108 protein-coding genes and 2 pseudogenes (1 of these 110 only partly in view) are annotated in these 115078 nt (G+C 66.1%); 58 read left to right on the plus strand and 52 right to left on the minus strand.

Annotated elements, in window-relative coordinates:
- Positions 1–50: 50 nt before the first annotated feature.
- On the plus strand, positions 51–2024 hold the full coding sequence (locus BMX07_RS10245) for a DUF460 domain-containing protein (RefSeq protein ID WP_090617458.1): 1974 nt from the start codon (positions 51–53) through the stop codon (positions 2022–2024).
- A 12-nt stretch (positions 2025–2036) separates the two neighbouring features.
- On the opposite strand, the gene BMX07_RS10250 is transcribed toward BMX07_RS10245, so the two are convergent.
- Positions 2037–2297 carry a DUF8015 family protein gene (locus tag BMX07_RS10250; RefSeq protein WP_090617460.1) on the minus strand — a complete coding sequence of 87 codons (261 nt, stop codon included), beginning with the start codon at positions 2295–2297 and terminating at the stop codon, positions 2037–2039.
- 67 nt (positions 2298–2364) lie between these two features.
- A complete protein-coding gene (locus tag BMX07_RS25555) occupies positions 2365–2544 on the minus strand; it encodes a DUF7470 family protein (RefSeq protein ID WP_090617461.1) in 180 nt (59 codons plus the stop codon).
- 133 nt (positions 2545–2677) lie between these two features.
- Here BMX07_RS25555 and eif1A point away from each other — a divergent pair, with 133 nt between their 5' ends.
- Positions 2678–2968, plus strand: a complete 291-nt coding sequence (eif1A, locus tag BMX07_RS10260; RefSeq protein WP_090617463.1) for a translation initiation factor eIF-1A — start codon at positions 2678–2680, stop codon at positions 2966–2968.
- Between the two features lie 159 nt (positions 2969–3127).
- Here the strand turns inward: eif1A and BMX07_RS10265 are convergent, their stop codons facing one another.
- From BMX07_RS10265 to BMX07_RS10280, 4 genes are all read right to left on the minus strand, one after another.
- Entirely contained in the window at positions 3128–4240 is a 1113-nt protein-coding gene (locus BMX07_RS10265; RefSeq protein ID WP_090618408.1) for a pyridoxal-phosphate-dependent aminotransferase family protein, read from the minus strand.
- Positions 4241–4328: 88 nt separating this feature from the next.
- On the minus strand, positions 4329–4991 hold the full coding sequence (locus BMX07_RS10270) for a cupredoxin domain-containing protein (RefSeq protein WP_090617465.1): 663 nt from the start codon (positions 4989–4991) through the stop codon (positions 4329–4331).
- Between the two features lie 206 nt (positions 4992–5197).
- Positions 5198–5680 (minus strand): plastocyanin/azurin family copper-binding protein, encoded by a 483-nt coding sequence (locus tag BMX07_RS10275; RefSeq protein ID WP_090617467.1) that lies wholly within the window; start codon positions 5678–5680, stop codon positions 5198–5200.
- A gap of 122 nt (positions 5681–5802) precedes the next feature.
- Positions 5803–7035 carry an MFS transporter gene (locus tag BMX07_RS10280; RefSeq protein WP_090618409.1) on the minus strand — a complete coding sequence of 411 codons (1233 nt, stop codon included), beginning with the start codon at positions 7033–7035 and terminating at the stop codon, positions 5803–5805.
- Between the two features lie 139 nt (positions 7036–7174).
- Between BMX07_RS10280 and BMX07_RS10285 the strand changes: the two genes are divergently transcribed.
- The 4 genes from BMX07_RS10285 to metX all read left to right on the plus strand — a co-directional run bounded on the left by BMX07_RS10285 (position 7175) and on the right by metX (position 11626).
- The gene (locus BMX07_RS10285) at positions 7175–7831 is read left to right on the plus strand and encodes a DUF6517 family protein (protein WP_090617469.1); all 657 of its coding nucleotides are present in this window, start codon (positions 7175–7177) and stop codon (positions 7829–7831) included.
- A gap of 258 nt (positions 7832–8089) precedes the next feature.
- The gene (locus BMX07_RS10290; RefSeq protein ID WP_245742092.1) at positions 8090–8788 is read left to right on the plus strand and encodes a hypothetical protein; all 699 of its coding nucleotides are present in this window, start codon (positions 8090–8092) and stop codon (positions 8786–8788) included.
- 286 nt (positions 8789–9074) lie between these two features.
- Positions 9075–10418: an O-acetylhomoserine aminocarboxypropyltransferase/cysteine synthase family protein gene (locus tag BMX07_RS10295; RefSeq protein WP_090617473.1), complete on the plus strand. Its 1344-nt coding sequence runs from the start codon at positions 9075–9077 to the stop codon at positions 10416–10418.
- Entirely contained in the window at positions 10415–11626 is a 1212-nt protein-coding gene (gene metX / locus BMX07_RS10300; protein ID WP_090617475.1) for a homoserine O-acetyltransferase MetX, read from the plus strand. Before BMX07_RS10295 ends, metX begins: the two co-directional genes overlap by 4 nt.
- Positions 11627–11711: 85 nt before the next feature.
- On the opposite strand, the gene BMX07_RS10305 is transcribed toward metX, so the two are convergent.
- Together BMX07_RS10305 and serB are read right to left on the minus strand one after the other, a co-directional pair.
- On the minus strand, positions 11712–12095 hold the full coding sequence (locus BMX07_RS10305) for a hypothetical protein (RefSeq protein WP_090618410.1): 384 nt from the start codon (positions 12093–12095) through the stop codon (positions 11712–11714).
- A gap of 199 nt (positions 12096–12294) precedes the next feature.
- Positions 12295–12939: a phosphoserine phosphatase SerB gene (serB, locus tag BMX07_RS10310; protein WP_090617477.1), complete on the minus strand. Its 645-nt coding sequence runs from the start codon at positions 12937–12939 to the stop codon at positions 12295–12297.
- 117 nt (positions 12940–13056) lie between these two features.
- Between serB and BMX07_RS10315 the strand changes: the two genes are divergently transcribed.
- Complete coding sequence (locus BMX07_RS10315) at positions 13057–13755, plus strand: hypothetical protein (protein ID WP_090617478.1); 699 nt, start codon at positions 13057–13059, stop codon at positions 13753–13755.
- Positions 13756–13853: 98 nt separating this feature from the next.
- On the opposite strand, the gene BMX07_RS10320 is transcribed toward BMX07_RS10315, so the two are convergent.
- Entirely contained in the window at positions 13854–14309 is a 456-nt protein-coding gene (locus BMX07_RS10320; RefSeq protein WP_090617480.1) for a universal stress protein, read from the minus strand.
- A 202-nt stretch (positions 14310–14511) separates the two neighbouring features.
- On the opposite strand from BMX07_RS10320, the gene serA reads away from it, so the two are divergent.
- The 6 genes from serA (at position 14512) to BMX07_RS10350 (ending at position 20014) form a co-directional block, all read left to right on the plus strand.
- Positions 14512–16098 carry a phosphoglycerate dehydrogenase gene (gene serA, locus BMX07_RS10325; RefSeq protein WP_090617481.1) on the plus strand — a complete coding sequence of 529 codons (1587 nt, stop codon included), beginning with the start codon at positions 14512–14514 and terminating at the stop codon, positions 16096–16098.
- Positions 16099–16239: 141 nt separating this feature from the next.
- The gene (locus BMX07_RS10330) at positions 16240–16509 is read left to right on the plus strand and encodes a hypothetical protein (RefSeq protein ID WP_090617484.1); all 270 of its coding nucleotides are present in this window, start codon (positions 16240–16242) and stop codon (positions 16507–16509) included.
- Between the two features lie 105 nt (positions 16510–16614).
- Positions 16615–16983, plus strand: coding sequence for a phosphoribosyl-AMP cyclohydrolase (gene hisI / locus BMX07_RS10335; protein WP_090617486.1), 369 nt, complete (start codon positions 16615–16617; stop codon positions 16981–16983).
- 1 nt (position 16984) lies between these two features.
- A complete protein-coding gene (locus tag BMX07_RS10340) occupies positions 16985–18163 on the plus strand; it encodes a DUF7118 family protein (protein WP_090617488.1) in 1179 nt (392 codons plus the stop codon).
- A 102-nt stretch (positions 18164–18265) separates the two neighbouring features.
- Positions 18266–18661, plus strand: coding sequence for a universal stress protein (locus BMX07_RS10345; protein WP_090617490.1), 396 nt, complete (start codon positions 18266–18268; stop codon positions 18659–18661).
- 351 nt (positions 18662–19012) lie between these two features.
- Positions 19013–20014 (plus strand): PGF-CTERM sorting domain-containing protein, encoded by a 1002-nt coding sequence (locus BMX07_RS10350; protein ID WP_139210857.1) that lies wholly within the window; start codon positions 19013–19015, stop codon positions 20012–20014.
- A gap of 9 nt (positions 20015–20023) precedes the next feature.
- On the opposite strand, the gene glmM is transcribed toward BMX07_RS10350, so the two are convergent.
- Positions 20024–21400, minus strand: a complete 1377-nt coding sequence (gene glmM / locus BMX07_RS10355; protein WP_090617493.1) for a phosphoglucosamine mutase — start codon at positions 21398–21400, stop codon at positions 20024–20026.
- A gap of 105 nt (positions 21401–21505) precedes the next feature.
- On the opposite strand from glmM, the gene BMX07_RS10360 reads away from it, so the two are divergent.
- From BMX07_RS10360 to BMX07_RS10370, 3 genes are all read left to right on the plus strand, one after another.
- Positions 21506–22405, plus strand: coding sequence for an HVO_0234 family beta-propeller protein (locus BMX07_RS10360; protein WP_090617495.1), 900 nt, complete (start codon positions 21506–21508; stop codon positions 22403–22405).
- 143 nt (positions 22406–22548) lie between these two features.
- Positions 22549–23406, plus strand: a complete 858-nt coding sequence (locus tag BMX07_RS10365) for a ribose-phosphate diphosphokinase (RefSeq protein WP_090617497.1) — start codon at positions 22549–22551, stop codon at positions 23404–23406.
- A gap of 114 nt (positions 23407–23520) precedes the next feature.
- Positions 23521–24060, plus strand: coding sequence for a heme NO-binding domain-containing protein (locus tag BMX07_RS10370; RefSeq protein ID WP_090617499.1), 540 nt, complete (start codon positions 23521–23523; stop codon positions 24058–24060).
- Between the two features lie 96 nt (positions 24061–24156).
- Here BMX07_RS10370 and BMX07_RS10375 read toward each other — a convergent pair whose 3' ends face one another.
- From BMX07_RS10375 to BMX07_RS25635, 4 genes and pseudogenes are all read right to left on the minus strand, one after another.
- Entirely contained in the window at positions 24157–26241 is a 2085-nt protein-coding gene (locus BMX07_RS10375) for a CARDB domain-containing protein (RefSeq protein WP_090617500.1), read from the minus strand.
- Positions 26242–26608: 367 nt separating this feature from the next.
- Positions 26609–29866, minus strand: coding sequence for an isoleucine--tRNA ligase (gene ileS / locus BMX07_RS10380; protein WP_090617503.1), 3258 nt, complete (start codon positions 29864–29866; stop codon positions 26609–26611).
- Between the two features lie 93 nt (positions 29867–29959).
- On the minus strand, positions 29960–30190 hold the full coding sequence (locus tag BMX07_RS10385; protein WP_090618411.1) for a DUF8151 family protein: 231 nt from the start codon (positions 30188–30190) through the stop codon (positions 29960–29962).
- A 104-nt stretch (positions 30191–30294) separates the two neighbouring features.
- Positions 30295–30417: pseudogene (locus BMX07_RS25635) on the minus strand (RNA-guided endonuclease TnpB family protein); the annotation flags it as partial.
- Positions 30418–30445: 28 nt separating this feature from the next.
- On the opposite strand from BMX07_RS25635, the gene BMX07_RS10390 reads away from it, so the two are divergent.
- Together BMX07_RS10390 and BMX07_RS24390 are read left to right on the plus strand one after the other, a co-directional pair.
- Positions 30446–31174 carry a uracil-DNA glycosylase gene (locus tag BMX07_RS10390; RefSeq protein ID WP_090617505.1) on the plus strand — a complete coding sequence of 243 codons (729 nt, stop codon included), beginning with the start codon at positions 30446–30448 and terminating at the stop codon, positions 31172–31174.
- Positions 31175–31299: 125 nt separating this feature from the next.
- Complete coding sequence (locus tag BMX07_RS24390) at positions 31300–31467, plus strand: hypothetical protein (RefSeq protein WP_175480117.1); 168 nt, start codon at positions 31300–31302, stop codon at positions 31465–31467.
- On the opposite strand, the gene BMX07_RS10395 is transcribed toward BMX07_RS24390, so the two are convergent.
- From BMX07_RS10395 to BMX07_RS10410, 4 genes are all read right to left on the minus strand, one after another.
- Positions 31454–33019 (minus strand): oligosaccharide flippase family protein, encoded by a 1566-nt coding sequence (locus BMX07_RS10395; RefSeq protein WP_090617507.1) that lies wholly within the window; start codon positions 33017–33019, stop codon positions 31454–31456. The two genes, BMX07_RS24390 and BMX07_RS10395, sit on opposite strands and share 14 nt — an antisense overlap.
- Positions 33020–33310: 291 nt before the next feature.
- The gene (locus BMX07_RS10400) at positions 33311–34012 is read right to left on the minus strand and encodes a glycerophosphodiester phosphodiesterase (RefSeq protein ID WP_090617509.1); all 702 of its coding nucleotides are present in this window, start codon (positions 34010–34012) and stop codon (positions 33311–33313) included.
- A 172-nt stretch (positions 34013–34184) separates the two neighbouring features.
- Positions 34185–34865 (minus strand): NTP transferase domain-containing protein, encoded by a 681-nt coding sequence (locus tag BMX07_RS10405; RefSeq protein ID WP_090617511.1) that lies wholly within the window; start codon positions 34863–34865, stop codon positions 34185–34187.
- Positions 34853–35839, minus strand: coding sequence for a hypothetical protein (locus BMX07_RS10410; RefSeq protein ID WP_090617512.1), 987 nt, complete (start codon positions 35837–35839; stop codon positions 34853–34855). The genes BMX07_RS10405 and BMX07_RS10410 overlap by 13 nt, the downstream gene beginning before the upstream one ends.
- Before the next feature lie 220 nt (positions 35840–36059).
- On the opposite strand from BMX07_RS10410, the gene BMX07_RS24395 reads away from it, so the two are divergent.
- On the plus strand, positions 36060–36212 hold the full coding sequence (locus tag BMX07_RS24395; RefSeq protein WP_175480118.1) for a hypothetical protein: 153 nt from the start codon (positions 36060–36062) through the stop codon (positions 36210–36212).
- A 236-nt stretch (positions 36213–36448) separates the two neighbouring features.
- On the opposite strand, the gene BMX07_RS10415 is transcribed toward BMX07_RS24395, so the two are convergent.
- The gene (locus BMX07_RS10415) at positions 36449–36742 is read right to left on the minus strand and encodes a hypothetical protein (protein ID WP_090617514.1); all 294 of its coding nucleotides are present in this window, start codon (positions 36740–36742) and stop codon (positions 36449–36451) included.
- 592 nt (positions 36743–37334) lie between these two features.
- On the opposite strand from BMX07_RS10415, the gene BMX07_RS10420 reads away from it, so the two are divergent.
- From BMX07_RS10420 to BMX07_RS10430, 3 genes are all read left to right on the plus strand, one after another.
- Positions 37335–37553, plus strand: a complete 219-nt coding sequence (locus BMX07_RS10420) for a HalOD1 output domain-containing protein (RefSeq protein ID WP_090617516.1) — start codon at positions 37335–37337, stop codon at positions 37551–37553.
- A 42-nt stretch (positions 37554–37595) separates the two neighbouring features.
- Positions 37596–38015: an HIT family protein gene (locus BMX07_RS10425; RefSeq protein ID WP_090617517.1), complete on the plus strand. Its 420-nt coding sequence runs from the start codon at positions 37596–37598 to the stop codon at positions 38013–38015.
- Between the two features lie 70 nt (positions 38016–38085).
- A complete protein-coding gene (locus tag BMX07_RS10430) occupies positions 38086–38313 on the plus strand; it encodes a hypothetical protein (protein ID WP_090617519.1) in 228 nt (75 codons plus the stop codon).
- Positions 38314–38323: 10 nt separating this feature from the next.
- Here the strand turns inward: BMX07_RS10430 and BMX07_RS10435 are convergent, their stop codons facing one another.
- The 5 genes from BMX07_RS10435 to BMX07_RS10455 all read right to left on the minus strand — a co-directional run bounded on the left by BMX07_RS10435 (position 38324) and on the right by BMX07_RS10455 (position 44036).
- Complete coding sequence (locus BMX07_RS10435; RefSeq protein ID WP_090618412.1) at positions 38324–39382, minus strand: A24 family peptidase; 1059 nt, start codon at positions 39380–39382, stop codon at positions 38324–38326.
- Positions 39383–39452: 70 nt separating this feature from the next.
- Complete coding sequence (locus BMX07_RS10440) at positions 39453–40601, minus strand: ABC transporter ATP-binding protein (protein ID WP_090617522.1); 1149 nt, start codon at positions 40599–40601, stop codon at positions 39453–39455.
- Positions 40602–40620: 19 nt separating this feature from the next.
- The gene (locus BMX07_RS10445) at positions 40621–41529 is read right to left on the minus strand and encodes a carbohydrate ABC transporter permease (RefSeq protein ID WP_090617524.1); all 909 of its coding nucleotides are present in this window, start codon (positions 41527–41529) and stop codon (positions 40621–40623) included.
- The gene (locus BMX07_RS10450; RefSeq protein ID WP_090617525.1) at positions 41526–42671 is read right to left on the minus strand and encodes a carbohydrate ABC transporter permease; all 1146 of its coding nucleotides are present in this window, start codon (positions 42669–42671) and stop codon (positions 41526–41528) included. Before BMX07_RS10450 ends, BMX07_RS10445 begins: the two co-directional genes overlap by 4 nt.
- A 30-nt stretch (positions 42672–42701) precedes the next feature.
- Positions 42702–44036 (minus strand): ABC transporter substrate-binding protein, encoded by a 1335-nt coding sequence (locus BMX07_RS10455; RefSeq protein ID WP_245742093.1) that lies wholly within the window; start codon positions 44034–44036, stop codon positions 42702–42704.
- A 326-nt stretch (positions 44037–44362) separates the two neighbouring features.
- Between BMX07_RS10455 and BMX07_RS10460 the strand changes: the two genes are divergently transcribed.
- Positions 44363–44875 carry an HPP family protein gene (locus tag BMX07_RS10460; RefSeq protein ID WP_090617529.1) on the plus strand — a complete coding sequence of 171 codons (513 nt, stop codon included), beginning with the start codon at positions 44363–44365 and terminating at the stop codon, positions 44873–44875.
- A 107-nt stretch (positions 44876–44982) separates the two neighbouring features.
- Here the strand turns inward: BMX07_RS10460 and fer are convergent, their stop codons facing one another.
- Positions 44983–45372, minus strand: coding sequence for a ferredoxin Fer (gene fer / locus BMX07_RS10465; RefSeq protein WP_090617531.1), 390 nt, complete (start codon positions 45370–45372; stop codon positions 44983–44985).
- A gap of 471 nt (positions 45373–45843) precedes the next feature.
- Complete coding sequence (locus tag BMX07_RS10475) at positions 45844–47028, minus strand: inorganic phosphate transporter (protein ID WP_090617534.1); 1185 nt, start codon at positions 47026–47028, stop codon at positions 45844–45846.
- A gap of 265 nt (positions 47029–47293) precedes the next feature.
- Here BMX07_RS10475 and BMX07_RS10480 point away from each other — a divergent pair, with 265 nt between their 5' ends.
- The gene (locus BMX07_RS10480) at positions 47294–47716 is read left to right on the plus strand and encodes a hypothetical protein (protein WP_090618414.1); all 423 of its coding nucleotides are present in this window, start codon (positions 47294–47296) and stop codon (positions 47714–47716) included.
- An 11-nt stretch (positions 47717–47727) separates the two neighbouring features.
- On the opposite strand, the gene BMX07_RS10485 is transcribed toward BMX07_RS10480, so the two are convergent.
- The 3 genes from BMX07_RS10485 to BMX07_RS10495 all read right to left on the minus strand — a co-directional run bounded on the left by BMX07_RS10485 (position 47728) and on the right by BMX07_RS10495 (position 51578).
- The gene (locus tag BMX07_RS10485; protein WP_090617536.1) at positions 47728–48156 is read right to left on the minus strand and encodes a universal stress protein; all 429 of its coding nucleotides are present in this window, start codon (positions 48154–48156) and stop codon (positions 47728–47730) included.
- 36 nt (positions 48157–48192) lie between these two features.
- On the minus strand, positions 48193–49371 hold the full coding sequence (locus tag BMX07_RS10490) for an inorganic phosphate transporter (RefSeq protein WP_090617538.1): 1179 nt from the start codon (positions 49369–49371) through the stop codon (positions 48193–48195).
- A gap of 347 nt (positions 49372–49718) precedes the next feature.
- Positions 49719–51578 (minus strand): SLC13 family permease, encoded by a 1860-nt coding sequence (locus BMX07_RS10495; RefSeq protein WP_090617539.1) that lies wholly within the window; start codon positions 51576–51578, stop codon positions 49719–49721.
- Positions 51579–51695: 117 nt separating this feature from the next.
- Here BMX07_RS10495 and hisA point away from each other — a divergent pair, with 117 nt between their 5' ends.
- The 3 genes from hisA (at position 51696) to BMX07_RS25095 (ending at position 53022) form a co-directional block, all read left to right on the plus strand.
- The gene (gene hisA, locus BMX07_RS10500; protein ID WP_090618415.1) at positions 51696–52445 is read left to right on the plus strand and encodes a 1-(5-phosphoribosyl)-5-[(5-phosphoribosylamino)methylideneamino]imidazole-4-carboxamide isomerase; all 750 of its coding nucleotides are present in this window, start codon (positions 51696–51698) and stop codon (positions 52443–52445) included.
- Between the two features lie 137 nt (positions 52446–52582).
- Positions 52583–52762, plus strand: coding sequence for a hypothetical protein (locus tag BMX07_RS25090; RefSeq protein ID WP_245742094.1), 180 nt, complete (start codon positions 52583–52585; stop codon positions 52760–52762).
- Positions 52759–53022: a GNAT family N-acetyltransferase gene (locus tag BMX07_RS25095; protein ID WP_342708175.1), complete on the plus strand. Its 264-nt coding sequence runs from the start codon at positions 52759–52761 to the stop codon at positions 53020–53022. Before BMX07_RS25090 ends, BMX07_RS25095 begins: the two co-directional genes overlap by 4 nt.
- A 73-nt stretch (positions 53023–53095) precedes the next feature.
- On the opposite strand, the gene BMX07_RS10510 is transcribed toward BMX07_RS25095, so the two are convergent.
- On the minus strand, positions 53096–53362 hold the full coding sequence (locus BMX07_RS10510; protein ID WP_090617541.1) for a DUF8028 family protein: 267 nt from the start codon (positions 53360–53362) through the stop codon (positions 53096–53098).
- Between the two features lie 275 nt (positions 53363–53637).
- Here BMX07_RS10510 and hisB point away from each other — a divergent pair, with 275 nt between their 5' ends.
- The gene (hisB, locus tag BMX07_RS10515) at positions 53638–54225 is read left to right on the plus strand and encodes an imidazoleglycerol-phosphate dehydratase HisB (RefSeq protein ID WP_090617542.1); all 588 of its coding nucleotides are present in this window, start codon (positions 53638–53640) and stop codon (positions 54223–54225) included.
- 24 nt (positions 54226–54249) lie between these two features.
- On the opposite strand, the gene BMX07_RS10520 is transcribed toward hisB, so the two are convergent.
- Positions 54250–55173 carry a hypothetical protein gene (locus BMX07_RS10520; protein WP_090617544.1) on the minus strand — a complete coding sequence of 308 codons (924 nt, stop codon included), beginning with the start codon at positions 55171–55173 and terminating at the stop codon, positions 54250–54252.
- 152 nt (positions 55174–55325) lie between these two features.
- Here BMX07_RS10520 and BMX07_RS10525 point away from each other — a divergent pair, with 152 nt between their 5' ends.
- A complete protein-coding gene (locus BMX07_RS10525) occupies positions 55326–55829 on the plus strand; it encodes a TrpY family transcription regulator (protein WP_090618416.1) in 504 nt (167 codons plus the stop codon).
- Between the two features lie 7 nt (positions 55830–55836).
- On the opposite strand, the gene BMX07_RS10530 is transcribed toward BMX07_RS10525, so the two are convergent.
- Positions 55837–56250 (minus strand): DUF7522 family protein, encoded by a 414-nt coding sequence (locus BMX07_RS10530; RefSeq protein WP_090617545.1) that lies wholly within the window; start codon positions 56248–56250, stop codon positions 55837–55839.
- Positions 56251–56463: 213 nt separating this feature from the next.
- Between BMX07_RS10530 and BMX07_RS10535 the strand changes: the two genes are divergently transcribed.
- Positions 56464–57072, plus strand: a complete 609-nt coding sequence (locus BMX07_RS10535; protein WP_090617547.1) for an IMPACT family protein — start codon at positions 56464–56466, stop codon at positions 57070–57072.
- A 43-nt stretch (positions 57073–57115) separates the two neighbouring features.
- Here BMX07_RS10535 and BMX07_RS10540 read toward each other — a convergent pair whose 3' ends face one another.
- Complete coding sequence (locus tag BMX07_RS10540; protein ID WP_245742095.1) at positions 57116–57997, minus strand: hypothetical protein; 882 nt, start codon at positions 57995–57997, stop codon at positions 57116–57118.
- Positions 57998–58342: 345 nt separating this feature from the next.
- Here BMX07_RS10540 and BMX07_RS10545 point away from each other — a divergent pair, with 345 nt between their 5' ends.
- On the plus strand, positions 58343–58546 hold the full coding sequence (locus tag BMX07_RS10545; protein WP_090617549.1) for a YgaP family membrane protein: 204 nt from the start codon (positions 58343–58345) through the stop codon (positions 58544–58546).
- 48 nt (positions 58547–58594) lie between these two features.
- Here the strand turns inward: BMX07_RS10545 and BMX07_RS10550 are convergent, their stop codons facing one another.
- Together BMX07_RS10550 and upp are read right to left on the minus strand one after the other, a co-directional pair.
- Positions 58595–58969 (minus strand): cupin domain-containing protein, encoded by a 375-nt coding sequence (locus BMX07_RS10550; RefSeq protein ID WP_090617550.1) that lies wholly within the window; start codon positions 58967–58969, stop codon positions 58595–58597.
- A 76-nt stretch (positions 58970–59045) separates the two neighbouring features.
- A complete protein-coding gene (gene upp, locus BMX07_RS10555) occupies positions 59046–59723 on the minus strand; it encodes a uracil phosphoribosyltransferase (protein WP_090617552.1) in 678 nt (225 codons plus the stop codon).
- A gap of 277 nt (positions 59724–60000) precedes the next feature.
- On the opposite strand from upp, the gene BMX07_RS10560 reads away from it, so the two are divergent.
- From BMX07_RS10560 to BMX07_RS10580, 5 genes are all read left to right on the plus strand, one after another.
- Positions 60001–60780 (plus strand): four-helix bundle copper-binding protein, encoded by a 780-nt coding sequence (locus tag BMX07_RS10560; protein WP_245742096.1) that lies wholly within the window; start codon positions 60001–60003, stop codon positions 60778–60780.
- Between the two features lie 151 nt (positions 60781–60931).
- On the plus strand, positions 60932–61654 hold the full coding sequence (locus tag BMX07_RS10565; protein ID WP_090617554.1) for a DUF5828 family protein: 723 nt from the start codon (positions 60932–60934) through the stop codon (positions 61652–61654).
- Between the two features lie 89 nt (positions 61655–61743).
- Positions 61744–62169: a hypothetical protein gene (locus tag BMX07_RS10570; RefSeq protein WP_090617556.1), complete on the plus strand. Its 426-nt coding sequence runs from the start codon at positions 61744–61746 to the stop codon at positions 62167–62169.
- A gap of 112 nt (positions 62170–62281) precedes the next feature.
- Positions 62282–63469, plus strand: coding sequence for an inorganic phosphate transporter (locus BMX07_RS10575; RefSeq protein WP_090617558.1), 1188 nt, complete (start codon positions 62282–62284; stop codon positions 63467–63469).
- Between the two features lie 48 nt (positions 63470–63517).
- Entirely contained in the window at positions 63518–64270 is a 753-nt protein-coding gene (locus tag BMX07_RS10580; RefSeq protein WP_090617560.1) for a hypothetical protein, read from the plus strand.
- 4 nt (positions 64271–64274) lie between these two features.
- Here BMX07_RS10580 and BMX07_RS10585 read toward each other — a convergent pair whose 3' ends face one another.
- The gene (locus BMX07_RS10585) at positions 64275–65681 is read right to left on the minus strand and encodes a hemolysin family protein (protein WP_090617562.1); all 1407 of its coding nucleotides are present in this window, start codon (positions 65679–65681) and stop codon (positions 64275–64277) included.
- A 112-nt stretch (positions 65682–65793) separates the two neighbouring features.
- On the opposite strand from BMX07_RS10585, the gene BMX07_RS10590 reads away from it, so the two are divergent.
- The 3 genes from BMX07_RS10590 to BMX07_RS10600 are packed head-to-tail and all read left to right on the plus strand — an operon-like array spanning position 65794 to position 67254.
- Positions 65794–66096 carry a glutaredoxin family protein gene (locus tag BMX07_RS10590; RefSeq protein WP_090617564.1) on the plus strand — a complete coding sequence of 101 codons (303 nt, stop codon included), beginning with the start codon at positions 65794–65796 and terminating at the stop codon, positions 66094–66096.
- Positions 66096–66611 carry a redoxin domain-containing protein gene (locus tag BMX07_RS10595; protein WP_090617566.1) on the plus strand — a complete coding sequence of 172 codons (516 nt, stop codon included), beginning with the start codon at positions 66096–66098 and terminating at the stop codon, positions 66609–66611. Before BMX07_RS10590 ends, BMX07_RS10595 begins: the two co-directional genes overlap by 1 nt.
- Positions 66612–66669: 58 nt before the next feature.
- A complete protein-coding gene (locus BMX07_RS10600) occupies positions 66670–67254 on the plus strand; it encodes an L-threonylcarbamoyladenylate synthase (RefSeq protein WP_090617568.1) in 585 nt (194 codons plus the stop codon).
- On the opposite strand, the gene BMX07_RS10605 is transcribed toward BMX07_RS10600, so the two are convergent.
- Entirely contained in the window at positions 67251–67934 is a 684-nt protein-coding gene (locus tag BMX07_RS10605; protein WP_090617570.1) for a CRISPR-associated protein Cas4, read from the minus strand. The two genes, BMX07_RS10600 and BMX07_RS10605, sit on opposite strands and share 4 nt — an antisense overlap.
- 211 nt (positions 67935–68145) lie before the next feature.
- Positions 68146–68736, minus strand: coding sequence for a conditioned medium-induced protein 4 (locus tag BMX07_RS10610; RefSeq protein ID WP_090617574.1), 591 nt, complete (start codon positions 68734–68736; stop codon positions 68146–68148).
- Between the two features lie 181 nt (positions 68737–68917).
- Between BMX07_RS10610 and BMX07_RS10615 the strand changes: the two genes are divergently transcribed.
- Entirely contained in the window at positions 68918–71125 is a 2208-nt protein-coding gene (locus BMX07_RS10615) for a (Fe-S)-binding protein (RefSeq protein ID WP_090618419.1), read from the plus strand.
- 85 nt (positions 71126–71210) lie between these two features.
- Here the strand turns inward: BMX07_RS10615 and BMX07_RS10620 are convergent, their stop codons facing one another.
- Both BMX07_RS10620 and BMX07_RS10625 read right to left on the minus strand, forming a co-directional pair.
- The gene (locus BMX07_RS10620) at positions 71211–71948 is read right to left on the minus strand and encodes a type 1 glutamine amidotransferase (protein WP_090617576.1); all 738 of its coding nucleotides are present in this window, start codon (positions 71946–71948) and stop codon (positions 71211–71213) included.
- Positions 71949–72075: 127 nt separating this feature from the next.
- On the minus strand, positions 72076–73332 hold the full coding sequence (locus tag BMX07_RS10625; protein WP_090617578.1) for a class I adenylate-forming enzyme family protein: 1257 nt from the start codon (positions 73330–73332) through the stop codon (positions 72076–72078).
- Positions 73333–73497: 165 nt separating this feature from the next.
- On the opposite strand from BMX07_RS10625, the gene BMX07_RS24400 reads away from it, so the two are divergent.
- Positions 73498–73650 (plus strand): hypothetical protein, encoded by a 153-nt coding sequence (locus BMX07_RS24400; protein WP_175480109.1) that lies wholly within the window; start codon positions 73498–73500, stop codon positions 73648–73650.
- Between the two features lie 49 nt (positions 73651–73699).
- Here BMX07_RS24400 and BMX07_RS10635 read toward each other — a convergent pair whose 3' ends face one another.
- Positions 73700–74488 (minus strand): alpha/beta fold hydrolase, encoded by a 789-nt coding sequence (locus tag BMX07_RS10635; protein WP_090617582.1) that lies wholly within the window; start codon positions 74486–74488, stop codon positions 73700–73702.
- 228 nt (positions 74489–74716) lie between these two features.
- Here BMX07_RS10635 and BMX07_RS10640 point away from each other — a divergent pair, with 228 nt between their 5' ends.
- The 3 genes from BMX07_RS10640 to BMX07_RS10655 all read left to right on the plus strand — a co-directional run bounded on the left by BMX07_RS10640 (position 74717) and on the right by BMX07_RS10655 (position 81468).
- A complete protein-coding gene (locus tag BMX07_RS10640; protein ID WP_175480119.1) occupies positions 74717–79465 on the plus strand; it encodes an outer membrane protein assembly factor BamB family protein in 4749 nt (1582 codons plus the stop codon).
- A 28-nt stretch (positions 79466–79493) separates the two neighbouring features.
- Positions 79494–80162, plus strand: coding sequence for a hypothetical protein (locus BMX07_RS23745; RefSeq protein ID WP_139210859.1), 669 nt, complete (start codon positions 79494–79496; stop codon positions 80160–80162).
- Positions 80163–80391: 229 nt separating this feature from the next.
- Positions 80392–81468 (plus strand): hypothetical protein, encoded by a 1077-nt coding sequence (locus tag BMX07_RS10655; RefSeq protein WP_175480120.1) that lies wholly within the window; start codon positions 80392–80394, stop codon positions 81466–81468.
- A 264-nt stretch (positions 81469–81732) separates the two neighbouring features.
- Here the strand turns inward: BMX07_RS10655 and alaS are convergent, their stop codons facing one another.
- Positions 81733–84510 (minus strand): alanine--tRNA ligase, encoded by a 2778-nt coding sequence (gene alaS, locus BMX07_RS10660; RefSeq protein WP_090618420.1) that lies wholly within the window; start codon positions 84508–84510, stop codon positions 81733–81735.
- A 229-nt stretch (positions 84511–84739) separates the two neighbouring features.
- Here alaS and BMX07_RS24405 point away from each other — a divergent pair, with 229 nt between their 5' ends.
- The 4 genes from BMX07_RS24405 (at position 84740) to BMX07_RS10675 (ending at position 88472) form a co-directional block, all read left to right on the plus strand.
- Complete coding sequence (locus BMX07_RS24405; protein ID WP_175480121.1) at positions 84740–84880, plus strand: hypothetical protein; 141 nt, start codon at positions 84740–84742, stop codon at positions 84878–84880.
- Positions 84881–84882: 2 nt separating this feature from the next.
- Positions 84883–85539 (plus strand): hypothetical protein, encoded by a 657-nt coding sequence (locus tag BMX07_RS10665; RefSeq protein ID WP_090617594.1) that lies wholly within the window; start codon positions 84883–84885, stop codon positions 85537–85539.
- Complete coding sequence (locus BMX07_RS10670) at positions 85536–86228, plus strand: hypothetical protein (RefSeq protein ID WP_090617596.1); 693 nt, start codon at positions 85536–85538, stop codon at positions 86226–86228. The genes BMX07_RS10665 and BMX07_RS10670 overlap by 4 nt, the downstream gene beginning before the upstream one ends.
- Positions 86229–86360: 132 nt before the next feature.
- On the plus strand, positions 86361–88472 hold the full coding sequence (locus BMX07_RS10675) for a GAF domain-containing protein (RefSeq protein ID WP_245742097.1): 2112 nt from the start codon (positions 86361–86363) through the stop codon (positions 88470–88472).
- 25 nt (positions 88473–88497) lie between these two features.
- Here the strand turns inward: BMX07_RS10675 and BMX07_RS10680 are convergent, their stop codons facing one another.
- Positions 88498–91590 carry a replication factor C small subunit gene (locus BMX07_RS10680; protein WP_090617598.1) on the minus strand — a complete coding sequence of 1031 codons (3093 nt, stop codon included), beginning with the start codon at positions 91588–91590 and terminating at the stop codon, positions 88498–88500.
- A 200-nt stretch (positions 91591–91790) separates the two neighbouring features.
- On the opposite strand from BMX07_RS10680, the gene BMX07_RS10685 reads away from it, so the two are divergent.
- From BMX07_RS10685 to BMX07_RS10695, 3 genes are all read left to right on the plus strand, one after another.
- Complete coding sequence (locus tag BMX07_RS10685; RefSeq protein ID WP_090617600.1) at positions 91791–92882, plus strand: bactofilin family protein; 1092 nt, start codon at positions 91791–91793, stop codon at positions 92880–92882.
- 44 nt (positions 92883–92926) lie between these two features.
- Complete coding sequence (gene samp2, locus BMX07_RS10690; protein WP_090617603.1) at positions 92927–93154, plus strand: ubiquitin-like small modifier protein SAMP2; 228 nt, start codon at positions 92927–92929, stop codon at positions 93152–93154.
- A 150-nt stretch (positions 93155–93304) separates the two neighbouring features.
- The gene (locus BMX07_RS10695) at positions 93305–96424 is read left to right on the plus strand and encodes a bacterio-opsin activator domain-containing protein (protein WP_175480122.1); all 3120 of its coding nucleotides are present in this window, start codon (positions 93305–93307) and stop codon (positions 96422–96424) included.
- Positions 96425–96474: 50 nt separating this feature from the next.
- Here the strand turns inward: BMX07_RS10695 and BMX07_RS10700 are convergent.
- The 4 genes and pseudogenes from BMX07_RS10700 to solA all read right to left on the minus strand — a co-directional run bounded on the left by BMX07_RS10700 (position 96475) and on the right by solA (position 103407).
- Positions 96475–98099, minus strand: a pseudogene (locus tag BMX07_RS10700) (BCCT family transporter).
- Between the two features lie 226 nt (positions 98100–98325).
- Complete coding sequence (gene ilvA, locus BMX07_RS10705; RefSeq protein WP_090617606.1) at positions 98326–99561, minus strand: threonine ammonia-lyase; 1236 nt, start codon at positions 99559–99561, stop codon at positions 98326–98328.
- A gap of 5 nt (positions 99562–99566) precedes the next feature.
- Entirely contained in the window at positions 99567–102083 is a 2517-nt protein-coding gene (locus tag BMX07_RS10710; protein ID WP_090617608.1) for a GcvT family protein, read from the minus strand.
- Between the two features lie 175 nt (positions 102084–102258).
- Positions 102259–103407: an N-methyl-L-tryptophan oxidase gene (gene solA, locus BMX07_RS10715; RefSeq protein ID WP_090617610.1), complete on the minus strand. Its 1149-nt coding sequence runs from the start codon at positions 103405–103407 to the stop codon at positions 102259–102261.
- A 241-nt stretch (positions 103408–103648) separates the two neighbouring features.
- On the opposite strand from solA, the gene BMX07_RS10720 reads away from it, so the two are divergent.
- Positions 103649–104788 carry an aromatic ring-hydroxylating oxygenase subunit alpha gene (locus BMX07_RS10720; protein ID WP_090617613.1) on the plus strand — a complete coding sequence of 380 codons (1140 nt, stop codon included), beginning with the start codon at positions 103649–103651 and terminating at the stop codon, positions 104786–104788.
- 24 nt (positions 104789–104812) lie between these two features.
- A complete protein-coding gene (locus BMX07_RS10725) occupies positions 104813–105166 on the plus strand; it encodes a hypothetical protein (RefSeq protein ID WP_090617615.1) in 354 nt (117 codons plus the stop codon).
- 39 nt (positions 105167–105205) lie between these two features.
- On the opposite strand, the gene BMX07_RS10730 is transcribed toward BMX07_RS10725, so the two are convergent.
- Positions 105206–105850: a helix-turn-helix domain-containing protein gene (locus BMX07_RS10730; RefSeq protein WP_175480123.1), complete on the minus strand. Its 645-nt coding sequence runs from the start codon at positions 105848–105850 to the stop codon at positions 105206–105208.
- Positions 105851–106333: 483 nt separating this feature from the next.
- Between BMX07_RS10730 and BMX07_RS10735 the strand changes: the two genes are divergently transcribed.
- Positions 106334–106765: a GNAT family N-acetyltransferase gene (locus tag BMX07_RS10735; RefSeq protein WP_090617617.1), complete on the plus strand. Its 432-nt coding sequence runs from the start codon at positions 106334–106336 to the stop codon at positions 106763–106765.
- Positions 106766–106835: 70 nt separating this feature from the next.
- Complete coding sequence (locus tag BMX07_RS10740; RefSeq protein WP_090617618.1) at positions 106836–107204, plus strand: hypothetical protein; 369 nt, start codon at positions 106836–106838, stop codon at positions 107202–107204.
- 24 nt (positions 107205–107228) lie between these two features.
- On the opposite strand, the gene BMX07_RS10745 is transcribed toward BMX07_RS10740, so the two are convergent.
- From BMX07_RS10745 to BMX07_RS10755, 3 genes are all read right to left on the minus strand, one after another.
- Complete coding sequence (locus BMX07_RS10745) at positions 107229–108608, minus strand: tryptophanase (protein WP_090617620.1); 1380 nt, start codon at positions 108606–108608, stop codon at positions 107229–107231.
- A 140-nt stretch (positions 108609–108748) separates the two neighbouring features.
- On the minus strand, positions 108749–109213 hold the full coding sequence (locus tag BMX07_RS10750; protein ID WP_090617622.1) for a hypothetical protein: 465 nt from the start codon (positions 109211–109213) through the stop codon (positions 108749–108751).
- 215 nt (positions 109214–109428) lie between these two features.
- On the minus strand, positions 109429–110607 hold the full coding sequence (locus BMX07_RS10755; protein ID WP_090617624.1) for an aspartate kinase: 1179 nt from the start codon (positions 110605–110607) through the stop codon (positions 109429–109431).
- A gap of 220 nt (positions 110608–110827) precedes the next feature.
- On the opposite strand from BMX07_RS10755, the gene BMX07_RS10760 reads away from it, so the two are divergent.
- Positions 110828–111265 carry a hypothetical protein gene (locus tag BMX07_RS10760; RefSeq protein ID WP_090617625.1) on the plus strand — a complete coding sequence of 146 codons (438 nt, stop codon included), beginning with the start codon at positions 110828–110830 and terminating at the stop codon, positions 111263–111265.
- Positions 111266–111489: 224 nt separating this feature from the next.
- On the opposite strand, the gene BMX07_RS10765 is transcribed toward BMX07_RS10760, so the two are convergent.
- On the minus strand, positions 111490–113094 hold the full coding sequence (locus tag BMX07_RS10765; RefSeq protein ID WP_090617627.1) for a DNA-directed DNA polymerase II small subunit: 1605 nt from the start codon (positions 113092–113094) through the stop codon (positions 111490–111492).
- Between the two features lie 105 nt (positions 113095–113199).
- Here BMX07_RS10765 and BMX07_RS10770 point away from each other — a divergent pair, with 105 nt between their 5' ends.
- The gene (locus BMX07_RS10770) at positions 113200–114102 is read left to right on the plus strand and encodes a S24/S26 family peptidase (protein ID WP_090617628.1); all 903 of its coding nucleotides are present in this window, start codon (positions 113200–113202) and stop codon (positions 114100–114102) included.
- A gap of 101 nt (positions 114103–114203) precedes the next feature.
- Positions 114204–115078: the 5' portion of a S24/S26 family peptidase gene (locus BMX07_RS10775; protein WP_090618423.1), read on the plus strand. Its footprint extends 88 nt past the window's final position; 875 of the gene's 963 nt are visible here — the first part of the coding sequence; its start codon is at positions 114204–114206; the stop codon falls past the right edge of the window.

A 115078-nucleotide genomic window follows, 5' to 3' on the forward strand; every position in this document is an offset into this window, starting at 1 on the left:
CGCTGCAGGGCCGCGTCGGATTTATAGCCGTCTCGTTCCTATGACCTCCTGTGAGTACGCGAACGAGTGCGCTCGATGCAGTCGTTTTCGGTGTCGACATCCAGAGCGGTGACGTGCGCGGCGATGCGCCATCGTACGCACTGGCCGTCTACGACGGGGAGGACGTCACCCGGGACGTCGTCAGCCACCGAAAACTGAGGCGATTGATCGACGACGAGGAGCCGGCGATCGTCGCGACCGACAACATGTACGAGCTCGCCGCCGACAAGGACCAGCTCATCCACTTCCTCGGCTCGCTGCCGTCCGGAACCATGCTCGTTCAGGTAACGGGTGCCGAACAGCCCGAACCGCTCTCCCGCGTCGCGAAGCGACACAACATCCCCTACGGGAAAGACCCGATGCAGGAGGCCGAAGCCGCGGCCCGACTGGCCGCCCACAACGTCGGCCACGAGGTATCGGCCTTCACCGACACGACCGAAGTCAAGGTCGCACGCGGGCGTTCGACCGGCAGCGGCGGCTGGAGCGAGGACCGCTACACCCGCCGTATCCACGGCTCGGTTCGGAAACGAGCCCGCGAGGTCGAGTCCGAACTCGAGGAGGCAAATCTCGAATACGAGCAAGACGTTCGAGAGGCCTACGGCGGCTTCGCGAACGCCGTCTTCACCGTCGAGGCGCGACCCAGCGACATCCCCGTCTCGCGCAATCGGTCCGGCGACGTGCGCGTCGAGATCGAGCGCCAGCGCCGGGATGGGATCGAGTTCAGGCCGCTCGTCAAGCGCCGCGATCACGTCATCGTCGGGATCGACCCCGGGACGACGACCGCCGTCGCGATCGTCGGCCTCGAGGGCGAGGTCCTCGACGTCTGGAGTTCGCGAACCAGCGACACCGCCGACGTGATCGAGTGGATCGTCGAGCGCGGCCGGCCGATCGTCGTCGCGGCCGACGTGACGCCGATACCCGAAACGGTCGAGAAGTTCCGCCGGAGCTTCGACGCCGCGGGCTGGACGCCCGAGAGCGATCTCCCGGTCGACGAGAAACAACACCGCACGCGCGACTACCAGTACGACAACGACCACCAGCGTGACGCGATGGCCGCCGCGCTGTACGCCCTCGACGCCCACGAGGACCAGTTCGAGCGGATCGGCGACAAACTCCCGCCGGGAATCGATCGCGGCGAGGTCACCGCCCGCGTCGTCGCCGGCGAGGAGAGCGTCGAGGCCGTCCTGACGGACCTGAACGACGACGACGAGCCCGACGAGGAGTCCACCGAGCACGAACCCCGTGAGCTCACTGCCGAGGAAAAGCGGATCAAAAACCTCGAGCGGCAGGTCGAGCGTCTCCAATCGCACGTCGAGCGACTCGAGGGCCGCGTCGAGGACCGCGACGACCGGATCGACGACCTCGAGACCGAACTCAGCGTCGCCCGCCGCGAGGAGCGCAAGGAGGTCCGCCGGGACCGCGAAGTGAACCGCCTCGAGCGGAAGGCGAACCGCCTCGAGCGCGAGCGCGACGAGGCCCGCGAGGAGGTCGAGACGCTCGAACGGAAAGTCGAGCGGATGAAGGCCCTCTGGAAGCTCGACCACTCCAATTTCAGCGACGTCTCCGCGGAGAAGGAGGGGCTGGTTCCGGTCAAGGTCGTCGAAAAGTTCACGAAGGGCGCGATCCGCGAGGCCGACGAACAGTACGGGATCGCGAGCGGCGACGTCGTCTACATCCGGGACGCCAGCGGCGCGGGCCGGTCCACGGCCGAACTGCTCGCGGAGTTCGACCCCCGCGTCATCCTCAAGGACGGCGGCCTCTCGGAGATCGCCGACGAGATCCTCTTCGACGCCGAGATTCCGGTCGGCCCCGCCGACGACGTCGCCATGCAAGAGGTGGACGAACTCGCCGTCGCCCGCGAGGACGACGTCGAAGCCGCGATCGACGACTGGCACGAGCGCGCTCGAGACCGAAAGCGGGATCGCAAAGCGGCGATGGTCGACCAGCTCATCAGCGAGCACCGGGCCGGCGACAACGAAGTCTGACGCCGATCGGCGTTACGTCTCCGGGCCCGACTCCATCGGCGATAGCACGTTCGGCACCTCCTCGAGTTCGATCTCTTCGCTCAGATCCTCGGTCCGATCGACCGGGCCGTTGACGAACAGCGCGTGGCCCATGAACGCGATCGCGACGAGTCCGAGGCCGAGGATCGCGATCGGATACGGAACGGGCGTCGCGTAGCCGACGCCGGCACCGATCCCGAGGCTCACTGCGATAGCGACCAGTACGAGGTCGTAGTACTGCAGCGTGTGTCCCATACGAATACGACGAGACGCAGGCGCAAAACACTTGAGCCTCATCACCTCGGTGAGCAGACGAGAGCGGTCAGAACATGCCGAAGTTCTGGAGCATACCCGAAATCAGCGATTTGACGACCAGTCCGAGGCCGGCGACGATGAGCGCCATCCCGGCAGCGATCCAGATATTCTGAGACGCGATGAGACCGATACCGGCGAGCAGAATCACGAGACCGGCAATACCGAGTGCGCCGAGGTTTTGCAACATACGCAGGGGTGTAGAGCCGAGCGAAATAAACGGCGTGGTTTTCGGGCTTGCGCGTCCGTGACGCGCCGGTGTCCGGCGGGTCGCCCAACGGGAACGATAAAGGGTTAAAACGCTCGAACGCGAATCCGCGGCCATGAGCGACGACGGAGACGGCGGTCGGAAGAACCTCCGGATGCCCGAGGACGACGAGGTCTTCGCGACCGTCACGAACATGCTCGGGGCGAATCGGGTCAAAGTACGCTGTGCCGACGGGACGGAGCGAACCGCGCGCATTCCCGGCAAGATGCAGAAGCGCATCTGGATCCGCGAAGACGACGTCGTGCTCGTCGAACCCTGGGACTGGCAGGACGAGAAGGCCGACATCACCTGGCGATACGAGAAGAGCGAGGCCGACCAGCTCCGCGAGGAAGGCCACATCCAATAACGAAGTTTTGCGCTGCGAGCCAGCGAAGAGTCGATCACGTGGGCAGTGCCGTTACCGGGCTCGTGTCGACCCGCTCGGGGCGTGCTCACGGCCAACGAAGCTGCGTCGATCCAGTCTCGAGGGGAAGAACACGATCAGAGACCGTCCTCGAGCGACCGGTTACAGGCCGGCGACGTCTTCGATGGCGTCGGTCAGTTCCTCGATGGACTCGCGGTCGTGCTCGCCCATGTGGCCGATACGGAACGTCTGCTCGCCGAGTTGCGAGCCGTAGCCGTTCGAGAAGACGAAGTCGTACTCCTCGGAGACGGCGTCGATGGTCTCGGCGACGTCGATCCCCTGCGTGTTCTCGATGCAGCTCACCGTCTGCGATTCGTACCCCTCCTCGGGGAACATGTCGAAGTGGTCGCGAGCCCACTCGCGCGTGTACTCGGCCATCTCGCGGTGGCGCTCGTTGCGGGCGTCGTGGCCCTCCTCGAGCATGTGTTTCATCTGTTTGCGGTAAGCCAGCATGATCGGAATCGCCGGCGTGGAGTGGGTCTGGCCCTTTCGCTCGTAGTAGTCGATCGTCCGCTGGAACCCGCCGTACCACGACGCGGAGTCCTTCTCGAGTTCGCGCTCGTAGGCATCGTCGCTGACGACGCAGATCGCCAGCCCCGGCGGCATCGCGAACGCCTTTTGGCTCGACGCGAAGATGACGTCGATGTTGTGCTGGTCGATGTCGACGTAGTCCCCGCCCAGCGAGGAGACGGCATCGACGACGAAGTACGTGTCGGGGTAGTCGGCGACGACGTCGCCGATCTCCTCGATGGGGTTTCGCACGCCCGTCGAGGACTCGTTCATGACGGTCGCGACAACGTCGTAGTGGTTGTCGCTCTCCTCGAGCGTCTCGCGGATATCCGCGGGTTTGATGGCCTGCCCCCACTCGTACTCGAGCCTGTCGACGTCCTTGCCCAGTCGCTCGGCAACGTTGGCGTGGCGCTCGCTGAAGCTGCCGCAGGTCGGGACGAGGATGTTCTCGTCGACGAGGTTGAGCGTCGAGGCTTCCCAGAACTCCGTCCCCGAGCCGGTCAGGACGATGACCTCGTTGTCGGTGCCGAGAAACTCCTTCGTGTCCTCGACGATGGTCGTGTACAGGTCCGTCATTCGGTCCATGCGATGGCCGAACATCGGCTCGCACATCGCCTCGATGACGTCATCGCGAACCTCCGTCGGACCCGGGATGTACAGCGTCTTGTCGGGATAGTCGTCTGTATACTCGCGTTTGTTGGTCACGGGATCCACCTGAGTACGGTTTATTGGGTAGCGAGACGGCATGGTACTTTTGATACCGGCGCGCTTCCGCGGGTAGCAACGGCGCTGCTCAGTCGCGCCCGTCGCTCCGAATTTCGATACTGCCCGCCATGCCGGCGTCGTAGTGGGGCTCGCAGACGTATTCGGCCATTTCCGTCGCGGCGTCGAACGCGAGCGTCTGCTCGTCGCCCGGATCGGCGGTGGGGTCCGTGCCGAGGCCGTTGACGACGCGCGCTTCGGCGTCGTAGATGGCGATGTTGTGAGCCATGTCATCGGATCCGGTCCAGCGAATCGTATAGCGTGCGCCCTCGGTGAGGGCGATCGTCGGGTTGACCACGTCCGCGATGGATGACGGCCGCACGCCCACCCACGTCACGCCATCGGATCGGAACAGAATCTCCGCGCCGGGCTCGATCTCGAACGTGCGATCGGTCTCGATCGGTTCGGAGTCGGATTCGCCGGTGTCATCCGCCGGTTCGGACTCGTCGTCATCGCCAGCGTCCGTGTCCGCGCTTTCGTTGCTCCCGTCGCTCCCGTCGCTGCCATCGCTGCCATCGTTTCCATCGCTGCCATCGCTTTCGTCGTTCTCATCTGTGCCTCCATCGTCGGTCGACGTGCCGGGGTCGGCGTCAGTCGACCCGTCGTCGATACAGCCGGCGAGGAGCGCACTCGAGGCCGCGAGACCGCCCCCTCGTAGCACCGTCCGTCGGCACGGGTGGCCGTCAGCGTCCATAGCGGAAGTGACTCGGCCCCGACATAAGTAAATTCGTATCTAGACAGTAATAAAACAGTTCGTGGCCCGCTACAAGACGATCGATGACGGCGTCGGAATCGACCCCGACGCCGGCACCCGGTTGTTCGACTACGATCACAGCGTTTGCCATCGTCGAAAAATGGCACGCGGCGTCCGAAGACGCGGAAAAGCGGCGAGAGACGGTATTACTGCATTTCGATGTCGCCTGCCATCCCCGACTGATAGTGGGGTACGCAGACGTATTCGACCGTATCACTCGAGGCCTCGAACTCCAGCATCTCACCGTCACCCGGATCGGGGGTCTGTTCTGTTTTCTTCCCGTTGTGAACCTCCCCGTCGCCGTTGTAGATGGCGATGTTGTGTCCTACGCTACCGCCGTTTTCGTCCCAGCCGATCTCGTAGGTCTCGCCCTCTTTGAGTGCCAGCGTCGGGTTCTCCTGCCCCTCGATGCCGGACGGGGACTTCCCCTCCCACGTGTTACTGCTCGTGGCCTTGAGCATGATCGTTTCGTCGGGGCTGATTTCGACGGGGCCGCTATCTTCACTGTCACCGTTGCCGTTGCCGTTCCCCTCGTCGCCACCACTGCAGCCGGCGACGAGCGCAGTCGAGGCAGCCGCACCCGTGAGCTTCAGCGCTGTGCGCCGCGAAACCGGATTATCTCGTGTCATCATCGGAGGTTTGGCCTGAGGACATAAAAGTTGATACCTTCTCCTAGTACAATGATATGAGACCACATGGCACAAAATATGTATTGTCGGTTCCGCGATCCGTTCGCGCTTCGAGTATCGACTCAGGCGTCGCCCCGATCGCTCGCTCGGAACTGATCCGTCCGCTCGAGCGGGAGGCGCAGGAACACCGGCACCGTGACGACGGCGATCGCGATCTCGAGGCCGCCGACGACGAGGAAGGCCACGTCGTAGCCGTAGCTGCCGGCGACGGTCCCGCCGACGAGGAAGCCGCCGAGGAAGCCGAGGCTGCCGGCGAGGTTGAACCCGGCCATCGCGAGCCCGCGCTCGCTCTCGTCCGCGAGGTCGGTGACCAGCGCCATCGTCGCGGGGGCGACGAGGGCACCGAGCACGCCGACGCCGATCATCGCGATCGCGGCGGTCGCGACCGACGGCGAGGCCCCGACGAGGAGGATCCCGCCGCCGTAACACGCCGAGCCGACGACGATCGGGACCGTCCGGCCGATCCGGTCCGAGAGGGCACCCATCGGATACTGCAAGAGGGCGAAGGGGGCGAAAAAGCACGCCAGCATGAGGCCGGTCGTTCCCGCGTCGAGGTCGAACGTCTCCTGAAAGTAGAGCGTCCCGACGAGCGCGAAAAACCCCGCGGTGAGCCGATCGACGAACCCGAATGCGTACGGAATCGAGAGGGTCGGCCGCCGCCGGATTCCGTCGACCAGCGCTCGAGCGCTCCGGCTCTCGTCGGGTGTTCGGTCCCCGACCAGCGAGACGAGCGCGCCGACGCAGACGAGCAATCCGGCGGCGACGAGCAGCGGCGCGAGCGGATCGACCTCCGTCAACTGGCCGCCGATCGGCGCTCCCAGCGCCGCGCCGAGCCCGATGGCGATCCCCGCCGCACCCATGTTCCGGCCGTGGCCACCCTCGAGGTCCATCAGCATGGTCATCGTCAGGGAGAACGCGCCGATGGTCATCGCCCCCTGGAAGACGCGCAGGAGGAGCACCCCTTCGAAGGGGATCGACCCGATCGACGGGACGGCAGCGAGGGCGGCGTAGCCGACCGCGCCGGCGATCGCACCGACGGCGATGAACGGCGTGCGCCGACCGGTCGCGTCGCTCGCGACGCCCCAGAGGCCGACGAAGGTGACGTACGCGACGAACTCGGCGACGAGGAACCACATGCTCGCGTCGAGCGCGGTCGCCGCGAACGCCGACGTCGTCGCGTCGGCACCTAACGTCTCCACGAGCGTCGCGACGCCCGGATAGAGCAGCACCTGCGAGAACAGCACCGCGAAGACGAGGGCGGCGAGCACGACCCGGTCACGGTCACTCGAGTGCACGAGCGGCCGTTGGCACTCCGGAACTATCAAGTCGTCCGTCTCGAGTCGACCGGCGGACGCGTCGCGAGTCCTGTCACGCACGGCACCAGTTTTCCCCGGAACCGATGCGTTTTCGGTCGCCGGCGGCGTGTCTCTGCCGATGAGAGTCACGCGTCGGCAATTGCTCGCTGCGGGAGCGACCGCCGGGACCGGGATCGTCGCCGGCTGCACCGGCTTCGTCGAGGATTCGCTCTCGTCGACGCCGGGGACCGTCTCGGCGGCCGCACTCGAGGAAACCGGCTACGACGAACGCACCGTCGAGGAGGTCGTCGTGGAGCGAACGATCAGCCGGTTCGGGATCGAACGCTCGATCGAGGCCCGGAACTGGTACGCCGAGTACGACCGGGCGATCGCGCTCGATTCGCTCGGACTGACGCGCGTGCAAGCGGCGGTCGTCGCCGTCCTGACCACGCCGCAGGTGTCCGTCCTCGGAAAGACGTTCAACCCCGTCGGCGAGTACTCGACGGACGAACTCGTCGCACTGATTCAGAACCGGTACGACCGGCTCGAGGACGTCCGGGCCGTCGACGAGGCGTCGATTTCGGTGCTGGGATCCGAGACGACCCTCGCGCGATACGAAGCACGCGCGCGGTTGGTCTCCGCCAGCACCGCGATCGACGTGTACCTGCAGGTCAGCGAGCCCGTCGAACACGGCGACGATTTCGTGATCGGGGTCGCGACCCACCCGCAGGCGATGGGCCTCGAGACCGAGTCCGACGCCGTCCGGACGATGCTCGAGTCGATCGAACACGGGTGAGCGGACGCGCATCGAGGGGTAGAGAGCCAGGAATCGGTGGTTCGGTCGATGGGGGGCGACGCGGTGGTCGACGGCCGTTCCCTCGGGATCGGTGAAATTCGAATCGTCGTGGAATGATACGTGACGAACGTGTAGCCCGCGATAACTGAATCGCCGAGGCGACGCACCGACGGTCGATTTTCGTAAATCGGCCTATACTAAAATTGACCTCTCGTGTACGAACGCGCTCAGATGAAACGAAGACACGTCGTGCAACTAGTGTCACTTGGAGGAGTCACACTCCCACTCGCTGGCTGTACGAACGATGCAGCCGAGGACGGGACCGAGGGCGACGATGGCGAAGAGGGCAGTGACGGCGGTGGCGGCGAAGAGGGCAGTGATGGCACCGGAAACGAAACGGACGACGAGGAAACCCCCACGGCTGGACCGAGCCAGCAGGAGTTCTCCGGGAACGGTGAGACGCTCACCGACGACTTCGATATCGGAGGAGGTCTCACGATCGTCGATGCCACGCACGACGGCGACGGTGACTTCGAAGTCCGGCTGATGCCTCAGGACGACGGAAATGGCACGCTATTTGCCGACTGGACGGGCTCATACGACGGGCGGACCGCCTGGCACATGACCGGCGGGACGTACCGCCTCAGCGTCGTTGCCGGAGGCGACTGGGAGGTGTTCGTTCGACAGCCGCGCGACGAGAGCGGAGAAAGTCCGCCATTCTCGTTCAGCGGCAGTGGAAACGATGTTCACGGCCCGTTCGAATTCGACGGGACGTACCGGCCGTCCGGCGACTACGACGGGGATCGATTCATCGTCCACTTCCTCTCGTCGACGGGCGATACCCGCGAATTCCTGTTCCACGACGGCAGTATCGGCAATCCATCGTCGTTCGAGTTTCACGACGCCGGTTACATAGAGGTCAAATCTGACGGTGAGTGGTCGGTCGAAATCGGCTAACCGCCGTTTGGGGGATATTTTATCGAGCGCGTTGCCTCGGGTTCGGTTCGACTACGCGATCTGTACGTCCCATCGAACCCTCGGACGTGACCGGTATCATTCACGTACCACGGGTAACGATGCTCAAAGAGACCGAGCGAAGCGTTCGACGAGGCCGCGTTCGCGTACCTGGGAGCCGAGCCCCAGCCGTCGGACCGCCGGCCCCACCCTTGTTTGATATTCTCTAGTCTGCGGTTTTTGCCGTTACTGTGGTGCATATGAACGTGGAGTAGTATGCATACTAAACATGAGCGACGACGCGAGCGACGGGCACGACAGCGCCGAGCGCGGCGAGCGCGGACTCGATACGCGCAGCGTCCACGCCGGGCAGTCTCCCGATCCGGAAACCGGTGCGATGGCACCGCCGATCTATCAGACGACCTCCTACGTCTTCGAAGACGCCGACACCGCCGCCGACCGCTACGCGCTCGAGGACGACGGTTACATCTACTCTCGGATCGCCAACCCGACCGTCACCGCGCTCGAGGACCGCCTCGCCGATCTCGAGGGCGGCGCGGGCGCGGTCGCGACGGCGAGCGGGATGGCCGCGCTGGACTCCGCGGTGTTGATCCTCGCGGAGGGCGGAGACAACGTGGTCTGCTCGACGGACACCTACGGCGGGACGACCGCGTACCTCTCGAAGACGGCGACTCGCCGGGAGATCGAACCGCGGTTCGTCCCCACCCTCGAGTACGACGCGTACGAGGACGCCATCGACGAGGACACCGCCTTCGTCCACGTCGAGACGATCGGCAACCCGTCGCTGGTCACGCCGGACTTCGAGCGGGTGGCCGAGCTCGCCCACGACAACGGCGTCCCCCTCGTGGTGGACAACACCTTCGCGACGCCGGCGCTCTGTCGCCCGCTCGAGCACGGGGCCGACGTCGTCTGGGAGTCGACGACCAAGTGGCTCCACGGCTCCGGGACGACCGTCGGCGGCGTCCTCGTCGACGGCGGCTCGTTCCCCTGGGGCGAGCACGGCTACGACGAGATCGCGGGACCGAGCCACGCCTACCACGACGTCGACTTCTCGCGGGATTTCCCCGACGCGCCGTTCGCCGCGACGGCCAGGTTCCGGTCGCTGCGCAGTCTCGGCAACCAGCAGTCGCCGTTCGACGCCTGGCAGACCCTGCAGGGCCTCGAGTCCATGCCCCTGCGCGTCGCGAAACACTGCGAGAACGCCGCCATCGTCGCGGAGTATCTCGACGATCACGCGGACGTCGCGTGGGTCACGCATCCAGGGCTCGCGGACCACCCCACCCACGAGAACGCGACGCGGTATCTCGAGGACTACGGCGGCATGGTCGCGTTCGGGCTCGAGGACGGGTTCGAAGCGGGCAAGGCCTTCTGCGAGAACGTCGAACTCGCGCAGTTCCTCGCGAACATCGGCGACGCGAAGACGCTCGTCATTCATCCGGCGAGCACCACCCACGGCCAGCTCTCGCCCGAGGAACGCGAGGAGGCGGGCGTCACGGCCGACCTCGTCCGGATGTCCGTCGGGATCGAGGACCCAGCAGACATCCTGGCCGACCTCGAGCAAGCGATCGACGCGGCGACGCGCGCCTGTCGAGGCGAGGGTGAGCAGCCGTGACGACGAAGAACACGGCCAATCTCGGTGCGTTCCAGTTCGAGAGTGGGGAGTCGATCCCGGCCCTCGAGGTGGCCTACGAGACCTACGGCGAGTTCACCGGCGACAACGCGGTGCTGGTCTGTCACGCGCTGACCGGCAGCGCCCACGTCGCCCGTCGGCCGGACGCCGGCGGCGAAACCGCGGGACAGGCCCGCGCCTGGTGGGGCGACGTCGTCGGCCCCGGAAAGGCGATCGACACGAGCGAGTATTACGTCGTCTGCGCGAACGCCCCCGGTTCGTGTTACGGGACGACGGGCCCCGCGAGCGAGAACCCCGAGACGGGCGAGCCCTACGGGACCGACTTCCCGGCGGTCACGGTCGGTGACTGGACGCGCGCTCAGCGGCGGCTCCTGGACGAACTCGGCGTCGGACGGCTCCACGCCGTCGTCGGCGGCAGCGTCGGCGGGATGAACGTCTTAGACTGGCTGCGTCGCTTCCCCGACGACGTCGAACGCGCCGGCGCGGTCGCGACCGCCGCTCGACTCGACCCGCAGTGTCTCGCGCTCGACACTGTCGCCCGCCGGGCGATCACCAGCGACCCCAACTGGAACGGGGGCCACTACTACGGCGGACCCGAGCCGGAAGACGGTCTCGCTCGAGCGCGCCAGATCGGCCACATCATGTACCTCTCGAAGGCCTCGATGGGGCGCAAGTTCGGCCGTCGGTCGGCCGGACGGGAAGCGGTCCGCGAGGAACCGCCGGATCCGGCGGCGGCCTTCTTCCCCTACCGGGAAGTCGAGTCCTATCTGGACTATCAGGCCGACAAGTTCGTCGACCGGTTCGACGCCAACAGCTATCTCTACATGACCCGCGCGATGGACGACTTCGATCTGTCGGCGGGCTACGAGTCCGACGCCGACGCGCTCGCGGCCTTCGAGGGCGAACTCCTGTTGCTGTCCTTTACCGGGGACTGGCACTTCACCGTCGAACAGGCCGAAGCGCTGGCCGAAGCCTGCCGCGAGGCCGGGACCGACGTCGCCCACCACGTCGTCGAGTCCGACCACGGTCACGACGCGTTCCTCGTCGAACCCGAAAAGGTCGGACCGCCGCTCTCGGAACTGCTCGACGACGGACTCGCCGGCCGCGCGATCACCGATACGGCACCCGACGCCGACGACTCCGGGTCCGGGGAGTTCGCGCCGGTGCACACGAGTCTCTTTTCCCAGTGATCGCTCGGCTCCGCTATCGGCGGGTATTCGAGGGGTCGAGGAGCGCAAAACGTGAAACGTCGATCCGAACCGTATCGAGGGGCAGCTAGCGAGCGTCGCCGTGGGTCGAGACGCGATCGAAGGAGACGTACTGTTCGGCGGGCGGGCCGTCGGAGCGCCGGCGAGCGAGCCAGTACTGCACGTCGGCGACGAACAGCGCGAGGTTTTCGCGGCCGAGCAACTGCATCGAGATGCCCTGGGGCGATCGAAAGAGGGCGATCAGCGTCCACATCGAGCCGGCGGCGAGCGCACCCAGCGCGGAGAAGGTCATCCCGAGCGTGAAGAACGTCGTGCTGTAGACGAAGCCGATCCCCATCGACGGCAGGCTCGTGCCCAGCGGTACCCGCGCGTTCGAGTCGCGCAGCGTCGGCGCGAGAAAGACGATCGAGAGGCCGCTTCCGAGCATGAATACGAGGTCTTGCCACATCATCGCGATCACTTACTCGATTACGAGTTAAAACTCTCTCGGTCGGGAAAGAGGCAGTTAGAAGGGACAATCACGGAAATCGACCGATCAACGGCGAACGGGACGCAGCGGCGGGAGCGGACGGGTCCATCCCCCACCGGGCCGTCGTCTCGAACCCGTAACAGTCGATTAGGGAAGGTCAAATCCCCGTTACTCGAGGCGTTCAGTGCTCGGTGAGGACGGCCTCCTCGAGCAGGGTCTCGCGGGCCTCGGTCATCGACGTGACGACGACGTCACAGTGGGGTTCGACCGCCGGCTTGGGTTCGAAACCGATCGCCAGCCCGGCGACCTCGAGCATCGGCAGGTCGTTTGCACCGTCGCCGACCGCCACCGTGTCCGCGAGGTCGACGCCGACGTCGTCGGCGAGGTCCGCGAGCGCGTCGTCCTTCGTGCCCTCGACCAGCGGTCCGTCGACGGCACCGGTGAGTTCGCCCGCCGTCGTCGGGAGCCGGTTCGAGACGATGTGATCCACCGAGACGTCCTCGCGCTCGAGGGCAGCCGCGACGCCGCGTTCGAACCCGCCCGTCAGGATGGCGGTCGTGATGCCCGCGTCGTTCAGGTCCGCGATGAGGTCGGCCGCCCCCTCGCGGAGGACGACTTCGTCGAACGCGGCCTCGGCCTCGGCCTCCGGCAGTCCCTCGAGCAGGGCCGCGCGCCTGCGCAGGCTCTCGGCGTAGCCGATCTCGTCGTTCATCGCGCGTTCGGTAATGTCGGCCATGTCCGCGGCGACGCTGCGGCGGTCGCCGAGCAGGACGGTCATCTCGGAGTCGGAAAGCGTCCCGTCGAAGTCGAAAGCGACGACTGTCATCGCTTCTCGATTGTCGGTCACCGGATAAACCAGTTCAGGTTTCGCGCCGGGCCGACCAGTAGTTGCGTCGCCCGATCGATCGAAACATATTATCGACCCGCCTCCGTTGCCGGACACATGTCGTCAGATCGACGGTTCGAGTACGACAAGGGACCCGATCTCGCGGACGAGGAGCCGGTCGCCGAGGGCGACGACGGTGACGATGACGAGAACGACCCGGCGGGAGGCGCGACGCAACGCGGTCGAACGCGGTTCGCCGTTCCGCCCTGGAAAGCCGGTGCGGTCTCCGGCGTGAGCGCCTTCGCAGTCGTCCTCGCGGCGACCTACCAGCTCGTCGGCGCGATGTTCGGCGGCGGAATGTTCGGCGGCGTCGAAGCGCAACCGAGTCGATGGGTCGTGACGGGACTGGTGACATTGGGGAGCCACGGGGCGACGATCAAACAGGGCGAGGAGACGATCCGCGGTGGGTTCGGATTCGTTCGCGGCCTGACCAGCCACGTCTCGGCGCTCGTTCCGATCGTCGTGCTCGTGGTCGCCGGCTACCTCCTCGTGCGCTACGTCCGCCTCGAGACGCGCCGGGACGGCGGCCTTGCGCTTGGATCGCTGGTTCTGTGTTACGTCGTCCCGACCGCCGCGCTCGCGGGCATCGCTCGCTGGACCCTCGAAACGGACACCAACGGCGCACAGGAAGCCGAAACGATCGCCGTCGCGATGGACTCTTCCCTCTTCGTGGCGATCGGCGGGACCGCGCTCACCTTCGTCGTCGTCGGCGCCGGCATCGCTGCCGTGCCGCGGTTGCTGGCCGTGACCGAGTGACCATCGCCAAACGACGGACGACGGATTCCGCTCGGCAGCAACACTCAGCAGAAACCACTCGACCGAACCGCTCGAGAAACACGGGCTGCGGGCCGCGATTACTCGCGTTCCTCGACCGGCGTCTTGACGATCGTCACGGGCCGCGAGGCCAGTCTCGCGACGCGGTCGGTGACGCTGCCCAGCAACTGCCGGTAGTCGCCCGGTCGCTCCTTCGACCCCATGACGAGCAGGTCGACGTCCGCCTCGTCGGCGTAGTCGAGTATCTGCTCGTGGGGCGCGCCGTGCCTGACGACCGTGGTCGGCTCGAGACCCGACTCTCGGGCCGCGTCGGCGGCCGATGCGAGGGCGTCCTCACCGGCCTGTTCGAGGGCGGCCTCGAGCCCTTCGAACTCGTGGACGTACTCGTCGCCGCTGTAGGAGCTGTAGACGTCGCTGTCGACGACGTACAGCAGGTGGAGCTCCGCGTCGGTCTGGTCGGCGACCGCGATCGCGTGTTCGGTCGCCAGTTCCGTTCCGTCCGCCGCGTCGGTCGGCAAGAGGATTCGGTCGTACATGGAGTCGAGTACGGGCCGGCGGCGTATAATCCCGGGTGGAAATTCCAGATTTTCGGGATCGCTCGATCGGAATCGCCGACAGTGTCGTTGTCGAACTGATACCGGTCGCCGTTCCGTCCCGCGGTTTCGGTAGACAACGGTATTTTTTGCCGGGCCCGACGACAACGGAAGGGTTTACCTGCTCCGCACGATTGTCTCGCGCATGAAGGTTCTCGTCACGGACCCGATCGCAGATGCGGGTCTGGACGTACTCAGAGACGCCGGCCACGAGGTCGAGACGGGCTACGAACTCGAGGACGACGACCTCCTCGAGGCGGTATCGGACGCACACGGCATGATCGTTCGCTCGGGAACGGAAGTCACCGAGGACGTCCTCGAGGCCGCCGAGGACCTGGTCATCGTCGGCCGAGCCGGGATCGGCGTCGACAACATCGACATCGACGCCGCGAAAGACCACGGCGTCATCGTCGCCAACGCACCGGAAGGAAACGTTCGCGCGGCGGCCGAACACACCGTCGCGATGACGTTCGCGGCCGCTCGCTCCATCCCACAGGCACACATCCGCCTCAAAAACGGCGAGTGGGCGAAAAGCGACTACCTCGGAACCGAGCTCAACGGCAAGACCCTGGGCGTCGTCGGCCTCGGCCGCGTCGGCCAGGAAGTCGCCAAGAAGCTCGACTCGCTGGGCATGGACATCGTCGCGTACGACCCGTACATCAGCGAGGAGCGGGCCGACCGCATCGGTGCCGAACTCGTCGATCTCGAGGAGAGCCTCGAACGGGCGGACTTCCTCACGGTTCACACGCCGCTTACGCCGGAGACTGAAGGCCTGATCAGCGAGGACGAACTCGATCTGCTGGGCGACGGCTACCTGATCAACTGCGCCCGCGGCGGCGTCGTCGACGAGGACGCGCTGGCCGCCAAGGTCGAGGACGGCACTCTCGCCGGTGCGGCGCTGGACGTCTTCGCCGAGGAACCGCTCTCGGCCGAGTCGCCGCTACTCGAGCACGACGAGATCATCGTCACGCCCCACCTCGGGGCCTCGACGGAAGCCGCACAGGAGAACGTCGCGACCTCGACGGCCTCGCAGGTCAACGCCGCGCTGATCGGCGAACCGGTCGCGAACGCGCTGAACGCGCCGTCGATCGACGAGAGCGCGTTCCCCCGCGTCCAGCCTTACATCGAGCTCGCGGAGACCGCCGGCAAGGTCGCCGCTCAGCTGCTCGAGGGCCGCATCGAAGACATCGAGGTCGTCTACGAGGGCGACATCGCCGACGAGGACGTCGAGTTCGTCACCGCGAGCGCGCTGAAGGGCGTCTTCCAGCCGCTCGAGTGGCAGGTCAACGCGGTCAACGCGCCCCAGATCGCGGAGGATCGCGGCGTCGACGTCACCGAATCCAAGACCCGCCAGGCCGAGGACTTCCAGAGTCTCGTCTCCGTGACCGTCAGCAACGACGACAGCGAGGTCTCGGTCGACGGAACGCTGTTCGCCGGCGACGACCCGCGCATCGTCCGTATCGACGGCTACCGCGTCGACGCCATCCCCCACGGCCGGATGGTCGTCGCGCGCAACACGGACGAACCCGGCGTCATCGGTCTCATCGGCTCCGTGATGGGCGACCACGGCGTCAACATCGCCGGCATGTTCAACGCCCGCGAAACCATCGGCGGCGAGGCGCTGACCGTCTACAACGTCGACAGCGAGGTCCCCGCGGACGCGAAGGAGGAACTCGAGTCCGACGAGCGGATCATCGCCATCAACGACATCACGCTGAACGGCCAGGCCTGATCGGTGGCGGACGGGGTCCGAATACCCGCGGTCGCCGCAACGACTGCCCCAAACCGAACCCACCGCCGATCGGACAGTCCGTCCGTTCGTGAGCGCTCTTTATTGCCCGCGAGCGCCTCCTTCCCGTAGGAGGCGAGAGACATGGCAATTCCGTACCGCGGTCCAGGACAGTACCCGACCGAGAGCGACCGAGAGGACGCCGCAACCACGAAGTGGGGGCTCAGAGAGGGGATCGGACTCTCGATCGCCTCGATCTTCGGGTTACTGCTGCTGGTCGTCGGACTCATGCTGGCCTCGGGACTGGTCGCGGCGGCGAGCACGGACGCGGTCACGGCCGCCGTGACGATCGGCTTCCTGCTGTTCGCGGTCGTGCTACTCGTCGTCGGCCGCTGGAGCTGGAACGGACGCTGAGACCGACTTTGCCCTTTGTCCCGGTTCTTCGTCCCGATTCTCGAGCGACGCACTCGCGGTCTCCGCAGCAAAAGACCTATCGCTCGGCCGACCGATATCCCGAGTATGGACGACGACGTTGCGGTCGACTTCGGCGAGGACGGACTCGTCCCCGCAGTGGCACAGGACGTCGACACCGGCGAGGTGCTCATGCTCGCGTACGTCTCGCCGGACGCCCTCGAGCGGACCCGCGAGACCGGCCGCGCGCACTACTACTCCCGGAGCCGGGACGAACTCTGGGAGAAGGGGGCGACCAGCGGCCACGTTCAGGACGTCGCCGAGGTCCGAGTCGACTGCGACGCCGACACCCTTCTCTACCTGGTCGACCAGGAGGGCGGCGCGTGTCACACCGGCCACCGGTCGTGTTTCTACCGGACGATCGACGGGGAGACCGTCGGCGAACAGGTGTTCGATCCCGACGCCGTCTACGAGTGAGATGAGCGAGCGCGTCCCTCCCTCTGACGCCCGCTCGGACGCACGCGCCGGGGCTGCTGACGAGCCGACGCCCTTCGAAGCGCTCGAGGCCGCCCGCCAGCGCCTCGAGACGGTCGAGACGCGGATCGCGGACCACGGGTCCGAGACCGTCGAGGAGGTCACGACGGCCTACCGGAACGCGACGACGCTGCTGGACGACTACGTCGACCGGGCGACGGGAACCGGCAAGGAGAACTTCCAGGCCTACATCGAGCTCGAGGGGAAGTTCGACGGGCTGGTCTCGGGGTTGGCCGACGATCTCCCGGAACGCGACGCCTTCGAGAACGCCCTCGAAGCGATCGACAAGCGACGGCTCAGCGAGTCGGATTTCGAACGGGCCCGCGACGCGCTCGTGCCGGCCGCCGCGTACGCCGACCTGCTCGAGGAGCGCGAGGCGGCCAAGGAAGAGCTGGCGGAAGCTCGCACAGCCGCGGCCAAGCGCCGTCGGACCGTCGACGACGAGATCGACCGGCGGGAACGGCTGCTCGAACTCTCGAACGCCGATCTGGACGCGCCGGTCGAGCGCCTCCGCGAGCCGATCGAGGCGTACAACGAGGCCATCCGCGAGGGCGTCCGCGAGTATCGACTCGAGGCCAGCGCACGCGAGGTGTTCGACCTGCTCGAGCGAAGCCGGTGGTACCCGTTCGTGACCTACGAACAGCCGCCCGACGAGCTGGTGGACTACGTCCGCGAGAACCCGGCCGGCGAGTACACGATCCCCGAACTGCTCGAGTACGCCGACTACTCCCGGTCGAAGCTCTCCCACTACGTCGAGAGCGCGGACGAACTCAAGCGCAACGTGGCGACCCAGCAGACGTATCTCGACGGCGTCGACGCCGAACCGCTGACGATCGACTGGCCGCCGGGACCGGCCGGCGAACTCCGCTGTCGGACGCGGGAGTACCGTCCGTTCGTCGCCCGGATCGCCGACGAGGAGACGGTCGCGGCCCTGCGCGACGTCCGCCTGCTCGCGACCGACCCCGACTACGACCGCCTCCAGACCGCCGCACAAGCGGTGGCACAGCTCAGCCCCGGCGAGCGCGAGCGGCTGGCCGACGGCCGCGTCGCGGACGAACTCGAGTCCCTGCGGGCCGAACGGGAACGACTCGAGGAGGCGCTCGCGGTCGACGACCCGATCTGAGCGACCGCGCGAGCGGCTGACGGCCGCCCACCAGCGCCTCGAGAGCGAGTCGTCGCCGCCCGTCGGCCCCGCATTTTAGCCGTCTTCGGCCGAAGACCACGTATGACCAGACACGTCCTCGTCCCGATGGACGACTCCGACCCGTCGCGGGCGGCCCTCGAGCACGCCCTCGAGTGGGTGCCCGCCGGTCGGCTGACGGTGGTCCACGCGATCGACGATCTCGAGGCGGACTACGGCAGTATCGTCTCGGGGGACGACGAACCCGCGTTCTTCGCCGACGTCCAGGCGCTCGCCGACGAGTACGACCGCTCCATCGAAACGAACGTGATCGAAGGCCAGGGGACGGCGGACGCGATTCTCGAGTACGTCGCCGAGGCGGACGTCGACGCGATCGTCATGGGGAGCGAGGGGAAAGCCGGCGTCTCGCGGGTGTTGCTGGGCAGCGTCGCGGAGGCGGTCACCCGCCGGGCGGACGTTCCGGTGACGATCGTTCCGTGACGATGTCCAGCGCGAACACTCGAGACGACATCCGATGAAAGAGCGATCACCTGGCCCCCGCCGACGGCCGAGTACGGCGGGTAGTGAAACAAATTCCAGGATGGTTCTTGCGCTCTAAGAAGCTATGAACGGTCCCGAACGAGCGCGGACAGGCAGGTCGATCGGACCGTAGATCGTACGAGACGGGAGCGAACGACGACGCGGGGACGGTTCCACCTCCTGCAACCCGCCCGAAGGACGAATCCGGCCGGTGACTTCCAGACAGAATTTCCCATCCGGCTCCGCCAAAGGCTATTTGACACGTCGTGAGAAATGACAGCCGAGATGTGTCGGATACAGAGACGAAAATTGTTGACACTGACAGTAGCCGGGGGGACAGGGGTCGTCGGAACCGTTGTGGGTGCCGCAAGCAGCGGCGCCGCCGCAGTCGACATCAAGCACTCGAGCGCGACATCGACGGTTGTGGGACCGGGCGCGGCGTCGGAGACCATCACCGTCAGTACCACCGGAGGTGGCCTATTCGAGTTCGGGGGAGACGCCGATCGGTCGCTTCGGGTCCGCAACGCCGCGACGGGCAAGACGACCACGTTCAAACCGGACGGGGACGGGGAAACGTACGCGACCGATCACGTGATAATCTTTACCGGTTCGCTGGAGGAGGTCCCGTCGATGGACGGACTCGTCGATGTCCGAACGCCGGAGGGAAGCGAGTCCTCCGTCACCGTCAGCGGTTCATACAGCGGTGATAGGGGGATATTCACGGACCAGACGTTCGCCCCGTACATCGTCGAACTCCTCGACGGATCGGGGACCGTCGTTTCGACGACCGGCGAGAAAGTATACGGGACCAACTACGAGTGGGAGTTCGATCAAGACGGAGCGACAGTGACGATTACTCGAGACGAGGAAGTCGACGAAAGCTGGCTCGTCGAATTCGAAATCGAGAACGACTCGAGCGGAGATATACAGGCTGTCCCTCACGAGGACGGCGACGACGTCTTCGAAATTCCTCTCGATGAATTCAACGTCGACGATGGCGAGTACGAGTGGGAAATGATCATCTACAACGGGCCGAACTCGTCGGACGAGGACATCGCGATCCGTCTCCCAGGAGGGGACGAGCAACTCGTCACGATCGGGGCCGCTGATGAGGGTACCGACGGTGACTCCGGTAATACCGAATCCAACGGCGACTCTAACAGTTCCGAATCTGCCGATAACACCAGTGATACCGAATCCAACGGCGATTCCGCGCCCGGCGGTGACGGGATGCCCGGCTTCGGACCCGTTGCCACGATCGCGGGCCTCGCCGGTGGCTACGCGCTGATTCGACGGTCCGAAGACGAGACGTAACGACTGCGTTCAGACGTCGGCCTTCGCGTCGGCCAGCGCCTCGTACATGTCGCTGGCGAGTTCCTCCGCCCGGTCGCCCTCGCGGGCCTCGGCGTAGATCCGGACGAGCGGTTCGGTTCCGGATGGGCGGGCGAGCACCCACGCGTCGCCGTGGTCCAGCCGGTAGCCGTCGCGGGTGTTGAGTTCCGCGTCGGCGGCCTGGGCCTGGTTGGCCGCCGCGTCGAGCATCGCGTCGCGTTCGGCCGTCGACTCGTACTCGATGTTGCGCCGCACGTTGACGTAGCCGTCGTAGGGGGCGACGATCTCGCTGACCGGCCGCTCGGCGACCAGCGCGAGGAATCGCGCGGCCGTATACGCGCCGTCCCGCGAGAGCCGGTAGCCGGGGAAGAAGATCCCGCCGTTACCCTCTCCCGCGACCGGAACCCGCTCGCCCTTGTCCTCGAGTTCCTCGATGCGGGTGATGATGTTCGTCGAGCCGATGGGGGTGAGCTCGAGTTCGGCTCCGATCTCGGTGACGACGTCGACGAGCCGCTGGGAGACGTTGACGGCCGAGACGGTGGTGTCGCCGGCCTCGAGTTCGGCGGCTGCGAGCGCGGCGAGGGTGGCGTCGCCCTCGACGTACTCGCCGTGTTCGTCGAAGAAGATGGCGCGGTCGGCGTCGCCGTCGTGGGCGATGCCGACGTCGGCGTCGGTCGCGCGGACGAGCCGGCCAAGATCCACGAGGTTGTCGGGAACTGGCTCCGGATCGCGACCGGGGAAGTGTCCGTCGGGCTGGGCGTTGACCGTGACGACGCGACAGCCGAGTTCGCGGAAGAACTCGGGGCTCGTCAGCGCTCCCGCGCCGTGGCCCGGATCGAGCGCGACGGTGAGCTCCGCGTCGGCGATCGCCTCCCGGTCCGCGGCGGCGAGCAGTTCGTCGACGTACTCCCGCCTGACGCCGTCGATCTCGCGGACACATCCCGTCTCGTCCCAGGGCGCGACGGTGAACGACTCCGCGAGCAGCGTCTCCTCGATCGTCTCGAGGTCGGCGACCGCGAGTTCGACGCCGTCGGCCCCGACGAGTTTGACGCCGTTGTACGGCGGCGGGTTGTGCGAGGCCGTGATGACGATTACCGGCACGCCCTCCCGTTCGGCGTAGGCCTGTGCACCCGGCGTGGGAACGATCCCGAGGCGGTCGATGTCGATTCCCGTACTTGCGAGCCCGCTGGCGGCCGCATCGGCCAGCATTCGGCCGGTGTGGCGCGTGTCGCGGGCGATGGCAACCCGGTCCCCACCGTGACCGTCACCCCAGGTCGTCCCGGCCGCTTTCGCGACGCGCAGGACGAACGCGGGCGTCAACTCCTCGTTTGCGACGCCCCGCGTCCCGCTGGATCCGAAGACTTGCATCACGTGGTAGTCTGACCGGCCACCCCAAAGGGATTCCGCAAACCGACCGGCGTGCTGGCCGATCGCCGACGGAACGTTTTCGGCCCGTCCCCCCGACGGGTCCGTATGGACTCGATCGAGGAGAAACGCGTCTACGGCGACCGCGAGGGCGCGGTCACCGCCTACGTCGCGAGCGCGATGGGAGTCGTCCGCGTCCGCGTCGCCGGCGACACCGTCGGCGAATTCGGCCTCTGCGAGCGCTGCGAGGCTCGAGACATCGCGGCGACCCGCGACGCCGTCGCCATCGCGACCGACGAGGACGTCAGGGTACACGAGGTCGCGAACGAGGCGGCCGCCGAGACCGGCGACGGCGACGCGGCCGACGAAACGTTCGTCGAAGCGGGGTTCGGCCCGGCGGTCGCCGTCGGCTACGACGACGGCGATCTGATCGCGGCCAGTCCGGACGGCCGCGTCGCGTGTCGGGCGGCTGGAGCCGAGGAGTGGACCACGCTCGAGGACGTCCCTGTGGCAACGGTGCGCGCGATCGACGGCGACCTCGTCGGTACCGACAACGGCGTCTACCGCGTTCACGAGGGCAGGCTCGATCACGCCGGGCTGACGGACGTGCGGGACGTCTCGGCCGCCGGCGTCCCGCTGGCCGCCACCGCCGACGGACTCTACAAGCTGGGCAACGGCTGGATGGCGGTCCTCGAGCCAGCGTTCGAGACCGTCGCGGCGGACCCCCGCTCTCGACCCGGCCGACTCGAGCGTGCACACGCGGTCGCCGGCGAGACGATCTACGAGTACGCGGCCGACGACGACGAGTGGCGGGAGCGCGAGCCCGACGGCTCGGGCGAGACGGTCGTCGGATTCGGCTACGGCGACGAACGCTACGCGGTCACCGAGTCGGGGACCTTCCTGTCCTCGAGCGACGGCGGCTGGCGACGGCGGCTGCTCGGCATCACCGACGTGGTCGGGATGGCCGTCCCCGCGACGGTCCCGGACGCGACCGCCGCGGAACGATGAGCTGACGCTCCGACGGCGACCGCGACGGCACCGGACGCGACCGCCGCGGAACGATGAGCTGACGCTCCGACGGCGACCGCGACGGCACCGGACGCGACCGGGAGAACGAAAGCGGGTTTACCCCCCGGGCTGTCCCACCGAATATGATCGTCAGCGGATCCGCGTCGCAGGCTCTCGCCGCGGCGCTCGCACGCGAACTCGAGGAGCCGCTCGCCGCCGTCGAGTACGACCGCTTTCCCGACGGCGAACTGCTCGCCGCCGTCCCCGGGGTGGCCGACGCCGAGCCGGACCGGGCGGTGATCGTCGCGTCGACCGTCTCGAGCGACGCCCACCTCGAGGTGCTCCAGTTGCAAGACGCCGTCCGCGAGGCCGGCATCGAGGAGGTCGTTACCGTTCTCCCCTACATGGGTTACGGGCGGCAGGACGAGGCCTTCGAACCGGGCCATCCCGTGTCCGCGCGTGCGATCGCACGCGCGATTTCGACCGGTACCGACCGCGTGTTGACGGTCGATCCCCACGAAGAAGCGGTCTGTGAGTTCTTCGAGCCGACAGCGACCGCCGTCGACGCGGCGGGGCAGCTGGCCGAACCGCTCCCGGCCGATCTCGCCGATCCGGTCTTCCTCTCCCCCGACGCGGGGGCGATCGAGCTCGCCGAAACGACCAGAGACGCATACGGCGCGGGCGAAACAGACTACTTCGAGAAGACCCGTCTCTCCGGGACGGAGGTCGAAATATCCCCCAGCGACGTCGACGTGGCCGGTCGCGACGTGATCGTCGTCGACGACATCATCGCGACGGGGTCGACGATGAGCGAGGCCGTCACCCTCCTCCGGGATCGCGACGTCGGTCGCGTCTTCGTCACCTGCGTCCACCCCTTGCTCGCCCGCGACGCCGTCACGAAGCTCTCGCGGGCTGGGGTCGAAGCGATCTACGGCACCGACACGATCGAGCGAGGCGTCGAGACCGTCTCCGTCGCGCCGGTGCTCGCTGCTCATCTGTAACTAAACGGTTAAGTGGCCCCCAGACACTGCCTTAGATGTTAGCGCGTGGCAGTGACGGCGCTGCCACACCCACCGAACGCGCGGGAGTACGCGACCACACACCGACACGGCCAGATGCACGGAATCGTCCACAAGACCCTCAAAGAGTACGTCGTCGAGCGAACCGACGACGGCACCTGGGACACGGTCGTCGAACAATCCGGTCTCGAGCCGCAGCTATACCTCCCCGTCACGAACTACGACGACGAGGAGATCGACGCCATCCTCGAGACGCTGTCGACGATGGCCACGCAGGACAGACACGAGATCGAACGCGACTTCGGCCGCAGGCTGGCCCCCGAACTGCTCTCGACGTTCAGTGCGCACATCCGTCGCGACTGGGAGCTTGCGGACCTGCTCGCCGACCTCGAGGGCGTCTACAACGACATCGACACCGCCACCGAGGAGGCCACGCTCCCGGAACTCGCCTGTGCGCGGGAGTCGGATCACGCCATCGTCACGTACGACACGCATCGCGGCCACCAGTACTGCGGGCTCGCACACGGCATCCTGGACGGGCTGGTCGCGGCGTTCGACGCCGACGCGACCGTCACGAAAACGGCCTGCGTCGACGACGGCGACGGCGCGTGCCGGTTTCACGTCGACCTCGAGTGACTGCAGTGACGAGCGATCGGCGGACGCTCGAGGCGCATCTCGACGGCGACTCCACCTCTCCCTCCTCCTCACTCACACGCTCACTCGGCGGCACCGTCAGCGGCGGCGAGCCACCAGTATCGAGAGCGCGATCGCGACGGCGATCGCCGCGGCCGAGAGACCGAACCCGGGCACCTCCTCGAGTGCCGCGGCCGGGTCGGCGCCGACGCTGACCGTCGCCGTCCGATCCCCGACGCCGATCTCGTACCGCCCGCGCTCGTCGAATCGGAGGGGCGCTTCGACGGTCGTCGTCTCACCGGGCCGGAGCGCCACCGACCGCTCGGCCGCGATCCCGTCGACGGTCCGGAACGCGACGACGGCCGCGGCCGGTCGGTCGTCGTCGGCTGCGATCGTCGCCGTCGCCGTTACCGGCTCGCCAGGGTCGACGCTGTCGGGCGCGACCTGCAGGTCAGCGACGGTCGCGCTCGCGGGCGAGCGAACGACGGCAGTCAGCCGCTCGGCACCGACTCGAACCGTGTACTCGCCGGGTTCGGACGGCGTCCACGAGAGTCGGTGCGTCGTCCCCTCGTCGGGTGCGAGCCTCCCCCGACGGTGAGCGACCACCCGTCCGTCGACGTCCAGCGTCGCGTCGTAGGTCCCCTCGCGCTCGCCGACGTTCTCGACCGCGACCGGAATCGACACGGATTCGCCGGCCGGAACCGCGATCACGTCGTGGACACGGGTGCCGTCGATCTCCGTGGCGTTCCAGCGGGGCCACTCCCGACCCGCGACCTCGAGCGGCTCGGCACCGATCCCGTACGCGAAGTCGGCGACCGGTTGCTCGAACGCGGCCTCGTGTTGGCTCCGGCTCCACATCTCCGGACTCTCGTCCGTCCGCGTGTACCGCTCCGCGACGGCGCGGACGGTCGGTCCGCCGGCCTCCTCGATCGCCTCCAGGAAGTCGTCCTCGGTCACCGTCCCCTCGCCGGCGTTCAGCGCCCGGAACACGTCCTCGAGGGTCCGATCACCGTCGGTCGCGAGCCGAAGCTGCCGATCGATCTCGCCGGCGACGAGCGCCCCTTTCGTATACATCGTCTCCCGGTTCTCCCAGGTCGAGCGGTCGGCGAGGACCGCGTCGGCGTCGGGCGACTCCTCGCCGCGCTCGAGGAGACGGCTGAAATCGGCGAAGTCGGTCGCGCCGCTCTCGAGGGCGAGCAGCCCCGCGTAGTAATCGGCCTGGCCCTCGACGAGCCAGCTCGTCTCGGGAGCGGTATCGCCGTCCGCGTTCGAAAACCGCTGGCGGACGTGGACGTACTCGTGGAGCCAGACCGGGTTGGGCTCGTCGAGCGTCGCGTCGTCGACGACCCAGGCGTCCGACCGGCCGTACTGGATGCCACGCTTTTGCCCCCAGTCGACGTCGCTCGGTACCGCGACCACGAACACCTCGTCCGTTCGCGCCCCGACCGCGAGCCGGCCGCGCGCGTCCGCGAGGGCCGCGAGGATCGCGTCCGGCGACTCCTCGAGTGACGCGGCGTCGGGGACGACCAACTTGATCGTCCCGCCGTCGACGGCCCGCTCGTACTCCCGCACCGCGCCGAAGAAGGCGATGTCGCCGCCGGTCGCACCCGGACCGTCGACGGTCACCGACCGCTCGATGCCGACCGGTTCGGTCCGACGCAGCGAGAGCGACACGTCGGGAACCGCCACGACGCCCCAGTCGCCGGTATCGACGAAGGTGTAGCCACCCGCCGACCCGGCACCCTGCTCGCCGTCACCGCGTCGATCGGCCGGCATCGCGTACCGCACCGTCGGCGCGTCGGTCCCGCCGGTCCACTCGAAGGTCCGGTCGCCCGTCCGCTCGAATCCGGCGGTCGACTCGACGGTCGCGTCCGGATCGAGTTCGATCTCGAGTTCCGTCACGGGATCGGGCACGTGGACGGTCGTCTCCACCTCGAACGCGTCGGGGTCGGCCGGACGGTGCCGAAGGACGGTCGTCCGGTGGAGGACGTCCTCGGAGCCGCCGGACCCGACCGTCGATCCGGCGGTCGTCCCGATCGAAGGAGCCGTCCCTCCGGCCCGCGAATCGAGACCGCCGGTCGTCGCGGAGCCGGCGGCTCGCGCCGGCTCGAGTGCGGCGACGCCGGCCGGTAGACTCGCGACGAGCAAGACGACGACCAGGAGAGCGGCGAACCGAGATTTCACTAGCCATCGCTGGGAAGTCAGCACTCAAGACTTTTGTGGCAGCGCGACCGTCACGGTCGTCGAACGGATCGAACGGAGACGAACGACGACGTCGCAGTCCGTCAGTCGGAGGCTTCCGCCGCCGCCAGCGGTTCGATCGCGATCTCGGCATCCACCTTTTTCCGTTCGGATCGCTCACAGCGTTCGCGACCGCTCACGCAAAAACCTGGTCCAAAAAACGCCGCCTCGCTGCTCACGTGTCACATCGTTCCCCGTCTGCTCACGGCGGCTCCGCCGCCGTTCGCACGGCCCGCGGGACCCGAGGTCCCGCGCTATTCGCTATCCGAGGACTTCGCGTTCGCTCAGCCCTCGCGCCGCTCGGCGGCGACTAGTCCGACGCTTCCGCCGCCGCCAGCGGCTCGATCGCGATCTCCATCGTCACCCCTTCGACGTCCCACTCCTTGCGGTGGCCGTCCTCGACCGTGCGGCGTTCGTCCGCCCGAACCTCCTCGCTGATGAGCGCCTCGCGCTCGGCGACGAGGTCGGCGACGCGGTCGTCGTCGATCTCGAGGTCGAGCGCGATCCGCTCTTCCACGTCGAGATCGAGGTCCTTGCGCATCTCCTGGACGCGCCGGATGACCTCGCGGGCGTAGCCTTCGCTCTCGATGTCGTCGGTCAGCGAGGCGTCGACGTAGGCGACGCCGCGGTCGTCGCCGTCGGTGCCGAAGGCGGTGCCGGCGACGCCCTCGGGCGTCTGCGTGACGAACGACACCATTTCGTCGGTGATCTCCTCGCCGTCCTCGAGCGCGTCGTCGACGGCGTCCTCGATCGCCGCGAGGCTCGGCTCGTCGATGCGGGCCTCGTTGAGCGCGTTCATCACCCGCCCGGCGCGGTCGCCGAAGGCCGGGCCGAGCTCGCTCATGTCCGCCTCGGCGCTGTACTGCAACTCGCCCCAGCGATCGTCCGGCGAGACGAGTTCGATCTCGCGGGCGTTGAGCCGATCCTCGAGCAGGTCGGTGTGGCGCTCGACGGCCGCCGCGACGCGCTCGTCGTCGGCGGCGACGACGACTCGCGGGACGGGCCACCGAAGCTTGCGACCGGCCTGCTGGCGGGCGTTCGCGCCGGCCTCCTCGATGGCGCGCAGGATGGCGACGTCGTCCTCGAGTTGCTCGTCCTCCCAGTAGTCGTCGACCGCGGGCCAGTCTTCCATGTGGACGGTATCGAACCCGTCGTCGCCGGTCAGCGTGCCGTAGATCTCCTCGCTGATAAAGGGCGCGTACGGCGCGAGCAGGGCGACGCTCTCCCGGAGCACGTGGTAGATCGTCGCGTAGGCGGCCCGCTTCGAGCCGCTGTCCTCCTCGGCCCACATGCGTTCGCGGACCGCCTGCACGTAGAACCGCGAGACGTCCTCGACGACGAACTCGAGGAGCGCGTCGAGCGCCCGGTCCTGCCGGCGGTCCTCGAACGCCGCCGTCATCGTCGCCTTGGTCGACTGCAGTCGGGCGAGTACCCACTCGTCGATCAGCTCGAGGTCACCGTCGGAGCTGCGCTCCGACGAGCCTCCGCTCGCGTCGCTCGCGGAGACGTCGTCCACGTCCGCCAGCGTCGTTTCGGCGGGGTCGAACTCATCCAGCCGCATGTACGGCAGCGGGAACCGGAAGACGTTCCACAGCGTCCGGAGGTGATTCTCCATCGTCTGCATCCCGTCCCAGGAGAAGCGCATGTCGTCTCCCTGCGGGTTGTTCGAGAGCAGGAACAGCCGCATGACGTCGCGCCCGTGGCGGTCGATGGCCTCGTGGGGGTCGATCAGGATGTCCTTGGATTTGCTCATCGCGCGGCCGTCGGGCATCAGCGCGTGGCCGTGCATCAGGACCTCCGTGTACGGGCTCTCGCCGAGCGCGGCGGTACCCATCCCCAGCTGGGACCAGAACCAGCCGCGGGTCTGGTCGTGGGCCTCGAGGATGAAGTCGGCGGGCCAGAGCTCGTCGAACGTGCTGTCGTCCGAGGGGTAGTTTAGCGTCCCCCACGACGCGACCGACGAGTCGAGCCAGACGTCGAACACGTCGGGAACGCGGGTGTAAGTGGTGCCGTTCTCGGTGATCGTCAGGTCGTCCACGGTGTCCTTGTGGAGATCGACCGCCTCGGGATCGACGTCCTGATCGACGCGTTCGGCGAGTTCTTCGCGCGTCGAGACGACGATCATGTCCTCGTCGTCGTCCCGATCCTCCGGCGTCCAGACCGGGAGCGGGATGCCCCAGTAGCGCTGCCGGGAGACGTTCCAGTCCGGTGCCTCCTCGACGAAGTCACGGAAGCGGTTGTCGCGGGCCCAGTCGGGGTGCCACTCGCTGTCCTCGATGTTGTCGAGGAGTTCGTCCTTGACGTCCGTGATCGTGATGAACCACTGGTCGGTGACGATCTGGAGGATGCCCGTATCACAGCGCCAGCAGTGGCCGTAGCTGTGCTGGACAGTTCCGGAGGCGAGCAGCGCGCCGTTGTCCTCGAGGTCGGCCGTGATCTCCGGATCGGCGTCCTTGACGAACTGACCCGCGTACTTGCCGGCTTCCTCGGTGTAGACGCCGTCTCCGCCGACCGGACAGAAGATCGGGAACCCGAGTTCGCGTCCGCGCTCGAAGTCCACTTCACCGTGGCCGGGCGCGGAGTGGACGAGCCCGGTGCCGTCACCGTGCGTGTCGACGTAGTCGGCGGCGTAGACCTCGAACGTCCCCTCGGCGTCGACGTGGTCGGGCACCTCCTCGGCGAGCGGGTGTTCGTAGGACCAGCCGATCAGGTCCTCGCCCGACAACTCCTCGACGACCTCGTAGTCGTCGTAGCGGCCCTCCCGAAGCACCTCCTCGTGCTTCGCGTCGGCGACGTACAGCAACTCTTCCTCACCGTCGCTCTCGGCACGGACGCCGACGTAGTCGCCGTCCGCGTCGACGGCGACGAAGGTGTTCGCCGGAATCGTCCACGGCGTCGTCGTCCAGATGACGATCGAGCCCTCGCGGTCCTCGAGGTCGAACGAGACGTAGACGGAGGGGTCCTCGACGTCCTCGTACTCGACCTCGTTGTTCGCGATCGCCGTTTCACAGCGCGGACACTGCGAAATGGAGCGGTGGCCCTTCTCGACGAGGCCGCGATCGGCGGCCTTCGAGAAGCCCCACCAGGCGGCCTCCATGTACTCCGGTGCGACCGTCCTGTAGGGGTCGTCCCAGTCCATCCAGACGCCGAAGTCCTGGAAGTCCGACTGGAGGCCCTCGAGTTGCTCGTTGGCGTAGTCCTTACACTCCTGGATGAAGTTCTCCTCGCCGAACTCCTCGATGTCCTGTTTGTTCTCGAAACCGAGTCGTTCCTCGACGCGGGTCTCGATCGGGAGCCCGTGCATGTCGTAGCCCGGGCGGTCCGTCACGTCGTACCCCTGCATCCGCAGGAAGCGGAGGTAGACGTCCTTCAGCGACTTGTTCCAGGTGGTCCCCATGTGCGCCGACCCCGACGTGTACGGCGGGCCGTCGACGAAGAAGTAGGACTCACCGTCCGATCGGTGCTCGACCGTCTGCTCGTAGGCGTCGACGTCGTCCCAGTACTCGAAGACCCGCTGCTCGAGTTCGTGTGGGTCGTACTGGTCGTCGACCTCGCCGAACCTGCTCATACCCGACCTAATCGCCTCCGGCAGTAAAGAGGAATCGATATTGCGGATCTCGTGTTCCGGTCGCTCGAGCGAACGAGTCGCGGCTGCGACCGCTCAGACGTACTGCGAGAGGAGCTTCTGGTAGCCGATGCCGTACGCGCCGGCGTAGAGCATGACGCCGCCGAGTCCGGCCAGCCACAGTGCGATCATCGCTTCGCCGGCCCCGAGGTGCTGGAGACTCGCCTGTTCGGCGAGGACGCCGACGACCGTCAACACGCCCGCGGCGACGGTGTAGAGGATCAGCGAGAGCGATTCCGCGAGCAGTTCCGGACCGATGGATGTCATTCGTTCGTCCGTACCCACCCGTCGAAGGTAAACCTGTCCCCTCGAGTGCAACTAGATCACACGGTCGCGAGCGCGCCGAATCGACCGGGGTGAACTACTCCGCCCTACTCACTCGCCGCTAACGCGACTCGTTCCTTGAGGACGGAGCTTCCTGTTTCTACGACGCGACTTGCAGACACAGAACGAGTGTCCGCAGAGGTAGCAGTCTCCACAGGCGTGCCTTTGGACTAAACCGCTGGGGACGTATCTCGGATCGTGCCCGCGTCCGACCCCGATACCGACACCGATACCGATATCGATACCAACCCCGACGCCGAATCCGATTCGGCGACCGCCGAAGCACCTTCGTATCCGACCAGCCGCAACGTCCTCGAGCCCGACTGCGCCCGCTGTCCCGCGCTGGCCGAGACCCGCGAGCGCATCTCCTGGGGAACCGGTCCCGAAGACGCGAGCATCGTCGTCGTCGGCGAAGCGCCCGGGTACGGCGACCCCGACGCCGACCGCTGGCGGGGCGGCAACTGGACCGGCAAGGCCTACACCTCCCGTCACTCCGGCCGGCGGATCCGGCGCATGCTCGAGGAGATCGGCCGCGGCGACGACGCGTACTACACGAACGCCGTGAAGTGTTTTCCCGCGAGCGCCGACGACCCGACGAGCAACCGCGAGCCCACGGCCGAGGAACGCGCGACCTGTCGAACGCACCTGCTGACCGAACTCGAGGAGATCGATCCCGCGGTCGTCCTGGCGACGGGGAAACACGCGACGAAGACCGTGCTCGCGGCCGAGGATCGCGAACTCGACGGCTTTCTCGACAGCGTGCTCGAACCCGTGCGCTGTGAGCGACTCGACGTGTGGCTCGTGCCGATCCTCCACCCCTCGTATCAGGACGTCTGGATCGGCCGGCTGGGGTACGAGCCGGCCGAGTACCTCGAGGCGGTCGGCGAGACGCTGGACCGACTCCGGGGACGCAGAGCCGGTAGATAAGAGGGGCAAAACGGGGAGCGAGAATACAACGTCCCATTTCGTACTAACGGGGACGGAACACCAGTGATCAGCGGTCGAATATCCCACCCCGGTGATGCACCCGCCAGTGCCGACGGTGTTCCAGAGTGCGGGGCCGAGTACGCTCCGACGAGGAGGGCGACGCAGCCCTCGAGGAGGCGACGTGGCGGGACCACTACGACGACGCGACTCGGGCAGTGTGGGTCGGACTTCTGAACGCCGTTTCGGATGGATCGGTTCGACCGCTGCTCACGGTCGGTACTACTCGAGAGTAGTGCTCTCGGCCTCGGTTCGGCGGAGCCGCCTGCAGATCGTATTCGACAGTGAGCCGATCGGATCGGGGAACTCGGTGAGGATCTCGAGCAGCTCGAATACGCCGAGCGCGCCGACGCCAATCGCGGCGAGGAGGAAGAGTCCAAGTCCGAGCGGCGGGACGATCAGGATCGAAACCGGAAGTGCGCCGACATATGGGACGGCGATCACGGAAGAGATCGCCGATTCGAGGGCGAAGATTGGAACTGCCGCGATGAGTGATGCAAGGGTGATACGGCCGATGCGTGCATCGGCAAGCGGATCGAATCCGATCTTCCGCGCACTCCAGACGTGGAAAACCGTCATCGATGCGTATCCACTACTCGTCGCGACTGCGGCCCCGTGCATCCCGTATCGAGGGATCAATAGCAGGTTGAGGACAAGATTGATGACCGCAGCAACACCGGTAGCCGCGATTGGATACCGCAACTCGCCTTTTCCTTGACTGATCGCGAGTATCGGGCGAGCGAGTGCGAAGCCGAGCGAACCGGGAAGCAACAGTAGCAACGGACCGACGGGTTCCATCCCGTAGCTCCAGTAGACCGGGATGACGTCCGCGGCGAGCGCGGCGATCCCGATACTCATCACTGCAGTGAGCAAGAACGTATATCTCGTTGCCCTCGCAGCGAGCTGTGATATCCGCTCCGTCTCCCCCTGTGACCAGAGTTCCGACGTCGAATGAACGAAGACCGTCTGGAGGACGAGGGGAGCGAACCAGAGGAACTCCGCGAACTCCAGTGCGGCTTTGTAGTAGCCGACCTGATCGCCCCCGATCCATCCCTGTAGCATGAGAATGTCGATGTGGTACAGCGACATCAGGAGGAAAATGAGGGCGATCGACAGCGAGTTGAACGTCACCATCTCCATCCGAGGGAAGGTATCTGGTGGCTGATGGAAGACGTTCCGGAGAGAGTCGCGCCAGTGAAGGAGGAGGAGACCACCGACCGCAGCGAGCGCCGTTGCGACGATCTGGCCGATGATAGCGCCGATTACACCGGACCCAGTCGCAATGAGTGGCAACGCAACGAGCGGAAAGGAGATCGTATAGAGGATCTTCAGTGGTTCGGAATACCGCTCGAGGCCGAGTCCCATCAGAGACTTGCGTGCGAACTCCCAGTACTGTGCCGTGATCACGAGCACGACGAGGAGGTAGAAGTAACTCGAAAACCGGGGTTCGAACACGGTTGCAAAGAAGCCACTGTAGGTCACGCCCGCAAGAACGATCGCCCCGCCGATAGCGAGAACCGTTGCAGTCCGGAGATAGAACCCGATGACGGTCGCTTTCCACCCGTCTTCGTGTCGATCTTCGGCGACGTATTTCCGAACGCCATCGGAGATTCCAGCGCTCACGAAGATCATGAAGATGCCCTGAACGGCCATCACCGTCGCGTACTCGCCGAACTGCTCTGGGCCGAGCAATCGAGCGAGAAGCGGTTTCGATAGAAGTCCCACGACGAGCGCGATGAACTTGCTCGCCGAGACCGAAAGTATACCGCTTACAATACTACGATCCATGATCAAACCATCGCGGTAGTATTGTCTTCATTCGAAAGAATCGGTCCAGAGACCGTGACCACAGGTATTTCGGGAACGATCTCGAGCACCTGTACCAAACGTCGGTACAAACAACCGACTTATTACCCTATTGGTTTCGATTATATAAATTGACCATTAGGGGTAGAGTAGAACGCTTTCAGGTACTAGCGAACGGGTGTAACTAGGTTGCCACGGCTTTGTCGATAATCAGCGCGCCATCGATCGACCCGAGCCGTCGGCCGTCGTACGACCGGTCCAACCGGCGCGTCGCTACGGCTGCTGTGGCTCCGCAATCCCCTCGATCGACGGCGGCGCGACGTCCCAGCGATCCGCAGTGACGCCGTCGACGCCGGCCTCGTGGAGGGCGCGCACGTCGTCGACGGTTCGCGCCGCCTTCCAGGCGATGACGTCGAGCCCGCGGTCGCGGGCGGCGGAGACGATGTCGGTGTCGACGCAGAGGTCGAAGTGGGGGAACACGTGCGTGCAGTCGAGATCGACGGCTCGCGAGAGGTTGCCGTCCGGCTCCTCCCCGAAGAGGAGGCCGTTCGGAACGTCCAGACAACTGGCTTCGACTTCCGCGACCGCCTCCGGGAGGAACGACGTGATGCGGACGTCGGCACCGGCCGCCATCGCGAGTTGCATCGCGTCCGCGGCGACGCCGGTCTCTTTGAGTTCGACCTGTACGGTCGTCTCGTTCGGCACGGCTCGCAACACCGACTCGAGGCGCGGGATCGATTCGCCCGACTCGAGTACGTCCAGTTCGCGGAGGGCGGCCCACGGCGTCTCCGCGACCGGGCCGGCCGCGTCGGTGACGCGCTCGAGGGTTTCGTCGTGGAACACGACCAGTTCGCCCGATTCGCACCGCCGCACGTCGACCTCGACGGCGGGCAGCCGGCGGGCGGCCTCGCGGACGGCGAGGAGGGTGTTCTCCGGGAACTGCGCTGCACAGCCGCGATGGCCGATAATCTCCATCTACCGGGACCGCACCAGTCGACGGATATCAATATTCTGGTTTCGCGGCCTGATACGGTCGATATCCCCGAATGTCCCCGAGAACTGACTCCCGCGTCGGCCAACCAGTGTCGACGACCGGCTCGACGGCAAACTCGCGGAACGAGCGTCCGACGCGGCCCTCGTTCGGCGATCACGCACACCGAACCCGATCGGACGCGAGCCACGCTCGAGCCCGCTCGAGGTCGATCGGTCGGTTGATCTCGATGTGCCGGTCGGCCGGGATCGACACCGGTCGGGTCGGCGTCCGGGGGTAGACGCAGGGGTACCAGTCGTCCAGCCGCTCTCGGAGGGTTCGAATCGCCGCCGCCCGGTGGGTCCGGCTCACGATCCCGCATCCGGCGTGTCGATGGCCGTCGATGAGCCCGTAGGCCGTCACGCGCCCCGACTCGTCCCAGCGAATCGCCGTCTCCGCGTCCTGAAGTCCCGGAATGCAGCCGACGAGGTTGAGACGAGCGTCGAGGTCGTCGAACGTCCCCGCGAGCCGTCCGAGGTCGCGCTCGTCGACGAGCACGTCGCCGTTCAGGATCAGCACGTCGTCGTCGACCCGTCTGAGCGCCAGCAGTAGCGACGCGGCGTTCTCGTAGCGGTCCCAGCCCTCGAGGACGATCGGGTCCTCGGGCTCGTACCTGTCGAGGACGGTCTCGTGGCGGTAGCCCAGCACGACGCTCGTTCCGTCCACGTGGGATTCGAGCAGCGCGCGCTGTCGGTCGTACAGCGTTCGGCCGTCGAACTCGAGGAAGGCTTTCGGGACGTCGTCGGTATAGCGCCCCATCCGTCGGCCGCGACCCGCCGCGAGGATCACGCCGCGCATCGGGTCACCTCCTCGGCCGCACGCTCGCCGGCCCGTCCGTCCATCGGGATGCCGAGGGACGCGAGCCACGACGCGCGGCGGCGTTGCACGGCCGTGGGTTCGCCGTTTCGGTACAGGTCGTCGACGAGGTCCAGGTCGATCGCGTCCGTCGTGACGCCGATCCGCGGCACGTCGCGGTCCGGTGCGTCGATGTCCGTCAACTGGATTAGCGGCCGGCCGGTGTGGAGCCACTCGGCGATCGAGCCGGAGTAATCCGAGACGAGCACGTCGGATCGACGCATGCTCTCGGTTGGCGTCGCGGTCGCGTCGAAGACGACGTTCGGTAACTCGGCGATCCGGTCCCGACACGCTCGAGTAACCGAGCGGCCCGGCTCCTCGCGTCTGTCGGTCGGGTGGGGGCGAAAGAGCAGTTCGTAGGTCGTGTCGGCGAAGCACTCGACGACCGCCCGGGCGGTGTTCGCGTACGCGCCCCGGCCCACCAGATAGTTGGTCGGGGCGTACAGCACCCGGCGCGCTCGGGGCGGCGGCGCACCGACCAGCGCGTCGGCCTCCGGGATGCCGACGACGGCGATCCGCACGGTCGACGGTGCGGCGGCCCGGTACGCTTTCGCCCACCTCTCGCCCGGCGCGAGCGCGGTGGCGACGTGCTCGAGGATCGTCGCCGTCGTCACGGAGAGCTCTCCCCGACCGATCGACGCGCCGTGTCGCACGTGCACGAGCGGGTACTCCTCGTAGAACGTGAACCGATCGATGCCGAACCGGTGGTTGTAGACGACGACGGACGGGTCGATCGCTCGAACGTTGTCGTCGACCGCATCGGGGTCGGCCACCTCGAGTTCGTCGATGCGGTTGCTACAGCCCCGTGCGTCCGTTCGAACCGGGACGAACGCCGACGTAACGTCCACGTGACGGTCGATCGCTTCGAACGTCTTGCGCATGAACGGTCGCTCGATCGCGTACAGTACCTCGACCATGCTGTGAACCACCGACGAGCGCGCCGACCGGCGATTTCATCTCGTCGACGAAACAGAGCAACTGACTACGGATTCCGGCCGGGCCAAACGATACGCGCACCTATGTCGAGTAGGAGGTTAACGTTTACAGTGCCGTTCGGACGGGGCCGTCGAGTCAGTCGGATCGCACGGCGCGCCGCGACCGCAGCCCCCGCCGGCAATCGGCCGGTACACGAGCGCGGTGAACTGCGTCCCCGCGAGCGGACGGCGACGCCGCGAGCGGGTATCCCCGGCCAGCCGCGAACCCACCGCCGAGGAACGCACGACCTACCGGACGCACCTGCCGACCGAACTCGAGGCGATCGGCGAGCGACTCGACACGCTGTGTGCGTGACGATACCGCGGATATCGGCACGGGCCGATGTCCGGTCGATGCGATACGACGGAGGAGCATTCTTTCGGCCCCAAAACTCCGGAGCGGACCGTGGCTGGGTTCGATGACTTCCGGTGGGGTCGGTCGACCTCAAGGCCGCACACGGACGCGGTAGGACGGTTGCGATCGCGGGACGACGAGCGGGCAGAGACTCACAAGCGACACACCCACCCGGTTCAGTCAGGAGTGTCGAACCGTCACTCGACGGCGTCGAACTCCTCGCAATCCTCAGAGTGAAAGTACGTTTTCAGTTCGCGTTCTTTCCCACAGAACTTGCAGCGGTAGACTGTGTGTGGAGTGGTTCCATACCACATTTGATGAGGTTCCACGACGTGCGGACCGACCGTCTCGCTCCGAGATTCGCGACGAAACCGACTAATCCGCGTGAATACGCGCATACCACCGAAGATGGCGACGAATATCAGTATGAACCCGAGGAGGACGTCTTCAGGGACGTTGGCGTCAAATGGAGGGGTTTGACTGGGAAGCATTGCGCGGCTACGTATTCGCAAATATCTAAATAACTGCTGATTTCCTCATTACAGTATCCCATATCCAGTATAGGTATATCAACACCATACACCATATAATTTTTAGAACCCGATCCGGACGGCAGTGCGCCGTCGAACTGTCCGTCGTTACGGACGGTCGGCGGGCGGTCGAGTCGATGCGTGCAGTGACGCGAGGAACCGCCGAACAGATCAGTATCCTAACTCTTTTTACAATCGGTTGAGTACCGAAGAAACGCGCACGAAAGTGCGCAGAGCCGGAGTCCACGCGACCAAGCTAGCACTCCGGCTCCCACAACCCCCGCGTAGCGGGAGCAACTCATGCTTGACGTTGGCGAAATAAAGATGTGCCGACGTCCCGCCAATCCAGTATCATGGACTCGTGGGTTCCGAGCGAGGGTGCTCTCGGCTACGTCGGGGACGCGTAGTGAGATATGCATACGAAACTCACCAGACACAGCGACTGTGGTACCGACGACCGCACGGAGCCGGCTGCTGGCGCGGGTCCGTGCCCGAACGCTGCGTTGGCGTTCGCTGCACCGAGCATCGAACGCCGACCGAACGACGACTCGTGATGCACCCGACCATCGCCGCGGTACTCGAGCGCGTCGCGGCGCTCGAAGGTCGCAGCCCGACGGCGCTCCCGCCGCTGTACGACACCGTCGATCCCGAAGCACTCGCCTCGCTGCTCGAGTCGGACGGAGACGTCACCGTGTGCTTCGAGTACGACGGCTACCGCATCGTGATCGGACCCACCCCCCACGAGGTGGAGGTGATCGACGGGACGCGGTAAGGTCGGGTAACTTTCTTACCACGAGCCGACACACACTCGAGCATGAGTACGATCTTCAGCCAGATCGTCGAGGGAGAGATCCCCGCGCGAATCGTGTACGAGGACGAGACGACGGTCGCCTTCCTCGACGCCAACCCGCTGGCACCCGGCCACACGCTGGTGATCCCGAGAGACGAGCACGAGCGGCTGAACGACGTTCCCGAGGACGTCGCCGAGGACCTCTACGCGACCGTCCACCGCCTGGTCCCCGCCGTCGAGGCGGCGGTCGACGCCGACGCGACCACCGTCGCGTTCAACAACGGCGAGGCCGCAGGCCAGGAGGTCCCGCACGTCCACTGCCACATCGTCCCGCGCTTCGAGGACGACGGCGGCGGTCCCATCCACGCCATCGCGGGCGACCGCCCCGACCTCGCGGACGACGAGCTCGACGACATCGCCGACGACATCGAGTCTCGAGCCTGACCGGCCGACAGGCCGGACCAGCCGACCGGGCCGCCGTGACGTTTTTACGACCCGCGCGCGAGGCTCGCGTATGGCTCTCGCCGGTCTCGTCGCGCAGTTGCGCACCTACCCCGTCGCCGCGGCCATCGAACTCGGCAGCGTCCTCGTCTGCGGGCTGCTGTTCGCCGGGACGTTCGTCCTCCTCTCGAGCGGCGTTCCGACCGGACGGGGCGACCCGTGGCTGGGGTTGATCGGCGTCGGCGTCGCGTTCGTGCTCTTCTGGACGGTCGTCGTGCCGCTGTACGAGCGAACGCGCTGACGCGCGGTCGTTACAACAGCGTCCCCAACAGGAGATCCCCGTAGAGCAGCGCGATCACCAGTCCGACGAACACCGGCACGAGGAACGGCGTTCCCGGCGAGATCCAGACCGTCTCCTTCTCGGCGAGCACCTCGAGACCCTCGCGCAGCGTGTCGGGCGTCGTGCCGTAGGCCGAGCCGTCGATGTCGTCCAGAAACGCGTCCGCACCCCACGGATCGTCGACCGTCGCCCCCGTCGCCGACTCCGGCTCGGCCGCGTCAGCCGCGTCGGCCGCGTCGGCGGGAGCTGACTCGAGCGCACCGCCGTCACCGCGCACCGCCACGTCAGCGGTCACCGCGCCGTCGGTCGGCGGGTTCGGCTCGGCGGGCAGCGTCGCCGGATCGCGGTACCGCTTCGGATCGGCGCGCAACTCGGCCAGCGAGAGTCCGCGCCAGCGGAGGTACATCCGCAAGGCGTCGAGGTCGAGCCCGCCGCGGGAGCGCCCCGACGGCGTCTCGAGCAGGCGGCCGTGACTCGTCGGAATTCGCTCCCAGGAGACGGGCCAACCGACGAACATGACCGGCGCGATCCGACCCGCGGCGGCGTTGCGGACGGCGAGGGCGAGCGGGAGCGCGATCCCGACGAGGACGGCGTTGGTCAAAATCGTAAACGAGAACGGCCTGATAGTGGTCGGTTCTGCGAGCGAACTCGTCTCCGCAAGCGGGAGCGCCACTGACCCCAGCGCGTACTCCGGAACCGTCGGAAAGAGCACGGCCAATACGAGCAGTGCCTTCGCGTCGGCCCCGCCGAAGCCGCCGAACCACCAGAACAGGTAGGCGATGGGGACGACCAGCCCGAGGCTGATCGTCGTCGGGATCAGGAACTCGTAGGACCACGCGGTTCCGCCGGCGCTCCACGAGAGCCAGCCGTCCCAGACCAGCAGCACGGTCCCCAGCAGGGACAGCGGGATCCAGACGGTACTCGAGACCCGGCGGGTCTCGATATCCCGGTAGGCGGTCCAGGCGAAGACGGGGACGGCGACGAGTCGAAGCAGGTCCGGACCCGTCGCCGAGACGCCGGCAACTGTCACGCCCGTCACTCTCGGGCGAAGGGGCGTTACGTTTTCGGCTCGACGAGAAATTGGGTCGGCGACTCGAGGGTTACTGTACCGGGTGGTCGGCTTCGGCGTCCTCGAGGCGGCGGTTGTGCAACGCGTCGCCGGTGCGCCGGTCGAAGACGTGGATCGCATCCTCGGGGAGGTCGACCGTGACCGCGTTACCGCTCTCGAGTCGGCGCATCCCGTCGACGGTCGCGATGAGCGAGACGTCGGCGTCGGCGAGATCCAGATAGACGACGTTGTCGTCGCCCATCGGCTCGACGACGTCGATCGTCGCCGACATCGTGTGATCCCCGGTCGCCGACGCGTCTCCGACTTCGACGTCTTCGGGACGGATCCCGAGGACGAGGTCGGTCGCGTCGCCGAGATCGGCCGCGACGTCGGACGAGAGGGGGTACTGAAACCCCTCGTCCGCAGTCGCGAGCACGTCGCCGTCTCGCCGCCCGACGTCGAGGAAGTTCATCGAGGGGTCGCCGATGAAGTCGGCGACGAAGCGGTTCGCCGGCCGGTGGTAACACTCCAGCGGCGTCCCGACCTGCATCAGCCGCCCCTCGTTGAGGACGGCGATGCGATCCGACATCGTCATCGCCTCGGTCTGGTCGTGGGTGACGTAGATCGTCGTCACGCCGAGTTCCTGCTGGATCCGCTGGAGTTCGGTGCGCATCTGCGAGCGCAGTTTGGCGTCCAGGTTCGACAGCGGTTCGTCCATCAGGAAGACCTCCGGATCGCGGACGATCGCCCGCCCGAGCGCGACCCGCTGTTGCTGGCCGCCGGAGAGATCGCTCGGTTTCCGCTCGAGCAGGTCGCCGATACCCATCATCGTCGCCGTCTCCTCGACGCGGCTGTTCATCTCGTCGTCGGGGAGATCGGTCGATTCCTCGAGTCCGAAGCGCATGTTCTCCCGCACGGTCATGTGCGGGTACAGCGCGTAGGACTGGAACACCATCGCCACGTTGCGGTCTTTGGGCTCGCGGTGTTCGATCGATTGGCCGTCGAGTCGGATCGAGCCCTCGGTGACCGTCTCGAGGCCGGCGACCATCCGCAGGGTCGTCGACTTCCCACAGCCCGAGGGACCAACGAGGACGAGAAACTCCCCGTCCTCGATGTCGATCGTTACGTCGTCGACGGCGACGATTTCGCCGTTGCTATCCTGAAACGTCTTCGTCACGCCGTCGATCGTCACTTCTGTCATCTGTCGTATCTCTCGTAGCTCATACGGTTGCACCTTTCGCGAACTGTTCTCCGAACGCGATGTAGACCAACAGCGTCGGCAGCGCCGCGATGAACGCGCCGGCCATCTGGACGTTGTACATACTCTGCATCGAGCCGGCGAGCGCGTTCAGCTCCATCGTCACCACGAAGTTCTCCGGCGAGTTCAGGATGACGAGCGCGATCAGGAAGTCGTTCCAGATCTGGGTGAACTGATAGATCAGCGTCACCGCGAACATCGGGATGGACAGCGGCAAGACGATGCGACGGTAGACCCGTCGCTCCGGTGCGCCGTCCAGCCGTGCCGCCTCGAGGATCTCGTCGTTGAGGTTCTGGTAGTACGATCGGAAGAGGATCGTACAGATCGGAATCCCGTAGGCGCCGTGGGTGATGATCAGCTCGAAGATACCGGTTCGGTCCGCCAGCGTCTCGCCGACGATCGGAATCAGGACGAGCGTGTGCTCGAGGCCGACCAGCGACCACCCCTGTCGCAGCGGGACGAGAACCGCCTGGTACGGGATGAAGATGGCGGCGAGCAGCAGCGTGACGACGGCGAGCTGGCCGCGCCACTCCATCTTCGTGAGGCCGAACGCCGTCATGCTCCCGAGCAGCGCCGAGATGATCGTCGCCGGGATGGCGACCGCGGCGCTGTTTACCATCGCGGGGCCGAGCCGCGAGAGCGCAGTCGACCACGGCTCGAGCGTCGCCGCGTCGGGCGACGGCGGGACGAAGGGAAGGGTCGTCGCGAACGTGTTCCCGCCCTTGATCGACGTCATCAGTCCGCTGATCAGCGGGACGAGGAAGAGGACGGCGATCGCAGCTAGCACCGCGTAGAGGCCGACACGCCGGTAGTTCAGCCGTTCGAACCGCGATTCCGTCGTTTCCGCCGGTCGTGATTGTGCGTTGCTCATAGGTCACCTCGTCGGTACTGTGCGAACGCGTAGGGGGCGATCACGGCGAGCGCCAGGACGAACAGCACCATCGCAACCGCGGAACCGTACGCCCACTCGGGCTTTCCGGCGAACGCCTCGCGGTACATCATGATGCCGAGGATGTCGGCCGAAGGGCCCGGCTGACTGCCGCCGTAGATCACGTAGATGAAGTCGAACGCTTTCAGCGCGAAGACCATGAGCACGACCGTCGCGCCCATCGTCGCCGCGCGGAGTTGCGGGATGATCACGCGCCAGTAGAGCCGAACGGTGGTCGCGCCGTCGACGCGGGCCGCCTCGTAGTGATCGTCCGGAATGGCACGCAGCGCCGCGAGGTAGACGATCATGCAGTAGCCGCTGAACTGCCAGATGAGTGCGATGATGACCGCCCAGAGCTTGAACCGGGGGTCGCCGAGCCAGTTGGGAGCGATCGCACCGAAGCTGATCGTCTTGAGTACCACGTTGATGACGCCGTCGTTGGCGTTGTACATCCACTTCCAGAAGATGGCGGTAACGACGAACGAGAGGCTCATCGGCAGCAGGTAAATCGTCCGAAAGCCGTTGCCGAAGCGGATCTCCCGGTCCATCAGGATCGCCAGGAAGAGCCCGACGGCTAGCGCGATGACGGTAAAGGCCACCATCAACACGAACGTGTTCCACGTCGCGTTGCGGAACGTGGGGTCCCCCAGGAGTTGGACGTACGTGTCGAACGAGATGTTCGAGTAGTTCGGGTCGCCTAGCCCGGACCAGTCGGTCAGCGATATCAGGAAGTTCCACCCGATCGCGCCGTAGACGAACGCGCCGACGAGGAGAAATCCGGGGAGCCAAAACGGGAGCGACCGCACGAACTCGCTCCGACGGAGGGCGTCGAGCGTCGATCCCGACCGTCCGGGATCGGTCTCGTCCGATCGACCGAGACCGGACTCCGCGGCGTCGACGCCGCCGTCGGAGCGAAGCTCCGACGAGGGTCGCCTCGGACGGCTCGGCTCGCCGCCGTCGGCGCGAAGCTCCGACGAGGGTCGCGGTCTATCGGACCGCTCACCGCCGTCAGCGCGACGCCGATCGGACGAATCCGCGCCCGAATCGGACGACTGTCGGAGGGAGCGCAGGAGTTGCGCGATCATCTGTTCGAAACACCGTGTCGGTGACTCATCTTACTCGAGTGCGTTGACGATACCGTCGTAGGCTTCGTCGGCGTCCCAGTTTTCGGCCATTGCCGTCATGGCGCTCTCGACGTCCGACTGCTGACCGGGGGTAAACGCCAGTCCGTGTGCCATCGACGGCGGCTGCGCGTCGGAGGACTGGAACTGCTCGATCTGACGCTGGTGGAAGTCGGTGAACTCCCCGGTCTCGACGTCGTTACGCGGCGGGATCGATCCCTTCTGCTGGTTGAACCGCCGCTGTGCGTCCGCCGTCCCCACGTACTGCAGGAACGCGAGCGTCGCGTTCGGCGACGGGTTGTACTTCGGGAAGACGAACGAGTCCATGTTCAGCGCGTACTGGCCGTCCGTACCCGGGAACGGGATGTAGTCCCAGTCGTCCTCGAACTCGAACCCGTCCTCGCCGAGGTACTGCCCGGCGGCCCAGTCGCCGTTGTGGTGGAACGCCGCGTCGCCGCTGATAACGCCGCCGTTGGCCTCGTCCCACGCGACGGAGCTCGCATCGCCGGGGAAGTACTCCGAGAATTCGACGACCGTCTCGAGCGAACTGCGGACGGTCTCCTCGTTGCCCGAGACGTCGCCGCCGATAACCGACTCGTAGGTGTCCATGCCGCCCTCGGCCAGCAGCGTCATCGCCCACAACTGCACCATCATGAACGTGTCCGTCGACTGTGCGAAGCCGGTGTAGCCGGCGTCGTCGACGGCCGAGAGCGCGTCGGCGAAGTCGCTCGGACTCCCGAGGGACTCGGGGTCGACGCCCGCGTCTTCGAGCACCGACACGTTGTAGAACACGTTGTTGAGCCGGTGGATGTTGATCGGGACCGCGTAGTAGGTCCCGTCGATCTGGGCCTGATCCTCGGGGCCCTGGAGGTACGCGTCCTGCATATCGCTCTTCCAGACGTGTTCGCCGATGTCGAACAGGAGGTCGTCGTTGGTGTAGGTCGTCAACGCCTGGCCGGGCCAGATCTGGAACGTACTCGGCGGGTCGTTGTCGACCACGCGGCTCCGAACGTCCGTCTCGAGCGCACTGCCGCCCCCACCGGGCGAGTCCTGCAGTTCGTAGTCGATATCGGGGTGTTCCTCCTCGAATCCCGACATGAGAGCGGCGAGCGCGTCGGCCTCGCCACCCGCGGTCCACCAGTGACCGATCTCGAGCGTCTCGTACTCGCTCTCCTCGAGATCGTCGTCGAGGGCATCCTCGAGCGATTCAGCGGCCGATCCCCCACCACCGAGGCAGCCGGCGAGCGCGAGCCCACCAGCGGCACCCATCGCACCGAGAACGCGACGCCGATGCAGCATCGCGTCCGTAATATCATCGTTCTGTGACATGGTATATTCTACCGTGAGCCAGTATTATTCGTTCCCCGTAATAAAGGTAGTGTTATTACTTCACACACGAGTAAAGAATGGAGGTGCCGAATTCGCGGTTTTCGCCCGTTTTACGTGCCGAAAGCGACGGTCCGATCTCACCGGCGGCGTCTCCTATCTATATGGAAAGATCACTCGTAAGACAGCCCTGTTTTCCGACGGCGAACGTCGGACGGCGATCCTCGGCGAGCGCCGGCGGATCGGTCCGATCGAGCCGACCGATCCCACGCGTCGGCGCGGACCCGTGAACGAACGGTATATCAGTCCCCGCAGAGAAGCGAGCGGGCATGAGAGAGGGGACGGCGTTTTCCACCCTGTACGTCGGCGTTCTCCTCGCGGTTCCGGGCCTGCTGGCCTGGCTGACCGGACGAGCGTTCCTCTTCCCAAGTCTGGGGCCGTCCGCCTTTCTGCTGGCGACGGTTCGCGACGGCGAGGTGACCGCCCCCCGACGGGTGGTCGGTGGCCACTTCATCGGCGTCCTGGCCGGGTTACTCGCGTACCACACCATCGCGCCCGAACTCGGCGTGAGCGTGACCGCGAGCGCGCCGATGCTGGCTACCGACCAGCTCCGGCTCGTCGCCAGCGGCGTTCTCGCCGTCGTCTTGACCTCGGGCGGGATGCTCGCGACCGAGACCGTTCACCCGCCCGCCTGTGCGACGACGCTGATCGTCTCGCTCGGTCTCCTCTCCACGTTCGTCGACGGGGCGCTCATCATGCTCGCCGTCGTCGTCCTCGTCGTCGCACACGAACTCGTCGTCTCCGGGCCGTCGGTCGGCGTCGCCGAACTGCTCGAGCGCTGAGAGCCACCCCATCGGCGACGATCGACGCTCGCACCGCTCTCGGGTAAGAACGAAGATGCGACCCGGAAGTGGGACGCATTCGAGGACTGCGCAGCAATGCGTGTCGTCTAAATGACGCGGTTCTGCAGGTAGTCGAGGTGCTTTGCGTTGTAGACGATCTTGACCTCGTCGGTCTCGGCCGAGCCGATGCAGGTCAGACGGACGTTCTTCTCTTCGACCTCCTCGTCGGAGAGAATCTGCTGCATGTCCATCTCGATCTCGCCCTCGAAGACGATCGCTGCGCAGTTCGCGCAGGCACCGGCGCGACACGAGAACGGCCAGTCGTAGCCCTGGGCCTCGGCGGCCTCGAGGATGTACTCACCCTCGGCGACGTCGAGCGTGCCGTAGTCCTCCTCGTCGAGGCCTGCGTCAGCGGCCTCCGCGAAGAGATCGTCGTCGTCCATGTCCCAGCCCTGGTCGTCCAGTACTTCGTAGTTGAGGTATTCTACCGTGGGCATCACCCTGCGATTCGAGTCCCGCACTGGTATAGCTTGCTGTTCGGTCCTAAATTGTCTTTCAGTGAAAATCGACCAATTCGAAGGAAAGAATGCGCCGGTTCGTTACAAGAACGGTGATCGTGGGGGAGAGAAAAAAGAAATGTACGAACGTATTCGCGAAAACGGCGTCTTCGTTGCCGGGTTCGAAACCGACCGGCCGTCACGACGAGACGGGGAGAACGAACACGTCCGCCAGTCCGGTCGACGCGGCGGGCCAACGAATCCAGAACGCGACGAAACGCGACCGCGTCCGGCTGTCCAGCGGCCGTCTCGAGCACCCCATCGGCGGCCGCCGCACGACCGTGGGAACGGTCTCGAGCGGCTCCCGTGTCGGGAGTCGTCGATCGCTCGAGGATGTCATCGGGCGTGAGGGAGACGAGTCCCGCCGGACGGCAGGGACGGGCACCGATCGAACGACGGCGCGCGGTCCGGTCAGAATCCGAAGATCGGGAGGAATCGAAAGGTGAGATAGGCACCGACCGTCGAGATAGCCGGCACGACGTTCTGCATGAGGATGACGCGGGCCGTCGTCGACGGGTCGAACAGGTCCGACGCCTTCGGAATGTCCTCGACGTCCTCCTCGCCGATCTTGGGGGAGCGTTCGCCCTCTTCCTCGGCGGTCAGTGCGCCGACCGAGACGCGCGTCTCCTCGCCGGCCCGAACGCCCGACAGCGTCGTGGTTCGGGTGGCTCGGCCCCAGCCGAGCCCGACGATGCTCATCGTCGCGATGACGACGAAACTCGCGGGGATGCCGATCGACGAGAGGCCGATGACGATTCCGGAACTGATGACGGCGACGACGATCGCCGCCGTCAGCGGCAGGTTCGTGATGTCGTTGCCGAGTGTGTCGAGCGTGCGGCGGGCGATCGTAAAGCAGCCGACCGCGACCGCCGCCGAGCCGATCAGGATCAGCGGCACCATGTCGACGTCACCGGTGCCGTAGATCGGCGCGATCGCGTTGGCGATGTTGCTCGTCCCCGAGGCAAAGCCCATGAGACAGCCGATCGCGACGACGACGAGCGCGCCGGTGATCTCGCGCCGATCGGCGTTGGCACCGAACTGGAGTCGCGGGGCGATCCCGGATCGATCGATCGTGACCATCGGTCGACCGCCCTGCTTGCTTTCGATGGCGACCCACGCGTTGATCTGCGGATAGAAGTACCGGCCGACGACGCCGGCCACCCAGAACCCGATGATCGGTGCGACGATCCACCAGACGGCGATCTCGCCGAGTTCGTTCCAGTTGAGTTCGCCGGTTGCAAAGCCCAGCGCCGCGATCGCGCCGACAGCGGTCATCGACGTCGAGGCGGGGACGCCGGCGTAGTTGCCGACGAACAGCGCGCCGCCGATGAAGAAGAGCACGGCGACGTTCGAGCGCAGCGTGAAGATGGAGGTGTCGGTAACGAGTTCCTCGCCGAGCGTGGTGACGACCTCCGGACCGATGGTGTACGCCCCGATAAAGAAGAAGATCGACATCAGGCCGGCGGCCATCACCTTCGTGATCACGTTCGCGCCGACGGCCGGCCCGAACGCGGGGCCGGTCGTCGAGCCGCCGATGTTGTAGCCGACGAAGATCGCTGTGAGAATGCCGACGACGAGTAGCGGTTCCGCGTTCACGTCCGGTAGTCACACGGTCCGGTGGTAAAAACGCGACTATTCACGCGTGCTTCGCAGTCGCCACGATGCGGCCGTGCGCGTCCGAACCCGTACGAGCGCAGACGATGCACACGATCCCAAATGTTTCGACGCGTCGTATCGTACCGAACGATATCATGTCGCCACGCGTGCCACCGGTTCGGGAGACCGATCGACCGCAGACCGACCGCCGCCGTTCGTCGCGGCGAACCGCACCGATCGAGAGCGCTTCCGCCGGCTGGCAGCCATGAGACCGGCGCGCGTCGACGCGATCATCGACCTCGCGTACGGGGCCCTGATCTTCATCTCGATCGCGCTGATCGCGACGGTCGATCTCCGCGTCGGGCTGACGTTCGGGCTGGGCGTGTTCGCCTCGTATATCCTCCACGTCGTCTGGAAGATGGCCCGGTTCGATCCGGATTGGATGACACAGGCCGTCGGTGAGAGGGTCGAGCAACAGGTCGAGGACGTCCAGACGCAGGTCGAGGAAACCGTCGAACAGACCGTCGAGGAAACCGTCGAACAGACCGTCGGCGAGACGGTCGAGCAACAGGTCGAGGACGTCCAGACGCGGGTCGAAGCCGTCAACGAGCGGGTCGACCGGCGCCCTCGAGAGGACGAAGTCGAGGAGATCATCGAGGAGTCAGTCGAGGACGAGTCGGGGACCTAGCGGCCGAAACGTCAGCGGACGATGGTCACTGGAATCGATGCCCGCTTCGATACCGTCTCGGCGACGTTTCCGACCAGGAACTGGCGCGTCGCACGGCTCCAATCCTGGCCGTGACTGCCGATGATGACCGCGTCGTACGCTTCGGCACGGTCGATGATGTTTCGAGCCGGATGTCCGATGCCAACGGTCGTTTCGATCTCGCGGTCGCGTTCGGCGGCGATCTCGCGAGCGCGCTCGAAGACGCCCGCGGCGCGCTCGGCGGCGGCGTCGTCGAGGTCGTCCTCGAGCGTGAGCCCCACCGCGTCGCCCATCATCATCGACGGGACGCCGACGACGTGGAGAACGGTGACCTCGGCGTCGGGATTGTTCTCGAGCGCGTACTCGAGGGCGCGACCGGCCTGTTCGGAGTCGTCCATCGGAACCAGAATGTCCGAGAGCATGCAGCGAGCTACGGTAGCCAGTAATGTAAGTTCCCGTTAGGCGACGCCGGGGAGGACCGAGAAGAAGGCGTACGCGAGGATCGTCGACATCGACGGGCCGATGATCCACATGGAGACGTACTTGATGATCGCGTGGGGGTTGAAGAGATCTTCGCCGCGAAGCACGGCTTCGGGCTCGGGTTCGCCGATTTTGGGGGCCGTTTCGTCCGCTTTCTCCTCGGCGACGATGGCACCCATTTTGATCTCGGGGTTCTCCACGTCGCGGGTGACCGCCTCGCGGACCGTGATCGGGCGGGTCGCTCGGCCCCAGCCGATGCCGACGATCGTCATCACGGTCGCCATCACGAGGCTGATCGGGATGCCGGCCCACGAGAGGAGAGTCGTAATCGTCGACGCGGTCACCATGACGAACAGCGCCGCGAGCAGGGGGATGTCGCTCAGCTCGCCGCCGACGGAGTCCATCGTTCGGCGAGCGATCGTGAAGCCGCCGAGTCCGATCGCGAGCGTGGCGACGATGATCGCGGTGTTGGCATCCAGTCCGGCGACGGTACCGACGAGGGGGGCGGCGGCGTTCGGGACGTTGCTCGCGCCGGCGCTGAACGCCATGTAACAGCCGATGACGAGGACGACGACCGTCGTGACGAGTTCCTGCCAGGTCGTGTTCGGACCCAGCACCGGCGTCGGAACCGCTCCCTGGCGATCGAAGCGCAGCAAGGGTCCCTCGGACTTCTCGATCTTCACTCGCCGATTGATCCACGAATAGATGTAGCGCCCGATCAGCACACCGATCCAGAGGCCGATGATCGGCGTCACGACCCACCAGGAGATGATCCCCGCGACCGTCTGGTAATTGAGCGTCCCGGTCGCCAGTCCGAGGCCGGCGATCGCGCCGACGGTCGTCATCGACGTCGGGACGGGGACGCCGAAGACGTTGGCGACGAGCATTCCCAGGCCGATGAAAAAGAGGACGGCGACGCCGGCAGTCAGCGTGAGGTCCGTCGTGATGATCCCCTGACTGAGCGTATCCATCACGTTCCGACCGACGGTCCAACCGCCGAAGAAGACGAAAAACGTCATGACCGCCGCCGCCGTGGTTTTCGTCACGATCCCGGCGCCGACGGACGGTCCCCACGTGATCCCCGTCGACGAACCGCCGATGTTGAACCCGACGAAAATCGACGCGACGACACCGACCAACAGCACGGTTTCGGCCATCGATCGATGGTACGCCGCTGTCCGCCAAATAAGTGGGGGAATCGCGTGATACGTCGTCCGGCTGACACCGATATCTCGCGCTCTCGAGGGCCGATTGCCCGTACAGTGGCGACCGAGGACAGATGCGATAGCTGTCACGTGTCGCTCGGACGATCGGCCGCGTTCCGAGGCAATAGCCGATCCCGGCGATCGCACTGGGGCGAGGGGCCGGACCGTCCCCTGCTCGAGCCGGGGCGGCATCCCGCACGCGCCGATGGTGTCGCCAGCGCGGCAAGGTCGACCGTCTCCGTCGGAGATATCGGCCGTTGCATCGGGGTAGGTGCAACCGGCGATATATCGGTCGTCCCTCAGACGCCCCAGATGAGCGCGATGCCGACCACGGTGACGACCGAGAGGAGCAACTGCAGCGGCGCGCCGATCCGGAAGTAGTCGCTAAAGCGGTAGCCGCCGGGACCGTAGACGAACAGGTTCGTCTGGTAGCCGATCGGTCCCAGGAAGGCCGTGCTCGCGGCGAAGGTAACTGCGAGGACGAACGCGAACGGGTTCGCGCCGATCCCTGCGGCGGCCGCCGCCGCGACCGGGATGAGCAGGACGACGCTGGCGTTGTTGCTGATGACCTCCGTGAGCAACCCGGTCAGGATGTAGAACAGCCAGAGCACGACCAGCGTCGGCAGGAAGCCGGCCGTCTCGACGACCAGGAACGCGAGATAGGCGGCCGCACCGCTTTGCTCGAGTGCGATTCCCAGCGGGATCACCCCGGCGAGCAGGAAGATGATGTCCCACTCGACGGCGTCGTAGAGTTCGTTGGGCTCGAGTACGCCCGTGACGATCATCGCGACGACGCCCGCGAGCGCGGAGATCAGGATCGGATAGATCTCGAGGGCGGCGACGGCGACGACGCCGATCATGATGGCGACGGCGACCGGCGCCTTGTCGGTGCGGTAGTCGGGCCGAGGCGGTTCGCGAGCGACGATCACGTCGTCCCCGCGCGCGAGTCGATCGAGCGTGGCCGGCGGCGCCTGAACGAGCAGCGTATCGCCGACGCCGAGCCGTCGCCCGACGATGCGCTCACCGACGATCTCGCCGCGGCTCCGCAGTCCGAGGACCGCCGCGTCGAACTCCTCGCGAAAGCCCGCCGGGTCGAGTCGCTCGCCGACGAGGCGCGAATCGAGCGAGACGACCAGCTCCGTTAACATGCTCTCGCCCGACGTGGAGAGGGTCGCCTCCCCGCTCGGTCGACCGACCGGCTCGACCCCGTCGGCGTCCTCGAGCGCCGTGATCGCGTCGCGGTCCGTCCGAACGACGAGGACGTCGCCCTCGCTGAGGCCGGTTTCCTGTCGCGGTGCGACGGATCGCTCCCCGTCGTGAACGACCTGCACGACGTCGATATCGGGGCCGAGCGCCGCGCTCGCGTCGCGGACCGTTCCGCCCGCGAGCGGCGAGCCGGGAACGACGGCGACGTCGGCGATGTACTCCCCCACCGCGTACGCCTCGAGGTAGTCCGCACGCGGCGGGACCCGCTCGGGGAGGAGGTAGTGGCCGACGAAGATCAGGTAGAGGGAGCCGACGACGACGACGAGGGCGCCGAGTTTCGTAAACTCGAACATCGAAAACCGGTGGAGTTCGGGATAGGTGGAGCCGAGACGACCGCTGACGTCGCTCGCGAGGATGTTGGTGGAGGTCCCGATGAGCGTGAGCATGCCGCCCAGCTGCGAGGCGTAGGAGAGCGGGATCAACAGCTTCGACGGCGACGTGTTCCCTCTGTTCGCGACGTCGATGACGACGGGGACCAGCAGCGCGACGACCGGCGTGTTGTTCAGGAAGCCGGAGACGGGGCTGGTCACGCCGACGGTCGCGAACAACTGCTTTCGGAGGCTCTCGCCGGCGAAGCCGGCCATCCGGCGGCCGAGCACCTGGACGAGTCCCGTTCGGCTGATGCCGCCGCTCAGGATCAGCATCGCCAGGACGGTGATCGTCGCTTCGTTCGCGAACCCGGAGATACCGGTCTCGGGGTCGACGCCCGTCCAGGGCTCGAGCACCACCAGCACGACGATCAGGAGGATCGCGGTCACGTCGATCGGCAGCCGCTCGGTGAGAAAGAGGACGAGCGCGAGGCCGACGACGCCGAAGACGACGAACATGTCCGTCGTCGCGTCGGGTTGCGTGGGAGTCGTTTGTGCGAGAAAATCGCACGCCGCCAGCGGCATGCATCGACCCACACCGGCCCCACATGTACCAATTCTGTTGAGAATGGGAACAGTGTCGCGGCGATGTCGGTCGGCGAAACCGTCGCCTTTACTCGCGCCGGCCCCGCGGATTCGAGTATGAACACCGATGCGAGCGAGGAATTCGAGGCGTTCGAAGTGATTCCGGCAGTCGACATCCAGGACGGGGAGGTCGTCCAGCTCGTGCAGGGGGAACGCGGCACGGAGAAGACCTACGGCGATCCCGTAGAGGCCGCCCGCCGATGGATCGACGCCGGTGCCGGGACGCTCCACCTCGTCGATCTCGACGGCGCGTTCGAGGGCGAACGGCGGAACGCCGACGCCATCGACGCGGTCCTCGAGACCGCCGACGTCCCCACGCAACTGGGCGGCGGGATCCGCACCGCCGACGACGCCGTCGACCTGCTCGAGCGCGGCGTCGACCGCGTCATCCTCGGTACTGCGGCGGTCGACGATCCCGACATCGTCGCCGAGATCAGCGAGTCGTACCCGGACAGCGTCGTCGTCAGCCTCGACGCGAAAGACGGCGAGGTCGTGGTCGAAGGGTGGACCGAGGGGGCCGGGATCTCCCCCGTCGAAGCCGCCGAGCGATACGCGGACCTCGGTGCCGCCGCGATCCTCTTCACCAACGTCGACGTCGAGGGGCAACTCGAGGGCGTCGCGACCGAGCCGGTCCGCGAACTGGTCGACGCGACCGACATCCCCGTGATCGCCAGCGGGGGCGTCGCGACCCTCGAGGACGTGCGGGCGCTCGAGGACGCCGGCGCGGCAGCGGTCGTCGTCGGCAGCGCGCTCTACGAGGGCAACTTCACGCTCGCGGACGCGCAGGCCGCAGTCGATGACGTCTGACTGGCGGAGTTCGGCGATCCGGCGAACCGAACACAGTATCGTCGGGAGAACATCGCGAAACAGCCGAACGCGGCCCAGTGGTATCCGTTACCGGACCATCGAAAGAAAGTAGTTCCAATCGGAACACGAATCGAGAGATGACGAGTGTTTGTGATCTCACATCCGACGATGCACAGGCGCTGACCGCACTATACGAGGACTACGAGTGGTGGGCTGACCGCGACGTGAGCGACGTCCGCGAAGCGCTCGCCAACACGGAGGTCGCCGTCGCGGACTCGAGGAAGACGGCGAACTCGTCGCCGCAGCGCGGGTCCTGACCGACTACACGTATTACGCGAACGTCTTCGATGTCATCGTCGCTGCCGACCGTCGGGGTCAGGGAGTCGGCGAAATCCTGCTGGAAGCCGTCGTCGATCATCCCGGTCTTCAAGACGTCGTTGGCCTCTCGTTGCTCTGCCGTCGCGGCCTGATTCCTTACTACGAGACCGTCGGATTCGAACGCTTCGACCCCGAAACCGAGATTCCGGAAGGGGGTACCGAAGAGATGGTCCGAATGACCTACACGCAGAGCGAGTGAGCCACGCGACTGCCAGGCATCTGGTCAGTCGTCGTGGCCGAAGTACGAGGACTCGAGCGGCGACGCGAGGGACTCAGCCGTCGTAACCGTGACCGACGTAGAGGGCAAAGACGTTGGCCACCAGCAACGTGACGAATGCCACTATGACGGTTGGATCGCCGAGCCCCTGTGTGAGGAGGGGAAGGTACACGAAGGGCAACGCGATAGCGGCCCAGAACGAGAGGAACTGGACCGGTCCTTTGAGCGAGCGGACGATCCGGTCGTAGTACTCGCGGTGGGGCTCCGTCTCGGGGCTCGACGGAGTGATCGATTCGTTCGAAAGGGGGGAGGGGTTGGACATTGGGCGGGGCACCTCTTCTCGAGTACGACATTCAGCCACCACATCATATAATAGGCTGAAAATTGGCGTCGTTTCGGACCGTTTCACCCGCTGTAACCATAGCCAAACAACATTTTTCGACGGTTCAGAAACAGTTAGACGTTTTATAACCTATTCTGAGCCGTTTTTCCGAAACTGGGGCGAAACGGGCGGAATTCGGTCGACGAACACCCGCGATCGGATCGCCGACGGCGACGAGCGGAATGCCCTTGTACCGGGGGCGGCATGGCTCTCTCATGAGCGAGCGAGCGGCGACTGTCACGCGCGAAACGGCCGAGACGACGATCGAGTGTACGCTCGAGATCGACGGCAGCGGCACGGCCGCGATCGACACCGGCGTCGGCTTCTTCGATCACATGCTGACGTCGTTCACCAAACACGGCCTGTTCGACCTCGAGGTCGAGTGCGACGGCGACCTCGAGATCGACGACCATCACACGGTCGAGGACGTGGCGATCGTGCTGGGGGAGGCTCTCGACGAGGCGCTGGGCGACCGGTCGGGAATCGTCCGGTACGCCGACCGACGGGTTCCGCTGGACGAGGCCGTCGCGGGTGCCGTCGTCGACGTAAGCGGCCGCCCGCGCTTCTACTTCGACGGGAGCTTCTCGCAGGCGCAGATCGGGGAGTTCACCAGCGACATGGCGCGTCACTTCGGCGAGTCGCTGGCGATGAACGCCGGCCTCACCGTACACCTCGAGGTGACCGGCGAGAACGCCCACCACGAGGTCGAGGCGCTGTTCAAGGCGCTCGCCCGGAGCCTCGACGACGCGACGCGGCTCGACGAGCGGCGGGAGGGGACGCCGAGTACGAAGGGGACGCTGTAATCGTCGGTCGGCGGACGCGACTCGCTACGCGCGGTGGAGCATCTCTCGTTTCTGGTCGAACTCGTCGTTTTCGACCGCGTAGTTGACGATCGCCTCGACCTCGTCGTCCTCGAGATCGTAGGCACCCGCGGCGAGTTCCTCGACGGCACTGCGTTGCATGGGAAACTCGCGGTTTCGAAGGAGTCGGACGACCTTGTTGTAGGCCCTCGGCGGGCGCTCCGGAACCGCCGACGACTCGGCAGTTGACTCCTCGTCGACAGCGGCCGTCTCAGCCGAGTCGGACGGCGTCTCCGCCGCAGTTGCATCCGCCGAGTCGGACGGTGTCTCCGCCGCGGTTGCATCCGCCGAGTCGGACGGCGTCTCCGCCGCCGAACCGGACGCCGCCTCCGCTTCTACCTCCGCCTCTGCCGCGTCCACTAACTCGGCGACTTCCGCCGAATCGACCCCGTCGTCGTCCGTCCGCTCGTCTCGTTCGAAGGTGATACCGTCGTCGAGTAGCGACTCGGAATCCGATCCAGCGTCGGATTCGACACCGACCGTGGCTTCGGCCTCGGCGGTCGCATCGGCGCTCGTCGACTCGACCGTGTCCGAGTCAGGTGACCGATCCGAACCAGTCACGGCCGGGCTATCCGAGCCATTCGAGCTCGCCGAACCGGCCGCGTCCGATCGGTTCCGCGTCGGTTCGTCGGCCGCAACGGGGGCCGTGCTGTCACCGTCGCCGTCCCCGGCGTCGGTCGCGTCTCGAGACCGGTCCGCGGACTCGCGCCCGGTCTCGGCACCGACGCGGGCGAGCAACGGTTCGAGCAGCACCTCGAGTCGCTCCTTGCAGTCGGGACAGCAGACGACGCGGCGCTGTTCGGTCTCGGTCGGGTCGAGTTCTGGCGGGACGATTTCGAACGTACCGACGGCCTCGTCGGCGCAGAAATCACAGCTCCGGAGTTCGCGCATAGTATCGGCTCTCACTGCGACGGTAAAAAAGCATCCGTCAAACGGCAATGGAGACCGGCCGGATGCGACTCGCGCTCGAGAGGCGGGGGAACGACACCGAGCGAAACCGATCACCGGACATTATACCGGAGCGTCCGTACACCCCTCAACGAATGTTCGACGAAATCATGAAAAAGTTCGAGGGATCGCCGAGTCAGCAGGCCGTCATCCGACTGCTACTCGAGCGGGGCTTCTCCGTCAACGACGACGGGCGAGTCGTCTCCGGCGGGATCGAGATTCCGAACACGGGGATCGCCCGCGAGATCGGCGTCGACCGACGGGTCGTCGACTCGACGACCGACGTCATCCTCGACGACCCCGAACTGCGCCGAATTTTCCAGAACATCTCGCAGGTACCGAGCCTGATGGATCTGGCACCGGTGCTCGACCTGACGGTGCTCTCCATCGAGGTGATCGACGCGGAGCGGAAGGGGATCGTCGCCAAGGTCACGGGAACGCTGGCCGAACACGGCATCTCGATTCGCCAGACGATCAGCGAGGACCCCGAGTTCACCGACGAACCCCGGCTCTACCTGATCACCGACGAGGAGTTGCCGGGCGAGGTGATCACCGCGCTTCGCGACATCGAGTTCGTCCGGAAGATCGAAATTCAGTGATGGCGGCTCAGTCGTCGCTCTCTCCCGCGACGTCGACGGTGTCCGCGAAGTCGTCGAGCACCGACTCGAGCGCGCTCGTGAGCTCCTCGAACCGCTCCATCGACATGTCGTCGGTCGTCACCCAGACGCCGTGCGGGCCGCGAATGACCCGCGACAGGTAGCCGTTCTCGAACATTCGGATCGTCGCCTGATACTCGCCGAGTTGCGTGTTCCGGTAGGCCGACTGCGAACGAAAGCCCAGCCGCTCGTGTTCGGCGAAGCCGATCAGATCCGCGGTCTGTTCCAGATCCGAGCGGAGGTACAGCTGCTCCACGTCGTCCTCGGTGAAGTAGGTGATACTGCGCAGTTCGTCTCCGACCGTCGTCCGGCAGACGCTGTGGATCTCGCTCGCGAGTTCGGAGTCGATAGTCTCGCCGTCCATGTGTGCACATAACACACGGAATGACAATAGCGTACGGGTCGGGGCGAAATGCCCGTCCCGTGCGGGCCCGGACGACGCGCCACCGGGTACCTGCCGTTCCCGGCTCGAACCGGCCGCGGGCGACCGACGGTCTCTTTTCACCGGCCGCAGTACCACGAGCATGGCCAGCCTCGAGCGACGACGTCGACGGCGAACGGCGGCGGGTGAACGGCCGTGAATCGGACGTATCGAACCGTCTCGGAGCCGGCCACCGCCGAGTTCGTCGTCCAAGGGTCGGAGTTCATCGGTCACGTCCGGCCCGTCGAAACCGTCGACGCGGCCGAGGCGTTCGTCGACGCCGTCCGCGAGGAGTACGCCGACGCGACCCACAACGTCCCCGCCTATCGGGTCCGGGACGGCCCCGACGGGGAGTTCCTGCGCGAGTACTCGAGCGACGACGGCGAACCGTCCGGTTCGGCCGGGAAACCGGCGCTGAACGTGCTCAGCCAGCAGGACCTCGAGAACTGCGCGATCGTCGTCACGCGCTACTACGGCGGGACGAACCTCGGGGTCGGCGGCCTCGTCCGCGCCTACTCCCGCGCGGTGAAAGAAGGCGTCGAGGAAGCCGGGATCGTCGAAGCGCGACCCCACGAACGCGTCTCGATCACCGTCGAGTACGACGACTCGGGGACCGTCCGCTCGATCCTCGAGAGCGAGGGCTACGAGTTCGAAGCCGACTACGAAACCGTCGTCAGGTTCGACGTTCGCGTCCCGCTGGCCGACGGCGAGTCGCTGCGGGATCGGATCCGGAGCGCGACGAGCGGCCGGGCCGACCTCGAGTGATCGGCGGGACGTAGCGACCGCGGGGCAGCCGCCCGGTCGCCTCTCATCCGGCAGAAACGGCCGGGCCGTTGGTCGGCAGTTGCCGTTCGATTTCCGCCCGCACGGCCTCGATATCGGGGAGTTCGTCGCGGTCGAAGCGAACGTCGAACGCACCGCGATCTAGCACGAGTTCGCCCTCGCGAACCCGGACGTGCGAGACGTCGGTCCACGGGACGAGCGATCGCGCGTACGGCCGTTGCGTGACGAGACCGGCCTCGTGAACGCGGATTTCGGGGGTCGATCCCCGCGATCCGATCCGCCATCGACCCTCGGCGATGCCGCTGCACGCCCAGAGGATCGCCAGCCCCGTCCACGCGATCGACTGGACCCAGTTACCGCTGCCGGCGCTGCCGACGGCCAACAGGAGCCACGTCGCGAGAAGGAGCGCGTCCAGTCGGGGGCTGCTCGGCGGCTCCCACTGCCAGACGGCGACGGGGTCGTCGCCGGTAACGGCGTCCACGTAGCGGGTCCGCGCCAGCCACTGCAGGAGCGCGCCGGCGATGGCGACGGCGAGAAAGGCGACGAGTGCGACCGGCTGGAATCGTGGCTCGAGGGGGGCGACCAGCGACGCGACGACTCCCAATCCCAGCGGGGCGGCGAGGAGAACGAGCGCCGCCCGCCGACGTCGGGTTCGGCCGAGCCGTACCGCGAACCCGCGAACGCGCCTCGTGAGGCCGACGCCGACGAGACAGCCACCCGAGAACGCGACGACTGATGCGCCGAGAACGGCGGTCGACGGCGCGTCCGTCAGTGCCACGACGGCCGCCGCGAGTCCCGCGACGAGAGCTCCGGCGTAGCCACCGAACGCGAGTCGAAGCCGCGTATCCGCCGTCCCGGCGTCGCGGTCGTCGACGGCGATCGGGTCGGTCGAACGACGATCGGACATGGATATCCGTTCTGCCTCCCGGAACAAAATTGTATCTGTGGTGACAACGGAAATACACGCCATCCGGCTCGGCGACGGCGATCGTTGACGTTCGTCCGACGCCGCTCGTTTTTCGGTACCGATCACGTCGCGACCTGCACAGGCGTACGGGACGACGGGGCTTCGCAGCGAGAGGCCCGCCCCAATCGGCCGACCAGAGCGAATCGAAACGCCGTCCGAGCGGCGTCGGGTGAGCGGTTCGTCTGGACCGAATGGCGGAACATTCACCCGATGGGAGCGGGGTTCGACCGGAAACGAGGGGGTTGCAGGCAGCACCGATATCGACGTCCCGCCCGTCCACTCGATATGGACAGAAACGTCTGTGATTTCGATCGCCTCGGTCGCCTCGTCATCGCGGCGGCGTTGCTGCTGGCCGGCTATCGACATCGGGAGCGAACGATCGGCGCACTGTCGTTTATCGCCGGCAGCGACATCCTCGCGACTGCAGTCATTCAGCGATGTCCGGTGAACGCGCTGCTGGGAATCGATACCTGCGGGACGGATCAGTAGCTGTCCCGGGAGCGCCGTGAACGGGGATGCTCGAGACCCGCCGATCGCTCACGCGTCGGGCTCGTACGGTGCTACGTCGTCGACCGAGGGAGCCCCGATCGCGAGCACCGAGACCGATTCGTCGGCGTCCTCGGGGTTGTACGCTCGATGGGGCGACTCGGGCTGGGCCGCGAACATCGACCCCTCCGTGACCACGAGTGCTCCCTCGGGCGTCTCGACGTGGAGCGTTCCCGAGAGGACGAGGAACGCCTCCTCCTGGGTCTCGTGAACGTGATAGGCCAGCGGTAACTGCTCGCCCGGCTCCGCGTCGAACCGATTGATCGCGACGTTGTCCAGCCCGGCCGCCTCGCCCAGGCGACGGAGGTCGCAGGGTCGGTCATCGACTCGCTCGAGGTCGTCAGGATCGACGACGCTGTACTCCATGGGACTCGGTTCGGGTCGATCCGCAAAAGTCCGTCGGCGCTCGGCTGTACCGTGACAGGTCGGCGAGACGATCCGCTCAGGTCGTCCGGAAGGCCCGGTCTCCGGCGTCGCCGAGGCCCGGAACGATGAAGCCGTCGTCGTCGAGGCGGTCGTCGATCGAGACCGTCAGCAGGTCGGCCACGTCGAACTCCTCGTTGACGCGGAGCAGTCCCTCCGGTGCCGACACCGCCGAGAGCACGATCAGGTTCTCCGGCTGCGTCGCGTTCTCGACGACGTGCTCCAGCACGGTACACATCGTGCTCCCCGTCGCGAGCATCGGATCCGCGATGATGACCGTGTCCTCCTCGTGGATCTCGGGCAGTTTCACGTAGTCGACCGAGATGGGGAACGAGCCATCCTCGGCCCGGCCGGCTTCCTCGTCGCGACTCGCGCTGATGACGCCCTGTCGCGCTCGCGGGAACGCCTTCAACAGCCCCTCGACGAACGGCGTCGCGGCCCGTAAGACGTTGATGATGACCACGTCGTCGAGCCCGCGGACGCGCTCGCCCATCGTCTGCTCGAGCGGCGTCTCGATCTCGACGTACTCGGTCTCCATTCGGCCGTCGATGATCTCGTAGCCGCAGATCCGGCCGAGTTTGACCAGCCCCTTCCGAAAGCTGACCTGCTCGGTCTCGACGTCGCGCAGGCGCGAGAGCGTGTCCTTCGCCAGTGCATGCGTAATGAGATAGGCGTTGTCCCGGTCTTCGATCGGCATACCCGTATGGCCACCCGCCGGGTAGTTCACAGTATCGATCCTCCAGACCGCCGTTCCGGCCGGCGATCTCGGGCCGGGAGCGACTCGCGAAATACCGTCTTGGCGATCGCTAACTGGAAGTTACCGCGCCCCGACCGGTGCTACAGACCGCATTCGAGCGCCGCCGCGTCGGGTGGAAACAGGCGCTTGGCGGCCGGAAACTGTCGTAACGGTGGGTTCGCTTTAATCGAGTGATCGGCGTATCGTTCGATGCCTTCCCACGGGCGAGGAGTATACAATGAGCCACCAGTACAACCAACAGCCGCAGCAGGGACAGCCGAGCCACCAGTACAACCAACAGCCGCAGCAGGGACAGCCGAGCCACCAGTACAACCAACAGCCGCAGCAGGGACAACCGGGCCACCAGCCGACACGGACGTCGGGCCACCATGGAATGCGCGGCGGCCAGCAGATGGGCGGCCACCAAACCGGCGGCCAGCAGATGGGGGCCGGTACGCAGCCCCAAGCCATGCAGGGACAGCAGTCGGGAACGCAGCCGGCACCGTCCTTCGAGGACCATCTCACCGACGAGCTGCGCCTCCTGCTCGAGGATTTCAGCGAGCTGTCACACGTCACCGCCTGGTGTGCAAAGGAGTGTGCGACCGGCGCGCCGGCGCTCGGAACCTGTGCGCGAATCTGCCAGGATCTCGCCGAGATCGCCGAGCTCAACGAGATGCTGATCGCGCGCGACTCGATGTTCGGCCCCGAGGTCGCGGACATGTTCATTCGCGTCGCGAACGAAGGGCTTCCGGAGCTCTACCAGCACCAGCAGCAACACCCCCACATCACAGAGACGATCGCGGCGATCGAGCGGACGATGAACTCCTGTGAAAGCGTCCTGCAGCAGTTGGGCGGCCAGCAGCCGACGACCGGTGGACAGCAGGCCGGTCCGCAGGGGATGGGCGGCCAGCAGATGGGCGGCCAGCCAACGCAGCCGATGCCCGAACAGGGCCAGCACGGGCACGAAATGAGCGGCCAGCCGACGGGCGGAGCAGGATCGATGGGCCGACAGTACTGAGAATCCCCGGTCCAGGATGGCTACCGGAATGGGCCGATCGACGGGCACGGCTCGGTCTCGGAACCGGTGTCCCGTCGAACGCTCGGACGCCACCCTGATAGTTCGGCAGAGAAGTTTATACCTATCCGCACGCTACCACTCGGCCAGCCGAATGGAAGAGAGTATTTCGGGGTTCAAAGTTCGCGGTGACTGGGGCGACATCGTCGAACACGGCGAGCGCATCACGCGAGCGCTTCGAGACGCCGATGTCCACGATCCTGACCAGGAGTACGGTGCCCGCTTCGCGGGCGCGTTCGAGGAGTGGGAAGAGTGGCGTCCCAAGGCCCACGAAACCCTCGACTCCGACGTCAGCGAGAAGACCGCCGACCAGGCCAGCGTCGAGGAAGGGAAAGGCGAGAAAGCCGGCAAGGAGCCCGACGAAGACATCAAGACCGCCGGCGAGAAGCTCTCCGAGTCCTACGAGCAACTCGAGGACGACGACGCCGAGGGTGCGGTAGACAACTGGAAGGAGTCGATCGATTACGTCGCGCGGGCGGCCGACTCCGCGAGTCGCAAGGCCCTCCGGCGGGTCGAGGACACGGTCTACCAGAACGTGATGACCCAGCTCGCGCCCTACTACTTCGACAACGAACTCGTCAGCGCCAACATCCAGCAGGCCGCGCGCAACGGCGGGAACGGCGAACAGTTCGTCTTCGAGGTCAACGTCAACGACGACGTGTTGAAGGAGAGCGTCTCCGACCGACTCGCCGAGTACGAAGACGAGATCGACCGCTGGCACGTCGAGGTCGAGAAGGACACCGACGCGGCCGAGGCGATCGAGGGGGTGGAGCCGCCGCCGGACAACGGCGACAACTCGAGGTCGACGACGAACTGAGGCGGCCAGCCGGATTGCCATCCCCTCGCCCCACAATAATCCGACCGTAATCAAACGAAATTTATACGTCGCGAGCGGCCGTTCCCCACATGGGACGCGGTCTGCGGGGAACCGCGGAGTGGCTACTCGAGCCGTCTACTACTGATGGGCCGGCCGGCATGCAAATACTCGGGGTGCTCGCTCTGCTTCTTGGAGCCGAGTACGGTTTCGCTGCAATCACGACGGACACAACACTCGGAACTGTCCGATACATCTTCCTCGGTGGGTGGTTACTGGCTGCCGGATGGGGCGTCGTTACCGGCCGTCCAATCGGTCTCGCCGGCGGATTCCTTGCTTGGAGCTTCCAGATCACGTCGGGGTTTTTTGGGCTTCTCGAGTCCGGCACCGTCACAGATCACGTCGATCTACTACTGGCGAGCGGGACAGCCGCAGGACTCTGGATAGCCGGCGTATGGGTCCTGTACAGGAACAGGGATTTCTTTCTCGAGCACACCGCACCCGAGCCCAAAGACTGACGAGACGCAAATCGACCAGCAGCCAGTCATCAGCGGCACACTGGCTCACAGCCGCCGCTGTCGACCGCAGGTCGGCACACACTTGTAGGGTCACCCAATAGGAACCGGGTAGATGGTCGAAATCGCCGTGCTCGGTACCTTCCTCGTGGCCGCAGTCGCGAGTCTCTTCATGGCCTGGGCGATCGGTGCCGGCTCGAGCGGGTCGACGCCCTTCGCCCCGGCGGTGGGCGCGAACGCGATTTCGGTGATGCGGGCCGGCTTTCTCGTGGGACTGCTGGGCTTTGCCGGCGCGGTCCTCCAGGGCGCGAACGTCTCCGAGGCGGTCGGGACCGAACTGATCGGCGGGGTGACGCTCTCGTCGCTCGCGGCGACGATCGCCCTGCTCATCGCGGCCGGACTGGTGGCGATCGGCATCTTCACGGGGTATCCGATAGCGACGGCGTTTACCGTCACGGGGGCGGTCATCGGCGTCGGGTTCGCCATGGGCGGCGATCCCGCGTGGGCGAAGTACACCGAGATCGCCACGCTGTGGGTGCTGACGCCGTTCGTCGGCGGCAGCATCGCCTACGCGGTCGCCCGGTCGCTCCGTGCGGAGGTGATCGCGGAGGAGTATCTCATCGTCGTCCTGGCCGCCGTCGTCGGCGCGATCGTCGCCAACATCGAGTTCGCGATCCTCGGCTCCGGAGCCGGCGGCGCGTCGATCGCGCAGGCCTCGAGCGGCTGGGTTCCCGGACCGTCGGTCGCCGGCACCGCCGCCGCGACGCTCGTGATCGCGGGGCTGTGGGCGGGATCGATCGCGCTGGATCTCAGGAACGGGACCGAACGCGGCGAGCGCCACTTCCTGCTGGTTCTCGGCGGGCTCGTCGCCTTCTCCGCCGGCGGCAGTCAGGTCGGGCTGGCGATCGGCCCGCTGATTCCGCTCTCGGGCGAACTCGACCTGCCGCTGATCGCGATGCTCGTCGGCGGCGGCTTCGGACTGCTGCTGGGGTCGTGGACCGGCGCACCCCGGATGATCAAAGCGATCTCGCAGGACTACTCCTCGCTCGGGCCGCGACGGTCCATCGCCGCGCTCATCCCCTCGTTTATCATCGCACAGGCCGCGGTCCTCTTTGGCATCCCGGTCTCGTTCAACGAGATCATCGTCAGCGCGATTATCGGCAGCGGGTACGCCGCGACCGGCAGCGGCGGCGTCAGCGCCCGCAAGATGGGCGTTACCGTACTCGCGTGGATCGGCTCGCTGGCCGGCGCGATCGTCGTCTCTTACGTCGGCTACACCGCCGTCGCCGCGATCCTGCTCTGAGTCGAGCGACATCGAACGGCCTTTACACGACGGGTTGCGAGTTCGACTATGGACGAGGACGCCGTCGACGTCACCGGGAACGGTTCGGCGGACGACGATGCGCTGACCCAGTGGCGACGGGACGCGAGCACCTCGCGAACGGTCCGACTCCTGTGGGCGTTCGGCGTCGGCGCGTTCTTCGCCGCGATCGGAACCGTCGTCTGCTGGCGACTGTACCGGTTAGCCAGCGAAGCCGCCGGACGCTCCGGGAAAGCCGTCGTCATCGCGCTCATCGCAGCGAGCGCTACGATGGTCCTCGCACTGGCCGCCTCGAGCCACACCGACCGCCACCTCGAGCGACTCACTCGACGGCTCCCCGTCGACGTTCCCGCAGGAACGAGTCTAGATCGGACGGTAGACGCCGCGGTCGCGACGGTCGTGATCGGAACGGTCATCGGCGTACTGATGGGGATCGGGCGGTACGTCTCGCACAACGAGCTTCTGGCCGTCGGCGCTGGTCCGTTTACCGGATTAGCTGCGCTGTTCGTTCCGTTCGGGTTCGCCGCGCTCGTCCTCGCGTCGTTCCTGCAATCGGTCGGCGCACTCGACCGTGACGAGCGAACGATTTACCTCTACGAACCCGAGCAGGCGATCGACCTCGCGGTAATCGATGCCGTTTCGATCCGGGAAATCGGGGATGCAGCCGTCCTGAGCCTCACGTACGCTCAGCCGGGCGGCCAGTACGTCCAGGGGCCGCGCCGAATCGTCGTCCCGCCCGCGGTCGCCGCCGACGTCGCGGCGCTCGTCGAGTCGCGGACCTGACCGGTCACTCGTCGTTCTCGTCGATTTCCAGCGGAGCGGCCTCGTCGTCCGTCTCGTCTTCGACGCCTTCGTCGGCGGCCTCGAGTCGCTTCAGCCGGGCTTTCATGATCCGGGTGTTTTCGACTGTTTCGACGGTGATACGGATTCCGTCGTACGTGATCTCCTCACCCTCCTCGACGAGGCGACCGGCGCGGTTGAAGATGAACCCAGCGATGGTCTCGAACTCCTGCCCCTCCGGGAGCTCGATCTCGAGCGCCTCGTTGACGTCCTCGATGTTGACCTCGCCCCGAACGAGGACCGTGTCCTCGTCGATCGACTCGATCGGCTGGTCTTCACCGCCCTCGAGGATCTCGCCGATGATCTCCTCGATCATGTCCTCCATGGTCACCAGCCCCTCGGTGGTGCCGAACTCGTCGATGACGATCGCCATGTGCATCCGGTTTTCCCGCATTTCGGACAGGAGTTCGTCGACGTTCTTCGATTCGGGTACGTGGAGCGTCGGCTGGATGAGGTCCGCGAGTTCGAGTTCGTCGTCTTCCGCCTCGCCGTAGTTGAGATCGCGAACGAGATCGCGGATGTGGACGACGCCCTGGACGTTGTCGAGACTCCCCTCGTAGACCGGGATTCGCGCGTGACCGCTCTGGATACAGGTCTCGATGGCTTCGTCGATGGCGGCGTCTTTCGGGACCGCCGTCATATCGAGCCGCGGGGTCATCACCTCTTTGACGATGGTATTGTTAAAGCGGAAGATGCGCGTGAGCATCTCGTGTTCCTCCTCCTCGAGGACGCCCTCGCGCTCGCCGGATTCGATCATTTCCTGAATCTCGTCGCGAGTGACGTACGGCGTCTCGATCGCACCCGTCGACCCGGTGAGCCGATTGATCTGTCTGGTGAGATAGTCGAAGAGGATCACGAGCGGGAGCATCAGTCTCTCGGCGGCCTTCAGGGGCCCAGCAACACGGACCGACCACGACTCCGTGTTCTCGACCGCGTAGGACTTGGGCGCGCTCTCGCCGAACAGCAAGACGACGGCGGTGATCCCGAGCGTGGCGATCGTGACGGCCGTCAGGCCACCGAAGTACAGCCCGAGGATGGCCGTCGCGATCGACGACATCGCGATGTTGACGATGTTGTTTCCGACGAGGATCGTCACGAGCAGTCGGTGCGGATCGGACTTGAGCGACTTGACGCGCTCCGCGCCCGGAATCCCGTCTTCGACCATCCCGTCGACGCGGTGTTTCGGGATCGAAAACAGCGCGATCTCCGACGAGGAGAAGAACCCGGAGAGCGCGATCAGTCCGACGAGCGCGAGCGCACCGAGGACCGTCACCACCGACTGCTCGATCTCGAGTCCCACGACCGGGACCTCGTAAACAGCCAACACAACCTCGGAGGGCGAAGACAACGCCATTGATGTACAGAGTTATAGCTGGATCGGTTAACCGTTTCCCATTTTACAACGGGAGACGGTCATCGCCGCCGGCGACGACACGTTTACCCGGCTGTTTCCCGTACGGGCGGCCATGAGCGAGACCGCCGAACCACCGATCACGTTCTACCGGTTGCAGGGCTGTCCGTACTGCGAGCGGGTTACCAGGCTGCTCGACGAGTACGGCCTCGAGTACCGATCGCGGTTCGTCGAACCGATGCACTCCGAGCGGAACGTCGTGAAACGCGTCGCCGGCGTCCGGACCGTCCCCGTCGTCGTCGACGAGAGCACGGGCGTCACGATGGCCGAAAGCGCGAACATCGTCGACTACCTCGAGTCGACCTACGGACGCGACCACCCCGACGCGGCCGCCGCGGGTGCCGGGGGTGCCGATTGATGCCGGAGTTCGACGTCGTCGAACTCGGTCCGGCGGACCACCCCGAACCCGGCGAGCAAGCGCCCGAGTTCACCCGCCCGCTCGTCACCGACGAGTTCTGGGAGGATCGGACGCTGTCGGAACTCGTCGCCGAAACCGAGGGCCGGACCGTCCTCGTGTTCACCCCGATGACCGGCTCCTTCCTCGCCAAGTACGTCTGGGACGAACTGGCGGACCGGAGCTGGAACGACCGCGCGGGACGCGTCGTCGGCGTCACGGCCTCGACGCCCTACGGCGTGAAGCGGTTCCTCGAGGACAACGACTCCCCCTTCGCGTTCTTCGCCGATCCCGCCAACGGGGTCGCGGAATCGTACGGGATCGACCACGACCTCGACGGGATGACCGGCGTGAGCGAACCGCGCGTCGCCTTCTTCGCGCTCGACGGCGACCGCACGGTCGAGGGCGCGTGGGTCGCCACCGACTGGCCCGACTTTCCCGACTACGACGCCCTCGAGTCGGAACTCGGCCTCGAGTAGCGAGTCGGACGACTCCGAGCGATAGCTTTTTGCCCGATATGGGCCGACTTCGAATCGAATGAGCGATATCGACCGTGCCGCCGACGCGATCGATTCGGAGGCGCTCGTCGTCTACCCGACGGAGACGGTCTACGGCCTCGGCGCAGCGGCGCTCGAGCCCGACGCCGTCGACCGGGTCTTCGAGGTGAAGGGGCGCGACCGCTCGAAGCCGCTCTCGTTCGCCGTCCCGTCCGTCCCGTCGGCGCTCGAGCACGTCCGCGCGACCGATCGCGAACGGCGGTTCATGGCGACGTTTCTCCCCGGTCCCGTGACGGTCCTCTGTCGGCGACGCGAGACGGTCCCGGACGAACTCACGGCCGGTCGCGACCGCGTCGGCGTCCGCGTGCCGGACGACGACCTCGCGCTCGCGCTCTGTGAGCGAGCCGGGACGCCGATCACCGCGACGAGCGCGAACGTCAGCGGCCGGGCGAGCGCCCGGCGACTCGAGGAGGTCGATCCCGAAATCCGCGAGGCAGCAGCGGTCGTTCTGGACGGCGGCGAAACGGCCGGCACCGAGAGTACCGTCGTCGACGTCTCGACGGATACGATCCACCGACGTGGGGCACAGGCCGACGAGATCGAGGCGTGGCTCGAGACGCATTAGAAGCTGAGCATCGATCGCAACGTCCTCGTTTTGACGCCGCACTCTGTAGCGAACTCGCAGGGGTCGCACTTCGAGCGATTGGCCGTCCGCGCTGGCGGCCCGTCCAGTTCTCGTACCGCCCGGAGCGCGCTTCGGTACTGCGCCTTCCGCCGGGTCGTCAGCTCGAGCGACCGAATCGCGCCGTAGGCCGGATACTCGAGCCAGGCCCGGTCGACCGATTCCCGGTGCTCCCAGGCCAGCGCCTTCGCGGCCGCGACGGCGTGGACCGACTGGGGCTCCCAGACGCCGTTCTCGGGCGGTTCACCGGTCGAGACCAGGACCGGCTCGAGCGGCTCCGCGAGGACCTTGTGGACGACGCCACGGCAGTGTCGTCCGGCCGCGAATACGTCTCGATCGGCGGGATCCCGGAGTCGGTCCCAGTGGCCCGCGTTCTCGAGTCGGTCGCGAGTGGACGCCAGCCGATCGCGGTATCGGACGGACGACACGGCGATCGGCTCGCACTCGAGGTCGTCCGGCGGGGCCTCGAGAAGGGATTCGTATCGGGGCTCGAGTCCCCGGATCGACTCGACCTCCGGGGGCGGTTCGCGGTCCTCGTCGGGCAGCGCCCGCTGATAGTAGCATTTCCGCGGACAATAGGCGGCGGTTCGAAGATCGCTGAACGAGACGTGCGTGCGAGTCACGGGCCGTCTGGCCGCGGCTTGGTATAAGAAGTCGCGCCGAATACCGACGCCGGCAAATCGATGGACGCTTGGCTACGTCCGCCTGTTCGAGGGGGAGCGAGCGACTGTTCCGAGCGCTCGCTTCGCTCACGCTCGGCCTTTTTTCATCGAAGGTTTTGACCGGGTTCGAGCGAACGGCGTGCGCGAGGACCCGGTCGAAAACGTTCGTTGCTTAGAAGTCCACGTCCGTCTCCATCCCTTCCGTCGCGTCCTCGAGGCCGTCTTCGCGGAGATCGGACGTCATGCGCTCGGAGAGTTCCGCGTCGGCGAGGATGCTGTCGAACTCGTCGCGGTAGCGATCGTTTGCCGTCCGGGACTGGTTCTCCGCTTCGGCGACGCGACGGTAGCGGCGGATCCGGTCCTCGCTGACGTCGTACTCCGCGGCCAGCGTCGCGTCGTCCTCGTCGCGGTCGCGGATCGCCGCGAGGTCGACCTCGTCGGCGTCGTCCTCGCCGACGAGGTGCAGCGACATGCGGGCCTCGAAGATCTCGTCCGCGTCGACGCCCATCTCGTCGGCGATCTCGCCGTCGCTTCGCTCGTCGTAGAAGTCCCTGGCGACCGAAATCAGCTCGTCGTCCGAGAGCGCCGTCTCGAACTCGTATCGTTCGCGCATCTGCTGGACGACGCTCTCGAGGCGTTCCTCGTCCGATCGCTCGTCTCGCTCGAGGGAGCCGCGGGTATCCTCCTGCGATTCGGTGACGGTCTCCTCGCCGTCGGTGACGTCGGTGAAGATATCCCGGAGTTCCTCGGTTTTATCGTTCATGGGTGGACACTCCCGACGGGAGTGTATATAAGCCTGTTGCCAGATGACGTTGGGCGACCGAATCGAACACGGACAACAATTATAAACTCGGGATGAGGTGAGAATTTTCGCAAGACGGCGTCGGGGTTGTCCCCCAGCCGGTGTGGCAAGAATTAAGTTACAGCCCACCCCCTCAATGGACATGAACGCTATCGCGCAATCGGACGTGGCGAGGGAGACGTACTGGGGGATCACCAGCGTCGAGTACGCGGTGTTCTACCTCCTTGCGTTCACCGCCATCGCCGTCTTCATTTATGGCGTGTACCAGCGGTTCGCCCGCTACGCCGACGGAGACGACGATTCGTTCCCCCGCCTCGACGATTTGCAGAACCGTGTCGTCAGTAGTGCCAAGATCGTGCTCTCGAACGAGAAACAGTTCAACAGGGACCTCTACGGAGGGTTGATGCACTCCTTTATTCTCTGGGGATTCCTGACGCTGTTCATCGCGACATCTATTCTGGCGTTCGATATGTACGGCGCTCAAAAGCTCCTACATCTGGAAAGCTTCTGGGTAGGTGACTTCTACCTCGCCTACCAGTTCATGGTCGACGCCATGGGCCTGCTCTTCGTCGTGGGCATCGGGATGGCGATGTATCGGCGCTACTGGGTCCACAACCACCGTCTCTGGGGCCGTCACACCTCCAACGAGGACGACATCTTCATCTGGACGCTGTTCGCGCTCGGCGTCGGCGGCTTCCTGCTCGAGGGGCTTCGGATCTACATCGCCGGGATTCCGGACCACGAAATCGTGAGCTTCGTCGGCTACGGACTCGCAACGATGTTCGACGGGATCGGCCTCCCGAGCACCGAAGCCGCAGTGGCCGCCGGCCCCGAGTACAGCGCGTCCGCCAATCTCGGTGCCAACGCCGAGACGCTCCACTGGCTCACGTGGTGGTCCCACTCGCTGATCGCGTTCTTCTTCATCGCGTGGATCCCCTACGCCAAGCCGTTCCACATGATTTCGTCGTTCGCGAACGTCGTCACCCGGGACGAGAAGGCGGGCCAGCGCCTGCCCAACGTCCCCTCCGATCTGGACGCGACCAACGCCGAGTCCATCGACGACTTCACCTGGAAGGAGATCTTAGACCAGGACGCCTGTACCAAGTGCGGCCGTTGTTCTTCCGTCTGCCCCGCGAAAGCCTCCGACCGCCCGCTCGACCCCCGGAACGTCATCCTCGACCTGAAAGCCTACCGCGAGGAGCTCGACGCCGGCGGCGAGGAACAGCCGATCATCGCCGACGGTGGCACGAGCGTGATCAACGCGGAGACGATGGAGTCCTGCATGGCCTGCATGGCCTGCATGGACGCCTGTCCCGTCGAGATCGAACACCTCAAGAGCTTCACCCGGCTCAACCGCCAGATGACCGATCAGGGCGACGTCGCCCCCAGCATGCAGGACGTCTTCCAGAACGTCATGCAGAACGGCAACACCTTCGGCGACTCGCCGCGCAACCGGGGCGACTGGGCGGACGAACTCGAGTTCGACGTGACCGACGCCCGCGAGGAGGAAGTCGACTACCTCTGGTACGTCGGCGACTTCCCGAGCTACGACGAGCGCAACAAGCAGGTCGCCCGCTCGCTGGCGACCATCCTCACGGAGGCCGACGTCAGCTTCGGCATCCTCTTCGACGACGAGAAGTTCGACGGCAACGACATCCGCCGCGTCGGCGAAGAACTGCTCTACGTCGAGCTGGCCGGCCACCACGTCGAAACGTGGGAGGACTGCGAGTTCGACACGATCGTCTGTACCGACCCCCACTCCTACAACACCTTCAAGAACGAGTATCCGGAGGTCAACTTCGACGAGTTCTCCGACGACCCGATGATGCCGTTCGACTACGAGGACCAGTGGAACGAGGACGGCGAGATCGACGTGCTCCACTGGACGCAGGCCGTCGAAGAACTGGTCACCGACGGCAAACTCGACCTGACCGGCACCGAACTCGACTACACGGTCACCTACCACGACCCCTGCCATCTGGGACGGTACAACGACGAGTACGAAGCGCCGCGTGAACTCATCAAAGCGACGGGCTGTACCCTGGACGAGATGCCCCGCAACCGCAGCAACTCCTTCTGCTGTGGCGGCGGCGGCGGCGGCCTCTGGATGGACTTCGAGGAAGAGCCCAAACCCAGCGAAGAGCGCATTCGGGAGGCGCTCGAGGACACCGACGCCGGCAGCGGCGTCGAGAAGTTCGTCGTCGCCTGTCCGATGTGCATGACGATGTACGAGGACGGTCGCAAGACCGGCGGCTACGAGGAGGAGATCGAGATCGTCGACGTCGCCGAACTCATCGTCGAGGCGATCGGAAAAGCCGACGAGGCGCAGGTCGAAGTCGCGGCAGACTGATCGAACCCTCGCGTTTTCTTCGAACGACCCGTTCCGTACCGTCGTCGGATCGATTCGATCTACGAATCCGTCGACGTCGTCACAGTCAGTCGGAACGCCCGACTCGAGTCGCGGTTCGGTTCTCGGTCTCGACGTCGACCCCGTCCGCCCGCACCTCGCCGACGAACTCGAGGAAGTTGTCGAACACCAACTTCGCCTCGCAGGCCTGCCGGTAGTTCGCCTCGGTGATCTCCGCGAGCACCGACTCGAGGCGTTCGTCGGAGAGTTCCTTCCGGTGGACGAGTTCCCGAGCGGTCTTCGTGTCGTACTCCGGGTGGAACTGGACGCCGAAGACCCGATCCGTACGGAACCCGTGGTTCGAGTACTCGTTTTCGGCGAGCGGTTCGGCATCGGGCGGCAGTTCGGTGACCGCGTCGGAGTGGCTGGTGAAGGCGGTGAAGGTCTCGTCGACCCCGTCGAACAGTCGCGACTCGCCGGTGTGGTCGATCTCGCTGTAGCCGACCTCGTAGACGCCCATGTCGGCGACGGTGCCGCCGAGGACGTCCGCAAGTAGCTGGTGGCCCCAGCAGACCCCGAGGAAGGGGATCCCGCGATCGATCGCCTCGCCGACCCACTCCTTGACCGGCTGCATCCAGTCGTCGTCCCAGTAGACCGACGACCGGGAGCCGGTGACGACGGCACCGTCGTACGCGAAGTCGTCCGGGACCGTCCCGTCGGTGGCGTCGAACTCCGCCAACGAGGCGTCGAGTTCGCGCCGGAAGTTCCGCGTCGTGTTCTCGTCCCGATGAGCCGCGTTCAGGACGGCGATTCGGAGGTGGCTCATTGAGCGCTAGTGGCGACTCGATGAAAATAGGTTTTCCGTCCCGCCCCGGCGTTGCCGCGACCGTCGACGGCTCGTCCGCCGCCGCTCGAGCCGAGCGAGCGGGGCTCGGTCGCGGTCGGTCGACGGCTCATCGTCGCAGATAATAGGTGCCGTCCGCCCCGCGCCGGAATCGATCGCCGGTGTCGAACCAGCCGTCGAGAAACCGCCCGCGCTCGTCGCCGTCCTCGTACTCGGCGCTCGCCATTTCGGCGGGCTCGTACCAGTTCTCGGCGTCAGTTCCGGCGGCGCGGACGTACCCCTCGGCGACCGTCGGTCCCGAGAGCTGGAGCCGACCGGTCGCTTCGCCCTCGAGCACCGAGCCCTCGTCGTCGACCACTCGCGCCCGACAGTCCGGCACCGGACGACCGACGGCGGTCCCGTCGGTGTCGGCGCCGGCCTCGAACCCCTCGCTCAGAGCGGTCGGACACTCGAGGCGACCGTGGACGGCCGCGACGGGGACGCCGCGGTCTCGGTAGGTCGCGCGGACGGCGTCGTCGATCGGCCCCTCGCAGATCGCTCGCTCGAGCGAGTCGACGGCGGCATCGAAGCCGGATTCGGCCGCGAGGTCCCGAAGGACCGTCTCTCGTCCGGGGAGCAACGTCGCCGCCTCCTCGTCGATCGCGGCGAGCGTGTCGCCGGGGTCGAACGCCCGATCGAGCAGGAGGGTCCCGCCGGCGTACAGCACCGACAGCGCGATCCGGACGAGCCCGTCCGGGGTCGACAATCGCGTGGTGAGCGGGACGGTATCGTTCGCCGCGAGGCCCCAGACGGCGATGGCCGTGCGACAGTTGCGTTCGACGGTCGCGGCGGAGTAGCCGGCGATCGGGCGTCCCGTCCCGCCGTGGAGGGCGAGCAGGGGACCGTCGTTCGTCCCCGCTCGTCGCTCGTCGAGGTCGACACCGTCGCGGTCCGTGTCGGTAAGCTCCTCGAGCGTTACCGAGCGATCGAAGGGGATCGATCGAACCAGATCGCGCTGGGCCGCCTCGGCGACCACCAGGTCGGGCTCGAGGACGTCGAACGGGCGCTCGACGGTGGCCGGCGTCAGCAGGTGCGAGATCGGCGCGACCGTCGCGTCGAGTCGCCGGCAGGCGAAACACAGCGCGAGCGAGGCGACCCGGTTTCGCGTGACGACGCAGACGGTGTCCCCGGGGCCGATATCCAGCGCCGCGAGCCGTTCGGCCGTCAGCGTCGCGATCGTCGATAGCTCCCCGTAGGAGATCCGATCCTCGTGGATCGTCTCCGCGGGCGCGTACAGCCGCTGCTCGGAGATATCGACGACGGCCGTCCGATCCGGGAAGTGGTCGGCCCGGCGAGCCAGCGAGAGGGTCACGGCCGATGGTCCCACGCTCGAGCACGTAGTTGATAGGGGGTCAGTCGCAAGCACGGGCGGCGGATACCGTGCAGTGGAGGTACGCTCGTTATTTTGTCTCCAGTCCTCCCAGTCGTAACGACGCGAGGTGACCGCGAGGTCGGCCCGGAAGCCCCGGAGCAGCGAGAGATCGGGCGAGAGATGATCGACCAGAGCACGGGTCTCGGATCGGTCGTGATCGGTGTCATCGTCCCGTGTTACGGACTCGCCGGCGGCGGCGCGTTCCGGCCGCGCGAGCGGCAGGCCAGAGGGGAGGTCGAGGAGGCCAAATACGGCGAGCGGACGGAGACCTGACCGAGTCGTGGCCCATCGCGCGGAGACCGATCTGCGTTCCGTCGACCGCTCACTCGTCGTCCGTCTGCGCCTCGAGAGCGCCGAGCAACCGATCGTTGACCGTCCGCGAGCGCTCGACGAACGCGAGGTGGCCGGCCCCCTCGAGTTCGACCCACTCCCCGCGGGGGAGCCCCCGCGCTAACGCCCGTCCGGCCGCGGGCGACACCAGTTCGTCGTCGCTCCCGTGGATGACGTGCGTCGGCTGGGTCACCTCCACCAGCCGTTCGGTCGCGTCGAACCCGTCGAGCGCAGCCGTCTGCGCCTCCCAGCCATCGCGGTCGGCGTCGCCGTCGGCCCGCCAGTCGACGATACCCTCGCACACGTCGGGCTGGCTCTCGAGGAAGTCCGCGGAGAGTCCCGCCTCGAGCGACTCCCGGAGCGCGTCCGGATCGTCGGGTGGGGCGAAAAGCGGCTCGAGGTCGAACGCCGCGCCGCGAGCCGCAGTGCCGAACAACGTCAGCGTCTCGACGCGGCTCGAGGTCCGGGCCGCCTCGAGCGCGATCGCGCCGCCGAGCCCGCAGCCGACGAGGTGGGCGGCGGTGATCTCACACGCGGCGCAAACCGCTTCGAGGTCGGCGACGAGCGTCTCGAGCGCGTAGGGCCCGGCGGGCGCGTCCGAGCGGCCGGTCCCACGGAGATCCCAGACCACGGCCTCGTGGGGGCCGGCGACGGCGGCGTGTTGCCAGCTCCACAGCCAGCCGCCGAGGCCGGCCTCGGGGACGAAGACGACGGACTCGCCCTCACCCTCGCCCGCCCGATCGTAGTACAGCGAGACGCCATCGTTCGAGGCAGTCGACATGGGTCCCTCGAGTGGCCGGGACAAGGCGAGGGTTTCGGTTCCGCACGCGAGTGTCCGAGCGACCGGCGTTTCGGGGAACGACTGGCCGGCGTCGCGATCGGTCAGTCATAGCCCTCACACAACGGCACTATAGTTAGAAATAAATAATAATGGCCACCACCATTGGTTATGGGTTTGGAAAATTCGAGAGTGATAGCCGTTTTCTTCGCCGTGCTGGTCGTGACCTCGATGGTCGCCGTGCCGGCACTCGCGACCGAACCGAACTCGACTTCGGGGAGGAACGAGGTCTCCCTCCCAGACCGTGACCGCGTAGAATCCACCGAAGACGACGACGGGCCGAGCTACGTGGGCCCCGAGTTCCGCGAGAACAGCTCGATCGACCTGATTCTGAACGCGACCGAGCGTCTCGGGGACCTCGAGATCGAAAACGAGACGGCGGCGACGGCGATGAACGACACCGTCGCCGCTATCAACGCCTCGATGCAGGCGTATCGCCGGACGCGGTACATCGACTCGCGAGAGGGGTTCGACTCCCTCGCCGAGGCCCAGCGATCACTCGCGGAACTGAGAGCCGCCGTCGACGAAGACGACGAAGCGATCGTCGACGAAATCAGTCGCGAGCTGTATACGGCGGCGGCCACGAGCGGGAGGCTGACCGTCGGCGACGCGGCCGCGATGGTCACCGTTCACGACGCCGAGTTACGCGGGACGAACCAGCACTCGAAAGCGGTGAACGGGATCGGCGGCGCGTACGTGGCGCTCGAGCAGGCAAACAGATCGATCGCAGGCATAAACTCCTCGACCGGTGAGCCAACGGCGGCGGTCGGTCCGACCGATCGCGCCAGTGCGATCGGATACGTCGAAAGCGCCTGGGTGAACGCTCAGGGGGTTCTCGACGCCGTCGAGGCCGTTACCGAACCGTCGCTGTCGCTCTCGCACGGGCAGCCGTTCGAGCGAAACGGAACGATTCAGGTGCCGCTCGAGGCGACGCTCTCGGACATCCGTCCGTACGCGTACGAAAACGCGACGGTGACCGTCGACGGCGACGACGGGACCGACTCGCTCCCGTTCGTCTCGAACGAGTCGGCCGGGTCGTCCGCGAGCGGAACGACGCTCGTCGACCTGGGGGCCGAACCCGGGAACGTGACCGTCGCGGTGACGGCGACCCCCGGACACGATTCCAATCGGACGGTCGAGGCGAGCCGCGAGATCCGTGTCACCGAGGACGACATCCGATGGGATCGACCCGAACCGGACGAACACCGGGACATCGAGGTCTCGAACGAGTCGACCGACGTCGCAGTCGACGTCGAAGGCGACGGGTTGCACGAGGCCGACGTCTCGATAACCAACGAGACGCCGGCGACCGACGACGAGTACCGGGTCGGACCGACGGTCCGAATCGTCACCGAGACGTCGTTCGACCGAGCCGAAATCACCCTTCCCGTCGACGAGAAGGAACTCGAGCAGCGGGAAGGGAACGTCTCGATCTACACGTGGGACCCGACCAGCAACGAATCGTGGACGGCTCTCGAGACCGAAATCGATCGCGAAAACGGGACTGCTACGGCCGAGGTGGACCACTTCTCGTACTTTTCGGTGTTCGACCACGAACGGTGGACCGAAACCACGAACGACGTGATCACGCTCGAGGATCGCCACGTCGAGGGCGATCCCGACGATCTCCCATCGTCATGGATTCCGCCCGGCGACGAAAGAGACGGGACGGTCTACGTGGGAATCAACACCTCACTGCACGCGATCGACGCGGCAACCGGCGCGACGGAGTGGGAGTTCGAGACTCCCAGACCGATTGGATCATCACCAACCGTCGTCGACGGGACGGTGTACGTCGGCAGCAGCGACGGTTCGATGTACGCGGTAAACGCCCGGACGGGCGAACAGGAGTGGAGATTCGACTCTCGTGGCCCGATCAGTGCGTCACCTACGGTCGTGGACGGATCGGTATTTTTCGGCAATCGTGACCACTCGCTGTACGCCATCGATTCGGAAACCGGAGAGGAAGAATGGGAGTACAAAACGAGCAGTAACGTTACTACGGCATCGACGGTCGTCGATGGGACGGTATATACCAGCATCGGGAGCGCTGTCGTCGCTGTAGACGCGACCACCGGCGACGAAGTGTGGGAGTACGACACTGATAGTTACGAGATACCAGCATCACCGACTGTCTGGAACGATACCGTCTACGCGGGGGAGAGTGCCAGACACAACGACAGCATCTATGCGATCGATTCAAAAACGGGTGAAACGCGATGGAGATCCGAGATAGACCTGTCGGTAGGGGAGAGATCGTCTCCCACCGTTGCGAACGGCATCGTATTCATCGGGGGGTCGTCCGGTCGGTTACACGCTTTTGACGCTGCGACGGGCGATTCCGCGGGCGACTTCCAAACGGGAGACGGCAACCCGATGCCGACTGGTACCGATGAGGGCGAAATTAGCAGGCCTGTGGGGATCAAATCATCACCGACAGTAGCCGACGGGACCGTCTACGTCGGCGGTGGGAGACACGAAAAATCGGGGTCGCTGTACGCTATCGACGCTGTGACGATGGAACAGGAGTGGGAATACCGACTACCCGATGGGAAAGATATCGGGTATTCATCGCCGACAGTAGCGAATGGGGTAGTGTATTTCGGGAGTGAAGAGCACTTTTACGAGAACGGATACCCGAACAGTACCGGCTCCGTACTAGCAGTCGACGCAGAAAGCGGTGAACGGCTTTGGGAACGCGATAGCGACCGCGCGGTATTCTCGTCACCGACGGTCGTTCTGGCGGGTGACGATCGGAGTAGCGACTCCCGTGTGCGGCTCGGAACGCTCGGCCACCACGACGGGTGGGACGGCGAGGATTCGGCCAGTGCGCACCTCCGAGATACCAGCGGCGATGGGATCCCCGACGCCGTCGCCGAGATGGATCTCGGGATGCCCACCGGCGGCCCCGGCGTCGTCGGTACACCGCTGAACCTCGACCCGACCACGGTCGACACCAGCGGCGACGGCATTCCGGACAGCGAAACCGTCGACATCAGCTACCGGGTCATAACGGACGACGGCGAGACGAAACTCGAGGCCGAGGTCACGGACGCGGCCCATCACCCGGCGCGTATCGACACGACCGGTGACGGGGTGACCGACGCCGAGCAGCTCGAGGGTTGGGAGATCGAGGTCGTCGACGAGCCCACCGAGGCACAAGATCTGATGGAGCTCGTTACGGATCCGGACACTGACGGCGATCCCGCTGTGTTCTTCTCGTCTCGAGAGGTGGATGCGGACCCGCTGATAGACGATACGGACGGGGACGGGCTCGCAGACGAGGAAGAACGTGACCTCGGGACCGACCCCGAACGGTCGGATACGACCGGTGACGGGATTTCCGACGCCGACGCGTTTGACGATCCGGAGGAAGATCCGACGGTCTTCTCGACGAGTCCGCCCGAAATGACGCTCGTGGACTACAGGAAGTGGTCCGAACCGCCGAGCGTCGATTTCGAACTCGGCCTCGATCCGATCGACGTAGACGGCCCCTCCTGGCACTTCCAGTATGTTGTTCAGTTCCACGATCCCGGCGGCGTCTCCGAGTACGAGATCACCCGCGGAGACCGAACGATCGGCGAAGGTACGCTCTCGAACGAGCCAGTAATGGCTACGCGCACGGAAACACTCGAGTCACTCACCGAGGGCGTGTTCACCTCGTGGCGCGGCTCACAGGCGACGGCCAAAGCGACGGACGGCCACGGGAACGACGGTGCAGAACGAATTCACAGTGAGTCGTCCTTCTACGGCACCGTTATCGGAACGAACGTCGATCCACACGCCGGTGGCACCCTCTCCGGGTTCACCCATAGCGCAGCCGAACTCCCCGAACTGATAGCGGTGATCGGTGCGGCGTTGTGGGACGATCCCAAAGCGGCCGGGAACGAGCTCGTCGAGTTAGTCGGTGAGATCGATCGCGAACTGTTGGCAGAGTTACTCCCGATGGTGATCGAGAGCACGCAGGACCAACAGCAGCTTGATAATCCTTACTCCGAAGGGACCATCGAACACGAACGATACGCCGAGGGCTGGTACGAAGGCTACACGTTACACTTCTTATCGTCGATAGCCTACGGCGGCACGATCACGAAGGGGGCCACCAAGGGAGCCAACGTCGGCAGTCGATTGAGCCGCGTCAGTGACGACTTGCCGACCGCCTCGAGGGCCATTCGAGCTGACGGCAGTGGGCTCAAATCCGCCCGCATCGCGAACCGGCTGGCTGATCAAGGATACGACGGTCTGGCACAGAAATTCCGGACTGCCGGAAAGGAAGCGCAAACGGTCAAGACGCTCGATGAAGTCGACACTGCGGTTCTCCGATCGCTCGACGAAACCCAACGGACGGAACTCCTTCAGCACATTGCAGACCATCCGAATGGCGCTCGTCTCGTCGACGATCTGGGTCCGCAACGCACGGACGAACTCTTCTCCCTATCGGTGCGACAGACTGACAACGTTCAACTTCGGGAGAATCTTTTCCGATTACACCGACAGGGAGTTCCGTCGGACGAGATCGACCGGTTCGCTCGGAATGTAGACAAACTAGAGGGAACGTCCGGTCTTCATCGGTCTATCGAAACCACAGTGAACGGTGGGAATCCCAGTAACTTCCGCGGCGACCTGTTTGAAACGGAGGTGGCAGTTCGCAAAGGTTCAGACAACGTAAAAGAGATGGGTAAATCGATTCCAGGTGGTGAGGTCGACATCGTTATGGAGAACAGACTCGTGGAAACAAAGAGCGGAAGTTACCAAGCCGTCACAAATCAGGACAGACAATACCAGCAGCTCGCCTCCCAGATTGCAACCTATCAACGATATGCAGACGAATCGGATGTCATCGAGGTCGCATTCAGGGCTAAGCCGAGCGATGATGTCAGATCGCTGCTTGATAACAATGGAATCGAATATACATATTGAAAATACACTAAGATAGCAAAATGTCACAATGACGACTGAATCACTGGATGTACGGTTTTATGCCCCCGATCGAAGGACGAGCGTCGATATCGCGGACCTCCTCCGCTACTGCGGTCGCACGTTCGACCTCACTGGCGATGATCCCTCGAGCACACGAAGTCTCGGTCCAGACGCCGTCGACGAGCTCCCGTCCGTGATCCCGCTCGAAGATGCTATCGAGCGTGTGAGTTCGGGTCGCCATGGAGCGCTCTGGTTCCGAGAGCAGAATATCGAGTTCGGCCTGCATATCCATCCGGATATCGATGACCCGGCAACGTTCACGGTGTCGGTGCCTGACCACTATGTGCGAAGCAGCCAAAAAAAGAACGTGTGTTCGGTCATCGACGACATCGTCATTCCACTCTACGAGTACGCTACGCCGATGTTCGTCTACGGCGGCACGTATCTCGACGATCACATCCTCAGCCGGGAACACATCGAATCTGGATGCATTGACCGTGCGTTCTGGCTGCTCGTGTTCGGACCACAACTCGTTGAGACGCTTGGCAAGGAACGCCTCGCGGGGCTGTCGGCCTCGCGGTTCAGCGAGCTTTCCGACGGCGGGCGCCTCGTCTTGTTAACTGACACCCCCAATACATGCGCCGAGGTACAGCGAGCAGACGCTGAGACGGTACTCCAAGAGGGGTGCGGACCGTAGCCGGCCGGCAGTGGACCCGATAGACTGCCGTCACAGAACATATCTACCGTGCGGCTAGACCCGAGTGAAATCGGTAAAACCGACTACTGGACCCGTCAGCATAGAACCACGGCCCTATACCTCACAGTCACATGAACTGCACAGACCCCTATTTCGGCGACGCTGTCGTTTGAGGAGAGCGGCGAGCGCGACGCCACCAAGGGCGTGCGGCTGATTAACATTACCTATTATGACACAAGGCAAACGCACGTGGTCGCCGGAGCTTTCTATTTCGTTCAGTGACAGGGAGACTGTGCGAACAGTGGTGACACGTGGCCACTGGCCCAGCACTGAACTCAAGCTCTCTGCTCCCGAGACTGACCGTACGTTGAAACTCGTCTTCGACGACCCCCCTGACGTGGTCATTGATTTCGTTGTGAGCGCCGTTCTAGATGCGAATTACGGCACACAATCACTCGTAAGACCTGCAAACTGGTACTACTATCGTGAGGGTGTCCAGCGCGAGCGTGGCGAAGGGTCCATAATCTATCGGCCAGTCGAGACTGGGACGGTCGCACTCGATATCGTTGATGTCGATAGCGACAGTGCACCCGAAGGCGGTCGAGGACGGTTCAACGAAGCCGTGTCTCTCGATTCGAAGCTTCGGATCAACCCTGTACCGGTTTCGGCACGGGAACAGCTATCGACGCTATACGACTTCGGTCAGAAAGTACTCGAGATCTATCGAGAACATGGAGGTGACCGATCAGAGCCCCAACAGCAACTACAAAAGATCGTCCAAGATGTAGAAGGTGCATTGACTAGCGGAAAGGACGACAATCGTGTCGGATTCGATACCTCCCTCGATAGATACGAGGAACTCTTCTTGGAGAATCCAACGACTACTGAGGATGTCCACGGGCCAATTCAGGACGAGTGGCTCCGAACGCACGCCCTCGAGACGGATACCATCGAACGACTGGTCGACGAACGGATCCGCTCTGCAGATGGGGAGTCCGCACGACGCTGGTACAAGGCCCTGTTCATGATCGAGGACGAGATCACCGAACGAACGCTGAATGCTCTGGCCGCGGATCCGGATCAACGTGCAATTGGCGGGCTTTTGCTGTTCGTATGGGACGACGATCCACAATTTGCTCCGCAAGCAGTCTCGATCCTCGGATCACTACTCGCAGCTCACGAAACGTTCGAGGAAGCTAGAGAAAGCTACCAGTACGTATTCCAGCAGATAGAGAACCTGTCAGCCCAGTCAAATCACACTTCCGTCCGAGCCGCCGCCGTCGAAGCGCTCGAGAAGATCAACTAATCACGCTCGTAAAACGCAGTAGAGAAAACTCGTGACCATCGTTACGCTTTCTATCGCCGACGGCTGGAAGCGTACACTGCGAGCGAAACGGACTCGCAGTAGACTGTGATATCGAGCGTCCCGGCTACAAGTTCGTCTTCGAATTTCGCGTCGATGATCGCCACGGAGTGAGCTCCGTCGAGCTCGAGCAATCCGGGGTCACGGAATTCGCCGATTCGTATCCCGCCGCGCCGACGGTCGAGGAATCGGTCGACTTCTATGGGATCAGGCGTTCAGCACCTGCCGCAACACGTCGGGGGCGTCCTCGAGCGCGTCGTCGAGCGCCTCGGTGTCGGGGCCGCCGCCCTGCGCGAAGTCCGGCGGGCCGCCGCCGCCGCCGCCGACCTTCGAGGCGAGTTCGCCGACGACGTCGCCGGCGTTGACGCCGACGTCGTCGGGCACGGCGACGACGAACTGGGCACCGCTCTCGCCGCTGCCGAGGACGGCGATCTTGCCGCCCTCGACGAGGGCGTTCGCCGTGGCGCGCAGCTCGTCCATGTCGGCGTCGAGGCGCTGGACGACGGCCGTGGTGTCGCCGACCTCGACTTCCTCGCCGCCGCCACCGCCGCCGGTGCGGGCCTCGGCGAGCTGTTCCGTCAGGTCCTCGATCTCCTTGCCTCGCGCCTTCCACTCCTCGAAGAACCGTTCGGCGGTGTCGGGGACGTCTTCGGGCGAGACGTCCAGGATCTCGGCGGCCTCGTAGAGCGCGTCTTCTTTCCGTTGGGTCGCCTCGATCGCGGCCTCGCCGGCGGCGAACGTGATTCGTTCGACGCCGTCCTGCACGCGCTCGGTGTTGAGAACCTTGATCGTGCCGATGTCGCCGGTGCGGGCGACGTGGGTGCCACCGCAGGCCTGAACGTCCTCGTCGACGTGGATCAGGCGGATCTGCTCGCCCGGCGGGATCCCGCCCTGGTAGAGGTCGAAACCGTGTTCGGCCTCTGCGTCGTGGCGGTCGGGCCACTCCTGGGAGACCGCGGTGTTGTCCATCACGATCTCGTTGGCGCGTTTCTCGATGGTTTTGACGTCATCGCGAGCGATTCGGTCGTAGTGGCGAACGTCGATCCGCGAGCTCTCGACGCCTTTCTGGGCACCGGCCTGTCGGATGTGCTCGCCGAGCACCTGTCGCGCGGCGTGGATGACGATGTGAGTCGCCGTGTGGTGGCGCATGAGTTGTCGGCGGCGGCTGCCGTCGACCTGGCCGTTGACGAACTCGCCCTTGCCGGGATCCTCGCCGGTTCGGTGGCAGATGACGCCGTCCTCGATCTGGACGTCCGTGACCTCGACGGTGGTATCGTCGGTCGAGAGCGTCCCCGTGTCCGCGGGCTGGCCACCGCCCTCGGGATAGAACATCGTCTGGTCGAGGACGACGTCGTACCCCTCGTCGCGCTCGAAGACGTCGAGAACGACCGCTTCGAACTGGGTGCGTTGCTGATCGTCGTAGTAGAGTTTCTCCGTCTCGGGGAGGTCCTCGAAGCGCTCGTCTTCGTCCTCCTCGGCCTCCGGCACCGCCTCGGGCGTGTCGTGGCGCTTCGCGACGAGGCTGTAGAAGTCGTCGGGAACCTCGACCGTTGCCCCCGTGTCTTCGGCGATCTCCGCGACCATATCCGGCTGAATGCCGTGGGAGTCGTAGAGCTCGATCAGCTCGTCGGTCGGGATCGGCTCGCCTTTCTTCGCGTACTCCTCGGCCAGCGTCTCGACCCGGCGGCCGCCCCGTTCGAGCGTCTCGCGGTACTTCTCGACCTCGGTGCGGACGATGTCCCGGATCGTGTCGCGGTTCTCGTAGTCGAGGCGCTCGGCCTGCATGTCGACGAGTTCGTCCAGCGGCGCGTCGACGCCGACGGTATCACAGAGCCGCTTCGTTCGCCGGAGGACCATTCGCGCGAGATAGCCCGTGCCGACGTTCGAGGGGACGATGCCGTCCCCGAGCATGTACGCCAGCGTCCGGCAGTGGTCGGCGATCGCGTAGATGTCCTCGAGGGGTTCCATCAGCTCCTCGAGTTCCGCCGCGTCGACGTCGAGTTCGGCGGCGATTTCGCCGCGAGCGGTCTCCATATCGTCGGCTTCGTCGATGTCCATGTGACCCGCGAGTTTCGCGGTGCGGTGGACGAGCGCCTCCTGCTCGTCGGTGTGCTCGAGTCCCGCGTTCTCCTTGAGGAAGGCGATCATGTCGGGGTAGACCGCCTCGTAGACGGTCGGCGTCCCCTGGGAGACCCAGGTCCACCGCTCGAGCCCGTAACCAGTGTCGACGATGTAGGTGTCCATCGGGCTGTAGCGGTTCCCGTCTTTCATCTCGTACTCGCCGTCGGGGTCCTGCTCCATCGACATGAAGACGAGCGTGGCGAGTTCGACGCCGCGGTAGATGACCTCGATGGCGGGCCCGGCGTTCCCGCCGCCGACCCACGGGTCCTCGATGTAGACGACCTCCTCCAGGTCGACGCCCATCGACTCGAAGAAGCCGTCGCAGAGTTCGACGGTGTGGTCCTTCCAGTAGACCTCGCCGTGGTAGGCGTAGGCGTCCTCGTCGACGTCCTCGCGCGTGTTGAACGCGTGGTGGGCCATCATCTCGAAGGCCATCGTGTGCCGACCGGTCTTGCCGACGTTGTCGATGTCCTGCATTCGAATACAGGGCTGGGAGACGCAGAGCGGGTTCGCCGGCGGGGGCGTCTCGCCGCTCGTCACCAGGGGCTGGAAGTCGTAGATCGACGCCTGCGTCAGCAGGACGTCGTCTCGCCAGCGGTTCGCCGCGACGGGATAGGGCTCGATTCGCTCGTGTTCGTTGGCCTCGAAGTAAGAGAGAAAGGCCTCGCGCATCTCCCCGAGATTGTACGAGTCGTCGAATCCCGAGTTGTCGATGAAGCCGTACTCCTCGCAGGGTGGCTCACCGCAGGTTACCCTGCTCTCGTCGCGCGTCCAGAAGTGAGCGCCACACTTCGGACACTCCTTGCGCTCGAATCCTTCCTCCTCGAAGTACTCGAGGCGGTACTCCTCCTCTAGTTCGCTCATTACGCGTGTATTGGCCTTGCAGCGCGTAAAACAGTTCCGCAACAGGTGTCGGCGACCGGCGACCGGCGCGAGCGTGAGCGAGCCGTCCGCCGAACGGAGGCCGGTGTCAGCGCGTCTCGAGAGCCGCCAGTCGACTTCGCGCCCGTGTTTATTGGGCGTCTGTGACGGGGGCATTATGTTCGTAAGTGATAAGCAATTAATAAGTATAGTCGTCTGAAACGTATCGGTAATGGTGGGACTTCGACAGACGCCGACGAATCCGACGGGTGCACGTGGACGCGGACTCGATCGACTCGAGCGATCGATCCGGGCCGACCCCGGAGAGCGCCGTGATCGCGGGACGGGAATCGAGTCCAGGGGCCACGAGTGACGATGTCGACGCGACGAACCCTGCTCCGAAAGGCCGGTCTGACCGGCATCGGAACGGTCGCCGGCGTTGCCCTCCTCCCGTCGCCGCCGAACGCGACGGAGCCGAGCGGCACCGTCGAAGCCGCCGAGCCACCCGCAGGAATCGCCGACTGGCTCGACGCCCCGATCACCGACGAAGACGCATCGCCGATCGGTCGGTACCACTACGAACCGACGGGCGACGGGTTCCGCGCGACGGCCCCGTTCAACGTCGTACTCCTCCCCGACGCCGACGGGGAGCGCGGCCTCGAGCGCGTCATGTCCGTTCTCGACGCCGAGGGCTGGATCCGCAGTCCCGAGGAGTACACCCGGTTCGCCTGGGATCGGACCGACGAGGAGTACGTCCGCCAGCAGGCGACGGCCGCCCAGTCCTACTACGGGACGAACGGTCGGCGACACGTCCGGTGCTGGTCGTTCGAGGGGGTCGTCTCGATGCAGGCCCACGAGGATACCCCCGCTCGGCCGAAACACGGCGTCGCCTCCTATCGTCGCGGCCGGGACACCGTCGAGGCGATCTTCGCCGCGGACGGCTGGCGGGTGTCACCCGACGCGATCGAGCTGGACAACGAGAAGGGGCCCGACCACGACGGGTTCGCGACGGTCATCGCGGAGGAGCCATGAGTCCCGAGACCGACGACCGACGATCGCTCGGGGCGCGCGCAGCCGTCGGGGCCGCCCTCGAGCATCCGCTGGTCGGCCTCCATCGCCGGCGAACGGCGCTCACCGTGACGTATCTGCTGGGACTGACCGCAACGTTTCTCCTCAGTTACGTCGGAGCGAGGCTGCCAGTCGACGACGCCGTTCTACAGACGCTGACGACGGGGTTGGATACGCTGAGCCTGGTCTTCATCGCGGTCGTGACGCCGACGATCCTGGTCGTCCCGCTGGTCTCCGCGGCCTGGAACGGCGGGCCGGGGCTGTCCGCCCTCGTCCCGGTCGTTCCGGTCGCGCTGGGTGATATCATCGCCGGCGCGTACGTCCTCGATCTCGACGTCGCGATCGCCCTGACCGTCTGTCCGAGCGCGGCCGCGCTCGCGCTCGTCTCCGCCGACGTGCGACGAACCGGCTCGCTTCGGTTCTGGCGGAGCGGCGTCGACGAGGATCGGCTCCTGTTCGTCACGGCGATCGCGATCGTCACCGCCGTCGGCGTCGGCCGGTTCGTCAGCACCGCGCCGTCGTACATGCTCGAGTGGTACGCGCCGATGGGCGGCTACTGGCTCGTCACCGCCACGGTCGTGGGGAGCTACTGGCTGGCCGCCGTTCGATCGACGTGGCGCACCGACGACAGTCACGCCGCTGCGGATTCGTAGCTCGCGACCGGCGATCCACCGCTCGTCCGCAGGCACGCTCTGCTCTCGAACGCGTCGATCGCCGGAGACGACTCAGCGGTCGATACGGGCGGCAACGTTTTATCGTGGGAGACGGTCACGCCATACAGGCAATTGAACGGCGACGGAGCGAGTCCGCGACCGCGAACGGTGCTCTACGTGGCCGCCACCGAGACGGCCGCCAGCGACGGCGCTGCGGCGCTCGAACGGGTGGCGTCCGGACCGGCGCGCTCGGTACACGGTCTCACCGCGGACGAGCGGGTTCGCAACTGGGCACCCGACGCCGACTGCGTCGTCTTCGCCGAGACGCCGACGACGGCGGCCGGCTCCACGCTGCTCGAGGTGGTCGACGCCAGCGGCTCGACGCCGGTCGTTCTCTTCACCGACGCGTCGTTCGCGCCGACGGCAGCGCGCTCGACGGACGGCGTCGACGGCTACGTCCGCCGCGATACCGCCGACGCCGTCGCACATCTCGCGGACGAGATCGAGTGGGTCTGTAGCCGCCCCGAGACGACGGGCGGCGACGACCCCGAATCGGATGCCGACCGCGAGACCGACGCGATCGCGATGACCGGCGAGCGAGCGGTGTCGAACGCCGATGCCACCGGTCGGATACTCGAGTCGCTCCCCGACCTGGTCGCCTGTCGGGATCGCGACGGACTCTTCGAGCTGCTGGTCGAGACTGCGGCCGACGCCCTCGAACGCGAGCACTGCTGGTTCTCGACGGTCCACTTCGGGGAGCTCAAGCCGCGGGTGACCGCACCGGCGATTTCGGACGGCGATCTCGAGCCGGTGTCTCGCGACGGCACGCTCGGCGAGACGCTGCGAACGGGCGAACCGCTCCGTCTCGACGAACTCGCAGCGGACGAGCGACTGACGGCACCGCTCGAGGGGGTCGAATCGCTGTGCTGTGTCCCCGTCGGCGACGTCGGTATCCTGCAGATCGCCGCCGAGGAACCGGCCGCGTTCGACGAGACCGACTGCGAGCTACTGGCCGCGTGGTGCCGGTCCGCCGCCGCGGTCCTCGAGCGGATGGACCGCGAGGCGAGCCGCCACGCGGAACGTGATCAGCTACGCGGGGAGCGGGACCGACTGCGGGCGCAACGAAACCGCCTGGCGACCGAACGCGATCGGCTCGCGGACGAACGCGAACGCTTCCGGACCCTGTTCGCGAACGTGCCGGAACCGGCGGTCAGATACGAACTCGACGACGGTCGACCGATCGTCCGAAGCGTCAACGACACCTTCGCCGAGGTCTTCGGCACCGACCCCGAGACGATCGTCGGCGAGCCCGTCGACGAGGGGACCGTGCCGCCGGGCCTCGAGCAGCGGCGGGCGACGCTGCTCGAGTCGCTGCGGGCGGGCGAACGACGGCAGCTGGTCAGTCGCCGGGAAACGGTCGACGGCGTCCGCGAGTTCCTCCTCACGCTGGTTCCGGTCGAAGCGGGTACGAGCGGCGACGGGGCCGGCTACAACCCCGAGGGACTGATCGTCTACAGCGACGTCACCGAGGCGAACCGCCGCGAACGGGAACTCGCCGCGGTCGAAGATCGGCTCGAGCGGATCGCAGATCTGGTCGACGAGAACGTACGAACGCCGTTGAACGTCGCCCGGGGATACCTCGAACTCGCCGCGGAAACCGGCGACCCCGAGCACTTCGCGGAGATCGACGACGCACAGGAGCGGCTGCGGGACCACGTCGATCAGCTGATCTCGATCGCCCGACGGGACGACGTGCTCGTCGACACCGAACCCGTCGCCATCCACGACGTCGCACGGCGGGCCTGGGTCGCCGTCGACACCGACGACGCGCGCCTCGTCACGCGGGCGGCGAACGATCGCGTGCTCGCGGCCGACAAAGCGCGGCTCCGGGAACTGTTCGAACACCTGTTCGGAGCCGTAACCGAGGGCCCGGGCGAGAACGGTGTGGCCGAGGCGGACGGGAACGGGACGTTCGGGTCGGACGATGCGACCCCGGTGGTCACCGTCGGGGCGACCGACGACGGCTTCTACGTCGCTCGACGCGAGCCCGACGGCGCGGCTGTCAACAGCGGTCTCGAGACGGACCCGGTCCCCGGCCAACTGGCCGCGGCCGACGGCACCGGCTTCGGGCTCGGCACCGTCGAACGGATCGCCGACGCACACGGCTGGAACGTCGGCGTCGCAGCGGACGACGACCGCGTCGCCTTCGCGTTCCGCGGCGTGGACGACGGCGATCGGGCCTGAAAACAGTTCCAGTCGCGACCGGCGATCAGGCGTCGTTCTCGAGCGCCAGCGACGCCAGCATCGCCTCGAGTTGCAGGCGCTCGTTTGCGCCCTCAGTGATCCGGTAGTCGACCTCGCCGAGACGCTCGAGCAGTCGGACCGTCGCCCGCTCCGGAACGTCGAACTCCCAGGCGGAGCGGTGGAGCTGGTCGATGACGTCGCCGCCGGCGAGCCCGCGCTCGGTCAGGAGGTCCTCCAGGGCGGCGCGGGCGGCGGTGAAGTCGCCGCCGATGGCGTGCTCGACCATCGCCTCGACCTCCTCGGGGCGGGCGGTGGCGGTGATCGCGAAGACGGTCTCCTCGTCGACGGTCTCGCCCATCACCGCGGCGGCCTGCAGGGCGTTGATCGCCTTCCGCATGTCGCCGTCGGCCGCGTAGACCAGGGCGTCGACGCCGTCGTCGGTCACCGCGATCTCCTCGTTCGCGGCGATCTCTCGAACCTGTGCCTCGATGGCCGTCTCGGTGAGTTCGGTAAAGCGGAAGACCGCACACCGCGACTGGATGGGATCGATGATCTGGCTCGAGTAGTTACACGAGAGGATAAAGCGCGTGTTGTTCGAGAACTGCTCCATCGTCCGGCGCAGGGCCGACTGGGCGTCGGAGGTCAGCGCGTCGGCCTCGTCGAGGAAGATGATGCGATGGGAGTAGCCGCCGAAGGAAGAGCGCGCGAAGTCCTTGATCCGATCGCGGACGACGTCGATCCCGCGCTGGTCGGAGGCGTTGAGCTCGAGGAAGTTCTCCCGCCAGTCGTCGTCGTAGACCTCTCGAGCGATCGCCTGCGCTGCTGTCGTGTTGTGCATGACCGTCGGAACGTCCCCTGCGACGTAGTTTCGCGTTCCGGGTACCGTCAGGTCGTACACGCGCTGCTCGTCCTGTACTCGTTCGACGTCCGTCACACGGTCGAAGTAGAGCGTTTCACGCGAGAGTCGGTCAAGTTCGACCAACTGTTCGACGACCGCCATCGAGCACATCTCGTTGGCCACATCGAGAACCCGATCGGCAACGGTCTCGAACCGAGGCAGTGACGCGAGGTCGTGATCGTCATTCTCAACGAGGGCACGGACATCCCTGCCCAGTAAATCCGTCTCGTCCGCGATTCGATTGTCCGAGACGCCAAGTGCGTCGATCGCATTCCGGAGCGATTCCTGGACTGAATTGGTCTCCGGCGTTTCGGTACGCGACTCGAGCATGACGAGTAACTCCCCAGTGCGGCTCGCAGTCGGCGACCGTCGGCTATCAGCGTATTCGAGAAGACGATCCGTCCGAACATCGGTTGACGCTTCGACGTCTTTTCGCGCCTCGATCGGTTCCAGCGCATCCCGCTGGCTGATCCATTCAGTCGGAATAGCACTCACTGAACGGAGATCGGATCGAACCTGTTCAATTTCTCGCTTGACCTGCTGTGCAGCCTCGAGGCGGTCCGACGCAGCCTCGAGCATGCGGTCGACGTCCTCGAGGTAGGCCTCACGACCGGGATTGTCGGAATTCAGTGTCTCGCTCACCAGCGGCTCTTTTTTCAGTGCGAGCGTTCGACAGAGGTCGTCGACGGACGCCTGTGCGGGCATCGTGTCGTAATTCGGATTCCCGGAACCGGTCGTCGCGTCAGCGAGCCGCTCCCGTTTATAGCAGATAGTGAACCCGACCGCATCTTCGAAGCGCGAGAGCGCCGAAACCCCGGAAATGTACAACTGGTGGTACTCCGTTTTCGATCCTGAGCCGTTCGTCGCCGTCTTCTCGACGCGCTTGCGCCGCGTCGGAATTCCTAACGAAGCGAGCAGGTATGAACAGAGCGTGATCAGCAATTCGTCTTTCTGTGTCAGTTCGATCGTTCCCTGCTTCGCAACGTACGCTTCCGAATCGAAGACAGCCTGCAGGAACGCCGCCCGAACGTCGACCGGAGCGTGAACGAGTGTCGAGCCGATACACGATTCCGACGACTCACCGAAGACGTCGAAACAAGATTCGAGGAAGTGGTGAAGCGACTTGGTCCGAAGTTCGACGTATGGGACGTCTTTCTGTACGCCGCGGGTCGTTTCGAGGCCGAACAGTTCCTGTGCGATGTGTTCGAACGACTCACGGAGTGCATCGTCCGTGTTGTAGAATTTGATACGGCCGTTCTCGATGCGCGCTTCGCTGATCGCCAGTCCGACGAACCGCGCCAGATCCGGCGTGAGTTCCCACGGCGGCGTGATCGGATTGGATCGCTTGTTGTACGGCGTGACGTACTGTACGGATTCGACGTTGGCTCGAAGGTCAGGTTCCGCGACATCGAGCGATCGGAGGTACGCAAGCGAACAGGTCGTCGACGGGTCCTCGAGATCGATCGAGATATCTCTTGCGTAATTCTGCGCCGTTTTACGAGCGATATCGTGCTCAGCGACGATCTCGGCTACCGAATCGCCTCGTCGAAGGCAGCCAATTACTGTCTTCTTCTGCCCGGCGTAGTTCTCTTCGGCTGGGATTTCGTATCGCTCGGCGAACGACTCCGAGACGGTAACAAACGTTCTGTCGCCGTCCATCGACGAGAGCCAGTCGAGCGACGCGGATGTGTCGTCAGTAGCGAGTGGCGTTTCCAGTGGCCGAACGATCCGCTCTCCGCCGGATAGCGATTCGGCCTCCCGCCACTCGAGGCCCGTCTCGTCGGCCACGAGAAGTTTGTGCTCCGGCGTGACCGTGAACTCGTTCCCGTCACGTGTTGTAACCGAGACGAGATCGGCTGCTTCCTTCGAGAAGACGTGAGATGGAGAGACGTATTCGAACGAACCGTCGTTGTCGTACGTCAGAATCTCGAGGTCGTCGTCTGGCGTTCCGAATCCGTCGACGTCACCGACGACAGTGGAGATGGGAGTGATACCCTCGTTCGTCAGCACCGGTGTCTCGCCGGTGACACACTTCCCCGTTCCGGCCGGGCCCGCGAACATGAGATGCGGGAGGTCGTCCTGCTCGACGTAGTTCTCGAGTCGCGGGACGATGTCCTCGTGGCCCTTGATGTCGTCGAGCCGTTCCGGGCGATACTTCTCGATCCAGACTTCGGTCTTCCCGGGTGTGGGCTCCGCCGCCTCGGCGTCGGCCTCGCTCATACCGGTCGAAGGGACGGGCGCAAGATAAATCGCCCGAAGGTCGCTCTCGAGTCCGGCCACCGCGGCGAATCGGCCGGCAACGGAGCGGACGGCACGCGCCGGTTCGCCCGTGGAGAGCCGGTGCCGTCGTCCGCGACCGGTACGAGATCTTACATCTGCGTAACAGGTTTTACTGTCTGCTCGATGAAGGACGACCCGTGATGTCCGAGAACGATTCGCTATCGTGGCTCGTCGTCGTGCTGGTCGCCCTCGTCGCCGTCGGTACCGTGCCGGCGACGGGGGCCGCCCAGACCGACGCGCAGACCGGCGGCACGGTCGTCGTCGAGGAGGGTGAGACGGTCGACAGCCTCGAGGCGTTCGGCGGGAGCGTCATCGTCCGCGGGACCGTCGACGGCGACGTCAGCGCCGTCGGGGGAGACGTCCGGATCGAGCGCACGGGCGAGGTCGGCGGCAATCTCGAGGCCGCCGGCGGGAGCGTGACCATCGCTGGGACCGTCGCCGGCGACGTCGACGTCGGAGCGGGCAGCTTCACCGTCACCGAGGCCGGCACCGTCGGGGGCACCGTCACGGCCGGTGCCGGGACCGTGACGATCGACGGCACGCTCGAGGGCAACGCCGAAATCGGTGCCGAAACGATCCGACTGGGAGAGACCGCGTCTATCGCGGGCGATCTGCGGTACGACGGGAACCTCGAGGGGAACACCGACGCAGTCGCCGGCGACGTCCAGGAGGACGCCTCGCTCGGTGTCGACGTCGCGCCGACGATACAACCCGTCGCGTCGTGGCTGTTCGCGGTCTACGCGCTGGCGGTCAACCTGCTGCTCGGTGCCGCGTTGCTCGCGCTGTTCCCGCGGTTCTCCGACGGCGTCGCCGACCGCGTCGCGTCGGGTCCGCTCCGCTCCGGGCTCGTCGGACTGGGCGTCTTCGTCGGGATTCCCGTCCTCCTGGTCGCGCTCGCGATCACCGTCGTCGGCATCCCGCTGTCGCTGATCGGCGGCTTCGTGTTCGCCCTGTTGCTCTGGGTCGGCATTATCTACGGCCGCTTCGCCGTCGCCGCCTGGCTCCTCTCGCTGGTCGGCCTCGGCAACCGCTGGCTCGCGCTCGTCGTCGGGCTGGTCGCCGGTGCCGCCCTCTCCCTGCTTCCCGTTCCGATCGTCGGCGAGGCGATCGATCTGCTCGTCCTCCTGCTGGGACTGGGGGCGCTCGTCCGCGGGCTGTTCGGCCACTGGCGCGCCGCCCGCAACCGAGATCGAGAGCGCCGCGTCGGTCCCGACGAACCGACCGCGGACTGACCGCGAGCGACGCGCTCAAGGCGGCCGCCGCTATACGTGGGCGTATGCACGTCACCGTCGACGTCAAGGGCGAGGACAGCTACGAACTCGAGCTCGAGGCGGTGGCGGGAGCCGCGGACGCCGACGCGACGCCGACCTACGCGGACCTGCTCCGCGAGGTCGAGTTGAGCCCTCACGAGGTGAGCGTCCTCGTCGACGGCCGCCCGGTGCCCGAGGACCAGCCCGTCGAGAGCGACCACGTGACGGTGTTGCGCCTGATCAAGGGCGGCTGATTCGGTCGATCCGCCGGCGACTCGGATGCCCGGCGCGGACGACAGCCGAGGGGTGACCCGCTCAGTACTTGCCCCCCAGCGACTAGGGGTAGTATGGAACCGACACATCGACGACTACTGGCCGCTGTATCCCCTCCCCGTGCGGGGGCGGTGGCCGTCGCACTCGTCGTCCTTGCCACCGTCGGCATCGTCGGGAGTCTCGCGGTGCCGGTTCGAACCGTCGACCTCCCGCTGTTCGACGCGCTCCCGGCGGTCGGACTCCTCGGTCTCGTCATCCCCAGCGACGTGGGGAACGCGATCGCGCGCTTGACGGAGAGAATCGAGCGGTTCGAAGCCGGTACGGACGACGGAGACTTCTCGACCGACTGTCCCGACGAACTCGAGCCCCTGGCAGACGCCATCGAGAGCATGATCGCGACCGCCCGCGAACGCGAACGGCGGCTCGAGCGGTCCATGGGGTTTACGAACGACGTGCTCGACGCCATCCAAGACGTGTTTTACGTCCTCGATGCGGACGGAGAGATCCAGTGCTGGAACGAGCGACTCCCGGAGCTGACGCGCTACTCGGACGAAGAGGTCGGGTCGATGCACGTGCTCGATTTCTACGAGGGAGACGACGAGGAATCGATCCGGGCGGCGGTCGACACGGCCCACGAGACGGGGAGCACTCGAGTGGAAGCCAACGTCCGAACGGCCGACGGCGAGTTCGTCGCCCACGAGTTCACCGGGGTCGCACTCGAGGACCCGGACGGAAATCCGGTACTGGCGGGTATCGGTCGGGACGTGAGCGATCGCAAGCGCCTCGAGGCGGACCTCCGAACCGAGAAGGCGCACTTTCGCGTCGCACTGGAGAACTCGCCCATGATCGCGTTCAGGATGGACACCGACCTCCGCTACACGTGGGTCTCCAGTCCGCATCCGGATTTCCGGCGCGAGGACGTGCTCGGCAAACGCGACGACGACCTGTTACCGCCGGGAGAGGCGGAGAAGCTGATGGGGCCGAAGCGGACGGTCCTCGAGACCGGCGAGGGCAGCCGCGAGGAGGTGACGTACGACCTTCCCAGCGGGGAAGTCACGTACGACCTGACGGTCGAGCCGCTGCGCGACGAATCCGGCGCGGTTACGGGGCTATCTTGTGCCTCGCTGGACGTTACCGACCGGAAAGAGCACGAACGGGACATCGAACGCACGCGCGATCTGCTCCGCCAGACACAGCGGATCGCGAAAGTAGGGGGCTGGGAGCTCGACTTGCAAACCGGGCCGCCCTACAGCGGAATGCTCACGGACGAGGCCTATCGGATCCACGAGCTCTCCGCCGGAGACTGCTTCGACATGGCGGAGGGGATCGAGTTCTACCACCCCGACGATCGGCCGCGCATCCGTGCGGCCGTCGAGCGGGCCATCGAAACGGGCGACCCGTACGACCTCGAAGTGCGGCTGATCACGGCCGACGGCAACGTCCGATGGGTCCACACGACCGGTGATCCGATCGAATCGAACGGCGAAACCGTCGCGCTCAGAGGGGCGCTGCAGGACATCACCGACCGTAAGGAGGACGAACTCGCGCTTCGGTCGATTCACGACGCCACTCGCGAACTCCTCAACACGGAGACGGTGACCGACGTCGCCGAACTGATGGTCCAGACGACAGAGAACGTACTCGACGTCACCGGCGTCGGCGTCTACTGCCTCAACAGCGGGGCGACCCGACTCGAGCCCCTCGCCTCCACCGCCGGGTTCGACGATCACGCCGGCGACTCGCCGTCCGTCCCCGTCGGTGACGTCGACTCCGCGATCTGGAACGCGTTCGTCACGGGAACGCAGACGGTCGACGACGACCCGATCGAGCGCCGAGTCCCGTTCGACGGCCCCGTCGACGGTGGGGTGTTCGTTCCGATCAGCGGGTACGGCGTCTTCGTCGTCCTCGCACCGTCCGCGATCGACGACGAAACCCGGCGGCTCGTCGAAACGCTCGCCGCGACGACCGAAGCGGCGTTCGACCGACTCGAGAGCGAAGCGAGCCTGCAGGTGCGAGACGCCGAACTCGAGGAGCGAAACCGTCGTCTGAAACGCCAGATCCAGATCAACGAGATCATTCGATCGATCAACCAGTCGCTCATCGGTGCCACCACTCGCGAGGAGATCGAACGCACCGTCTGCGAACGGTTGGTCGCTAACGACGATATCGCGTTCGCGTGGATCGGGAGCCTCGACGCCAGCGAGACCGCGCTCCAGCCCCATACCTGGGCCGGAACCAATCAGGAATACCTGAACGTCGTCGACCTCGAGACGAGCGGAGCGACACCGGAGCCGTCCGCGCTCGTGGCTCGAACCGAGCAGTCGACGGTCGTTTCGAACGTTCTCGACGATCTGAAAGCCGAGACGTGGCGACGGAGCGCGCTCGCCTACGGATTCTCCTCCTGTCTCTCCGTCCCGATCTGGTTCGACGAGTACTCCTACGGCGTTCTCTCCGTCTACGGCAACAGGCCGGACATCTTCGACGACCTCGAGCGAACGGTGTTCGAAGAGCTCGGCGAGAGTATCGCGAACTCGATCACCGCCGTGAAGACGCGACAGGCGCTCCAGGCCGACACGCTCCTCGAACTCACGCTCCGCTTCGAGGGGGCGGAGACGTTCCTCGGGCGGGTCGCCCGGAACGTCGACTGCCAGGTCGAGTACGAGGGGATCGCGACCCATTCGATCGACGAAACGCGCCTCTTCTTTTCGGTGGTGGACGGTGATCCCGACGCGGTCGACGAGGCACTCGACGCGCTCGTCTCCGTCAGGAGCCACAATCTCGTGAACGAATCGGCCGACGGATGCCTCTTCGAAGCGACGGTTACGGGCAGCGACGTCGCCTCGAGACTCGTCCGACACGGTGCGCGTCCGCGGTCGATACGTGCCACCGGGACGGAACTCGAGGCGGTCGTCGACCTCCCCCCGGCGAGCAACGTCCGGGAGTTCGTCGGAATGCTCGCCGAACAGTGCTCGAGCGTCGAACTCGTCGCCCGGCGCGACGTCCAGCGGACGATGCATACCAGGGAGGAACTGGTAACGTCGCTGTTCGCCGAGCTGACCGAGAGGCAGTTGGAGGTTCTCAAGACCGCCTACTACGCGGGCTTCTTCGACTGGCCGCGCGAGAGCACGGGCGAAGAAATCGCCGAGATGCTGGGCGTCTCCCAACCGACGATCAACCGCCACCTCCGGCTTGGACAGCGGCGACTCCTCGAGCAGCTGTTCGCGAGCGACGAGCGTGCAGTCGCCGGATAACCGCCGCGGTCCTCCTCGCGGAGGGCGATGGCCGTCCCTCTCTCCCTCTCTCAGTCGTCGTCGGAGGTGGCCGACCCGGTCGGCGCGGCGGACCGGTCCTCCTCGCGGAGGAAGACCGCGCGACGGCTGCCGAAGACCCAGATCATGACGCCGACGGCGATCAGCGTGATGATCGCGAAGGGACCGCCGGCGATGATCGCGGCCTGTTGCAGCGCTGCGGTGCCGCCGGCGACCATCAGCAGCGAGGCCAGCGCGCCCATGAGGCCGCCCCAGATGACGCGGTTGATCGTCGAGGGCTTCCGTTTGCCGCCGGTGGTGAGCATCCCCAGCGCGAGCGTCGAGGAGTCGGCCGACGTCACGAAAAACGTCGTCACCAACACCAGGAAGAGGGCGGTGAGCAACTGGCCGGCCGGCAGCGCCTCGAACAGCGGGTAGCCGGCGACGGCCTCCTCGAAGCCCCACGCCTCGAGCGTGCCGAGGATGTCGGCTCGCCCGGTCGATTCCAGGTAGATGGAGGTCCCGCCCATCGTCGCGAACCAGGGGATCGTGATGGCCGTGGACGCGACGACGCCGGTCGCGGCGACCTGCCGGACGGTCCGTCCCCGGGAGATGCGGGCGATGAACAGGCCCACGAACGGTGCCCAGGAGAACCACCACGCCCAGTAGAAGATGGTCCAGGCGCCGACGAACTCGTCGTCCGCACCCAGTCCGCCGCTTTCGCCGGCACCCATGTAGAGACTCATCGAAACGAACTCGTTGACGTAGGCCCCCAGCGCCTGGGTGCCCACGGTCATGACGTATATCGTCGGTCCGAGCACGAAGGCCGCGGCCGTCAGGAGGCCGAACAGCGCCATATTGAAGTACGAGATCCGGCGGATGCCGCGCTCGACGCCGAGCGCGACCGAGAGGGTAAAGGCCACGGTCAACCCCGTGATCACGAGCACGGTCCCGGCGTCGCCGAACGTGACGCCGCCGGCGTACTCGAGGCCGACGAGGAACTGATTGCCGACCAGCCCGAGCGTCGTCGCGATGCCGCCGATGGTGGCGAAGACGGCGAGGATGTCCACGAGCTTCGCCCATGGGCTGTCGAGGTTGTCGAAGCCGATGATGGGCGCGATGATCGTCGAGATGCGCATCGGCGCGTCCCTGCGGTAGGCGAAGTAGGCGATCGGAATCGCCACGATCACGTACGCCGACCACGCCGAGACCCCCCAGTGGAAGAACGTGTACTGGAGCGCGCTGACGGCGGCGGCCGTCGACTCCGCTTCGACGCCCGAAAACGGCGAGGGCGTCGAGTAGTGGTAAATCGCCTCCGCTGGCCCCAGAAGACGATGCCGGCGGCGATCCCCGCGGAGTACAACATCGCGAAGTACGCGAGGAAACTGAACTCGGGGTCCTCGTCCTCCTCGCCGAGCTTGATGTTGCCCCACGGGCCGAAGACGAGGTACAACACGAATCCCACGAGAACGAACATCGAGACGAGGTACGCCCAGCCGAGGTTCGTCCAGAGGAACTCGTTGGTACCCTCCATCAGATCGAGCGTTCGGTTCTCACGGAAGAGAAACGCCGCGACGATCACCACGGCGACGACGAAACCGATCCCGAAGACGGTCGGATCGAGTTCGTCGAGGAAGGTTCGAACCGCGCCGTCCCCGCTCCGTTCGGGGTCACTCATCGCGGATCACACGCCACCGGCGTCCGGAAACTCGATCGCTCGCTCGGTTCGATTCGGGTGCGCTCACGGACGGATCGACGAGCGCACCCTCGTTCGGCACCGGCACACCTCCAGTGACATTGTATGGCACGTTGTCACACACCGTGTGGATAGATACCAAGATCCTCAATCAAGATTTATCTTAATAACCGGCGTTGCTTTTACGGCTTCGACCGAACCGGTGCGGTCAGGCGTTGACGTGTCGGACCTCGTAGCCGTGATCGCGAATCGAGCGAACGATCGTCCGTGACTGTCCCGAACCGCTCGTCTCGATCTGGAAGACGAGGTACGCCTCGCCCACGTCGAGTTCGGGGGCAGAGCGGTCGTGGCGGACGGTCTGGATGTTCGCACCGCGGTCGGCGATGAGCCCCGATACCTCCTCCATCTTGCCGGGTCGGTCGGCGATCCGGACCCGCAATCGCAGCAGTTGCTCGCGGTCGGTCAGCGCGTGGACGAGAACGGTCTGTAACATCGTCATATCGAGGTTCCCGCCGCCGAGCAGCGGCATCACCGTCTCGTCTCGCACGTCGAGTTCGTCGCTGATGATCGCGGCGACCGACGCCGCACCGGCCCCCTCGACGACCTGTTTGGCGCGCTCGAGCAGGAGCAGTACCGCCCGGGCGATCTCGCCGTCGGTGACGGTGACCACCTCGTCGACGCGCTCCTCGATCAGCGAGAGCGTCAGCTCCGAGAGCCCGCCGGTGGCGATCCCGTCCGCGATCGTCTCCACGGAGTCGAGCGCGACGGGCGTTCCCTTCCGGAGGCTCTCGGAAACGGTCGACGCACCCTTCGCCTGCACGCCGACGATGCGCGTCGACGGCGAGCGCTCGGCGAAGGCCGTCGCGATTCCCGAGATGAGGCCCCCACCCCCGATCGGGACGACGACCGTGTCCACCGTCGGGAGGTCGTCGTACATCTCCAGACCGAGCGTCCCCTGCCCGGCGACGATCGCGGGATCGTCGTAGGCGTGGACGAACGCCGTCCGTTCGTCGTCGACGAGGCCGCGAGCGTGAGCCATCGCCTCCCGGAAGTCGCTGCCGACGAGCTCGACGTCGGCGCCGTAGCCGCGGGTCGCATCGACTTTCGCCTGGGGCGCGCCGGTGGGCATGACGATCGTCGAGTCGATACCGAGTTTCGTCGCCGCGAGCGCGACGCCCTGTGCGTGATTGCCGGCGCTGGCCGCGACGACCCGGTCCGTCTCCCCCTCGGCGACGCACTGTGCGATCTTGTTGTACGCGCCGCGGGTCTTGAACGACCCCGTCCACTGGAGGTGCTCCATCTTGAGGTGGACCTCGCCGCCGGTCAGTTCGTCGAGGGACGTGCTCCGTTCGACCGGGGTCCGCTTGACGACCGACTCGTCGTCGAGTCGGTCGCGGGCTGCTTCGATGTCGGCGAACGCGACGGCGCTGTGTTCCTCGCCCATGGCTGTCAGCGAAGCATCTTCTCGCGGTCGGGGTCGAACAGCGGCTCGTCCCGGACCGTCGCGGCGTGGCGTTCGTTCTCGTAGCTGATCTCGACGTCGCGACCCGGTTCGGCGTCGGCCGCCGGCAGGTAGGCGTACGCGATCCCGGCGTCGATCGTGTACCCGTAGTCCGCGCGGGAGACGTAGCCGAGCACCTCGCCGCCGTCCGGATCGAGCACCGGGTGTCCCGCGTCGACGACCGCGCCAGGCTCGTCGAGCGTGATCGGCGCGATCGTTCGATCGATCCCCTCGTCGCGGGCCTCGAGCAGCGCCTCCTTGCCGACGAAGTCGGTCTCGAGGTCGACCGCGAACCCGATCCCCGCTTCGTAGGGGTCGTACTCGGGCGTGACGTCGCTGCCCCACAGCCGGAACCCCTTCTCCAGGCTCGTCGACCCGAGCGCCGCCCAGCCCATCGGGACGATGCCGTACTCCTCGCCGGCGTCCTCGATTCGCTCCCAGAGTCGCGCGCCGTACTCCGTCGGCGCGTAGAGCTCCCAGCCGAGTTCGCCGGCGTAGGAGAGCCGGAGCATGGTGACGGGCAAGCTCTCGAGGAACGTCTCCCGCGCGGTGTAGAACGGGAACGCGTCGTTAGACAGCGCCGCTTCGACCAGCGGCGCGAGCACGTTCCGCGCGTCCGGCCCGAAGACGCCGATACCGCACAGACTCGAGTCGCGGGTCGTCACCGACACGGAGCCGTCGTCGGGCGCGTGCTCGCGGACCCACCGCGAGTGCAGCGTCGCGGAGGGACCGCCGCCGGTGAACACCGTGTACCGGTCGGCCGCGAACCTGGCGACCGTCACGTCGGCGAGGATTCCGCCGTCCTCGTTGCACATCGCCGCGTAGCGAATCCGGCCGGGCGAGACGTCGATATCGTTCGTCAGGAGCCGCTGGAGGAGGTCGGTCGCGCCGTCGCCGGTCACCTCGATCCCGGTGTAAGTGGTCATGTCGACCATCCCGACGCGGGCGCGGACGGCCTGGTGCTCGACGCCCTGGGCCTTCGACCAGCCGCGATCGAGCCAGTCGGGCCTGTCGGGGACGTCGTACTCCTCGAGCAGGGATTCGTTCGTCTCGTACCACTGGGGCATCTCCCAGCCGCCCGAGTCGTAGAACTCCGCGCCGAGTTCGTCCTGTCGCCCGTAGAACGGACTCCGCCGGAGGCCGCGCTGCCCCTGGGGCTGTTCGCGGGGATGAATCAGCTGGTAGATCTCCCGGTACTGCTGTGCGCCGCGACCCCAGGTGTACTCCCGCGAACCGGCGTGGGGCTGGAACCGCGAGACGTGCGCCCTCGTGGCGTCGACGCGTTCGCCGTCGAGTCGGGGAACGCCGTCTTCCATCCAGTGGGCGACGATGCTCCCCGCACCGCCCGACTGGGTGACCCAGATCGCGAGCGCCCACCAGAGCCCGTCGACGTCCGCCGTCGGGCCGAGGATGGGCATCCCGTCGGGGGTGAAACAGAACATCCCGTTGATCCCGGACTCGAACTCGGCGTCCCGCAGCGACGGGACGAGTTCGCACGCCGCGTCGTGGGCCGCCTGCTCGTGATCGGGGTGGGTGTTCTCGGAGAAGTGTTCCGCGGTGAACTCCCGCAGCGAGGGGTACTCGAGGCCCAGATCCTCGAGTTTCTCGGGGCCGTAGATGTCCGCGGGGTCGACCAGCAGCGGCTCGTGGTTGTAGGAGCCGACGCCGTAGCGCTCGCCGTGCTGGCGGAAGTACAGCGACCGGTCCTGGTGGCGGAGCAGGGGCTGTTCGATCTCGCGGCTCGCGCCCGCGAGCTCGTCGAGGTCGTCCGAGACGAGGTACTGGTGGGCACAGGGTACCAGCGGAATATCGACGTCGACCATGTCGCCGAACAGCGGCCCCCAGATGTTCGTCGCGAGGAGCACCTCGTCGGCCGCGATACGCCCGCGATCGGTGACGACCGCCCGGATCTCGCCGTCCTCGACCTCGAGATCGGTCACCGTCGTCTCGCCGTAGAACTCGGTGCCGGCCGCTCGAGCCCGCTCGGCCATCGTCGCCGCGGCGTCGACCGCGTGGGCCGTCCCGTCCGTCGGGACGTAGTAGCCGCCTCGGACGACCTCGGGGTCGACCTGGGGAACCCGGTCGGCGACCTCGGCGGGCGAGAGGAGTTCCCCGCCCTCGATCCCGTGGGACTGCCCCCGCTCGCGCTTTCGCTTCAGGAAGTCCCAGCGGTCGTCGGTGGACGCGACCTCGATCCCGCCGCAGGTCCGGAAGCTCTCGAGGTCCGCGTACAGCTCGCGCGTGTACGACGCCATCCGCGTCATCAGCCTGGAGCCGCCCGTCTGGAACACCAGCCCGGGGGCGTGCGAGGTGGAGCCGCCGGTCTCGAACAGCGGTCCCTGGTCGACGACGACGACGTCCTCGCGACCGAGGCGAGCGAGGTGGTAGGCGGCGCTACAGCCGACGCAGCCGGCACCGACGACGACGGTTCCCGCGCTGTCGGGAATCGTGGTCCCTGTACTCATGTGTCATAATTACTGCCAGACGGCCGAGCATAGCTATCCGGGTGGATAATCTGTGGCGTATAACAACCGGGGGCCGGCGCAGGCGAGAGCCGCCGAAATCGGTCGTCGAGACCGGCCGACTGTAGTCCGACTCCAGCGGGGTCGGCGGCGGATCGGAAAACGGACCGCGGAAGCGCTACGCCTCGTCGAACCGGTCCAGTCGAAACATGTCGATCGGGTGGTCCGTCTCGCCGTCGACCGCGAGGTCGGCGAGGATCTCGCCGATGACGCTGGCGAACTTGAAGCCGTGACCCGAGAAGCCCGCGCCGACGACCACCTGCGGATGGTCGGGGAGCGTGTCGAGGATGAAGTGCTCGTCCGGGGAGTTCGTGAACATGCAGGTCGCGAGCCGCATCGTCGGCCCCGCCGCCTCGGGGAAGTAGTTCGCCGTGACCTCGCGGAGCAGGCGCTCGTCCTCGAGTCCGGGTTCGGTGTCGTAGTCGTCCGGATCGACCTGCTCGTCGCGGTGGTGGTACTTGCCGATCTTGAACCCCGGCACGTCGTAGATCGGCAGCCCGTAGAACCGGCCCTCGGGGACCATCAGGTTCCAGACCGGGAAGTTCTCCGGCTCGAAGATCGACGGGCGGTCGGGCTGGAACCAGCCGAGCACCTGCCGTTCCGGGACCGCGAGCCCCTCGAGCGCGTCGGCGAACGTGGCGTTCCAGGCGCCCGCGGCGAGCACCATGCGCTCGGCCTCGTAGGTCCCGCGGTCGGTCTCGACCCGGACGCCGCCGTCCGGCGTCGGCTCCCACTCGAGGACCCGTTCGCGGGCGCGGACCTCGGCACCCGCCGCCTGCGCCGTCTCGACGTGGCCGATGATCGACTGTTCGGGGACGACGAACCCGCCGTCGGGCTGGTAGAGCGCTCTGTATCCCTCCGGAAGCCGATAGCCGGGGAACCGCTCTGCCACCTGCTCGCTCGTGAGCACCTCGTGGGGAATGTCGTACTCCTGGCAGGAACGCAGCGACCCCTCGAAGACGACGTTGTCTTCGGGACCGGCGTCGATCGATCCGGTCCGGTGGATCACCTCGCGACCGGACGCCGCCGCGAGGTCGTCCCAGAGCTCGTACGCTCGCTCGATGAGCGGAATGTAAGACGGGTGTTCGTAGTAGGCCCGCCGGATGATCCGCGTGATGCCGTGTGACGATCCCATCGTGTGCGGGACGTCGTAGCGCTCGAGTCCCAACACGTCGAGTCCGCGGTCGGCGAGGTGGAACGTCGTCGCGCTTCCCATGCCGCCGACGCCGATCACGACGACGTCGTACCGCGCTCCGTTCGTGTTCATACTGTCGACCGGTTGGGCGAGAGATCCCTTGATTGTTGGTCCGTCTCACGGCAGACCCTTTTGAATCGTCGCCGGTCGCGCGCTCGGTATCGGCCGTCGTCCACCACCGCGCGTTCGACGCGGCCGTTGACTCGAGCCGTCGGCGGAGCGTCGCCAGCCGCGGTCGCCCGTCACCACTTATACGTACGAACTACCTGCGATCAACCCTTATTGAGTGATACGACAAGACATACCACAGAGTATGTCACGGTGGAACAACGGTCGCGACGAGGTCGAACCGGTCAGTCCCGACATCACCGACGAGACGAACGCGCTCCCGGCGCGGTACTTCACGGACCCGGACGTCCACGAGATGGAGAAGGAGGCGGTGTTCGGTCGCTACTGGGTGTACGCCGGACACGCGAACTGCATCCCGAACGCGGGGGACTACTTCACGCGGACCATCGGCGACCGGGAGATCATCGTCGTCCGGACCGACGACGGCGACGTCCAGGCGTACTACAACGTCTGTGCCCACCGCGGATCGGCGATGGTCGAGAAGACGCCGATGACCGATCCGGACAACGCGCGGCGGATCCAGTGTCCGTACCACCTCTGGACGTACGACCTCGACGGCGACCTCGCGAGCACGCCAAAGAGCTTCGAGGACGCGCGACTGAACCCCGACCTCGCGGACGAAGACGTCCCCGAACTAGACGCCGAGGAGAACGCCCTCATGGCGGTGCACACCGATCGGATCGGTCCGTTCGTCTTCGTCAACGTCGACGAGGAGCCGATGAGCCTCGCGGACCAGGCCGGGACGATGAAATCCGAACTCGAGTCGCTCCCGCTCGAGGACTACCACCTCGCCCGACGCATCGTCTCGGAGGTCGAGTGCAACTGGAAGGTCTTCGCCGGGAACTACTCGGAGTGTGACCACTGTCAGGCAAACCACCAGGACTGGGTTCGCGACCTCGAACTGCTGGACTCCGAACTCGAGGTCGACGACTACCACTGGATCCTCCACTACCAGCACGCGGAGGACGTCGACGACGAGATGCGCATCCACGAGGAGCACGAGGCGAAGTTCTACTACTTCTGGCCGAACTTCACGGTCAACATGTACGGCACCGCCGACGGCTACGGCACCTACATCGTCGATCCCATCGACGAAGGGCGGTTCCAGCTCGTCGCGGACTACTACTTCCGGGATTCCGACCTGACCGAGGACGAGGAGGCGTTCGTCCGAACGAGCAGACAGCTCCAGGAGGAGGACTTCGAACTCGTCGAGCGCCAGCAACGCGGCCTCGAGTCCGGAGCGATCGCCCAGGCTCGGCTCGGGCCGAACGAACACACCGTGCACAAACTGCACCGGCTCGCACAGGAGGCCTACGAGGCCTAACGCCCCCGCATCGTTTCACCGCTTATGACTCGACGACACCGTCCCCCCTTCGTGGCCGCGTGCGAAGAGTGCGGGGTCGAGACGGAAATCGAAACGGCGAACGAGATCGTCGCGTTCTACCGCCGCCACCACCGGCAGACGGGACACGACGTGGTGCTCACGCGCGCCGCCCTCGTGTTCGAACCGCCGGCGGGAGCCCTCGAGACCATCGTCGCCGACCTCGAGCGACGCTACGAGGACGGCGTCCCGATCGGGATCGTCGCCGCGGCGATGAGCGAACGGGGGGTCTCCGTCGGCGAGACGCTCGCGGAGATCGACGACGTGCGGATGACCGGCTCGCTCTACGAACCCCGCGACGACCACCTCGCCGCCGTCTGACCGACCCGTCGCAGCGCCTGGTTCGTCTCGGTCGCCGACTCACTCGTCGAGGAGCGTCGTCTCCACGAGCTGGCCGGTCCCGCGACGGATGCGTCCCCCGACGGCCGTCGGCGAAATATCGAGCCGATCGGCGAGTTCCTCGAGCGAGGTCTCGCGGGGCTCCTCGAAGTAGCCGTCTCGATAGGCGCGTACCAGCGCGACGCGCTGCTCGTCGGTCACCTCCGGGGCCGTCACGCCGGTCCACTCGTCCTGCCGAAACATCCGGCGGAGTTCGAACGAGATACCGGTCTCCTCGCAGCGATCACAGAGGTCGGAGAGCGCCTCGCGGTCGGGGAGGTGGAGGCGAACCGTCCAACCCCAGCCGTTGCTCTCCGCTTTCAGCAACAGGCCGCCGAGTTCGGTCGTCATCGGTGAGATGAGTGCGGCCGCCTCGGCGTGCTGGAGCCGATAGATCCGTGCCGAACCGAGATCGTCGACGAGCAGCCAGTCCGTGACCGTGTGATCCCGCTCGAGCACGTCCTCGAACGTCTCGTCGACGCCCTCGACGAGGAAGAAGAACAGTCCGGTCTCGGGATCGGTCGTGGAGTGGGGAACGACCTCGATGGACACGTCCGGACGGTCGCGGATCGTCGGCGTCAACGCGAGATCGGGATGTGCGATGTCGAGGATTGCGATCAGACTCACGGTTTTTCACGTCGGCGTTCGTCGTGGCGCTGTTCGGTTCCGAACCCGTCCACCGACCGATGAGTTCTCGGCTGCCCGTCGACGGAAGCGCCGCGTTCGTCGCCCATTTTGCTAATCGGTACCACATACCATTACTTAACCGTTACCTCGAACCCGGAACGGAAAGCGAAACCGACAGCGGTTCATCCCACCCGTGGGAGCCGACGAATCGCGGCTCAGAAGGGGCGCTCCCGTCTACCGCCGCTGTGTCCGGACGTACCAGCCTCTCCAGAAGCGTCACCGCTCTATCCGGAGTCGTCACCGCTGTCTCCGGACGCGCTGCCGGCCCACTGAAAGCCCAGCCGCTTTGCCGGCCGGCGTCGTAGGTCGCGCATGACCGACTCCGCCGACCTTGCAGTGACCGCGACCTATCGCAGTCGAACGGTGCTCGATCGACCCGGAATCGACGCGTTGTTGGCTCACCCCGACCGACGCTCCTGACGAATGTTCGTCCGCACCGCGACTCCAGACGACGCCCTCGAGGTCCGACGGATCCTCGACGGAGCGATGCTCGAGCCGGGCGACGTCGAGCGCCGAATCGAGGCGGCCGACGTCTTCGTCGCCGGCGATCGACGGGGCGGTACGGGGGACTCGAACGCCAGCGACGACGGCACCGAACGGCTCCTGGGCACGGTCGTCCTCGAGCCCCTCGAGAGCGACCGGGGGTCACACGTCGCGGCCATCGGGGTCCGCCGTCGCCACCGCGGTCGGGGGATCGGCTCGGCACTGATCGACCGTGCGCTCGAGCGCGACGGGCGACTCACGGCGCGGTTCGACGACGGGGTCCGCCCGTTCTACGAGCGGCTGGGATTCTCGATCGAACCGATCGACGAGCAGCGCCACCGCGGCGTGGCCGTGACGAGCGAGCGCGCCTGACCGAGGCCTCAAAGGAACCCGTCTCCTGCCAGCGCAGCTTTATCCGACGGAACGTGGTACATGTCTTCGCATGGCGCTCCAACGGCTGCTCAGCGGCGATCCGTCGAAGAGTTCGAAGGTCTATCTGGCGATCGGAGCCCTCTCGCTCGTGAAGGCGATCGCGGTCCGCAACGACCGGGAACGGTTCCGACGGGAGTTGTTCGACGCCGGGCTGTTCCTCGGTGCCGGGCTGGTACTTCGCCGGTTCGGCAGGATGAAAGCGCAGAAACGACAGGAGCTTGAGTCCCAGCTTCCGAACTGGGCTGCCGATATGGTGACGTCCGAGTCCGCCTCGAGAGGACTGCAGACGCTCGCGAAACGCCAGCTCCGGAGCGGCTCGGAGCCCGAGCCGGAGCCGACGCTCGGCGACCGCGCTCGGAGCGTTCTCTCGAGTCGCTAACGCCCATCGTCGGTCACGGCCGTCTCACTCCGAGCCCCCGTCGGCGGCGGCCGCGCGCTCGGCGGACACCGGCTCGAGTGACGCCGTAAAGTGACGGAGTTCCGGAACGGCGGGGTTCGAGACGATCTCGAGGCCGGCGACCTCGTGGCGCTTCTCGAGGACGGCCTCGGCCGTCTCGGCGACGTGATCGAAGTGCTCCCGGTGGTAGGTCCGGCGCGGGACGGCGAGCCGAACCAGCTCCGGGCGGTCGGTCTCGGGGAAGGCGAAGCTCCCGAGTTCGACGCCCCTGACTCCCCCTTCTCGATACAGTTCACAGACCAGCGCCTGCCCCGGAAACTCGTCGGCCGGAATGTCCGGAAACGTCGCCCCCGCGTCGATATAGACCGCGTGTCCGCCGACCGGCTCGTACACCGGGAGACCGACTGCCTCGAGCATCGCGCCGAGTTCCCGGACCTGTTCGATCCGGTCCGTGATGTACGATTCCTCGACGGCCTCGCGCAGGCCGACGGCCATCGCGGCGACGTCGCGACCGGCCATGCCGCCGTACGTGGGAAAGCCCTCGTAGAGGATCGCACGCTGTTTGCACCGCTCGAAGAGTGCCCCGTCGTCGGTCGCGACGAAGCCGCCGACGTTCACTAACCCGTCTTTCTTCCCGCTCATGACGAGCGCGTCGGCGTACCCGAGTTGTTCGCGGGCCGCGTCGGCGACCGTCGCGTCGGCGAACTCGTCCTCGCGTCGGGTCACGAAGTAGGCGTTCTCCGCGAACCGGCAGGCGTCGATCACGAACGTGGCGTCGATCTCGTCGGCGAATGCCCGGACCCGGCGGGTGTTCTCGACGCTGACCGGCTGGCCCGCCGTCGAGTTGTTCGTGACCGTCTGGATCACCAGCGGGACGCGCTCCGCGCCGACCTCGTCGACCACTGCTCGCGCCCGCTCGAGCGAGAAGTTCCCTTTGAACGGCTCGTCCGTCTCCGGGTCGTGAGCGCCCGCTATCGGACAGTCGACCGGCTCGGCACCCTGATTCGAGACGTGCGCTCGCGTCGTGTCGAAGTGAGTGTTGTTGAGCGCGACGTCGCCCTCGGAGAGCAACGCGCCGTAGAGAACGTTCTCCGCGCCGCGGCCCTGATGGGTCGGGACCAGGCGCTCGAACCCCATCACGTCCGCCACCGCAGACGTGAGTTGATCGAAACTCGACGAGCCGGCGTACGCTTCGTCGCCCCGGAAGAGCGCGGCCCACTGATCGTCGCTCATCGCGCCCGTCCCGCTGTCGGTCAACAGATCGACGAAGACGTCATCGGCGGCGAGATTGAACGCGTTGTACCCGGCTTCCTCGAGCGCCGCCGCCCGTCGTTCTCTCGACGGGAGGCGAATCCGCTCGACCACTTTCGACTTGTACGCAACCATACCCGTTCGACGTCGCCGCGCGTGTTCAGTCTAGCTGGAGCCTTCTGCCCGTTGATGGCTCGAGACGCGCCCCCGAGAACGGATCGGCGCATCGATGAACGGAATCGGTCGCAGCCGTCGACGGATCGACGAGCGTCGGCTCAGTGACTGCCGAACGTATCGTCGGTCACACGCGTCGTCGTCGGCTCGGGGCCGACCAGTTCCAGCCCGTCGGTTCGGCCGTCGCGGAGGGTGAGCGTGCCGGACGAGGCGGTTTCGACCCGGTCGTCGTCCCGGACGGCTACGGCCGCGTCGCCGACGAACTCGAACTCGCGGTCCGCGACGCGGTCGGACGCGTCGTCGCGATCGTCGCCGCCCTCGTCGGTTCGGCGCGTCTCCTCGCACTCGCCGTCACGTGGGGGCGAGTTCGTCACGTCCTGGTCCCCGTGGTCGGCGAACACTTCGGCCGCGGTCACGTCGCTGATCTCGTCGACGGCATCCGCCTCGTGCCGCCCGCCGCTTTCGACGAGTTCGGCCGGCGTCTCCGCATCCCACGCCTCGAGGATCGCGTCCGGATCGGCCTCGACGTCTTCGAAGACTTCCGTTACGGTCGAATCGGTGCTCATGGCTCCGTCGCCACTGCGCGACACCTTCGTTACGGACGAGCTACCGGTGGATTAGTCCGAGAATACCGTCGAGGGAGATAGTTTCACGGAGCGCAACTGATCGAGGATCGATCAGTACCGACGGTCCAGCAGGGAGCTGGCGGTGGGTTGGAGGAGAGAGTGCCCCGTCCGAGACGCATCGAGGACGGGAACCGGGAACCGATATGGTCGCTCGCCTAGAACAGGTCCTGGGTGAGCTCGAGGGTCTCCTCGCGGTCGTCCCACTCGACGAAGAGGGCGACGCTGGTCGCGCTCGTGATGATGTCCTGCAGGTGGATTCGGGCCTCGGCGAGGGGGTTGACGATCTCGCTGATGATCCCCGGCTGGTTCGGGAGTTCGCCGCCAGTCACGCGGATGACGGCGATCGGCGAGTCGACGGTGACGCTCGAGAGTTCGTCGCGGGCGATGACCTCGCGGTGGAGGATGTTCTCGGCCCGCTCGGCCTCCTCCTCGTCGATGTAGAACGTGACGGTGTCCATCCCGCTGGCGACGGCGTCGATGTTGACGTCGCTCTCGGCGAGCGCTTCCGAGAGGTGGTTGAAGACGCCGGGTTCGTTGCGGATCGCGCGGCCGGCGACGGTCAGGCAGGCCAGCGGTCGCTCGCGCAGGTCGACCAGGTTCTTGAACTCGCCTTCGATGCTCGTCCCGCCCGAGAGCAGATCGCCGTGCTGGTAGTGGACGACGCGGACGTCTAACTTCCCGTCCTTGTACGACAGTGCGGACGGTGCGACGACCTCGGCCCCGCGGAACGAGAGATTCCGAAGTTCGTCGACCGAGATTTCGCCGACGTTACGAGCCCCTTCGACGACGTGCGGGTCACCGGTCATGACACCCTCGACGTCGGTCACGATGACGACCTCGTCCGCGTCCATGTACTTGCCCATCATGACGGCCGTGGTGTCGCTGCCACCGCGTCCGAGCGTCGTGATCGAACCGTCCGGCCCCTCCGCGAGGAAGCCGGTGATGACCGGGACCGTCTCGTCCATATCGGACGCAACCTCGCGGGCGCGTTGCTGCGTCTCTTCGACGTTGACCTCGCCGTACTCGTCGGTGACGACCGGCCACTGGTCGCTCCCGGGTTCCAGAAAGACCGCGTCGATACCGCGGGCCGACAGCGCGGCCTTGAGCATCCGAACCGACGTCCGTTCGCCCATGCTGACGATCTGGGCGCGATCGGCTTCGTCGGTGTCGAAGGTGATCTCCTCGAGGAGTTCGTCGGTGGTCGATCCCATCGCGCTGGCGACGACGGCGATCTCGTGGCCGTCCTCGACGGCGGCCGCGATCGAATCCGCGGCCCGATTGATCCGATCCCCGCTCCCGAGGCTCGTTCCGCCGAATTTGGCTACGACGCGCATACTGACACCTCACTGACAGCGTGCGTTACGGTAGTGTGGTTCATACTCGGTTCGTTACCAGAGCGGGCAAATAACTGTGTCCCATCGACTCCGTTCGTCTCTCCATCGCTACTCGAGAGCGAACCCGACGTGCCCGCACGGCGACCGCCGGGCCATCGGGCCGATCGCGACGATTCCCGCGACCGGGATTTATTGTCGTGCGCAGCATTACCATACGTCGATGAACGTACGGGACGCACTCGAGGCCGACGCCGACGCGCTCGCGTCAATCGCCGACTCCCCGACGGACGTGATGCGGAATCTCGTTCACGACCGGACGGTGCGCGTCGCGGAGGACGGGAACCACGATCCGAACGCGGACGTCTCGGGTTCGCAGTACGACGGCTCCGATCCGGAGGACCTGCTGGGATTCATTAGCTTCGATGCGCGTGAGGACACCGTCCACGTCACGCAACTCGACGGCACCAGCGAGGCCTGCAAGCGGCTGCTGGCCGAACCGGTCCGGTTCGCCGAGCGCGAGTCGATGGCCGTCGAACTGCTGGCGTCACAGGACGCGACCACGATCGAGGAAGCCGCCGACGAACTCGGCTTCGAGCGACGCGGCCGCGGCCCACGGTTCGACGGCTCCCCGACGGTCCGGTTTCGACTCGAGCCGTAATCGGAGAGGTCCCGAAGCTTCGAGGTGAAACTGTGGCAAAAGTAACTGTGGCAAAAGTGGTTGTTCCGCGAGCGCCGGCGGCGCGAGCGGGCCGACGACCGATGTGAGCGAGTGGAACGAGCGAACGGAGGGAGGAGGCTTTTGATCGAAATTTTGCCGAGCGTCGGCGAGACGTGTGCCAGCTCTGCTGGCATCGTCTCGCCAGAGCGCAGCGCAAAATTTCGTTAGGAGAACTTCTGGACTGTCACGTCGAGCGTATCCAGGTCGACGATCGGGGCGAAGCCGGCGTCGGGGTCGATGTTGACGCTCTTCTGGAAGTCCGTCTGGGCCTGCCAGCAGCCGGAGTTGATCGCGAGGACGTCGTGGTACTTCCCGAAGCCGAGCTTGTGGACGTGACCGGTGTGGAAGATGTCCGGCACCTCGTCGATGACGAGGTAGTCTTTCTCCTCCGGGGCCAGTCGGGTGTGGCCGCCGAACTGCGGCGCGACGTGGCGCTTCTTGAGGAGGTGATACATCGCCTTGTGGGGGTCGTCGTAGCTGGCCTTCGACTCGGGCAGTTCCGCAATGACTTCGTCCAGCGAGACGCCGTGATACATCAGGACGGAGACGCCCTCGACGGTCACCATCGACGGGTTGCTCACGATCTGGGGGTCGTGGGCGGACATGATCTCCCGGAGCTCCTCGTCGAATCCGGGCTGGGGTTCGGCCAGCCGCACCGCGTCGTGGTTCCCCGGAATCATGACGATCTCGATGTTGCCCGGGATCTTCTTCAAGTGCTCGCTGAACGCCTCGTACTGCTCGTAGATGTCGACGATGTCGAGTTCCTCGTCCTGGTCGGGGTAGACGCCGACGCCCTCGACCATGTCGCCCGCGAGCAACAGATATTCGACGTGTTGGGCCTCCGGGGTGTGCAACCAGTCGGCGAACGCGTTCCACGCGTCGGCCATGAACTCTTGACTGCCGACGTGGACGTCGCTGATCAGCGCCGCCTGCACGTGGCGGTCCGCCGTCGACGGCTCGTGCGTGCGGGGCACGTCCGGGAAGTGCATCGAGTCGACGAAGGCGATTCCCGAATCGTCCGCCAGCGTCCCCTCCATCGCCAGCACCTCGTCGCAGAGCAGTTCGTCGACGAGGTCGACGTACTCCCGGTCCTTCATCACGAGCCACGGGAAGGTTCCCGTCGCATCCTCGAGTTCGACCAGCCAGTGGCCGCTGGCGGTCGACCGGATGTCGTTGACCAGTCCGACCATCGCGACCTCGCTGCCGCCGGGCATGCTCTGAATGGCCGTCGCCGGTCGATGGTTGATCCGGCCTCGCAGCTTCGCTCCCAGCCGATCGAGGCGGTCCCGAAAGACGGAGACGAAGTCGCCGTACTCGCCGGTTCCCGTGCTCTGGCCGGTCATGTCGCCGACGATCTCGAGCGACCGCTGTGCTGGATCGGCGGAACGACCGGCGGGAGCAGACCCCTCCGTTTCAACTGGAGAGTGGGTCGTCGATTCGTTCCCCTCGTCCCGGGCTGTTCCAGTTGAAACGGAGGGGGTGGAGTCGGCGGCCGTCGTGTCGTCACCGACGGCAGCGTCGGCTCCAGATCCGGAACCGGCACTGGCATCGGCAGCAGCATCGGTGCTCGCGCCGCCCGCAGTCGAGAGCGCAGCCGCGACGTGCTCCGTCCGAACGACCAGCGCGTCGTCCGGAATCTCCTCGAGCACGCGCTCGAGCGTCGCGTTCGGGTCCTCGGCCGCCGCGAGCCGCGTCACCGCCTCGCGCTCGGCGTTGTACCCGCGACTCGTGAGTTCGCTGACGATCCGAGCGGGAGCCTCGAGTGGCACACACCACGAATTCGCGAGGGGAGGCAAAAGGATAGCGGATCCCGCGCTCGCACGCTTCGAGTGCCGCCGGAAGCTTGATAGCTCGGACGGAGAAATCGAATCCCGATGGACGGTGCCGACGGCGGTGAACGCGACGACGATCGATCCGGGGCTCGTAGCGAGCGCTCGAGACCGCAGTCGTTCCCGCCGACCGAACCCGGCAACCGGAGGCCGGCGCCCGGCGACGACCAGGAGCCGACGCTCGGCGCTCGATCGCGATCCGTCTCCGGTGACGCGGTCACGATCGAGGACGGCGTCGTCCGCTGGCTCCGCGAGACCGACGACTGGCGGATCTCCGTGTGCCGAGACGTCGCGACGAGTCTCGCCATCGTCGTGGTCGTCGGGCTCCTCCTGTTCGGGATCGCCGGTACCTGGCCGGCGTTCGTCACCGTCGAGAGCGGCAGTATGGAACCAAACATCGCGACGGGGGACTTCGTCTTCGTGGTCGACGACGACCGGTTCGTCGCCGACGCCGCCGTCGCGGGAACCGGTATCGCTACCCTCGAGAACGGGCGGGAGAGCGGCCACGAGAAGTTCGAGCGACCCGGCGACGTCATCGTCTTCCAGCCGAACGGCGATCCGACGAAAACGCCGACGATTCACCGCGCCCACTTCTGGGTCGAGGAGGACGAAAACTGGATCGAGACCGAAGCCGATCCTCGATACACGAACGGCGCGACCTGCAACGAGATCGTTTCGTGTCCGGCACCACAGGACGGGTTCGTCACGAAGGGTGACGCGAATACCGGGTACGATCAGCTCCCCCACTCCGGTTCGAAGACGACCGTCGTCAGCCCGGACTGGGTCGTCGGAAAGGCGATGGTTCGCGTCCCGTGGCTCGGACAGCTACGGCTCGCAGTCGATTCGGTCCGGGCTGTGACCGGGCTCGGACTGGCGGGGACGCTCGTCCTCACGGGAACGATCATGATCGCCCTGTTCGGGGCGGCTGCGGGTGAGCGCGAGCCGTAGGACGGAACGGCTACCGAGACGACCGCGGTCGCAGACGAGCCGACTGTCAACGGATCACGCGAACAGAAAGTTGATTGGCGGGCCCTGCAAATGGAGTGACGATGAGCGGCTCTAACTCCGGGCGACCCCCCGGTGATTCCGGCGACGATGAACACTCGGCGCAGGATCGTAGCGCCGGGACGTCGCGAACACCACCCGACGAATCGTCACGGCGCACGGCCGATTCCAGTTCCGATCCCGTGACGATCGAGGACGACGGCCTCGTCCGCTGGTTCCTCGGGACCAACGACGAAACCGTCGTGATAGTGCGGGATATCGCGAGCAGCGTCGCCATCGTCGCGGTCGTCGGGCTCCTCCTGTTCGGTGTCAGCGGAATCTGGCCGCCACTCGTCGCCGTCGAGAGCGGCAGTATGGAACCGAACATGCACAGAGGCGATCTCATTTTCGTCGTCGACGAGGGGCGATACGCCGGCGACGCCGCCGTCGCCGGAACCGGCGTCGTCCCGCTCGAGAACGGGCAGGAGAGCGATCACAAGAAGTTCGGCAATCCTGGCGACGTCATCGTCTTCCAGCCCGATGGCAATCCGGCGGAGACGCCGGTGATCCATCGCGCCCACTTCTGGGTCGAGGAAGACGAAAAATGGGTCGAGACGAAAGCCAGCGAGGAGATCGTCGGCAACGCGACCTGCACGGAAGTCGCTACCTGTCCCGCCGACCACGCTGGCTTCGTCACGAAAGGGGACGCTAACAACGGATACGACCAGTACGGAAACGGGATTAGCGACATCGTCAAACCCGAGTGGGTTCAAGGCAAAGCGATGTTCCGCATCCCGTGGCTCGGCCACGTCCGCCTGACCTTCGACAAGATCCTCGGCGGGATGCTCGTTCCCACGTCGCCCCAGAGCGCGCCTCTACAGGGGCCGGCGGAACCGACGACAGCAGCCTCCGCGAGTCCCGACACGGCCGGTCCCGGACT

Source organism: Natrinema salaciae, from assembly GCF_900110865.1.
GTDB lineage: Archaea > Halobacteriota > Halobacteria > Halobacteriales > Natrialbaceae > Natrinema > Natrinema salaciae.

Coding starts and splice junctions, on each gene's coding strand:
- BMX07_RS10445 (WP_090617524.1), bottom strand. CDS start 41,529: ATGAGCAACGCACAATCACGACCGGCGGAAACGACGGAATCGCGGTTC.
- BMX07_RS10620 (WP_090617576.1), bottom strand. CDS start 71,948: ATGAGCCACCTCCGAATCGCCGTCCTGAACGCGGCTCATCGGGACGAG.
- BMX07_RS10345 (WP_090617490.1), top strand. CDS start 18,266: ATGACCAGACACGTCCTCGTCCCGATGGACGACTCCGACCCGTCGCGG.
- BMX07_RS10320 (WP_090617480.1), bottom strand. CDS start 14,309: ATGTACGACCGAATCCTCTTGCCGACCGACGCGGCGGACGGAACGGAA.
- BMX07_RS10585 (WP_090617562.1), bottom strand. CDS start 65,681: ATGGCGTTGTCTTCGCCCTCCGAGGTTGTGTTGGCTGTTTACGAGGTC.
- ileS (WP_090617503.1), bottom strand. CDS start 29,866: ATGAGCAGGTTCGGCGAGGTCGACGACCAGTACGACCCACACGAACTC.
- alaS (WP_090618420.1), bottom strand. CDS start 84,510: ATGAGCGAACTAGAGGAGGAGTACCGCCTCGAGTACTTCGAGGAGGAA.
- BMX07_RS10600 (WP_090617568.1), top strand. CDS start 66,670: ATGAGCGATATCGACCGTGCCGCCGACGCGATCGATTCGGAGGCGCTC.
- BMX07_RS10750 (WP_090617622.1), bottom strand. CDS start 109,213: ATGAGCACCGATTCGACCGTAACGGAAGTCTTCGAAGACGTCGAGGCC.
- BMX07_RS10330 (WP_090617484.1), top strand. CDS start 16,240: ATGGCAATTCCGTACCGCGGTCCAGGACAGTACCCGACCGAGAGCGAC.
- BMX07_RS10610 (WP_090617574.1), bottom strand. CDS start 68,736: ATGAACGATAAAACCGAGGAACTCCGGGATATCTTCACCGACGTCACC.
- BMX07_RS10745 (WP_090617620.1), bottom strand. CDS start 108,608: ATGGTTGCGTACAAGTCGAAAGTGGTCGAGCGGATTCGCCTCCCGTCG.
- BMX07_RS10560 (WP_245742096.1), top strand. CDS start 60,001: ATGAGCCACCAGTACAACCAACAGCCGCAGCAGGGACAGCCGAGCCAC.
- BMX07_RS10410 (WP_090617512.1), bottom strand. CDS start 35,839: ATGGTCGAGGTACTGTACGCGATCGAGCGACCGTTCATGCGCAAGACG.
- eif1A (WP_090617463.1), top strand. CDS start 2,678: ATGAGCGACGACGGAGACGGCGGTCGGAAGAACCTCCGGATGCCCGAG.
- BMX07_RS10295 (WP_090617473.1), top strand. CDS start 9,075: ATGAGCGACGACGCGAGCGACGGGCACGACAGCGCCGAGCGCGGCGAG.
- BMX07_RS10575 (WP_090617558.1), top strand. CDS start 62,282: ATGGTCGAAATCGCCGTGCTCGGTACCTTCCTCGTGGCCGCAGTCGCG.
- BMX07_RS10615 (WP_090618419.1), top strand. CDS start 68,918: ATGAACGCTATCGCGCAATCGGACGTGGCGAGGGAGACGTACTGGGGG.
- BMX07_RS10760 (WP_090617625.1), top strand. CDS start 110,828: ATGAACGTACGGGACGCACTCGAGGCCGACGCCGACGCGCTCGCGTCA.
- BMX07_RS10440 (WP_090617522.1), bottom strand. CDS start 40,601: ATGACAGAAGTGACGATCGACGGCGTGACGAAGACGTTTCAGGATAGC.
- samp2 (WP_090617603.1), top strand. CDS start 92,927: ATGCACGTCACCGTCGACGTCAAGGGCGAGGACAGCTACGAACTCGAG.
- BMX07_RS10395 (WP_090617507.1), bottom strand. CDS start 33,019: ATGGATCGTAGTATTGTAAGCGGTATACTTTCGGTCTCGGCGAGCAAG.
- BMX07_RS10725 (WP_090617615.1), top strand. CDS start 104,813: ATGACTCGACGACACCGTCCCCCCTTCGTGGCCGCGTGCGAAGAGTGC.
- BMX07_RS10305 (WP_090618410.1), bottom strand. CDS start 12,095: ATGATGTGGCAAGACCTCGTATTCATGCTCGGAAGCGGCCTCTCGATC.
- serA (WP_090617481.1), top strand. CDS start 14,512: ATGAAGGTTCTCGTCACGGACCCGATCGCAGATGCGGGTCTGGACGTA.
- BMX07_RS10490 (WP_090617538.1), bottom strand. CDS start 49,371: ATGGCCGAAACCGTGCTGTTGGTCGGTGTCGTCGCGTCGATTTTCGTC.
- solA (WP_090617610.1), bottom strand. CDS start 103,407: ATGAACACGAACGGAGCGCGGTACGACGTCGTCGTGATCGGCGTCGGC.
- hisI (WP_090617486.1), top strand. CDS start 16,615: ATGGACGACGACGTTGCGGTCGACTTCGGCGAGGACGGACTCGTCCCC.
- serB (WP_090617477.1), bottom strand. CDS start 12,939: ATGACAGTCGTCGCTTTCGACTTCGACGGGACGCTTTCCGACTCCGAG.
- BMX07_RS10525 (WP_090618416.1), top strand. CDS start 55,326: ATGTTCGACGAAATCATGAAAAAGTTCGAGGGATCGCCGAGTCAGCAG.
- BMX07_RS10385 (WP_090618411.1), bottom strand. CDS start 30,190: ATGACATCCATCGGTCCGGAACTGCTCGCGGAATCGCTCTCGCTGATC.
- BMX07_RS10665 (WP_090617594.1), top strand. CDS start 84,883: ATGTCGACGCGACGAACCCTGCTCCGAAAGGCCGGTCTGACCGGCATC.
- BMX07_RS10315 (WP_090617478.1), top strand. CDS start 13,057: ATGTCGTCAGATCGACGGTTCGAGTACGACAAGGGACCCGATCTCGCG.
- BMX07_RS10340 (WP_090617488.1), top strand. CDS start 16,985: ATGAGCGAGCGCGTCCCTCCCTCTGACGCCCGCTCGGACGCACGCGCC.
- BMX07_RS10460 (WP_090617529.1), top strand. CDS start 44,363: ATGAGAGAGGGGACGGCGTTTTCCACCCTGTACGTCGGCGTTCTCCTC.
- BMX07_RS10670 (WP_090617596.1), top strand. CDS start 85,536: ATGAGTCCCGAGACCGACGACCGACGATCGCTCGGGGCGCGCGCAGCC.
- BMX07_RS10400 (WP_090617509.1), bottom strand. CDS start 34,012: ATGGAGATTATCGGCCATCGCGGCTGTGCAGCGCAGTTCCCGGAGAAC.
- BMX07_RS10735 (WP_090617617.1), top strand. CDS start 106,334: ATGTTCGTCCGCACCGCGACTCCAGACGACGCCCTCGAGGTCCGACGG.
- BMX07_RS10510 (WP_090617541.1), bottom strand. CDS start 53,362: ATGTCCAACCCCTCCCCCCTTTCGAACGAATCGATCACTCCGTCGAGC.
- BMX07_RS23745 (WP_139210859.1), top strand. CDS start 79,494: ATGACGACTGAATCACTGGATGTACGGTTTTATGCCCCCGATCGAAGG.
- BMX07_RS10685 (WP_090617600.1), top strand. CDS start 91,791: ATGTCCGAGAACGATTCGCTATCGTGGCTCGTCGTCGTGCTGGTCGCC.
- upp (WP_090617552.1), bottom strand. CDS start 59,723: ATGCCGATCGAAGACCGGGACAACGCCTATCTCATTACGCATGCACTG.
- BMX07_RS24405 (WP_175480121.1), top strand. CDS start 84,740: ATGGTGGGACTTCGACAGACGCCGACGAATCCGACGGGTGCACGTGGA.
- BMX07_RS10635 (WP_090617582.1), bottom strand. CDS start 74,488: ATGTCGACTGCCTCGAACGATGGCGTCTCGCTGTACTACGATCGGGCG.
- BMX07_RS10450 (WP_090617525.1), bottom strand. CDS start 42,671: ATGATCGCGCAACTCCTGCGCTCCCTCCGACAGTCGTCCGATTCGGGC.
- BMX07_RS10595 (WP_090617566.1), top strand. CDS start 66,096: ATGCCGGAGTTCGACGTCGTCGAACTCGGTCCGGCGGACCACCCCGAA.
- glmM (WP_090617493.1), bottom strand. CDS start 21,400: ATGCAAGTCTTCGGATCCAGCGGGACGCGGGGCGTCGCAAACGAGGAG.
- BMX07_RS10425 (WP_090617517.1), top strand. CDS start 37,596: ATGAGTACGATCTTCAGCCAGATCGTCGAGGGAGAGATCCCCGCGCGA.
- BMX07_RS10720 (WP_090617613.1), top strand. CDS start 103,649: ATGTCACGGTGGAACAACGGTCGCGACGAGGTCGAACCGGTCAGTCCC.
- BMX07_RS10570 (WP_090617556.1), top strand. CDS start 61,744: ATGGGACGCGGTCTGCGGGGAACCGCGGAGTGGCTACTCGAGCCGTCT.
- BMX07_RS10540 (WP_245742095.1), bottom strand. CDS start 57,997: ATGTCCGATCGTCGTTCGACCGACCCGATCGCCGTCGACGACCGCGAC.
- BMX07_RS10680 (WP_090617598.1), bottom strand. CDS start 91,590: ATGAGCGAGGCCGACGCCGAGGCGGCGGAGCCCACACCCGGGAAGACC.
- hisA (WP_090618415.1), top strand. CDS start 51,696: ATGAACACCGATGCGAGCGAGGAATTCGAGGCGTTCGAAGTGATTCCG.
- BMX07_RS10430 (WP_090617519.1), top strand. CDS start 38,086: ATGGCTCTCGCCGGTCTCGTCGCGCAGTTGCGCACCTACCCCGTCGCC.
- BMX07_RS10710 (WP_090617608.1), bottom strand. CDS start 102,083: ATGAGTACAGGGACCACGATTCCCGACAGCGCGGGAACCGTCGTCGTC.
- BMX07_RS10485 (WP_090617536.1), bottom strand. CDS start 48,156: ATGCTCTCGGACATTCTGGTTCCGATGGACGACTCCGAACAGGCCGGT.
- BMX07_RS10580 (WP_090617560.1), top strand. CDS start 63,518: ATGGACGAGGACGCCGTCGACGTCACCGGGAACGGTTCGGCGGACGAC.
- BMX07_RS10415 (WP_090617514.1), bottom strand. CDS start 36,742: ATGCTTCCCAGTCAAACCCCTCCATTTGACGCCAACGTCCCTGAAGAC.
- BMX07_RS10480 (WP_090618414.1), top strand. CDS start 47,294: ATGAGACCGGCGCGCGTCGACGCGATCATCGACCTCGCGTACGGGGCC.
- BMX07_RS10420 (WP_090617516.1), top strand. CDS start 37,335: ATGCACCCGACCATCGCCGCGGTACTCGAGCGCGTCGCGGCGCTCGAA.
- BMX07_RS10640 (WP_175480119.1), top strand. CDS start 74,717: ATGGTCGCCGTGCCGGCACTCGCGACCGAACCGAACTCGACTTCGGGG.
- ilvA (WP_090617606.1), bottom strand. CDS start 99,561: ATGGGCGAGGAACACAGCGCCGTCGCGTTCGCCGACATCGAAGCAGCC.
- BMX07_RS10550 (WP_090617550.1), bottom strand. CDS start 58,969: ATGGAGTACAGCGTCGTCGATCCTGACGACCTCGAGCGAGTCGATGAC.
- BMX07_RS10770 (WP_090617628.1), top strand. CDS start 113,200: ATGGACGGTGCCGACGGCGGTGAACGCGACGACGATCGATCCGGGGCT.
- BMX07_RS24400 (WP_175480109.1), top strand. CDS start 73,498: ATGATCGACCAGAGCACGGGTCTCGGATCGGTCGTGATCGGTGTCATC.
- BMX07_RS10655 (WP_175480120.1), top strand. CDS start 80,392: ATGACACAAGGCAAACGCACGTGGTCGCCGGAGCTTTCTATTTCGTTC.
- BMX07_RS10495 (WP_090617539.1), bottom strand. CDS start 51,578: ATGCCGCTGGCGGCGTGCGATTTTCTCGCACAAACGACTCCCACGCAA.
- BMX07_RS10370 (WP_090617499.1), top strand. CDS start 23,521: ATGCACGGAATCGTCCACAAGACCCTCAAAGAGTACGTCGTCGAGCGA.
- BMX07_RS10270 (WP_090617465.1), bottom strand. CDS start 4,991: ATGGACGCTGACGGCCACCCGTGCCGACGGACGGTGCTACGAGGGGGC.
- BMX07_RS10530 (WP_090617545.1), bottom strand. CDS start 56,250: ATGGACGGCGAGACTATCGACTCCGAACTCGCGAGCGAGATCCACAGC.
- BMX07_RS10360 (WP_090617495.1), top strand. CDS start 21,506: ATGGACTCGATCGAGGAGAAACGCGTCTACGGCGACCGCGAGGGCGCG.
- BMX07_RS10365 (WP_090617497.1), top strand. CDS start 22,549: ATGATCGTCAGCGGATCCGCGTCGCAGGCTCTCGCCGCGGCGCTCGCA.
- BMX07_RS10455 (WP_245742093.1), bottom strand. CDS start 44,036: ATGTCACAGAACGATGATATTACGGACGCGATGCTGCATCGGCGTCGC.
- hisB (WP_090617542.1), top strand. CDS start 53,638: ATGAGCGAGCGAGCGGCGACTGTCACGCGCGAAACGGCCGAGACGACG.
- fer (WP_090617531.1), bottom strand. CDS start 45,372: ATGCCCACGGTAGAATACCTCAACTACGAAGTACTGGACGACCAGGGC.
- BMX07_RS10545 (WP_090617549.1), top strand. CDS start 58,343: ATGGACAGAAACGTCTGTGATTTCGATCGCCTCGGTCGCCTCGTCATC.
- BMX07_RS10565 (WP_090617554.1), top strand. CDS start 60,932: ATGGAAGAGAGTATTTCGGGGTTCAAAGTTCGCGGTGACTGGGGCGAC.
- BMX07_RS25090 (WP_245742094.1), top strand. CDS start 52,583: ATGACGAGTGTTTGTGATCTCACATCCGACGATGCACAGGCGCTGACC.
- BMX07_RS10285 (WP_090617469.1), top strand. CDS start 7,175: ATGAGAGTCACGCGTCGGCAATTGCTCGCTGCGGGAGCGACCGCCGGG.
- BMX07_RS10740 (WP_090617618.1), top strand. CDS start 106,836: ATGGCGCTCCAACGGCTGCTCAGCGGCGATCCGTCGAAGAGTTCGAAG.
- BMX07_RS10405 (WP_090617511.1), bottom strand. CDS start 34,865: ATGCGCGGCGTGATCCTCGCGGCGGGTCGCGGCCGACGGATGGGGCGC.
- BMX07_RS10275 (WP_090617467.1), bottom strand. CDS start 5,680: ATGACACGAGATAATCCGGTTTCGCGGCGCACAGCGCTGAAGCTCACG.
- BMX07_RS25555 (WP_090617461.1), bottom strand. CDS start 2,544: ATGTTGCAAAACCTCGGCGCACTCGGTATTGCCGGTCTCGTGATTCTG.
- BMX07_RS10250 (WP_090617460.1), bottom strand. CDS start 2,297: ATGGGACACACGCTGCAGTACTACGACCTCGTACTGGTCGCTATCGCA.
- BMX07_RS10590 (WP_090617564.1), top strand. CDS start 65,794: ATGAGCGAGACCGCCGAACCACCGATCACGTTCTACCGGTTGCAGGGC.
- BMX07_RS10520 (WP_090617544.1), bottom strand. CDS start 55,173: ATGCGCGAACTCCGGAGCTGTGATTTCTGCGCCGACGAGGCCGTCGGT.
- BMX07_RS10755 (WP_090617624.1), bottom strand. CDS start 110,607: ATGCGCGTCGTAGCCAAATTCGGCGGAACGAGCCTCGGGAGCGGGGAT.